This window comes from Metaclostridioides mangenotii (assembly GCF_018917235.1).
GTDB lineage: Bacteria > Bacillota > Clostridia > Peptostreptococcales > Peptostreptococcaceae > Metaclostridioides.
The window spans coordinates 288,358-381,451 of record NZ_JAHLOF010000003.1 but is presented as its reverse complement, the minus strand read 5'-3'; the positions used below and the strand labels follow the sequence as shown (position 1 = coordinate 381,451).

General features: G+C 30.9%; 91 protein-coding genes (1 of these 91 cut by a window edge). 79 read left to right on the top strand and 12 right to left on the bottom strand.

The features are described 5' to 3' along the window. The first annotated feature begins 113 nt into the window (after window positions 1–113). The 30 genes from KQI18_RS07175 to KQI18_RS07035 all read left to right on the top strand — a co-directional run bounded on the left by KQI18_RS07175 (window position 114) and on the right by KQI18_RS07035 (window position 24,432). A complete protein-coding gene (locus tag KQI18_RS07175) occupies window positions 114–974 on the top strand; it encodes a helix-turn-helix domain-containing protein (RefSeq protein ID WP_216467098.1) in 861 nt (286 codons plus the stop codon). A gap of 305 nt (window positions 975–1,279) precedes the next feature. After that, complete coding sequence (locus KQI18_RS14305) at window positions 1,280–1,408, top strand: hypothetical protein (RefSeq protein ID WP_272876213.1); 129 nt, start codon at window positions 1,280–1,282, stop codon at window positions 1,406–1,408. Beyond that, window positions 1,401–1,628, top strand: a complete 228-nt coding sequence (locus tag KQI18_RS07170; RefSeq protein WP_216467097.1) for a hypothetical protein — start codon at window positions 1,401–1,403, stop codon at window positions 1,626–1,628. Before KQI18_RS14305 ends, KQI18_RS07170 begins: the two co-directional genes overlap by 8 nt. Window position 1,629: 1 nt before the next feature. Next, window positions 1,630–1,842, top strand: a complete 213-nt coding sequence (locus tag KQI18_RS07165; RefSeq protein WP_216467096.1) for a helix-turn-helix domain-containing protein — start codon at window positions 1,630–1,632, stop codon at window positions 1,840–1,842. 7 nt (window positions 1,843–1,849) lie between these two features. Beyond that, entirely contained in the window at window positions 1,850–2,209 is a 360-nt protein-coding gene (locus tag KQI18_RS07160; RefSeq protein ID WP_216467095.1) for a RusA family crossover junction endodeoxyribonuclease, read from the top strand. Window positions 2,210–2,224: 15 nt separating this feature from the next. Continuing rightward, complete coding sequence (locus KQI18_RS07155) at window positions 2,225–2,635, top strand: hypothetical protein (RefSeq protein ID WP_216467094.1); 411 nt, start codon at window positions 2,225–2,227, stop codon at window positions 2,633–2,635. 21 nt (window positions 2,636–2,656) lie between these two features. Next, the gene (locus KQI18_RS07150; RefSeq protein ID WP_216467093.1) at window positions 2,657–3,373 is read left to right on the top strand and encodes a hypothetical protein; all 717 of its coding nucleotides are present in this window, start codon (window positions 2,657–2,659) and stop codon (window positions 3,371–3,373) included. A gap of 27 nt (window positions 3,374–3,400) precedes the next feature. Beyond that, complete coding sequence (locus KQI18_RS07145; protein WP_216467092.1) at window positions 3,401–3,910, top strand: hypothetical protein; 510 nt, start codon at window positions 3,401–3,403, stop codon at window positions 3,908–3,910. 533 nt (window positions 3,911–4,443) lie between these two features. Further along, the gene (locus KQI18_RS07140; RefSeq protein WP_216467091.1) at window positions 4,444–4,860 is read left to right on the top strand and encodes a hypothetical protein; all 417 of its coding nucleotides are present in this window, start codon (window positions 4,444–4,446) and stop codon (window positions 4,858–4,860) included. 186 nt (window positions 4,861–5,046) lie between these two features. Beyond that, window positions 5,047–5,283: a hypothetical protein gene (locus KQI18_RS07135; RefSeq protein WP_216467090.1), complete on the top strand. Its 237-nt coding sequence runs from the start codon at window positions 5,047–5,049 to the stop codon at window positions 5,281–5,283. Between the two features lie 71 nt (window positions 5,284–5,354). Further along, entirely contained in the window at window positions 5,355–5,546 is a 192-nt protein-coding gene (locus KQI18_RS07130; RefSeq protein ID WP_216467089.1) for a hypothetical protein, read from the top strand. Then, window positions 5,543–5,797 (top strand): hypothetical protein, encoded by a 255-nt coding sequence (locus KQI18_RS07125; protein WP_216467088.1) that lies wholly within the window; start codon window positions 5,543–5,545, stop codon window positions 5,795–5,797. Before KQI18_RS07130 ends, KQI18_RS07125 begins: the two co-directional genes overlap by 4 nt. 18 nt (window positions 5,798–5,815) lie before the next feature. Continuing rightward, entirely contained in the window at window positions 5,816–6,178 is a 363-nt protein-coding gene (locus tag KQI18_RS07120) for an HNH endonuclease (RefSeq protein WP_236887671.1), read from the top strand. Window positions 6,179–6,290: 112 nt separating this feature from the next. Continuing rightward, window positions 6,291–6,611 (top strand): P27 family phage terminase small subunit, encoded by a 321-nt coding sequence (locus tag KQI18_RS07115; protein ID WP_197314232.1) that lies wholly within the window; start codon window positions 6,291–6,293, stop codon window positions 6,609–6,611. After that, entirely contained in the window at window positions 6,601–8,256 is a 1,656-nt protein-coding gene (locus KQI18_RS07110) for a terminase TerL endonuclease subunit (RefSeq protein ID WP_330654373.1), read from the top strand. Before KQI18_RS07115 ends, KQI18_RS07110 begins: the two co-directional genes overlap by 11 nt. A gap of 17 nt (window positions 8,257–8,273) precedes the next feature. Further along, entirely contained in the window at window positions 8,274–9,491 is a 1,218-nt protein-coding gene (locus KQI18_RS07105; protein ID WP_216467086.1) for a phage portal protein, read from the top strand. Beyond that, window positions 9,475–10,158 (top strand): head maturation protease, ClpP-related, encoded by a 684-nt coding sequence (locus tag KQI18_RS07100; protein WP_216467085.1) that lies wholly within the window; start codon window positions 9,475–9,477, stop codon window positions 10,156–10,158. Before KQI18_RS07105 ends, KQI18_RS07100 begins: the two co-directional genes overlap by 17 nt. Next, a complete protein-coding gene (locus KQI18_RS07095) occupies window positions 10,158–11,282 on the top strand; it encodes a phage major capsid protein (RefSeq protein ID WP_216467084.1) in 1,125 nt (374 codons plus the stop codon). The genes KQI18_RS07100 and KQI18_RS07095 overlap by 1 nt, the downstream gene beginning before the upstream one ends. 263 nt (window positions 11,283–11,545) lie before the next feature. After that, entirely contained in the window at window positions 11,546–11,938 is a 393-nt protein-coding gene (locus KQI18_RS07090; RefSeq protein ID WP_216467083.1) for a hypothetical protein, read from the top strand. Beyond that, entirely contained in the window at window positions 11,931–12,281 is a 351-nt protein-coding gene (locus KQI18_RS07085) for a hypothetical protein (protein ID WP_216467082.1), read from the top strand. Before KQI18_RS07090 ends, KQI18_RS07085 begins: the two co-directional genes overlap by 8 nt. Next, complete coding sequence (locus tag KQI18_RS07080) at window positions 12,281–12,697, top strand: hypothetical protein (RefSeq protein WP_216467081.1); 417 nt, start codon at window positions 12,281–12,283, stop codon at window positions 12,695–12,697. The genes KQI18_RS07085 and KQI18_RS07080 overlap by 1 nt, the downstream gene beginning before the upstream one ends. 11 nt (window positions 12,698–12,708) lie before the next feature. Next, complete coding sequence (locus KQI18_RS07075) at window positions 12,709–13,290, top strand: hypothetical protein (protein ID WP_216467080.1); 582 nt, start codon at window positions 12,709–12,711, stop codon at window positions 13,288–13,290. Window position 13,291: 1 nt separating this feature from the next. After that, complete coding sequence (locus KQI18_RS07070; RefSeq protein WP_197314432.1) at window positions 13,292–13,699, top strand: hypothetical protein; 408 nt, start codon at window positions 13,292–13,294, stop codon at window positions 13,697–13,699. Window positions 13,700–13,902: 203 nt separating this feature from the next. Then, a complete protein-coding gene (locus KQI18_RS07065; RefSeq protein ID WP_216467079.1) occupies window positions 13,903–17,337 on the top strand; it encodes a phage tail tape measure protein in 3,435 nt (1,144 codons plus the stop codon). A 3-nt stretch (window positions 17,338–17,340) separates the two neighbouring features. Further along, window positions 17,341–18,021, top strand: a complete 681-nt coding sequence (locus tag KQI18_RS07060) for a phage tail domain-containing protein (protein WP_216467078.1) — start codon at window positions 17,341–17,343, stop codon at window positions 18,019–18,021. Continuing rightward, a complete protein-coding gene (locus KQI18_RS07055) occupies window positions 18,018–20,699 on the top strand; it encodes a phage tail spike protein (RefSeq protein WP_216467077.1) in 2,682 nt (893 codons plus the stop codon). The genes KQI18_RS07060 and KQI18_RS07055 overlap by 4 nt, the downstream gene beginning before the upstream one ends. A gap of 54 nt (window positions 20,700–20,753) precedes the next feature. Beyond that, window positions 20,754–22,463: a BppU family phage baseplate upper protein gene (locus KQI18_RS07050; protein ID WP_216467076.1), complete on the top strand. Its 1,710-nt coding sequence runs from the start codon at window positions 20,754–20,756 to the stop codon at window positions 22,461–22,463. A 586-nt stretch (window positions 22,464–23,049) separates the two neighbouring features. After that, window positions 23,050–23,283 carry a hemolysin XhlA family protein gene (locus KQI18_RS07045; protein ID WP_216467075.1) on the top strand — a complete coding sequence of 78 codons (234 nt, stop codon included), beginning with the start codon at window positions 23,050–23,052 and terminating at the stop codon, window positions 23,281–23,283. Between the two features lie 13 nt (window positions 23,284–23,296). Continuing rightward, a complete protein-coding gene (locus KQI18_RS07040; protein ID WP_216467074.1) occupies window positions 23,297–23,542 on the top strand; it encodes a phage holin family protein in 246 nt (81 codons plus the stop codon). Window positions 23,543–23,556: 14 nt separating this feature from the next. Further along, window positions 23,557–24,432, top strand: a complete 876-nt coding sequence (locus tag KQI18_RS07035) for an N-acetylmuramoyl-L-alanine amidase (RefSeq protein WP_216467073.1) — start codon at window positions 23,557–23,559, stop codon at window positions 24,430–24,432. A 1,095-nt stretch (window positions 24,433–25,527) separates the two neighbouring features. On the opposite strand, the gene KQI18_RS07030 is transcribed toward KQI18_RS07035, so the two are convergent. Both KQI18_RS07030 and KQI18_RS07025 read right to left on the bottom strand, forming a co-directional pair. Further along, complete coding sequence (locus KQI18_RS07030) at window positions 25,528–25,998, bottom strand: ferritin-like domain-containing protein (protein WP_216467072.1); 471 nt, start codon at window positions 25,996–25,998, stop codon at window positions 25,528–25,530. Between the two features lie 343 nt (window positions 25,999–26,341). Further along, window positions 26,342–26,809 (bottom strand): hypothetical protein, encoded by a 468-nt coding sequence (locus KQI18_RS07025; RefSeq protein ID WP_216467071.1) that lies wholly within the window; start codon window positions 26,807–26,809, stop codon window positions 26,342–26,344. Between the two features lie 499 nt (window positions 26,810–27,308). Between KQI18_RS07025 and KQI18_RS07020 the strand changes: the two genes are divergently transcribed. The 3 genes from KQI18_RS07020 (at window position 27,309) to KQI18_RS07010 (ending at window position 29,936) form a co-directional block, all read left to right on the top strand. Continuing rightward, window positions 27,309–28,478 carry a M20 metallopeptidase family protein gene (locus KQI18_RS07020; protein WP_216467070.1) on the top strand — a complete coding sequence of 390 codons (1,170 nt, stop codon included), beginning with the start codon at window positions 27,309–27,311 and terminating at the stop codon, window positions 28,476–28,478. Between the two features lie 721 nt (window positions 28,479–29,199). Then, window positions 29,200–29,730 (top strand): flavodoxin domain-containing protein, encoded by a 531-nt coding sequence (locus tag KQI18_RS07015; RefSeq protein WP_216467069.1) that lies wholly within the window; start codon window positions 29,200–29,202, stop codon window positions 29,728–29,730. A 41-nt stretch (window positions 29,731–29,771) separates the two neighbouring features. After that, window positions 29,772–29,936, top strand: a complete 165-nt coding sequence (locus KQI18_RS07010) for an SHOCT domain-containing protein (RefSeq protein WP_236887670.1) — start codon at window positions 29,772–29,774, stop codon at window positions 29,934–29,936. Window positions 29,937–30,442: 506 nt separating this feature from the next. Here KQI18_RS07010 and KQI18_RS07005 read toward each other — a convergent pair. Beyond that, entirely contained in the window at window positions 30,443–31,456 is a 1,014-nt protein-coding gene (locus tag KQI18_RS07005; protein WP_216467067.1) for a M50 family metallopeptidase, read from the bottom strand. Between the two features lie 1,131 nt (window positions 31,457–32,587). On the opposite strand from KQI18_RS07005, the gene KQI18_RS07000 reads away from it, so the two are divergent. Further along, a complete protein-coding gene (locus tag KQI18_RS07000) occupies window positions 32,588–33,670 on the top strand; it encodes a hypothetical protein (RefSeq protein ID WP_216467066.1) in 1,083 nt (360 codons plus the stop codon). 22 nt (window positions 33,671–33,692) lie between these two features. Then, window positions 33,693–34,400, top strand: coding sequence for a hypothetical protein (locus tag KQI18_RS06995; protein WP_216467065.1), 708 nt, complete (start codon window positions 33,693–33,695; stop codon window positions 34,398–34,400). Here the strand turns inward: KQI18_RS06995 and KQI18_RS06990 are convergent. Then, window positions 34,384–34,587, bottom strand: coding sequence for a hypothetical protein (locus KQI18_RS06990; RefSeq protein ID WP_216467064.1), 204 nt, complete (start codon window positions 34,585–34,587; stop codon window positions 34,384–34,386). The genes KQI18_RS06995 and KQI18_RS06990 overlap by 17 nt on opposite strands. A gap of 459 nt (window positions 34,588–35,046) precedes the next feature. On the opposite strand from KQI18_RS06990, the gene KQI18_RS06985 reads away from it, so the two are divergent. From KQI18_RS06985 to KQI18_RS06960, 6 genes are all read left to right on the top strand, one after another. Continuing rightward, window positions 35,047–35,889 (top strand): L,D-transpeptidase family protein, encoded by an 843-nt coding sequence (locus tag KQI18_RS06985; protein ID WP_216467063.1) that lies wholly within the window; start codon window positions 35,047–35,049, stop codon window positions 35,887–35,889. A gap of 268 nt (window positions 35,890–36,157) precedes the next feature. Then, entirely contained in the window at window positions 36,158–37,396 is a 1,239-nt protein-coding gene (locus KQI18_RS06980; RefSeq protein ID WP_216467062.1) for a DNA polymerase Y family protein, read from the top strand. A 135-nt stretch (window positions 37,397–37,531) separates the two neighbouring features. Beyond that, the gene (locus KQI18_RS06975) at window positions 37,532–39,604 is read left to right on the top strand and encodes a cell wall-binding repeat-containing protein (protein ID WP_216467061.1); all 2,073 of its coding nucleotides are present in this window, start codon (window positions 37,532–37,534) and stop codon (window positions 39,602–39,604) included. A gap of 215 nt (window positions 39,605–39,819) precedes the next feature. Then, a complete protein-coding gene (locus KQI18_RS06970; RefSeq protein WP_216467060.1) occupies window positions 39,820–40,245 on the top strand; it encodes a MarR family winged helix-turn-helix transcriptional regulator in 426 nt (141 codons plus the stop codon). A gap of 40 nt (window positions 40,246–40,285) precedes the next feature. Then, window positions 40,286–40,807: a dihydrofolate reductase family protein gene (locus KQI18_RS06965; RefSeq protein ID WP_216467059.1), complete on the top strand. Its 522-nt coding sequence runs from the start codon at window positions 40,286–40,288 to the stop codon at window positions 40,805–40,807. Window positions 40,808–41,018: 211 nt separating this feature from the next. Then, window positions 41,019–41,447 carry an N-acetyltransferase gene (locus tag KQI18_RS06960; protein WP_216467058.1) on the top strand — a complete coding sequence of 143 codons (429 nt, stop codon included), beginning with the start codon at window positions 41,019–41,021 and terminating at the stop codon, window positions 41,445–41,447. A 230-nt stretch (window positions 41,448–41,677) separates the two neighbouring features. Here KQI18_RS06960 and KQI18_RS06955 read toward each other — a convergent pair whose 3' ends face one another. Both KQI18_RS06955 and KQI18_RS06950 read right to left on the bottom strand, forming a co-directional pair. Continuing rightward, window positions 41,678–42,622 (bottom strand): DMT family transporter, encoded by a 945-nt coding sequence (locus tag KQI18_RS06955; protein WP_216467057.1) that lies wholly within the window; start codon window positions 42,620–42,622, stop codon window positions 41,678–41,680. A gap of 99 nt (window positions 42,623–42,721) precedes the next feature. Then, window positions 42,722–43,120, bottom strand: a complete 399-nt coding sequence (locus tag KQI18_RS06950; RefSeq protein WP_216467056.1) for an Rrf2 family transcriptional regulator — start codon at window positions 43,118–43,120, stop codon at window positions 42,722–42,724. 271 nt (window positions 43,121–43,391) lie between these two features. Between KQI18_RS06950 and KQI18_RS06945 the strand changes: the two genes are divergently transcribed. Next, window positions 43,392–44,288: an SDR family oxidoreductase gene (locus KQI18_RS06945; RefSeq protein ID WP_216467055.1), complete on the top strand. Its 897-nt coding sequence runs from the start codon at window positions 43,392–43,394 to the stop codon at window positions 44,286–44,288. Window positions 44,289–44,732: 444 nt separating this feature from the next. Here the strand turns inward: KQI18_RS06945 and KQI18_RS06940 are convergent, their stop codons facing one another. Beyond that, window positions 44,733–45,575 (bottom strand): isocitrate lyase/PEP mutase family protein, encoded by an 843-nt coding sequence (locus KQI18_RS06940; protein ID WP_216467054.1) that lies wholly within the window; start codon window positions 45,573–45,575, stop codon window positions 44,733–44,735. 137 nt (window positions 45,576–45,712) lie between these two features. On the opposite strand from KQI18_RS06940, the gene KQI18_RS06935 reads away from it, so the two are divergent. The 15 genes from KQI18_RS06935 (at window position 45,713) to KQI18_RS06865 (ending at window position 63,180) form a co-directional block, all read left to right on the top strand. Next, complete coding sequence (locus tag KQI18_RS06935; protein ID WP_216467053.1) at window positions 45,713–46,402, top strand: ArsR/SmtB family transcription factor; 690 nt, start codon at window positions 45,713–45,715, stop codon at window positions 46,400–46,402. Between the two features lie 162 nt (window positions 46,403–46,564). Next, complete coding sequence (locus KQI18_RS06930) at window positions 46,565–47,776, top strand: amidohydrolase (RefSeq protein ID WP_216467052.1); 1,212 nt, start codon at window positions 46,565–46,567, stop codon at window positions 47,774–47,776. Between the two features lie 284 nt (window positions 47,777–48,060). Then, window positions 48,061–49,731 carry a bile acid germinant receptor pseudoprotease CspC gene (gene cspC, locus KQI18_RS06925; protein ID WP_216467051.1) on the top strand — a complete coding sequence of 557 codons (1,671 nt, stop codon included), beginning with the start codon at window positions 48,061–48,063 and terminating at the stop codon, window positions 49,729–49,731. Window positions 49,732–49,983: 252 nt separating this feature from the next. Continuing rightward, window positions 49,984–50,550 (top strand): TetR-like C-terminal domain-containing protein, encoded by a 567-nt coding sequence (locus KQI18_RS06920; protein WP_216467050.1) that lies wholly within the window; start codon window positions 49,984–49,986, stop codon window positions 50,548–50,550. Between the two features lie 148 nt (window positions 50,551–50,698). After that, complete coding sequence (locus KQI18_RS06915) at window positions 50,699–52,468, top strand: oleate hydratase (RefSeq protein ID WP_216467049.1); 1,770 nt, start codon at window positions 50,699–50,701, stop codon at window positions 52,466–52,468. A gap of 307 nt (window positions 52,469–52,775) precedes the next feature. Then, window positions 52,776–53,627 carry a helix-turn-helix domain-containing protein gene (locus tag KQI18_RS06910; RefSeq protein WP_216467048.1) on the top strand — a complete coding sequence of 284 codons (852 nt, stop codon included), beginning with the start codon at window positions 52,776–52,778 and terminating at the stop codon, window positions 53,625–53,627. A 66-nt stretch (window positions 53,628–53,693) separates the two neighbouring features. Next, window positions 53,694–54,659: an iron-siderophore ABC transporter substrate-binding protein gene (locus KQI18_RS06905; protein WP_216467047.1), complete on the top strand. Its 966-nt coding sequence runs from the start codon at window positions 53,694–53,696 to the stop codon at window positions 54,657–54,659. A 47-nt stretch (window positions 54,660–54,706) separates the two neighbouring features. Next, a complete protein-coding gene (locus KQI18_RS06900) occupies window positions 54,707–55,753 on the top strand; it encodes a FecCD family ABC transporter permease (protein ID WP_216467046.1) in 1,047 nt (348 codons plus the stop codon). After that, window positions 55,753–56,787: an iron ABC transporter permease gene (locus KQI18_RS06895; RefSeq protein WP_330654372.1), complete on the top strand. Its 1,035-nt coding sequence runs from the start codon at window positions 55,753–55,755 to the stop codon at window positions 56,785–56,787. The genes KQI18_RS06900 and KQI18_RS06895 overlap by 1 nt, the downstream gene beginning before the upstream one ends. A gap of 2 nt (window positions 56,788–56,789) precedes the next feature. Next, window positions 56,790–57,596 carry an ABC transporter ATP-binding protein gene (locus KQI18_RS06890; RefSeq protein ID WP_330654371.1) on the top strand — a complete coding sequence of 269 codons (807 nt, stop codon included), beginning with the start codon at window positions 56,790–56,792 and terminating at the stop codon, window positions 57,594–57,596. A 26-nt stretch (window positions 57,597–57,622) separates the two neighbouring features. Beyond that, window positions 57,623–58,381, top strand: a complete 759-nt coding sequence (locus KQI18_RS06885; RefSeq protein WP_216467044.1) for an AAA family ATPase — start codon at window positions 57,623–57,625, stop codon at window positions 58,379–58,381. Continuing rightward, complete coding sequence (locus KQI18_RS06880; protein ID WP_216467043.1) at window positions 58,374–59,672, top strand: nitrogenase component 1; 1,299 nt, start codon at window positions 58,374–58,376, stop codon at window positions 59,670–59,672. Before KQI18_RS06885 ends, KQI18_RS06880 begins: the two co-directional genes overlap by 8 nt. Then, the gene (locus tag KQI18_RS06875) at window positions 59,653–60,882 is read left to right on the top strand and encodes a nitrogenase component 1 (RefSeq protein ID WP_216467042.1); all 1,230 of its coding nucleotides are present in this window, start codon (window positions 59,653–59,655) and stop codon (window positions 60,880–60,882) included. The genes KQI18_RS06880 and KQI18_RS06875 overlap by 20 nt, the downstream gene beginning before the upstream one ends. 237 nt (window positions 60,883–61,119) lie before the next feature. Further along, window positions 61,120–62,664: a WD40/YVTN/BNR-like repeat-containing protein gene (locus KQI18_RS06870; protein ID WP_216467041.1), complete on the top strand. Its 1,545-nt coding sequence runs from the start codon at window positions 61,120–61,122 to the stop codon at window positions 62,662–62,664. A gap of 168 nt (window positions 62,665–62,832) precedes the next feature. After that, a complete protein-coding gene (locus KQI18_RS06865; protein ID WP_216467040.1) occupies window positions 62,833–63,180 on the top strand; it encodes a carboxymuconolactone decarboxylase family protein in 348 nt (115 codons plus the stop codon). A gap of 141 nt (window positions 63,181–63,321) precedes the next feature. Here the strand turns inward: KQI18_RS06865 and KQI18_RS06860 are convergent, their stop codons facing one another. Genes KQI18_RS06860 through KQI18_RS06850 form a run of 3 tightly spaced genes read right to left on the bottom strand, consistent with a single transcriptional unit; the run spans window position 63,322 to window position 65,544 of the window. After that, window positions 63,322–64,059, bottom strand: coding sequence for an amino acid ABC transporter ATP-binding protein (locus KQI18_RS06860; RefSeq protein WP_216467039.1), 738 nt, complete (start codon window positions 64,057–64,059; stop codon window positions 63,322–63,324). Window positions 64,060–64,069: 10 nt separating this feature from the next. Beyond that, window positions 64,070–64,690 (bottom strand): amino acid ABC transporter permease, encoded by a 621-nt coding sequence (locus KQI18_RS06855; RefSeq protein WP_236887682.1) that lies wholly within the window; start codon window positions 64,688–64,690, stop codon window positions 64,070–64,072. A gap of 50 nt (window positions 64,691–64,740) precedes the next feature. After that, complete coding sequence (locus KQI18_RS06850) at window positions 64,741–65,544, bottom strand: transporter substrate-binding domain-containing protein (protein ID WP_216467038.1); 804 nt, start codon at window positions 65,542–65,544, stop codon at window positions 64,741–64,743. 313 nt (window positions 65,545–65,857) lie between these two features. On the opposite strand from KQI18_RS06850, the gene KQI18_RS06845 reads away from it, so the two are divergent. The 8 genes from KQI18_RS06845 (at window position 65,858) to lrgB (ending at window position 75,482) form a co-directional block, all read left to right on the top strand. Then, complete coding sequence (locus KQI18_RS06845) at window positions 65,858–66,175, top strand: hypothetical protein (protein WP_216467037.1); 318 nt, start codon at window positions 65,858–65,860, stop codon at window positions 66,173–66,175. A 138-nt stretch (window positions 66,176–66,313) separates the two neighbouring features. Then, entirely contained in the window at window positions 66,314–68,110 is a 1,797-nt protein-coding gene (ade, locus tag KQI18_RS06840; RefSeq protein ID WP_216467036.1) for an adenine deaminase, read from the top strand. A gap of 164 nt (window positions 68,111–68,274) precedes the next feature. Continuing rightward, window positions 68,275–69,087, top strand: coding sequence for an alpha/beta fold hydrolase (locus KQI18_RS06835; protein ID WP_216467035.1), 813 nt, complete (start codon window positions 68,275–68,277; stop codon window positions 69,085–69,087). Between the two features lie 258 nt (window positions 69,088–69,345). Then, window positions 69,346–71,535: a cell wall-binding repeat-containing protein gene (locus KQI18_RS06830; protein WP_216467034.1), complete on the top strand. Its 2,190-nt coding sequence runs from the start codon at window positions 69,346–69,348 to the stop codon at window positions 71,533–71,535. Window positions 71,536–71,737: 202 nt separating this feature from the next. Next, on the top strand, window positions 71,738–73,489 hold the full coding sequence (locus KQI18_RS06825; RefSeq protein WP_216467033.1) for a sensor histidine kinase: 1,752 nt from the start codon (window positions 71,738–71,740) through the stop codon (window positions 73,487–73,489). 1 nt (window position 73,490) lies between these two features. Then, a complete protein-coding gene (locus KQI18_RS06820) occupies window positions 73,491–74,231 on the top strand; it encodes a LytTR family transcriptional regulator DNA-binding domain-containing protein (protein WP_216467032.1) in 741 nt (246 codons plus the stop codon). 125 nt (window positions 74,232–74,356) lie between these two features. Next, on the top strand, window positions 74,357–74,791 hold the full coding sequence (gene lrgA, locus KQI18_RS06815; RefSeq protein WP_236887669.1) for an antiholin-like murein hydrolase modulator LrgA: 435 nt from the start codon (window positions 74,357–74,359) through the stop codon (window positions 74,789–74,791). A 1-nt stretch (window position 74,792) separates the two neighbouring features. Further along, window positions 74,793–75,482 (top strand): antiholin-like protein LrgB, encoded by a 690-nt coding sequence (lrgB, locus tag KQI18_RS06810; RefSeq protein ID WP_236887668.1) that lies wholly within the window; start codon window positions 74,793–74,795, stop codon window positions 75,480–75,482. A 127-nt stretch (window positions 75,483–75,609) separates the two neighbouring features. Here lrgB and KQI18_RS06805 read toward each other — a convergent pair whose 3' ends face one another. Continuing rightward, entirely contained in the window at window positions 75,610–76,941 is a 1,332-nt protein-coding gene (locus KQI18_RS06805; RefSeq protein WP_216467030.1) for an MATE family efflux transporter, read from the bottom strand. A gap of 361 nt (window positions 76,942–77,302) precedes the next feature. Between KQI18_RS06805 and KQI18_RS06800 the strand changes: the two genes are divergently transcribed. From KQI18_RS06800 to KQI18_RS06775, 6 genes are all read left to right on the top strand, one after another. After that, window positions 77,303–77,773, top strand: coding sequence for a MarR family winged helix-turn-helix transcriptional regulator (locus KQI18_RS06800; RefSeq protein WP_216467029.1), 471 nt, complete (start codon window positions 77,303–77,305; stop codon window positions 77,771–77,773). 24 nt (window positions 77,774–77,797) lie between these two features. Further along, window positions 77,798–79,018, top strand: coding sequence for an MFS transporter (locus KQI18_RS06795; RefSeq protein ID WP_216467028.1), 1,221 nt, complete (start codon window positions 77,798–77,800; stop codon window positions 79,016–79,018). Window positions 79,019–79,213: 195 nt separating this feature from the next. Then, entirely contained in the window at window positions 79,214–79,906 is a 693-nt protein-coding gene (locus KQI18_RS06790; protein ID WP_216467027.1) for a FadR/GntR family transcriptional regulator, read from the top strand. 24 nt (window positions 79,907–79,930) lie between these two features. Continuing rightward, window positions 79,931–81,151 carry a CynX/NimT family MFS transporter gene (locus KQI18_RS06785; protein WP_216467026.1) on the top strand — a complete coding sequence of 407 codons (1,221 nt, stop codon included), beginning with the start codon at window positions 79,931–79,933 and terminating at the stop codon, window positions 81,149–81,151. A 337-nt stretch (window positions 81,152–81,488) separates the two neighbouring features. Continuing rightward, on the top strand, window positions 81,489–82,184 hold the full coding sequence (locus KQI18_RS06780) for a metallophosphoesterase (protein ID WP_216467025.1): 696 nt from the start codon (window positions 81,489–81,491) through the stop codon (window positions 82,182–82,184). A gap of 344 nt (window positions 82,185–82,528) precedes the next feature. Continuing rightward, entirely contained in the window at window positions 82,529–83,842 is a 1,314-nt protein-coding gene (locus KQI18_RS06775) for an APC family permease (protein ID WP_216467024.1), read from the top strand. Between the two features lie 792 nt (window positions 83,843–84,634). On the opposite strand, the gene KQI18_RS06770 is transcribed toward KQI18_RS06775, so the two are convergent. Continuing rightward, window positions 84,635–85,735, bottom strand: coding sequence for an alpha-hydroxy-acid oxidizing protein (locus KQI18_RS06770; RefSeq protein ID WP_216467023.1), 1,101 nt, complete (start codon window positions 85,733–85,735; stop codon window positions 84,635–84,637). Window positions 85,736–85,945: 210 nt separating this feature from the next. Between KQI18_RS06770 and KQI18_RS06765 the strand changes: the two genes are divergently transcribed. From KQI18_RS06765 to KQI18_RS06730, 8 genes are all read left to right on the top strand, one after another. After that, window positions 85,946–86,698: an ABC transporter ATP-binding protein gene (locus KQI18_RS06765; RefSeq protein ID WP_216467022.1), complete on the top strand. Its 753-nt coding sequence runs from the start codon at window positions 85,946–85,948 to the stop codon at window positions 86,696–86,698. Continuing rightward, window positions 86,699–88,624 carry an FtsX-like permease family protein gene (locus tag KQI18_RS06760; protein ID WP_216467021.1) on the top strand — a complete coding sequence of 642 codons (1,926 nt, stop codon included), beginning with the start codon at window positions 86,699–86,701 and terminating at the stop codon, window positions 88,622–88,624. 265 nt (window positions 88,625–88,889) lie between these two features. Next, the gene (locus KQI18_RS06755; protein ID WP_216467020.1) at window positions 88,890–89,561 is read left to right on the top strand and encodes a response regulator transcription factor; all 672 of its coding nucleotides are present in this window, start codon (window positions 88,890–88,892) and stop codon (window positions 89,559–89,561) included. Further along, window positions 89,558–90,571 carry a sensor histidine kinase gene (locus tag KQI18_RS06750; protein ID WP_216467019.1) on the top strand — a complete coding sequence of 338 codons (1,014 nt, stop codon included), beginning with the start codon at window positions 89,558–89,560 and terminating at the stop codon, window positions 90,569–90,571. Before KQI18_RS06755 ends, KQI18_RS06750 begins: the two co-directional genes overlap by 4 nt. Window positions 90,572–90,802: 231 nt before the next feature. After that, a complete protein-coding gene (locus KQI18_RS06745; RefSeq protein WP_216467018.1) occupies window positions 90,803–91,252 on the top strand; it encodes a GNAT family N-acetyltransferase in 450 nt (149 codons plus the stop codon). Between the two features lie 259 nt (window positions 91,253–91,511). Continuing rightward, a complete protein-coding gene (locus KQI18_RS06740) occupies window positions 91,512–92,021 on the top strand; it encodes an HDIG domain-containing metalloprotein (protein ID WP_216467017.1) in 510 nt (169 codons plus the stop codon). A gap of 161 nt (window positions 92,022–92,182) precedes the next feature. Then, a complete protein-coding gene (locus KQI18_RS06735) occupies window positions 92,183–92,884 on the top strand; it encodes an AzlC family ABC transporter permease (protein ID WP_216467016.1) in 702 nt (233 codons plus the stop codon). Continuing rightward, on the top strand, window positions 92,874–93,094 hold the 5' portion of the coding sequence (locus KQI18_RS06730; RefSeq protein ID WP_216467015.1) for a branched-chain amino acid transporter permease. 118 nt of this gene lie beyond the right edge of the window; the window shows 221 of its 339 coding nt (coding positions 1–221); it begins with the start codon at window positions 92,874–92,876; the stop codon falls past the right edge of the window. The genes KQI18_RS06735 and KQI18_RS06730 overlap by 11 nt, the downstream gene beginning before the upstream one ends.

Here is a 93,094-nt window from a genome sequence, read left to right as displayed (position 1 = left end):
TAAGAGTGGTAAAAGAGAGCCTCATAGATGTGAGTGTTGCGATTACTGCAAAAGTACAAAGGTATTAAATAAGGTTATTAGTTTTACAGAGATATAAAAGAGGGTGATAAGCCTTGAATCTACTTAAGGACAACAGAGAAAAGAACTGGTTTATGGTTGAGAATGAGTTAATAGATAATCTAAATCTAACAATTTACGAGAAAATGGTCTACATGGTTTTAGTAAGGCATGCAAATGAAGATAGCAGTTGTTTTCCAAGTATTACAACTATAGCTAAAAAAGCAGGTTGCGGTACTACAAAAGTTAAGACGGTTATTAAAGATTTAGAAGATAAAAAATTAATAATAAAGCAAAAAAGAACTAAATCAGGAAAGAAAGAAAATGATAGTAATTTATATTTAGTCATGAGTGTAGTAGGTAGGTCGCCACACGACCTAGGTCATGACACGACTGGGGGTAGGTCGCCACACGACCAAGGGGTAGGTCGCCACGCGTCCAGTAACAATACTAATATTAACAATACTAATATAACAAGTATGTATATAGAAAATGAGGACGAGCCTGTGGATAACTCTTTAGGAGAATTTAGTAAACTCTACCAACAAAATATCGGAGTAGTAAACGGAATTACTGCACAATGGCTTATAGAACTTTCTAAGGAAATGGAATTAGATTTATTTAGAAGAGCGGTAGAAATATGTACAGAACGTGGAAAGTTAACACAAGGCTATTTAAAAGGAATTATTAAACAATGGAACGATAACAACATTACTACATATGACCAACTAAAAGCTCTAGAGTTGGAAAGAGAACAAGAGAAAATTAAATCGCAGGAAAGAAAAACAACTAGTAAAGAAACGAATTATAGATCTAAAAAGACAGGATTCCATAACTTTGAGGAATCATTCACACAATACTCTTCTGATGAACTGGACGAAATAATCAGAAAGAGCCAAAGAGAAAAGTTTAAGTAGGAGGGGGATAACCCCTCTAGAAAGGAGATTAATAACTGAAACAATTATAAATGCTAAGGATAAAGTTGAAGAAAGAGAATTCATAAAAGGGAGTAAAGTTTAAGTTAGTCATCCCACTGGTGATTTTAATGCAATAGTTGCCTTTATTTGGGGCGATTATTACTTAGTAGATATGGAAAATGGACAATATTTATCGATAGATGAAAATGAACTATACGTCGGAGGAATTGCACAAAGAACAGGTGTTATTAAAAAAGTATATAAAAAATGTGAAATAAACTTAGGAGAATAAGAAGGATATCAATATGACAGTAAAACTAGAAGATAGACAAGCCTTAATAGTTCTAGCAAGGCATTATTGGATAGATGAAGGCTATAACATTCTTGAAGCCATAATTAAGGCTGAAAGAGATTTGGAGGGTAAACATGATTAATGATATAGCAATTGTAATAATACTCGTCCTAGTGGCGATAGGGACGTTAATTTCAGTATTCTTACTTGGGCGTTGGGTAGAATATAGAAGTCATTTAGAAAGTAACAAGTTATCGGATGAAGTATATTGTAGATGCATACAGTTGAATCGTGAAAATAAGTATTTGAGAAGTAAGGTTGGTTTAAATAATTTAACTAAGAAGGATATGGGGGGTAAGTAATATGAACTATGATTTAGATTTGAAAGCATTAAAACTAGCAATGCTAAACAAAGGATATTCAATGAATAAGCTTGCTGAGAAGAGCGGTTTAGGAAAAGTCACAGTATCTAGAGTTGTTAAAAGAGGTTCTACATCAAGACAAGAAACTATCTATAAAATGGCTAAAGCACTTGAACTAAAAGCAGAGGATTTAATAATTATGGAGGAGGATTAGGGTTAATTTGAAAGTAGAGTTTACAATACCAGGAGAGTGTGTCAGCAAGGATAGACCAAGATTTCATAATGGACATGCTCGAACGACTGATAAAACTAGATATTTTGAACAATCAATCAAGTACTTGTATGGAAAGAGACACTATTTTGAGGGATTAATTAAAGTAAGCATTGATATCTACTCTAAGAAGCCTAAAAAGTCGAGTTACTTAAGACCTACAAAGAAAGATATAGACAATATGGTTAAGGCTGTATTAGATGGATTAAACGGCAAAGCATTCAAAGATGATAGATACATATGTGAGTTACATGCTAGTAAGCATTATAGCGATGAAGCAAGGGTTGAGGTTGTAATAGAAGATTTATAAATTGGAGGGAACAATATGCAGAAAATAAGAATAGACAGTTTTGCAGGCGGAGTATTAAAGGAGAAATTCGAAGAAGAATTAACAAAAGTATTAGAAAATATTGCGGATCCAAACACCAAAGAAGAAACAGTTAGAAAGATTAGTTTAGACATTAAATTTAAACCAGACAGTGACAGAGAAGTTGCACATGTAGAAATAAATTCAAAGTCAGCTCTAGCAGGCACTAAGGCAGTTGGGACTAAGATTCTTATAGGTAGAGATCTAGAGAAAAACAAAGTCTTTGCTAGTGAGTTTGGCAAGCATCAAATAAAAGGACAGATGAATATTAATGATTTTCAGAATAGTGAAAATACTGAAATAGAAATTGAAGAAGAAAAAGCTAATGATTCAAGTCAAGTCGTAGATTTTAGAACTAAATCAAATTAATTATAAATGGAGAATAAGAAAATGATAGAAAACGCATTAAGATATTTAGTTAATTTAGGAAGTGGAAGAAAAAGAGAAATAGAATTAAATGGGCTTACATACACAAATGACAATCTAAATCTAATTACAGAACCAAGGGCAAGAAGTATAGAAATTAGAACGCTTACAGGGTTAATTGATTACATAAAATCTGAGTTAGATATAAGTCGAAAACATAGTAAAAAGTTGTTAGTGCAAGTTGAAAGTCCAACAGAGGTTAAATTATATTCTGAACTAAATAATAGTAAAGATAGAGAGTGCTACATAAGTTGTTCAGCATTAGTACCAAGAATTAATTTTGATAGATTCCAAGAACTAGAACAGTTTAATATAATGCTGCAATCAAATTTTGTTATGAATGAAGATAAGAAGACTTTACTTAAAGTAACTGGAAATGTTAAAGAAGAAGTTGTTAAAAATGTTGGTGATGATGGTGTAAGCCAAAGTGTTGTAATGAAGTCTGGGGTTGCTTCTGTTACTGAAGCGATCGTTCCAAACATAGTACAATTAGCACCATATAGAACCTTTACAGAGATAGAGCAGCCAACAAGTGATTTTGTTTTTAGAATGAGAACAGGCGTAGAAGTTGCATTATATGAGGCAGATGGTGGAGCATGGAGAAATAAAGCAATGCAAGACATTAAAGCATATTTACAAAGCGAATTAGAAGGAATTGAAAATGTGCATATAATTTCTTAATTGATATTTGAAGGGGGAATTTTGGGTATGACTAAAAAAGATTTATACAAAGTAGTAGAAGCAAGATTACATAATTATAAGAACTTAGATATGGAGATAAACCGTATAAAATTAGACATAGAAAGTTACAAGGCTGAGTTTATAGGGTGCAAAGCAATAGAGTATTCGGATGATGTAATAACTCATAGCAATAGCTTTAATTCAACGACAGAAAATGAAGTTATAACAAGAGAAAAAGAATTAGACATAATGCAAAGGGATCTAAAGAAAAAGGAAATAGAGAAGTTAAGAATTAAAAATGCTCTAACATGTTTAGATAGTAGAGAAGAAGAGTTCTTTAAATTATATTTTGAAAGTAAAGATAAATATAAACACAGCATGGTAAGTATTAGCTTAGATTTATGTATGGACAGGAAGACTTGTTATTTACTTAAAGATAAAATTATTTATAAAATGATGGACATGTTATACCCAAAACTTAAGGAATTGGAATTACCATTGTTTAAAGTGGAAAATTCCACACTTTCTCCACACTAATTCCACAGTTATTCCCCAATCGTACCCCATTTTATCAAAATAAACATGAGATAATAGTATCATGGAAATATTATCCATAAAAACTAAATATTTACTGGCTAGTTTAAGTTATAGGGACTTTCTAGCCAGTAATATGAAAAGTTATAAGTAAGTATAGTAAATATAAATAAACGGCAGAGATTTTTATTCATAATTTCAATAATTTAACGTAGAGTATTAGTAGGTTAGTTTTAAAACTATCTTACTTTAACTAGAGAAAGAGAATAGAGACTATCTTAACATATCTCTAGTTAATAGGGCAGGGGTGGTGCCTTGCCCTAACATGTGAAGTGTAGTATTAATCTATGTGTAACTCATAGACTTCGCTTAACAATTATATTTTGTATTCAGCAAATGGATGCAACCCATTAGACTTATATTAATCTATAAGTCTTTTTTGTTTCTAATCAAGCTATAAATAATAAAAGATTCTACTTTTATATCTAGATTTATGGTATATTTTAGTTTGGTTACCATAAAAAGGAGGAAGGGATATGAAGAGGGTATTATTATTAACTTTACTTTGTGCTTTTACAATAGTAATTGCAGGATGTGGTTCTGATGAGCAAGATTTAGCATTAAGTAAAGAAGAGGTTAAAAAAATAGAAGATAGTTTAAATCTGTGGACAGAAGACACCGCATATGAAAATTCTAAATTTAAGATTCAAACGGATGGAAATAATTTAAAAATAGCAGTTGTGACACCAATAATGGACCTAATGACACACTATAATACAATTACAGCTGATGAAACTGTGAAAGCGATTAAGAAGTCTTTAATATTTGATGATGCATGTGATTCTATTAAAGAAGAAAATATAGTAAATTTTGATTCTATGCAAATATACATATTTAATAATGAAAAAGATTTTGATAATAACGATTGGTACACACTTAAGACTGTAAATTAATAACAATAACGAGGAATTAAGAGTGATAAATAAGGATATGAGGAAGATACCTAAGAGTCCTAAAGTAGTAAATAATTTAGAGAAAAAAGAAGGATTCCCTCAGATAAAGTAGAATTATTTCTTTTAATATATGTAAATTGATTAAATTAAATATTTCGAGTAATTTATTATTAGGAGGTGAATTATATGAGTATAGAATTTGATGTAAGTGGACTAGAGGAATTAGCTAAGCAATTAGAAAATATGGCTGATACTTGTCAAAATGATACAGAAGAATACTTATCACAATTCCATAAGGGAAAAATAGTTGAAATTAATTGCCCTGTATGTGAAAAACAAACCGAATCAGAAATAATTGATGGTGGAAAAGTAAAATGTAATAAGTGCGGCTTCAAAGGAAAGTTTATAGGTAAAATTTTATAAATAGATAAAAAAAGAACTTGGATTAAAAGTTCTTTTTTTATTTTAATACAATAAAGTAATTTGAGGTGGTGATGTGGCAAGACAAAGAAGCCCTAACAGAGATAATGCTTTTGATATATAAAAAACATAATGTAGAAATAGATTTAATTTTAATGGTTTTAACAAGATTACAAGCGTGTCAAGATAGTCCTTATAAATGCAGAGAAAACGCTATGGCTATAACTATAAGTCTTAATACAAAGGAGGCGCTAAGTATAGAATGATTAAAGCAAACCAAGTAAATATGTTTAAAGATAAGACAAGTAATGAAATAGCAGCCATTATAATACAAGGATGTTTTAAGAACTTTACTGAATATACATTTTCATATTATTACTTCTGCAATATGATAGCTGAAACAGTAACGCTATATTACAAAGGTAAGCAGTTAACTAAGCAACAAGCAGACGAAATCAATATACATATATCTAATATGATTCAAGATTTAATTATTAAGAATCATAAAGATTTCTAATGAAAGGTAGGTGATCCAATGAACTTAATGACACCTGACTTACTAATAAAAATAAATACTTACTTGGCTGAACGTAAATATTACAGACCTTATCAGTTGAAGGAATATAAGATACTTAGAGCAGCAGTACTTAGGAGAGATAACAATGAGTGTCAAGACTGTAAGAGTAAAGGTGGAGTTAGTTACTTGAAGACCAAAGAGAATGCGGATGATTTAAAAGCCAAGAGGTTAGAAGTGCATCACATAGTAGATAAGAGGGTTAGACCTGATCTATTCCTTGATTTAAATAACCTAATATGTTTATGTAATGGCTGCCACAGTATAAGACACAAAAGACTTGAGAGTAACAAAGTAAAGTTTGAGAATGAAGAGAGATGGTAAGCCCCCGGGTCAAACCAAATGAGTTTGTTTTTGGGGAACCAAGCAACGGGGAGGGGGGATTTCTAAATATGAATAAATATTTTTATCATGCGCGCGCGAGGGAGGTGAGATTATGGCTGCTAATAAGAAAAATGAGATATTAAAAACTAGAGAGAAAATAGAAAATGCATTAATAGAGCAATTAGAAATAAGGGGACAATATAAAGAGCCTTTCGCAGATTTAGTAAAAAGGTATATGAAAATGTGGGATACAACTATTGAGCTTGAAATGAATATCGAAGAATATGGGGTCATGTTCGATACTGATCGCGGTGTAAAGAAAAATGATGCAGTGAACCAATTAATGCAGATGAACAAACAAATGCTTATCTTACTAGATAAGTTAAATATAACAACGGATAAAGTCAAGGCAGATGATGGATGTGATATCTAAAGAGAAGTTATACGAAAAAATAAATTGTCCATATATCACAGATTGGTTTGATATAGTTGATTCAAAAAAGTATAAAATAAGTTATGAAATGAGGCAATTAACTAAACTTTTAAAATTAAAATTTAAAAAACAAAATATATATGTAGATATAAATAAAGTAAATGGGATTATTGAATTAATTGAAAAATATCGACCATACAAATTAACACCAGTTCAAAAATTTTTACATTCTGTACCTTACATTTATTTTGATGATGGTGGTGTTTGCTTCGATGAAATATTTATTTTATGTGGGAGAGGTTTCGGTAAAAATTCGTGGATATCTGACTTTACATTTGGGGCAACTTCAAATAAAAATGGAATTAATAATTATAATGTAGATATGGTTGCAACAAGTGAAAAACAGGCAAAAACTAGTTTTTATGACATTTATGAAACTGTAAAAGGCAATGCAAAACTTGAAAAAGCATATAGCATAACAAAAGAGCTTATTGAATTTAAGCGAACAAAATCAGAAATTGCATTTCATACATCTAATGCAAAAACTAAAGACGGTTTAAGACCTGGAGCGGTGGTATTTGATGAAATACATGCATATGAAGATTATGAAAATATAAAAGTATTTACATCTGCACTTGGAAAAATAAAAGATGCTAGAATCATTTATATAACAACTGATGGTAATGTTAGGGGATCTGTTTTAGACGATTTAAAAGAAGAAGGTAAAAGAGTATTAAATGAGTTGGATTTAGATTCAACTCTATTTCCATTTCTGGCAAAAATTAATAAATATGAAGAGTGGGAAGATGAAGAGTGCTGGATTAAAGCAAATCCAATGCTACCATATTTACCAGAACTTCAAAGGGCATACAAAAGAGATTATAAAAAAGCTTTAAAAAATCCTCAGATGAAGATGGAGTTTTTATTAAAAAGGCTAAACTGGCAGATTGAAGATATCACCACAGCCGTTGCAAATTGGGAAGAGATAAAAGCAACAAATCAAGAAATACCTGATTTTAATAGTTGTGAATGTGTGGGTGGTATAGACTATGCAAGCGTAAGGGACTTTATAGGAGTTGGGCTGTTATTTAAGAAAGACAATAAATATTACTTTAAACACCATACCTTTATAGTTGCTGAAAGTTTAAGATTAGCTGAATATAAGATTGATATAGATGTGGCCAAAGAAAAAGGATTAGTCACAATTATACCAGGAAATACAATGAAAGAAGAATATATATCAGAGTGGTTCTTAAAAGAGATACAAGAAAATAATTATAGACTTATAAATATAGGTTGTGATGATTATAGAGCTTCTCTTATAAAAAAAGATTTTGAGGAAAAAGGATTACCACTAGAAACTGTAAGAAATGGTCCTATTACACATGGAAAATTAGCACCAGTTATTGAAAAAGCATTTGCAGATCATAACATAGTATTTGGTGATGATATGATGATGAGATGGTATACAAATAACGTAAAAGTAGTTACAAATAGTAAGGGTAACAAAACCTATGAAAAAATAGAACCACAAAGACGTAAAACAGATGGGTTTATGGCGTTTGTCCATGCTATGGCTCTAAGGGAGCAAATTTCTGTAAATACATTTACATATAATAAGAAACTTAAGACTTATACTTACTAAGAAAGAAGGTGAATTAAGTGGGGTTTTTAAATAACTTATTTGGGCGCACATCTTTTCAGAGGCCTAAAATAGAAACTACTGATAAAACTCTAATTATAACCGCAGAAACATGTTATAAAGAATACGCTTTAGCAATTTGTATGAATAAGATAGCAAATGCTTTAACTCAATGTACTTTTGAAACTTACAATCAAAGAGAAAAATTAAAAGCAGATATTTGGTATACGTTTAACATCGAGCCAAATAAAAACCAAAATGCATCAGATTTTTGGAATGCAGTTGTATTTAATATGGTTACAAATCCCCAAGGTTGTTTGATAGTTCAAAACAATAATGGGGATTTTTTAGTTGCGGACAGCTACACTCTAGAAGAATTTCCAAATTCAGAAAATATTTATAGTGAAGTAACTATTGGTGATTATACCTTTACGAAAAAATTTAAAGAAAGTGAGGTATTGAGGCTTAAGTTAAATAATTCAAGTGTAAAGTATTATATCGAAGATGTTTATAATAGCTACGGAAAATTAATTACAACTTCTATTAAAAACTATAATCGGAATAATAGCAAAAAGTTATTCTTGAAAATAGGAACAACCTTTGCACAATTAAAAACCAAAGTAGATCCGGAAACTGGAGAATCAGAATATGACACAACTCTTGACGATATATTTAAAAACAGAATGAGAGGTTATTTTTCTGAAAATGATTCAGTTACACCTATTGAAGATGGACTCGAAATTGTATCAGGAGGATCTACTTCAAATAATGATACCGCTAAAAAATCTAATGGTCAGACAACTGATGATATCAGGCGTTTATTTGATGATATTTTAAATATTTGTGCTGATGCCTTTAACATACCTAGAGGATTATTAAAAGGAGATGTGGCAGACGTTGAAGCTATGACAGATAACTTTATTACATTTGGTATGAATCCTATAGCATCACTAATTGAGGATGAAATAAACCGAAAACTATACGGTAAAGACGAGATTTTAAAAGGATCAAAGATAAAAGTTAAAACTAATACAATTAAAGGTTACGATCCTCTTAAACTTGCTTCAAGTGCAGAGGCTTTATATAGAATAGGTTCAGTAAATTCAAATTGGGTTAGAGATATGTTAAGAGAAGAAGAAATAAGTGAGGATTGGGCTAATATGTACATGATAACTAAGAACTATCAAGAAATATCAAACTATTTGAAAGGTGGTGAAAGTGATGGAAATGAAAACTAAAAAAATACCGGTAAAATGCGAGATTGTTGAAACATCGGATTCGGAATTAGATTTTCTATTATATGGTCCTATTTTGAATCAAAAGAGCTATTGGTATGATGAAGATGAATATACATGCCCTCAGCAAATACAAGACCAGTTAAAACAAGCCGAGGGCAAGCAAATCAACCTACACATAAATAGTTATGGCGGAGATGCCTTTGCTGGAATAGCGATTTGCAATCAATTAAAGAATTATGAAGGTAAAGTTGTAGCATACATTGACTCAATAGCTGCGAGTGCTGCATCAATAATAGCTATGGGGGCTGATGAAATAGTTATGCCTAATAACGCTATGATGATGATACATAATGCTTGGACTTATGCTGAGGGAAATGCTAGTGAATTAAGGGCTGAAGCAGACAAACTAGAGAAAATAAATTCATCCGTTAGACAAAGTTATATGAACAAATTTATAGGAACTGAGGAAGAGTTAATTCAACTTTTAGACGATGAAAGTTATTTAACTGCTGAAGAGTGTATAACGTTAGGTTTTGCTAATAGCGTAGTTAATCAGGAACCACAACAAAAACAAGAATTAATTAAAGCAAGTATTTTAAATAAATATAAAAAGCATGAAGAACCAAAAACAAATATATTAAATAAATTTAGAAAGGATGTTAAATAATGAAAAATAAAGATTTAGAGTTAAGTGTAGAAGAGCTATTTGCTAAAGCAATAGGTGCAGAAAATGAAGAGGACTTTGTTAAATATCAGTTAGAAGCTTCAAAAATTATAGAAGCTAATATAATAGCTGAAGCTAAGAGGATAACTGATGAACAATTGAGAGATCAAAATGTACTTAATGAAAGAGGTTTAAGAGTACTAACAACTGCAGAAACTAAGTATTACAATGAAGTTTTATCAGACGGAGGATTTAAAGGCAAAGAAGAATTAATGCCGGTGACTGTAATCGATAGGATATTTAAGGATTTAGAGGCACAGCACCCACTTTTAACTAAAATACAACTGGTTAATACAACAGGTATAACAAGATGGCTTGCAAGAAAAGCAGATGCCGAGGGAGCTGTTTGGGGGAAACTAGGTAGTGAGATAACTAAGAAATTAGACAATAGCTTTGAGGTTATAGATACACAACTAAACAAATTATCGGCTTTTGTTCCACTATCTAAAGATATGTTGGCTCTTGGTCCTATTTGGTTAGATAAATTTGTAAGGGCAATATTACAAGAATCTATTGCTATTGGACTTGAAAAAGCCATTATAACTGGAACTGGTGTAGATCAACCTATTGGTATGTTAAAAGATATAACGAAATCTGTTAATCCAACGACTGGTTATCCGGATAGAACTGCTGTAGCTCTTCCTGATTTAAAACCAGCTACACTTGGTATGCTTGTCATGAAACCTTTAGTTGATGGTAAAGTAAAAACAGTTCAAAGTATAATACTAGTATGTAATCCTGGAGATTACTGGGAAAAAATATTCCCTCAAACAACTGTACAGGATCTAAACGGTAACTATGTATTTAATAAATTACCGATAGCGGCTGATATTGTACAATCTGTTTATGTACCGGAAGGTAAAATGATAGCTTGTGTACCAGAGGATTATTTTATGGGAATAGGATTTAATTCAATGATACAGTTCTCAGACGAATACCATTTCTTAGAAGATGAAAGAATTTATATTACTAAAATGACAGGACATGGAAAGCCTATTGAAGCAAAATCTTTCTTAACATTTGATATATCAAAATTAGGTGCTCCAGAGACAGGAACAGGAGAATAAAAATAAGTAGTAACCTTAAAGGAGGTTATTTTTTTATGCAAAAATTTATCAATACCCGAATTTATAATACATGTTAGAAAAAATTAAACGTAGACTCAACATAACTTGGGATTACGATAATGAGGAAATAGAAGAGATAATCGAGGAAGGTAAAGCATTTATAATTGCTAGGGTAGGGGATGTTGATTTTGATTCAAGCCCCCTGGCATCTCGATTATTAAAAGAATATTGCAGATATGCTTGGAATGGATCTGTTGCATATTTTGAACAGAATTTTAGGTCGGATATTCTTAATCTTCAAATACAAATTGCGATTCAATAAAAATAATGGTGAGGAACTAAATTCGGGATTACTATTTTATGGAACAAAAGAAACCAAAAGAGACAGTTTAGGTAAAAACCCTAAGACTAAATTTATAGTTGAAGGAAGATTAAAATTTAAGTATAAGTCGATTCGAGAGATTGACTATAATCAATATTACGGAATTGCAAATAAGCTAGATATAAAAGTAAAAGCTTACTATGTAAAAAATATTGAAGAATCCCACATAGTTAAGATGGATAAGGAATTTTTCGATATAGTTAAAATTGATTATGATAATGAACGTAAATATATGTATTTATATTTAGCAAAAAGGAGGTCATTAGATGATTAAAGACCTGGATAAATTAATAAACAACTTAAATAATATGTATCCTACTTTTGCAATGAATATAAGAAAGGACGAGGTTGAAAAGAACCCGTCCTTCTTTATTTATAATGATGATGGAGAAATAACAAAGGCTCAGACTGGCACAACCCAATACTTAACTAATTTTTATTTATCTTTTTTTACAAGAGATCAATCTACAATTAATCAAATTGAATTAATAGAAACGTGTAAAAAACATGCTTTATTCTTTGATAGAACGGAGATAGATAACGGTAAAATACAAGATTTGGACGTAGAAGCTAAAATGGTTACTTTCGTATTTCATCATATAGATAGGGTGATGTAATGGGGGCTAGGTATGATTTAAATTTCGATAACTCTAAGAAATTAGAAGAAGCATTAAAGAAAAGTGTTGTTAATTTAGAGCCTAAAATAAATGAATATCTACACATAAAAGGCAGTAAACAAGTAATGCAAGCCATAATAGGTTTTATGCCTGTATCAAATAGAAATAAAAAACATGCTAAAACCTCAAATCCTTTAAAAATACAGGCTTTAAATTTAGGTTTTGAAGTTTACGCAAAAGGCGGAGCTGCAAATAAAAGTGGTAGTTTTGGATATCTTGTGTTCCCTGACGAAGGAAGAGGAACAAGCAATTTAATAGCGCAACGATTCTTTGAAGAAGGTTTGAAATCAAAAGAAGATCTTTTATTTAAAGATATTATGAAAATTATAGAAGAACAATTAAAAATACAAATGTAGGAGGAATAAATATGAACGCAGTTAAAAGAGACGAGCAATTCTCAATATATAAAGTTACAAATGCAAATATGTTATTTGAGGGTGATTTGGCAGCTAAGAAGTTTGGAGATACTGGGGAGCTTGAAGTGGCAGCAAAAACTAAGGAGATTAATAAAATTGCTGAAGGTACAATTGTGGATACAAAAAGTAAGATAGAAGAAATGACACTTAAGTATGTAGGTCATATTACTAGAGAAATGTTAAGGGATGTATTTGGAATAAGCACAGAAGGATTAAAAGCCGGTGTATACTCTTACGGAGCAAATTCTAAAGGTAAGAAAGGTACCCTAACGTTTGACGAGTATGATTTGTGGGAAACTGATACTTTAATGATAGCTTATCCAGTTGTCACAATAGCAAGTGGACTTGAACTTAAAATAAAAAATGGAGAAGATGAAGTTGCTGAAATAGAATTAGAATTTAAGGTATTACCTGATAAACATAAAAATTATCACTATGAAGCATTTAAATCTGAATTAGATGAAACTTTAGTTAATGAATGGCACACTAAATTTGATCAAGAAAAGATAAGAGAAGCGAAAGAGGGGGAATAATATGATTAAATATATAACTTTAAATAATGGAAAAGAAGTAAAACTGGATACAAGCATTACTCTTAATGCCTTTTTAAAAGCACAAGAACAGGGGTATTTTTCAAAAAATATACTATCCGCGATGATGGGAATTGTAACTAAAAGCGGTAATCCATCAGATGCCCTTGGAGGAATAACTGATACCGATATGTTAAATGCCCCATATATGGCGTATTTAAATGCTAATCCAAATGGAATGGGCAAAGAAGAATTTGACAGTAACGTTCCAGTAGATTTAGAACTTTGTGTTGAAATAATTGGAGGAATGCTATCTGGGAATGTAAAATCTAAGCCACAACTTGCACAAAACTTCCAAAAATCAACAAAGAACACTGGTAAATCGAAAAAAAAGTACCAGAATTCGAAATAAATTGTGTCGAAGATGCTTATTCAATCTACGCTTATTTTTTTAAATTAGGCAATGATATTTGGGATATTCCAATATATAGATTAAATAGGTTAATGATAAATAAAATAGCAATAGAAGGTTGGAGAAATAGTGGAGATGATTAAAAGAAGAGATTAAAACCTCTTCTTTTTTTTATGTCAATAACCGAAAGAAGGTGAGAAATATTGGCAAATACAGAAATTAAAGTTCAATATACTTTAGTCAACAAACAGTTCAATTCTGAGATATCTAATATAAATAAAGCTATTTCAACCTTAAATAAATCATTTGCAACATCTGAAAAATTAAGCAAAGAGTATGAACTACAAGTAAAGAGCCTTGGTAACAATGCAAGCGAAGCAGATAAATTAAAAGCAAGGCAAGAGTATCTACAAAAGGCTATGGAAAATTCAGCCAAACAAGTACAGAATTTAGAGCAGCAATTAGAAACAGCTAAGTCTGAGTATGGTGAAAGCTCTGAGGAAGTAAATAAACTTGAACAAGAGTTACTAGAAGCTAGAATTGCATCGCAAGAGTTTGCAAATGAATACGCAGATGCTGGTAACAAGGTTAAGCAAGCTTCAGATAAAATGCTTAAAGCCGGTGAAGGTTTAAAAGAAACTGGTAAAAACCTTACAAAAGGTGTATCCGTACCGCTAGTTGCATTAGGCGGAGGGGCCATTAAGGCTGCAAGTGATTTCGATAGTGCTTTTACTGGTGTAAAGAAGACAGTTGATGAAGTAAAGGATGCAAATGGGAAAACAATTATCTCTTACAAGGATCTTGAAAATGGGATAAGAGATATGGCCAAGGAGATCCCGGCAAGTACAACGGAGATCTCAGCAGTAGCAGAAGCGGCAGGGCAACTTGGTATTAAGACAGAGAATGTCTTAGGATTCTCAAGGGTAATGATAGATATGGGCGAATCCACAAACCTAAGTTCCGAAGAAGCGGCAATGTCTCTAGCTAAATTAGCAGCGATCACCGACATGCCGCAAAAGAGCTTTAGTAATTTAGGATCGAGTATAGTTGCGCTCGGTAATGATTCAAAAACAACTGAAGCTGACATTGTCGCAATGTCACTTAGGCTTGCAGGTACTGGAAAACAAGCAAATATGAGTGAGGCGGACATTGTAGGGATTTCAGCTGCTATGAGTTCTCTGGGTATAAATGCTGAAGCCGGTGGCGGTAGTATGTCACGTGTTATGCAAAAAATTAACTCTGATGTTATGAGTGGCGGTGGTAATCTAGAGCAGTTTGCAAAAACGGCTGGTATGAGTTCAAGCGAATTCCAAAAAGCTTGGAAGGAAGATGCCGCAGGTGCTTTAGTGGAGTTTGTAAAAGGTTTAGGAAAAGCAAAAGATTCAGGGGAAGATGTCACGGGTGCATTAAAAGATATGGGTATTACATCAACTCAAGAGGTTGATACAATGTTAAGACTATCTGGTGCTGGTGATTTACTAAGCAAATCCTTAAAGACTTCGGCTGATGGTTGGAAGGAAAATACAGCCTTAAGTGAAGAGGCTAAAAAGAGATATGAGACATTAGAGTCACAACTTAAAATATTAAGAAATAAGTTAAAAGATATTGCTATTGATGTTGGTGGGCCCCTTATGGATGCATTTAGCAAGGCCCTTGATGCAGTGGAACCATTCTTAAAAGCAATAGCAGATTTAGCTAAAAGGTTTGCGGAAGCTAGCCCAGAGACACAGAAATTAATAATGGTTATAGGCGGTATTGTAATAGCAATTGGACCTGTACTTACTATCATAGGGAGTCTTCTTAGCGTACTTGGAACCTTAACCGGCGCTTGGGCTGTTGCCTTTAAAGGAGCATCCGCCGTCAATGGAGCTGTGCAAGGTTTAAGCAGTGTGTTTAAAGCAGTTAGTAAAATACCTGGTAGCGTTACCAAAGTCGGAACGGCTTTTACAAAATTAAAAGGTGTAGCAAGTTCAGCATGGGGAGCAATTAGTGGTATAGTTAGTTTAAAAACCATAGCTATAGTAGCAGCAATCGCAGCTGTAGTATACATAGGTTATCAGATATATAAACATTGGGATGAAATAAAAGAGTACTTCCACAAGTTATGGACAGACTTATCCAACTGGGCTTCAGAAATATGGGGTGAGATTACAGGCAACATATCTAAATCTTGGGAGGATTTGAAACAACAAGCGTCAGATATTTGGAATGGTATCATTGATGGTATAGTGGCTATATGGGAAGGCTACAGGGATATGGCTGTACAGTTTTGGACTGGTATAGGTGATGCACTTAAATCTGTTTGGGAAGGTACAAAGGAAATAGCAACTAATGCATGGACTGGTATCACTGATGGAATTAAGTCTGTAACAGAACCTGTTGGTGACTGGATGCGACAAAACTGGAATGATACTAAGGCTATTCTCGTAGAAGTTTGGGAAGGTATAAAGAGTTACGCTGAAGGAACATGGGAAAACATTAAGAATGTTATAATGGTTCCTATGTCACTATTACAATCCCTTCTTGAAGGTATATTCTTGTTGGTAAAGATGGCTTTAAACATTGCTTGGGACGCTATTGCAATGGTAGCTGAAACGGTATGGAATAAGATTAAGGACACTATCATCAAGCCAATCATGGACGCTAAAGATGCAGTAGTTAACAAGGCTAAAGAGATAGGTACTGCCTTATATGAGAAGTGGGAACAAGTTAAGCAAGTTACAGGAGAGAAATGGAATCAGGTAAAAGATGCAGTTACTCAACATATGACAAAAGCGTGGGAAGCAACATCAACAAAGGCACAAGAGATAGCATCTGTTATATCTGAGAAGTGGGGACAAGCAGTAGGATTTACAAGACAGAAGTGGCAACAGTTAAAAGATGCACTTTACGAAAAGATTAACCAAGCGAAGGAAGCAATGGCACCAGTAGTAGAAGCAATTAAAGAGAATGTATCTCAGAAATGGGAGCAGACAAAAATAATTACTTCAAATGCATGGGAAAATGTAAAGACAACAATGGTTAATAAGTTTACTCAGGCTAAGGACACAGTAACAAACTTGGCTAAGACTGTTGGTGATGCAATAGGTAGAGCATGGGAAAGTATAAAAGGAGTAACAAGCAGAGCGTGGGAAAGTGTTTCTAACTTCATGATGCGACCTATTAAAAATGCTTATGACTGGATTGTAGACAAAATGAACAAACTTAAAAACTTCTTCAGTAACCTAAAATTAAAAATACCTACTCCATCAATGCCTAAACTCCCTCACTTTAGTTTGAAGAAGTCTCAGGCTACAGTGTTTGGTCAAACTTATGAGTACCCTTCAGGATTTAATGTTAATTGGTATAAAAAAGGTGGTATATTTGGAGGTGCATCTGTAATAGGTGTAGGTGAAGCTGGAAAAGAGGCGGTACTTCCTTTAGAGGGGAGACATATGCATCCATTTGCAAAAGCCTTAGCCAGTCAGATGAACATGAGAGAACAAATGGAGTCCTACGCTAATAGTCAAAACTACGCACACATTGTAATGCATAACACTATAAAAAATGATGCTGATGGAAATAAATTCTTTGAAAAAACAGATAAGTGGCTTGGAAATAAAGGTTTTGAAATTAGTTATGGAGTAGGTAGGGGGTAGAATATGTTAAGAATAATAGTAGATGGCATATCATCATCTAAATACAGTTTATCAGTATACGAAAGGCCTAAAATCCCTACTCCTTCAATGCGAGTAGAAGAAATAGAAGTAGATGGTCGTGATGGATCTCTTACAAGGAAAAAGGGTTATTCAGATATAGAAGTAGAAGTCGAATTAAACATTATGGAAGAAATATTAAAACCACGCCTTAGACAAATAAAGGCGTGGTTACTTAATGCAAAGAATTTTAGTTTTAGTGATGATTATGGTTACTTTTATAAAGTTAAAAACGTCGAAATTGACGATATAGAAAATGAGATAGATTGTTATGGAAAATTTACAGTCAAATTTAATTGTGATCCATTCGTTTATTCTGGTAATGGGGAATTAATAAATGAACTACATTCTAACAAAATATTGAACTTAGGGACCTACGAGAGTAGACCATACTTTAAATTAACAGGAAAAGGGGATATTTATTTTACCTTAAATAATAAGAGAGTAGATATAAAGGGTGTTAGTGATTATGTGGAAATCAACTCAGAAACTTTTACTTGTACTAGAGGTAGTTTAAATATGCTAGCTCAAATGACTGGTGATTTTCCTATTTTAAATACAGGAGAAAATAATATTACATTAGGCAACTGTACACTTGAATATAAAACAAGGGAGAGATACCTATGATTAAAATATTTGATAAATTTGAGACTGAGTTTAATAGTAACGGACTACAAATATTAGATGATTCTATAATCGATCCTGAAGTTTATGAAGTAGTTAATGGAATATATTCTTTAACATTTAAGTATCCAATTTTTTATACTAAATATCTTGAAAAAGAAAATATTATAACTTCTCCAACTCCTAAAAACGGAGAGCAACCCTTTAGAATAGCAAAAGTTAATAAGGAACTCGGTTATTATAACGTCACAGCTTATCACCTATTTTATGATCTATCTGATAACTTGATTGAAGATATTTTCATTGTAGATAATGGTGGAAGAAACGCTATATATAAAATAAGCGAAGGTAGTCAATATAAACACCCATTTAAAATGTATTCTGACATAGATACAGTAAATAACTGTAGAATAGTTCGTTATAACGTAGTTCAAGCACTTTTAGACAGTTCTCAAGATAATACATTTATTTCACGTTGGGGTGGAGAGATTGAAAGAGATAACTATAATATTACAATGCATAAAAGATTAGGTACAAATAGGGGAACTCAAATAAGATATAAGAAGAATCTAATCGGTTATGAAGCTGATATTGATTATACTCAGGTAGCTACAAGAATTATGCCGAAAGGCTACGATGGTTTATTACTACCCGAGAAATATATCGACAGTGAAAATATAGATTATTACCCTCATCCAAAAATACGTATCGTTGAATATGGAGATATTAAAGCGATAAAAGAAGATGAAGAGAACCCAAGCAATGACGAAGGAGCTGTACCGTTAGAAGAGGCATACAGACTTCTAAGAGAAGCTGCTAAAAGGGAGTTCATCGAAAATAATATAGATATACCTCATGCTAATTATAAAGTTGATTTCGTTGAATTATCTAGCACAGAAGAATATAAGAATATTCAAGTTCTTGAAAAAGTATACTTAGGCGACACAGTAACAGTAATCCATGAAGAAGAAAATCTAAATATAACAGCTAGAGTAATTAGCTATAAATTTGATCCGTTGACTAAAAAATATAATGAAATCGAAATTGGAAATTATCAAAAGAGTTTCACAGATATAGTTGGTAAAATAAAGGATTTAGACAACAAAATAGATGATACTGGTAAAAGTGTATTAGACACTGCGAAAGATCATGCCACAGAGTTAATTAATACAGGTTTTGGTGGGTTCGTTAGAATACATCCTGATAGAATTCTAATTATGGACACTGAGGATGAAATGACAGCGCAGAATGTATGGCAATGGAATAAGAATGGATTAGGATTTTCTTCTACAGGTATTAATGGTCCATATGGTTTGGCCATGACCAATGACGGTAGTATAGTAGCTGATTACATAACCTCCGGTGTATTAAATGCAAATGTTATTACTGCGGGTGCATTAAAAGGTAAAAACTTTAATATAGATTTAGACAGTGGACTTATGGAGTTTGGAACTGGTTCAATTACACCTGAAACACTAACTCCAGAATTGAAGGAAGATTTAAAAGGTCAAGATGGAAAGAATGGAAAAGATGGTCAGAATGGTTTAAATGGTACAAATGCTACACTTCCACAATGGTGGCAAGACTGGAATAAGACAGCGACAACTATAAGTGGTAAATGGATTCTAACTCCTCAAATGTATGTTGGAAACTCAAGTCGTGGTGTATTCTTTGGGGATAACGTAATTAATGGTTTATCAGGACTCGTTGGTTATAATTATGGAGACGTAACTTTCCATTTAGACACAGACGGAAGTTTAATACTTGGGAACGAAGTTGGTAATCAACTCATAGTAGACACTTCTGGGAATGTTACTACACCAAAATTGAAGGCTGGGGAAATAACAACGGATATTTTATTACCTGGTACGAATAGACGTGTATTATTAGAACCTGGATATGACCCTGGGGACAATAACTGTATGAGTATAGACTCAAATAATTATGGCATAAGATTGAAATTTGATGCAGATAATTATGTATTTGTTGGGAATAGAGAAATACGTTTCTATATAAGCGGGGATTCCGAAACGGTTGTTAATGATTATGGTTTAAAAATGGATCGGTTTTATACAAGGACACTAGAGAGTAACGGTTCAGATCCAATATTAATGTACTCATCGATAGATGGAAATGGTATGAACCTTGGCCAAGCGACCTCTAAGTTTAATCAAGTATCAGCGAGGTCTGTATGGGGCGATAACGGTTCGGTTTCGGACATGAAATTTAAAGAGAATATACATTATATTAATAAACCAATAAAGGCATATAAAGCAAAATTAATGAGTATATCAAGAAGCTTTGTAGAAGAGGACATAATTCAACCTAATGAAAATAATAATATCAATTTAGGCATGACGTCAGATGATTTATACAGCTTTATTAAAAATGATTTAAAATTATGTGAATATAATTACAACGATGAATATTACGGAGAGTGTACAGATAATAATTTCAGAAATAAGTTAGGGTTCGTTGCTCAAGATATTTCTGATACGTTAGTGGGAAGTATTATAGTAGGGGAAAATGAAGGGGCTTTAGCTTACAATTTAAACAACTATACTTCAGTAATTGCAGGAGCTTTACAAGTAGAAATAACAAAGAGTGAAGAAAAAGATAAAAAAATAAAAGAATTAGAAACGAGATTAGAAAAAATAGAAAATTTATTAAATATTAAATAAAAGTGAGGTGTAACAAATCTCACTTTTATGTATTTATAGAAAGGATTTGATAATATGTTAAAAGAATTCGGAAGACACAGATATCAAATAAGAATGGGAGAAGGTTTTATACAGGACTGTTTTGCAGTGCAATATGACTCTAATAGCCGAGTTTATGAGTTTCAAATACTAGATGCTAACGGAATAATTAGAGACACTTCAGGATTAAGTTTGCAACTTGTAGTGGCCGTAGGAAGCAAAGGTGTATTTGCTGAGGGATCAGTTTTAAATGCTAAAGAGGGATTATTTGAGGTCATTCTAAACTCGGACCAATTAAGCGAATACGGAAAACACGAAGCACAAGTAAAGATATCTGATTCAACAGGAACATTACAGTCACCAATATTTAAAATCGATATAGGTAAAAGTATATTTACGGGAGCAGCAGCAGGCACAAATATTGTAATAGATTATAAGAAAATCGAAGATGCAAGAAAAGTAGTTGAGGGTTGGATAGAAAAACCTGAACAGTTTAACGGTAAAGATGGTGCAGATGGAGAAAATGGTGCAGACGGCGTAGATGGAAAAGATGGCGCAGATGGTAAAAATGGCGTAGATGGCGTAGATGGTAAAGATGGTAAGTCATTTAATATAAAAGACGTCCTTACATCAGTTGAAGAATTAGAAGAATTAAAAGGAACTGCTATGATTGGTGATAGTTACTTAATCAATGGCCATATTTATGTATTCTCAGAAAATACTAAAGACTTTAAAGATGGTGGAACTTACAAAGGTGATAAAGGCGAACAAGGCATACAAGGTAATCAAGGTCCTAAAGGTGATGTTGGATTACAAGGTATTCAAGGTGCAAAGGGTGATAAAGGCGATAAAGGCGAACAAGGTATACAAGGTGCAAAGGGTGGAATACAAGGACCAAAAGGAGACCAGGGGATTCAGGGGCCTCAGGGCGAACAGGGCTTATCGGGGAAAGATGGCGAAGGATTAGAGATAACAGATGTTTTTAATACTATAGAAGAATTGCCAAACGATTTAAATGATAATAGCATAGGTGACTGTTATATGGTAGAAAGAGATCTGTACATTTGGAAAAAAGATGGTTGGTTTAAGTATGGGGAGCTAAAAGGTGAAAAAGGTAATATAGGACCACAAGGAATACAAGGCCCAAAGGGCGATAAAGGCGATAAAGGCGAACAAGGTATACAAGGTGCAAAGGGTGAAAGAGGCGAACAAGGTATTCAAGGAATACGAGGTCCTAAAGGCGATAAAGGTGAACCAGGTACAAGTGGTAGCGTTGATGGAGAGTATATAGCGCCGAGAGAAATTGAAACCAAAAGAATTTATATACCTTCAGGCGCAGATACATTTTCTATTTTTGCTGATCCCGATTTACCTGATGGACATAGAATTAATGTATCAAAGGATGGGGAATCGCTAAGGATAGATGGATATCCAAGAACTTTAATAAAAATGGGAACAGGTAGCAATCCGATAAGCGAAATTTATTGTGCAAAGTTAATTACATCGATGTCTTATCCGCTTAAAATAATGGGTGATAAAAATTCACCTGATAGCAGTACACTTAATATAAGTGGGGACCCAGGTTCTATTAGTTTTATGCCAACAGCAAATACGAAATTTTTTATTGGTAGATCTACCGAACCTGTTCAGTCAATTATTACTAAAAGATTAGTTGTTGATGGTATTGATGTATTTAATGAGTTAAAGAATTTAAAAACAGAAATAGAAAAGTTGAAAACAAAATAAATTAAAAAATTAAGGAAATAACGAGTGAGGACTATACTAAGTAGGGTTCTTTTTTTATGTATTAAAGTAAGGATGATTAAATATATTATAACGACAATAGATATTAATTATAAATTAAAAAAGTTATTCTGTAACACTAAGAAGCATCTTTACAAATAGAGGTGTTTTTTGTATTAAATTAAAATTAATGTAAATAATATAAACAGGCTTGAGAAAATTCGCTTTAATAGTGTTTCTCTCAACATTTATAATATATTCCTAAAAGGCATCTACAATTGTAGGTGCTTTTTACATGCATAATATTGAGACGAATTTAATATATAATATTAGCGCTGAAATAGATTGGGCAAAATCTTAAGCAAAGTGCTAATGTAGGGTTTCCATACAAAACACCTTTAAACTAATTCGTTAGAGGTGTTTTTTAGTATTAAAATAAAATAGTTGAATATAATGTTTACAAGAGTAAATAAATTCACTTTAAAAGTGAATATCCTCTTTAAGTGATAGATTTAAATTCATGAAAGCACCGCTTTATGTGGTGCTTTTTTATTGTAATAATTTAAAATATATGATTGGAGATTGATATATGAATGAAGATTTAATTAAATTTCAATTAGACGACCATGAAAATCAATTAAAAGCTCACTCAGTGAAACTAGAGAAAATAGAACAACAGCAAACCAAGTTTTCAATACAGATAGAAAATTTATGTAGTGATTTAAAAGACCTAACAGGAGCCTTAAAGTGGCTCGTTGGTGTATTAATTACAACACTTATAGGATTTTTTATATACATGGTACAATCAGGATTAATTAAATAGAAGGGGTGATTTCATGGATATTATGAGTTTTATACCAGAACAATTATTAATTATTGTAGTTGTACTTAACGTATTAGGGGTAGCATGCAAAAGCTATCCTATTTTAGATAATAAATATATTCCTATTATACTTTTATTGCTAGGAATTGTTTTTAGTATTTGCTTAGTTGGACTAAATGTTACATCAATTATGCAAGGTATCTTGTGTTGGGGTGTAGCTATAGGAGTTAATCAAACGTACAAGCAGTTTAAACAGTAAGGAGGAATAAACACATGATTAAATATAATAGTCTAGCAATTCATGGAGGACATGGTTTAGATGGTAAACCTGGTTCTGGTGCAGTAGGAGTTGTTTATAATAGATCTAACACAATAATTACGAAAGAAAGTACTCAAGATAGATTAGTAGTTAAATATATAAAAGAATATGCAAAACCATATGTAAACAAAGTATATGATTGTACTATAGACAATGGGACAAGCCAAAATGATATATTAAATAAATTAGTAGCAAAGCATAACGAATTTAATGCAGATATAAATTTAAGTATACATTTTAATAGTGGTGCAAAAGATGAAAGAGGAAACGGTCGCACTACAGGCGTAGAAGTGCTTGTTTATAATCCTAATGCAAGTAATCCAGATGCAGATAGAATTTGCAAGAGCATAGAAAAATTAGGATTTAAAAATAGAGGTCTGAAAGATGGAAGCGGTAAAGCAGTTATAAGAAAAACTAAGAAGAAAATGCTACTTGTTGAATGTTGCTTCCTTGATGATCTGGACGACATAAAAATATATGATGCAGAATCTATGGCCAAAGCAATTGTTGAAGGATTATTTGATGTTAAAATAGACGAAGGTAATGCAACTCCACCAGTTCCACAGACGACATACGACAATGCAATAATATATAGTGGAGATAGAGACAAAGCAGTTGCTATTATAATGAAAGAATACCTCACTAATTCAACTATAGTAGATATAACTGATTACAAGAGTTACATGTGTAGAAATGCCTACGCTATAGGTGGTGGGGTATCTAAGGAATTAGAAAAGTTCCCAGACAATGTTACTAAGTTTATTGGTAATGACTTTAAAGAGACTTATAGAAAAGTAGTAGAGTGGTTGGAAAATAGAAAATTGATGTAGTAAATGGGGTAGCTCAATTGCTACCCTAAATAGATAAAATTAACCCACCAGCTAAGTAAATCCAATTATGGAACAATAAAGAACCAATACAACCAAGGGATAGAATTAAAGATGACCATATTAAACCGTTTGCGTTATTCAAGTTATCACACTCCTATGATATGATTCTAAAATTATTAAAATATTTTTTTTATTCAATTCTTAAATTAGTAAATAATGACTTTACTCTATTTCATTGTCTATTTTGATTTTTATATATGATTGCAATTATTATCGGGCCGCAACTGTTGAAATAAAAAGTAGAAAATTTCCCATATGTAATCTCCTTATTTATATTTTGATTCTTAGGAACTAGATTATATCATCATACCTTATTTTTAAAAAAATTTATATTTAAATAATCTATAACTTTAGAAACTGCATTATAAAACGATTTTTAATAATAAGAACATGCCACATTATATTTTAATAATATGGCATGCTACATTTCTACACATTATATATATAGGAAAGATGATTTTTAACTATGATCCCATAGTAATGGGGTTATTTATGAATCTCACAATAAATTTAAAAGGGATCCAAAACTTTAGAATCAATATATAATATGTAGTTTTATATTAATATGTGAATTATGACTTAAATATTATATAGGTGTAATAAGGAGAGCTGAGCTTGATAGCTACCCTTATTTATAATTATGGTAATCTTAGTAGTAATCATCGCATATTAAATTTATCCAAACCATACAGGCTGAACAATGGATTTTTCAATTTAAATAGTGATAAAAGAGTATTTTACTCATTCACTTAATAGTAATAATATAGCAGATTATATTCTTGTCCACTGACATATTACATGAAATCTATGTAGAAAAAGTGTTTATAATTTATGAATAATAAAAAGTCTATGCAATATATGAAAGCATAGACTTAATATTTAATTTAGAAGCAAATAATTTTAATTAGTGGTTATGTCCCACTAGTATATTATATAAAATTATTGAAATAATGTGTATGGTGATGAGTATTGCAGAAAATAGAAAATTGATGTAGATAAAGTAAAGGGTAGCTTAATTACTACTCTTTTTCTTTCTTAAATTCGATATGTTTGTATGTTTGTAAATATATAGTTATATAAATCCGCATGTCTTAATTCGTCTGTTAATATATTAAAAACTATATCTCTATAATATAGAGAAGGCAGTCCAGACATAATAAGTCTATATTTTTTAACAGCCTCTAATTCGCCCATTAGAGCATCTGTTATTCCAGCTTCAAAACTCTCTGGTGGCATAAATTCTTCATCAATTGGTGTCACTATGTTGCCAGTCAGTTGATGATACATATTTTGAAACATTTTATTATGATTGAGTTCATCATTTCTTATAGATTCTATTATAGATTTTATTTGCTTCACTTGATTTGAACTAAGGTCCTGGGCTGGAATATTATCAATTAACCATTGATAATATTGTGCATCTTTCTTTTCAGACTCTATAGAGTCACCTATCATATTTATTGAATTTTGTAATTGAATCGGATTTGGGTAAATATATTCATACATAGTAAGCCTCCTAGATGTTTTACTATAGATATATGTTCTAATTAATATTTTGTATACAAATTGATAGCACAAATGAAAATTATGCTGCGGGAATTTAAAATAGAAAAGTAGTTGAGTGGTTATGCAATGCAAACTTAAAAGAGCTTACTGACAGGCTTAAAACTACCCATTATTGCCACACTATTCCTAAGAGGTGATTATATTGATATATTCCAAGAAAAGGAATCAAACTAATCAAACCAATGTTAAGTCAGAGATACAAGTTATATTATTTATTTTATGGATAAAAAAATAAAGCCAAAGGACAGAATATCTTTTGACTTTAAATAAATAGAATATGTAACTACATTAAATTATATAAATTTGCAAATATATAATTATAAAAACTTGCATGTCGAATTTCGTCAGATATAATGGTAAAAATTAAATCTCTATATTGAAGACTAGGTATCCCAAACATAATAGTTCTATTTCTTTTAATAGACTCTAATGTTCTAAAAAGTTCATTCTCAATCTCCGTTTTAAAGTTTTTAGGTTCGGCAAATTCTTTTTCTACAACAACTACAGGATTACCAGAGAGTTGATAATATAAATTTGTAAATATATTATTATGGTTAATCCTATCTTCTTGTATTGATTGAAGGATATTCCTTATTTGACCGACCTGGTCTGGAGAAAGTTCTGTTTCCGGAATATTGTCAATTAACCATTGATAATATCTGTTAATTTTTTCTTCAGATTCCACAGAATTTCCTATTGTGTAAATTGATTTTTCTAATTGCAAAGGGTCTGGATATAAACCTTCATACATAATAAACCTCCTAATTGTTTTACTATAGATATATGCTTTAAATAATATTTGGGTACATTCATGAAAATGAAGCTTAAAAGTAACATTCATTGACCATACTAATCATAGGACGGTGATAGTATGGATATATTCGTAGGGAATGACTTTAAAGATACGTATAGAAAAGTGGTTGAGTGGTTGAAAAATAGAAAATTGATGTAGATATCAAAGGGTAGCTTAATTGCTACTCCTTATTTTATAACAATGAATCGAACCTATACACTAGAGTATTGGGGTGATAAAATAAATATATATATACAAATATAAATTAGTAAATTAAAAAAGTTACGATCCAAACTAAGATATTGATTAATTGGGAAATAATAAATTTACTCTAATTTATTGGTTATACTAGTTAACATATAAGGTATGCAACATTCAATAAATTTTACTTTATTTATTGTTGATTTGTTCTTTAAGAATATTTAAATAAAAAATTAAAATAAATGGAGGTTTAATTATGGATCCAATAAAATTAGTACAGAAAGATAAAATGGTTGAGTGGAGAAGACATATACATAGCCACCCTGAGTTATCATTTCATGAGGTTGAAACAGCAAAGTATATAAAGAGTATTTTAGAAACATATCCAAACTTAGAAATAAGTTCTTTAACAGAAACCAGTGTAATTGCAGTTTTAAAAGGTTCAAAGCCTGGTAAAACTATTGCATTTCGTGCAGATATAGATGCTCTGCCTGTTCATGAAGAAACAGATATAGATTCTCGCTCCAAAATAGAAGGTGTTATGCATGCATGTGGACATGATACACATACAGCTATGCTACTAGGTGCAGTGGATACTCTATCAAAATTACAGGATGAAATAGAGGGCCAGGTTAAGTTTATTTTCCAACCTGCAGAAGAAAAACCTCCTGGTGGTGCAAAATTTTTAGTTGAAGCTGGCGTACTGGATGACGTTGATATGATATTCGGATTACACGTAATGCCTAATATACCAGTTGGTATGATTTCTGTAAGTGAAGGTTCTATAACTGCTTCTTCTGATTCAGTAACTATAGTTGTAAAAGGAAAAGGATCACATAGCTCTTCGCCTGAATTATCTATTGATCCAATACTTATAGGTGTAGAAATAATAAATAATATAAACCATATAGTTTCTCGTAATGTAAGTCCATTCGATAATCTTGTTATCTCAGCAGGAGAATTTAATTCAGGAAAAACAGCAAATGTAATTCCTAATACTGCAAGAATTCAGCTGTCGATTAGAAGCAAAAAACCAGAAATTCGAATGTATGCAAAAAAAAGAATTGAAGAAATAGTAAATGGTGTATGTAGTATGTATAGTGCAGATTATGATTTGGATTATCTATTAGGGTATAGTTCAGTTAAAAATGACAGTGCTGCTACTGATTTTGTTTTTCGTGCAGGGGAGAGAATCGTTGGGAAAGATAATATTATTGCTATTCCAAAATCTATGAGTTCAGATGACTTTTCTGCATACACAGAAGTAAAACCGGGTTCATACTATATTTTAGGTGCGGGTACCAAGGAAGAAGGGTGTGGTTACATGATTCATAGTCCCAAATTTAAGTTTAACGAGGATGCTCTTCAAATTGGAGCAGCAATGCATGTACAAATTGTGTTAGAAGTTTTAGGTAAATATAAATAAGAACTTAGGATTATAAATAATGCTAAGAGTCAAAGGAATTCGATTTTATTCACTATAATGGTAGGTTTTAACATAGCATACTATCAAGGTGGAGGTGGTTCGACAATAATTGATTTATGTAATAGGCAAGATGATTGGTTTGAATATATTGAAGAATCTAGGTCTTTTTTGTGCTTAAAATCAGTGTTAAACAATATTTTGGATACATTTTATAGAAATGAAGCTTAAAATAACCTCTCGTTTACCATACTATCCTTAAGAGGGATAAGTATGGATATATTCGATGAAAAGGGAATTAAGCCAATGTTAATAGCAGAAATGCAAGAAGCCTTTGACTCAGAGGATTATTATATTTGAATTAAAATTAGATGGAATTAGATGTATTGCGTATTTAGATAAAGAGAGTACAGATTTAAGAAATAAAAGGGATTTTAAGCTGATACCAAGATTTCCAGAACTAGATCAATTAAAAGATTATTCTAGCTCATTTTCATTCTATAAGAAACTATATCCGTTTATTTTATCTTCTATATTCATTTTCTAAATCTCTAGTTTAATTTTTCCTTTTTTATTTGTATAAAATTAGATATGTGCTAATATAAATGTTATAAAAGAAATAATTAAAGGTATCATAGATCAAGGTGATATGCCTGAAATGTATGTGCTAAAAGATTATTATGAATATAATTTCATTGACACTAACAAATAAGGGGAGTATATAATGGAAAATATTGCAGTCGTTTATGAATCAAGATATGGAAGTACTAAAAAATATGCACAGTGGATAGCACAAGATTTAGGATGTACATTAATTGAAACAAAGGATGCTACAGTAGAAAAGTTAAAAATTTTCGATACTATAATTTATGGTGGATGGTTACATGCAGGAAATATAAAAGGATTTAAGGTAATATCAAAAGATATTGATAAATTAAAAGACAAAAATATTGTAGTATTTTCAGTAGGATGTTCAACTGGTGAAAGAGAAGAAGATATAAAAGCTATTGAGGAAATGAATTTTAAAGGTTTACAAGATATAAAACATTTCTATTTAAGAGGTGCATTCAATTATAAAAATTTAAATATGATAGACAAAGTTATGATGAATATGTTGAAAATCAAATTAAAGGGAATAAAAGAAGGAGATAGAGATGAGGATATTAAAGGGATGTTAGATGCTTATATAAATCCAATAAACTTTACCAATAAAGATAATGTAGGGTCGTTAGTATCGTACGTTAGAAATTTATAACTTCACTTCTCTATATTCAAATTTAACATATGGACTTAACATTGTCTTTAATTGGAATTTTGGGTGGTATTCTAATTATATTTTTAGGATATACAGCTAATAGAGAAGATGAAAAAGAGCTAGCACATTTAAAAGAATTATTAGACATGGGAGCCATAACAGAGGACGAATTTAACACTAAGAAAAAAGAGTTGTTAGGGATATAAAATGGCACACATAATTTAAATGTGTGCCAAATTGTGTACCAATATACAAATATACTATAAATAATAATACATTATGAAAAACTACAATTAGGTATTTAATAACCAAAAGTATTGAATATCAATAATATGATAAAACACTCTACAAAATGCTAATTAGTGTTAGGGAATTAAGTATTTACACACGCCTCATGTGGAAAGTGTTGCTAAACTTGTAAGAGTATAGCTTGGTTTAAGCTGCTAGGACTAGAGAAATTTCCAGGCAATGTGACTAAGTTTGTAGGTAATGATTTTAAAGAGACATATAGATTGGTTGTTGAGTGGTTAGAAGGTAAAAATTTGATATAGTTTATAAAAAAGGGCTAATGTTAATAGTTAGCCCTTATTTTAAATACTTATTATATTCTATCACATAATAAAAACTAAATTATTCAACTTTGTCAGTATCCTCACTATAGTTTATAGTTCCCATCATTGATTTTTTAACTATAGAACAATTAAAAGATAGATTAGAAATTGTTTGAATTAGAAATAGCATTTTCAATTAGATCAATTTGCTTATGAGCCAAATATTTTTGATAAGAATGTAAAATTGAGTTTATCTTTTCCTCGTATTTCTCTATGCACTTCTTAGATTCTTCTATGTCTTTATTTATAATTAACTCATAGGAGGATTGGGCTAAAAAGTAATTGATAATGCTCATTTTTTTACAGTACTTAATATGATCTTCCGTCCAATATTTATCAACCAAGTCATAAGCTACGTTATTTATTAAAAAATAAAAAATAATTTCATTTTTGATAATTGCCTTATAGTAGCCTGGATAATTATCAGTGTATAGTATAAGTTTCATAAATATATTTAATCCATCTTCGCTTTTACCATTTTCCATAAAAAAAGATCCTTCATTTAACTTCATGTACCCATTTATGAAATTTGACAGATCTGCGTCTTTTGATACTTTTACTATTTCATAGGGCATAATTTTAAATCCCTCATACATTTCTAATTCTTTTTCAAATTGAAACATATGATAAAAACTTTTTTTGGAATGTTTATCTTTACTTGCATATAGGATATTCATGCCATCTGTTGGTATTCCAGAACTTTGTATAGGAATCCCATTTATAAACGCAAATAAAAGGTTGTAAACAACTAGACAAAATAAAAACATATGAAATAATATAGATGGATTAGATTTTAGTATTACAGCAGCACTAATTACAGCTGTTAAGGAATTTGCAATAACCCCACCAAAGTTGTAAAATTTATAAGGCCACTTGTCATTAAATGGAGGTGGCTGCATCAAGCACTGTCCCCCTATTCCTTTTATATTTTTATATTTAAACTTTAATTGATTTTTGTATTTGTACACAGTTAACCCTAGAAATGAAAAAGAAAGAAACTTATAACCGCTGATTTTTGCTGCAATAAAGTGACCAAATTCATGAATAAAAATACTTAAAAATAAAGTAAATATCGAGATAATTGCAATTTCAATTAATGATAATAATATATCCATAGCACACACTCCAATAATAATTTTAGATTTTAGACAATAGTATACATTATATCATACAGATAGAATCATGTACCACAATAACTATTGGTTCGGTAAAAAGAGAAAGAACGTTCGGTAGTTTAAGGCAACCAGTTTTAAATAGTATTAGAGAAGAAATATTCTTCAAAATAGAAAAGAATAATTCTTCAAATTTTTTATACAATGCAATTCTTAAAATAGGTGTTATAACATGCCAATTATTATTGTTGTAATAACTTGTAGTATTGTAAGTAGATAGATATAAAATCAAAATACATTTTTCTGAAAAATTATTTCGATTTGATAATTATGATTAATTAATAATAATTACCAGTTATGCATTTTAAGTGGCCAGTTTTGTATAAAATGTTGAAATTATCTTTTAATTTTACTATTCTAATGTTGGTTGTTAATACAAATGTAACAAAGGAGGAAAGAAATATGAAACGAAAGTATTTTAAAAGAAAAGTAGCTATTTTATTAGCTGCAGCATTAGTATTATTACCTCTGAATTAATAGAAAAGGCAGTAGATGAGTTGCTTATTTTATTTAAAAAACCTTTCATGTCAAAATATGCCAATTTAGTCATATATTATAGATGAATACAAATTATATTACAATAATGTTATTGTAACACCTAATAGCAAAACATATCATACTAACAAAAATTGTTTTTCACTTAGCAGAAGCTATGACTATGAGTTAATAACTAAAGAAGAAGCTGAAGAACGAGGTATATTAAATAAGTGTAAATTATGCAAATAATTATAAATTGCAATTTTAAAACCGCCTAATGTATAATAGAGCGGTTTTATTTAATTGCAAAGAGTAGTAAATTTAGTCATTCTAACTAATCTTTCAACTACAGACTCATATTTAAAAGATAAAAGTGAAGAAGAAACAATGTCAGCTTTTAATATTTTATATTTTCTAATAATTTAATTGATAATGACAATAAATCCACTTTTGCATTTAAAATGACCAGTTATGTAGATTTCATTGCGGTGTATTTAAAATTTTGTTATATATAAAAAATATAAACAGATAATATAGTTTATTCAAAATTAAGAGGAGTGGATTAATCTTTTTAATTCATACATTAAGGGGAGTATTATGAAAAAAACTATCTATATTTTAACTTCAATTCTCATATCAATCTCATTATTAACTATTGGTTGTAAATCGTCAAAACACGCAAACTCTATAAAAGATTATAAATATGCATTTGTTCATTCTATTTGGGCTAAAAATAAATCTATAATATCATTATATGATAAAAACGGAATATTTTTATACGATAAAGAAATCCCTTATGGGGCAATTACAGGTAGTGCATTTAAAAAATATCCTGATGAAACAAATAACAAAATCTATTATGCCTCACCAGAAATTGGTACAAAAATAACAGATTATATTCCAGAAATAGATAAAAATACTCTAGATGTAAAAAAAATAAATATATTTGAAGGTTCTCCTGCTTATTTCTTTGATGTAGATAAAAATTATATATATGCTGGGATGACAAGTATTGATGATTTCGATCTATACAAAACAGATATAAAAGAGAATAAAGTTATAAAAAAAACAACACTACAAAATAAAGGCACAGCTTTTTCTATAACGACTTATAAAGATAAGCTTTATTTAATAACTACCGACCTACGTGAGCCATACTCTTCAACTTTGAATATATTAAACAGTGATAATTTAAACATTGAAAAATCATTACCAATCGGAAAAGGCGGTTCAGGTATGGTTACAGCAATTTTAAATAATGATCTTTATGTGTTGAATAGTACAGATGAAAAAGGAAATCCTTCTAACATATTAGTTAAAATAAATTTGAGAGATTACTCTGTTGAACATATAGAACTGCCTTTTGAGAACTTAGATAATATATGCGTTTATAAAAATAATTTATACATACCCGAATATAACTCAGTAGAACCGTTAGAAGGAAAATTAGCTAATAATAGAATCGTTATGTATGATACTAAAAATGGTGAATTAAAAACTATTTATTCTAAAAATGCACAGCAGTTTTCTTATATAAAAGATGATGTATATATTTCTTCTGATGGACAAAAAATGTATTTCTATAGCCTTGATAACTTTGAATTAAAAAATTCTTTCAACTTAGTACATGAAAATCCTGATATAGATTCAATGTACCCAGTAGGATTTTTTATTAAATAAATTTTAAGAAGGGGATGGTTTTATGAGCAATAAAATTAGATTTAAATTAAAAAAATATTTAGCAATAGCCTTAGTGGCAGGGATTGGATTTTCTAGTACAACAATAGGGGTATTGGCTTATGATGACCCTTATGATGTGCCAAAATTCACTCAAGAAGAGATTAATGCCGAAATGAATAAACTTAACAACATGACTCAGGATGAAATTGATGCCGAATGGGAAAAGGCTGAAGAAAAAGCAGCTCGAGATTTAAATTCAAATCAAAACTTAATGGCCGCTAAAGCAACCGGTACATATCCTAAAAGTGAAAAGGGTAAAATACTTGCAACAAAAGATAACAAAACTTCTGGATGGGCTCATGGGCATGCTGCTATAATATATTCCTCATCAAATGTGGTAGAAGCACTGCCAGGTTCTAATAAAGGTGTAGTTGTAGGCTCAAACAATTGGAATACTTCAAAAGACACTTGTTGGGCTTTAGGTATTAGAAAGACTACGAATGCAACAGATGCAAAAGCTGCTGATTGGGCTTACAATAAAAGAGGACTTCCTTATAGTCTTCTTATTGACAAATACGAAGATAAAAAATTTTATTGTTCACAATTAGTATTCAGGTCTTATCTTGCTGTAAGTAATTGGGAAGTAAGCTTAGTACCAAAAAGTAAGATAACTGTAACTCCTATGGATTTAGTTAATTCAGCTGATACATTTGTTAAATATAAAAAATAAAAAACAAAAGAGGATCTAGTAGTCTAGAATCCTCTTTTTTATTTAAATATATAACTAGTTTACGTTTAGCTTTTGCTCTTTTAGTATTGATAGTTACTCTGCATACACCAAAAGTATCAGCTATATATGAATCTGTCCTTTTTTCTATATACCACATAACTAGCATTCTTCTTTCAAAAGGACTCAATGTATCAAACACCTCACTACATGTTATACCGTTAATCCAATTAGCATCTAATAAGAAGAGTGTTACATTAAAAGCAAGAGGAACAATTAATATGAATATATTAGTCAATGGTATTGGTACAGTTGCTTCAAAAGATCATACAGTTACAGGTACATATAAAATCAAATAGAAAGAAGAGAATAAAATGATAGATATATACTTTGTCGGACAAATTATAAATACTGCACTTTTAGTTTTGATTTTTTATATAGTTTACAAAATATTAAAAAAAATATAATATAATTTATATAAAATAAACCCTAATAAAAATTAGGGTTTATTTTGCATGTTTAGATCCATTTATAAACTGTAAAAAGTATTATTTTACAACTAAATTGTATCAATGGTCATGAGTATAATAGTGCTAAATAAAGAAAAAGTCTCATAGGATATAATAAAAAGTAAATTTAGAGGTGAATTATGAAAAAATATAAAAGACAACAAGAAAATTCATATAAGTATACCTTAGCTAATACTAATCTAAGAGAAGAAAAATCTACTACTTCAAATGTAATCACTGTAATACCGGCAGGGTCTATGGTCCAAGTTATCGATGCTGAAGAAGATTGGTATGAAGTATCATATAACGGACAAAGAGGGTATGTATATAGTGACTATTTATCCACAACAAAATATACATGGACAGATGCTACTTTAAGGTCTTATCCATCTGCTGAGTCAAATCCAGTAACTATAATTCCTCCAAAATCTATGGTACAAGTGTTATCTGTAAATGGAGACTGGAGTCATGCTATGTATGACAATCAAGAAGGATATATATTTAGCTATCTACTTTCTGATGATGGAAATCCACCTGAAGAATATGATTATAAGTACTTTTACACAGATATGACAAAGTTTGTAAATGATAATCAAATTAAAAGCCCCACAACAAATTTAATTACAACTGATTTAGAAAATAAGCTTACTTATGTGTTTGAAAAAAATTTTGATGGTTCATGGAATTTACTGTATAAGTGGCTATGTACAATAGGTAAACCTAGTACACCAACTATTAAGGGCACTTTTTATGTTAGCGGTAGAAAGCCTTACTTTGGCTCTGATACTTATAGAGTAAAATATGCTACTAGAATTCGAGGTAGTTATTACTATCATTCAATTTTATTTGATCCGACAGGAACTGAAATAATTGATGATAGACTTGGGATGGCCTTGAGCCATGGATGTGTTCGATTAGCTGTAGAAAATGCTCATTGGATTTATGATAATGTATTAGATAAAACTACTATAATTATAAACTAAATTAATATATAGGCTTTGTAGATAATTGTCTAGCAAAGCCTATATTTAAGATTTTATATAATAATGCAGCCTTAGTAAAAAGAGGCAAAAACGAGGTTATTGTATTCGACAAAGAGAAATATTGAGATAAATAATGTTAGAGAGATAAGGGCGGCTTAATTGCAGCCTTTTTTATTTCCATCAATCCCCTGTAGAATATCACTATCTTAAAGCATATACTAGAACGTATATTCGGAACTTGTGTTCTATAAAAATGAGGTAGATTTACATGGAAAGAACAATATTACATTCAGATATGAACAATTTTTATGCTAGTGTGGAATGCTTGTACAATCCATCGTTACAAGATAAGCCTCTAGCAGTAGGAAGTCAAGGCGACTCACAATATGGAATTATACTTGCAAAAAACTATATAGCTAAAAAATATAAGGTATCTACAGGCGAGGCAATTTGGGAAGCTAAAAGTAAATGTCCAGGTTTAGTTGTAGTTCCTGCAAACTTTAGACAGTATATGAGATTTTCAAAGATGGCTATTGAAATTTATAAAGATTACACAGATAAGATAGAATCCTTTGGATTAGATGAATGTTGGCTTGATGTGACTCAAAGTACTAAGTTATTTGGTAATGGTGAGACAATCGCAAATGAAATAAGGGAAAGAATGAAAAAAGAGTTAGGCGTAACGGTGTCAATTGGGGTAAGTTTTAATAAAATATTTGCTAAACTTGGCAGTGATATGAAAAAACCTGATGCGACTACAGTTATTCTTAAAGATAATTTTAAAGAAAAAATATGGAACTTACCAGTTGAAGATCTATTAAATGTAGGAAGATCAACTAAAAATAAATTTACGAAATATAATATATTTAATATAGGAGACTTGGCTAAAACAGATCATAATTTCATTAAAAGAATCTTAGGAAAAAGAGGAGAGGAACTTTGGTCATTTGCCAATGGCTATGATAATTCTTCGGTTTCAAGTTTTGGATCCAGTCCACCTATGAAAAGTATCGGAAATTCAATAACAACAAAGAGGAATCTAGAGACATACGAAGACGTAAAAATAGTATTATATAAATTAGTAGAAAGTGTATCTGAGAGACTAAGAAAGCATGGTTTTGTATGCAACACCGTACAAATAACTATAAGAGATAGTTCTTTAATGTCATATGAAAGACAAGGAGCATTACTTATTCCTTGCTGTACTACAAATGAAATATTTGATAAGGCATTCCAGCTTTTCAAAGTACATCATTATCCATTTGTGCCAGTTAGAAAACTTGGTGTTCGTGCTTGTAATTTATCTAATTCTAATTATGTACAAATATCATTCGATAGATGTTTTATTGATATGCAAAGACATGAGAAAATAGATGAAACTATAGATAAGCTAAGGTTTCGATTTGGACATTATTCTGTACAGCGTGGAATCTCATTAGTTGATACTGAATTATCACATATAAATCCTAAAGACGATCATGTTATTCATCCAACTGCGTTTAGATAATCTCTATTTTGCTTTTAAATGTGAATACATGTATATTAGAGTATAAGAATCATAGTATAAATTTATGATATAAAAGATATATGTTTAAATATGTTGTATAATTTAAGCATTGAATAAAAATAAGGAGGACATTTTATGAGACATTATAAAAAATTATTATCATTATCAAAATTTACAAAGAAGTTAGTAACAATTACATTAGCATTTTCGTTAATAATTCCAATTGTGAATACAACTTTTGCATATGATAATTTAGAAATTAGAGATAAAATATCGTTAAATGAGGCTAAGAGTTCTAATTCATCATATGAGGAAAATAAAGTGTTAGAAAAAGAAAATAATACACCTGGAGAAGAAGGAATTTTATTTAAAGATGCATTTGATGATGAGAATTTTAAATCATATATAAAAATGCAAATTATACAGAATACAAATATAAATGAAGATAAATATAAAATAACATCTGAAACTTTTAAAAATGTTGACACTTTAAATTTAGACAATAAAGGTATTAAGAGCTTAAAAGGAATTGAGTATTTTGAATCATTAAGGACTTTAAACTGCTCTAAAAATACTTTGGAATCTCTGGATTTATCCAAAAATGAAAAATTATCGAATTTGGTGTGTAATGATAATAATTTGAAATCATTAGATCTATATAAAAATAACAGTTTGAATTATATCTTATGTTTTAGTAATTCTATATCTAAATTAGTACTACCAGAACAAGTTGATTTAGGTGAGTTAAATTGTTCTAATAATAATTTAAGTAAATTAGAACTTCCTAAGAATTCAAATATCGTGAAGTTGGATTGTACATACAATAATTTAACATCATTAGTATTACCAGAGTCAAACATTGAAGAATTATATTGTGGAAATAATAAATTAACTAATTTAGATGTTTCAAGAGATGTAAGTTTGAAGAAATTGTATTGTAGCTTTAATAAGTTAGATAACTTAAATTTATCAAAAAATATAAATTTATCTGAAGCAGAGTTAGGAACACAAAGTGCTGAATACAATTTAATTAGACACAATAGCCAATACTCAATTAATGTTGGTAAAAATATAGATGGAAATAATTTTAAATCAAGTGTTGAAGTTTTAAGACCTATTTATGGTCAATATACTTCAGATGGATATATCGATTTAGGTTATGTTATAATTTTTGATGATGATGATTATGCATCACATGATGCTAAATTCAACAGAATATATAAAATTAATGATAAGAGCTTTGCAATGGCTATTACAGCAAAATTAAAAAAAGCTCAAAAAGAAGAACCAGAGGAAGATATTACGAAAATTGAGTATCTTACTGGTAAAGATAGATACGATACAGCTGTCAAAATAAGTCAAAATGCTTTTACGTCAGCAAATAATATAATATTAGTAAATGACTCATCACTACCAGATGCATTATCAGTAACACCATATGCAAAAGTGAAAAATGCTCCTATATTATTAACGCAAAGCAACAAATTAAATGATCAGACAAGGAAAGAGATAGAAAGATTAAAAGCAAAAAATTTATATATAGTAGGTGGAGAAAATTCAGTAAGTAAGGATGTAAAAAATGATTTAGAGTCTAGAGGATATAGTGTTGAAAGAATATCAGGGGAAGATAGATATGCAACATCTTTAAAAGTAGCAAAAGAATTAGATAAGATATCAAACATATCGGAGATATCGGTAGTTAATGGTGAAAAGGGGTTAGCAGATGCTGTAAGTATTGGCGCTATATCGGCTCAAAATGGAATGCCCATCATCTTAACAAATCAAAATGATAATATGGTTAATATAATTGAACTCGTTAAAGATGAAAATATCAAAAAAACATATGTAGTTGGTGGAGATAGATGGTTCCCAAACGATATAGCTAATAAATTACCATCGGTCGAAAGAATATCAGGAATAGATAGAAATATGACGAATTTAAAAGTAATAAATAGATTCTATAAAGATACAACATTAAATAATCTTTATGTATCAAAAAATGGGATGGGAAATCAAGATAACCTTATTGATGCCCTTTCAGTAGGCGTAGTAGCAAGTAAAAAACAGTCACCTGTAATGTTAGTGGGTAATTCACTTAATATTAGTCAAAAACTGTTAATAAAAAATAAAAAATTTAAAGTAATCACTCAAGTAGGCGGAGAAGGAAATGAAAACGCATTTAATGAATTAAAGGAATTGTTGAAATAGGAAATAAATATTTAAAAAGAGCCGGTAGGATCCGGCTCTTTTTGAATTTCCAATAACTCCTTGTAGAATAATATACACATTAAAGCATTACTTTAATAAATATTTGCTAAATTAGGTATACATCAAGTAGTTTCATTTTTGAAACTACTTGATGTTTTCCTTTAATGGTAGTATAATAGTTTTGTATTTGAAACTATTATAGATGGAGGTATTCTGTGAGAGAAGCATTTGAGCGATTCATGCGAGCTGTGGATATGGAACAATATAATGAGATGAAAAATAGCGACTGGGGCAAAGAAACCAGTTATATCAATATTCTACATTTGTTTGTCATTGGACACAGCGAAAGAACTACGGTCAGCGAACTGGCAGATAAATTGGGACTTTCTCGTCCTGCCGTGACTCAAAAGGTGAACGAGCTGGAAGAATTAGGGCTTATAAAAAAAGTACAGTCCACACAAGATAAGAGGTTCTTTTACATCTCTTTATCCAACCGAGTAAAGCAGAGTAGCCAAAGTACAAAAACTGACTCTGTACTGGATGCGGTGGAAAAGGAGTTTTCTAAAGATAAAAAAGTTGTTTTCGCGGAAATACTAAATTTTATGGCAGCCTATGTAAATGGAGTTGAAGAATCAATTTAACTAGAAAGTACTTGATAGATTTTATAAAGGAGAAGGTGCAATGAGCGGAAAAATTATTATGAACTTAGCCATTAGCATTGACGGATATATTGCTGATGAAAACGGGGGCTTTGACTGGATTGTGGGACAAGGAGATACCGCTATTGATACAGCCGAAAGAAGTGAGTTTACAGAGTTTCTTGCGGGTATCGATATTGTTGTTATGGGCAAAAACTGCTATGAGCAGGGCTTTGCTAAAGATTACCCAACAAAGACGATCTATGTAGCTACTAGTGAAAAGAAAGAAGATGAGGGTAATATCCATTTTATCAGTGGCGATATTGTAAACAAATTTGAAAAAGAAAAAAACAGCGGTAAAAATATATTCCTGTTTGGTGGCGGCGGTCTGATAGATCACTTTGTCAAGGCCAATGCTATTGACGAATATATTGTTGGAATCATTCCAACGATACTCGGAAAAGGCCGTCCACTATTTTTAGGAAACAACCCGACAATACAGCTTCATCTTGATAAATACACCATTAGCGATGGAGTTGCTGTATTTCATTACTCAAAACGATAAAATACTAAGAAAACGATTACATCAAAAGAGATGAATTGTATTATTATTCTTTGAAAGCTGGATAATACAGTATATAAAATTGTTTGTTTTAATAAATAACACATGTTATAATTTGTATAAAAACAAGGTACAAAAAAGCAAAAAGAAAGGGTGAACTTCATGAGTGTATTAACTCCTAATTTTAACATTTAAAAAAATAAAGGAGAATGATATGATTAATAAATTTGATGCAAGTAAATTAGATGACATAATGGAAATTTGGCTTGAGACTAATATAGAAGCTCACAGGTTTACACCAAAAGAATATTGGATTGAAAATTTTGATATGGTAAAAAAAATGTTACCATATTCTGATGTTTATGTATATGAAGATGGTAATATTATTAAAGGATTTATAGGAGTTGTAGAACAAAATTATATAGCAGGGCTTTTTGTGAAAAAAGAGCATCAAAGAGAAGGGATAGGTCAGAAACTTATAGAGTACTGTAAATCTAAGTATCCATATCTTGTATTAGATGTCTTTAAAAAAAACGAAAAAGCAGTAAGATTCTACCTGAAAAATGATTTTATAGTTGTTGATGAACAAATTCATAAGGATACAAAAGAGATAGAATATACAATGTCTTTTGGTAAAAAGTAATTTAATATACAACGTAACATAAATGAAAATATAAAAATACCGTATTATTCAGAAGTGAATATACGGTATTTTTTTTGTAATTCAAGATAAGATGATAAGTCGAGAATTAAAAATTATAAAAAAACTGGTAATTTTCAAATTAAAACCACTGTTTATTGACTTTAAAAAAGAAAGAGGAACTGTATTTAAATATGTACAGTTCATCAAATAAATACAAATAATAAAAGTAGTTAAAAGAACTTTACAAACATAATTCCAATAATCGTTAATATTATAGCGGTAATTCTTTTACTGTCGATTTTTCTTTTTTGTAAATTAAACATTCCAAACTGATCGATTGTCAATGCCATAATCATTTGCCCTAATAGAAAAATCATAGTTGTCAGAACTGATCCAAGTGCAGGTAATAAGACAATGTTACCTGTTACAATGAATATACCAAATATACCACCTATATATATCCATATAGGAATACGATTTCCTTTAGTGTCGTATAGAGGAAACTCTAAGCGGCGTTGAGTAATCATTATCAAAATAAGCAAGATAATCGTGCCAACAAAAAAAGAAATAAAAGTAGCTCCTAAAAGCGAGCCTGTTGCAACTCGTAGTTTTCCATTAATAGCGGTCTGTAATGGTGGTAAAAATCCAGCCAAAATTCCTAAAATTACCCAAGTAATTCTACTATCCTTCTTCTCTACTTCCGACTCCATAGTTAAATCTATTTTCTTTTTAGGTTGCACTAATGAAATAGCCAAAATCATAATGATAGTTCCAATTGTCCTTGTAATACTAATAGGATTGGCTGGTACACCAAACCACCCAAAGTGATCAATTAGAATACCCACAATCATTTGCCCAGTTACTGTGATTATTGTTGTAACTGAAGCACCAAGTTTTGAAAAAAGAACGATATTAGCCACATTAAAGCCAACACCAGCTATTGCTCCACCGATAAAAACATACAATGGATATGAAAAATCAATTCCAACCGTGATCCCTACAGGATCTACTATTAAATTTATAATGAGTAGTATAATTGTTCCTAAAGAAAATGCGATGAATGAAGCCGTTAAAGGTGTTTTTGAATAAGAGCTCAAACGAGCACTTATAGATGCTTGAATAGGGAAAAACATTCCAATAATTACTCCTATAATTAAATAAAGTGTGATTTGCATAAATATACCTCCTTATATTAACTTTATTATTTAAATCTTTTATAAAAGATATTATAGACTCTTTATATCTACAATTATTTAAAAAATAAGAGTGGATTATTAATCCACAGATATTTTTTTTACTAAATCTACTAATTTTTGATTCTTCAAATCTTCTTCCATTTTTTCCTCTGCCGAAAGCATTATTTTTTTTATAGCACATTCCGAAGGAGAATCCAAACAGCAATCAAATAAAGATGATTTACCTTCTATAGCATGAATAATGTCCAAGAATGAAATATCTTCCCAATATTGGCTAAGAGAATAACCTCCGTTGACACCTGAAGTAGAATTAATCATCCCTTCTTTAACCAATTTAGTCAATATTTTAGACAAATATGTTGGAGAAACTTTTTGTTTTTCTGCTAACTCTTGTACACCAACAAGCTTGTTTTGTGTGTCCATTGCAAGAAATAGCATGGTGTGAAGAGCATAAATTGTAGCTTTTGAATATTTCATTTATAAATCACCTCCTTTAAAAGACTTAATGTATCTATAATAGCTTTAAATATATGCTTTGTCAAATAATTTTTAATTACTTTTATAGCTTAATGTTACTAGCTTTTTTATTATGCTTAAAATCACCTTGCATTGTCTATACTAACTGTAGGACGGAGATTTGGATGCTTCTAGTAATTTATTATGAGAACGCAGTTATCAAATAAAATGGCATTAGCAGTCAAGTAACTTAGATAAGCATCCTAAAATCAATAATTTAAGAGGTGATATTATGTATCCAATTTACGATCCTATTGGAACAAAAGAAGAATGCAAAGAGGTAAATATAGGTTTTCCTCCTCAACATCAAGAGTTACCAGGATTTGAGTATAAAATGCGCCCAAGACCGATTTCTATTAATCCGGACTACATAGGAAGTGGTAAACTCAAGGATAAGGTAGCAATAATAACTGGTGGTGATAGCGGGATAGGTAGAGCAGTAGCTTATGCATTTGTTAAAGAAGGAGCACATGTTGCCATATCTTATTTAAATGAGCATAATGATGCTAAAGAAACAATGGAATTTATAGAAAACTCTGGGGGTAAATGTATATTAATACCTGGGGACCTAAGAAATCCTTCTACATCTAAAGAAGTAGTTGAGAAGACATTAAATACCTTTGGTAAAATAGATATTCTAATAAATAACCAAGGTATGCAAGTATTTCAGAATAGTATATTAGATATAAGTATAGAACAATTGATAAAAACTTTTGAAACAAATGTATTCGGATATTTTTATTTAACTCAAGCAGCTCTACCATTTTTAAAAAAAGGATCTACAATAGTTAACACAACGTCAATCACTGGTTATGAGGGTAATGCTAATATGATAGATTATAGTGCTACAAATGGTGCTAGAACATCATTCACCAGATCTCTAGCTCTATCATTAATAGATAAAGGCATACGAGTAAATGGAGTTGCTCCTGGTCCAATTTGGACTCCTCTTCAACCTGCATCCCAACCACAAGAAGATTTAACAGTGTTTGGTTCAAAGACACCAACGGGTAGAGCCGGTCAGCCATTTGAAGTTGCTTCTTGTTATGTATTTTTAGCATCTGATGATTCTAGCTATATGACTGGTCAAGTATTTCATCCTAATGGAGGTACTATAGTAGCAGGATAAAAAATTATATAGCTAAAAATAGAGTTGTTATAATAAAATAGATTCTATTTTTAGCTCTTTTTATTTTCATAGCTAATAATTATATTCTATTGCAACAATGTATAATTATAGGATTTATTAAATACTAAAATAATTTTTATTGGATAATATCATATAAAGATATTTAATAATGATTTAACAAATATTATGTTCTCAATTTGTTATAATACATATGACAACATATAATCATAAGGCTAATGATAATATCCAATGTTGTGTATAGACTAAAACATCCGTATTTCAACGGATGTTTTATTTTTTCAAAAAATATTTTAAAAAGGATATTTAGAAAAGTTTTTAGTTATAAATGAAGTTTTTAACAATGATTTTAAAGTATGATTAAATCAAACCATCCATCTAACGGATGGTTTGATTTGATCTAGTAATAAATTATGTAATGAAGTATTATCTACGAGCAAATAGTTCATTTGCTATTTCATAAGAGAAATCGTGATCAAGTAATTTTGAAATTTTGTTATCATCCATTATCTGTTTTGTTGTTTCTATTAAGTTTGAATAAGCAGATCTAACTGGAGCAGAACCAAGACTAAATCGTCTAACACCCATTCGCTTTAAATTTTCTAAATTATTTGTTTTAGGTGTGGCGAGAATATTAATAGGTGAAGGTATATTTTCTATTAATTTTGAAAGATCACATTCTTCAAATGCGCCCGGTATAAAAATACAATCAGCTCCTGATTTATGATAAGCCTTCCCTCTTTTAATAGCAATTGATAGCCTTTCTTCCCCTTTTCCTGCTTTAATAAAGTACACACAAGTTCTGGCGTTAATAACAAAAGGAATTCCTAACTTCTCTCTAAGCGTAGATATTGCTTGTATTTTTTTTATTTGAAGATCGAGACTTTCTAAGTGAGGAGTTGGTTTAGTGTATCCATCTTCAATGTTAATTCCAACTGCACCAGCTTCAATAATCTTAGTTACATTTTCTGCTACTTCATCAATTGTGTCAGCATATCCTAATTCAATGTCTACACTCACAGGAATTGAAATTCTTTGAGTAATTTTATTTACTGTTTGAACAATATGTTTAAAATCAATTTTTTCTCCATCAGAATAACCTAAGCTATAAGCGAATCCAGCGCTTGTTGTTCCAACTGCTGGAAAATTAAGTTTTTCATAAATAACTGCACTACCAACATCCCAAGCATTAGGAAGTATAAACATCTTATCTTGGCGGTGCATCTCTTGAAATTGATTAGCTAAATATAGTTGCTTTTTATAATCCATATTTTTTATCCTTTCACTTTTTTAAATTTATAAGTTTATAGCATATAAACCTATTCCTTGTACAATTTATATACGTTATTATATACTATAGATACATCAATGTTCATCGATATATGAAATTATTAGGAGGATATAATATGGTAGGGACTCCACAAGTTTCACAATTAGCAGAAATTTTAGCAGACAAATCACGTTGTACCATCCTTATGGCTATGATGGATGGCGAGTTTCACACTGTTAATGAGTTGGCTAGAGATGCTGGAATTAAATCTCATACTGCATCTTATCATTTAGCTAAGCTTATTGAATTAGAATGGCTAGCTATGGAAAAACATGGACGATTCCATTACTACCAAATAAGAAACGAAGAGTTGGCTCAAATGCTAGAGCTTTGGCTTCAGGTTTCTCCCTTAAAACCATCAAGGTCATTAAATCAAAGTATAGAAAGTCAGAAGTTATATTTTGGCAGAACTTGCTATGATCATTTAGCTGGAAAAATAGGCGTACAGATTACTGATTGGCTGCTTGAAAAGAGTTATATTGTAAAAACAGAAACTGGTTGGGACTTAAGTATAGAAGGGGAAAATTTTTTTGAATCCAACGAAGTAAATATAGAGTTATTAAAAAAGGAAAATAGGTGTTACTGTCGAATGTGTTTAGATTGGAGTGAGAGAAAACATCATATAGCTGGTAGTATAGGAAAAGCCCTGATGAATATGTTTTTCAAGAATCAATGGATAGAACGTACAGGAGATAGCAGAGCTATTAAATTAACAGATAAAGGAAAAGAACATCTTTCTGAAAAGTGGAAAATAGATATTAGCTGATAAATATTCTAAGGACACTGAATATGTACTAATTTAGCTCATATTTTTTCTCTTTATTATAGACTATCACTATCTATTACATATACTTAGGGATAATATTTGATATTTTCATTATTGTTTTAGTACGAGATGTGTAATTTCTAAGCATGGAGGTAATAAGTAATGAGTTGGATTAAGAATGTATTATTAGAAAAAGGCAGAATGGAGATTTCTCCAAATAATATTGTTACAAAAACAAAAAAAGCTTGTCTTTTGATACAAGATGGAGTTATAAAAGAAATATCTGATGTTCTACCAGATAATGCGGAAGATGTTATAGATGCAAAAGGATATTTAGCTGTGCCATCTTTGGCAGATAATCATATTCATTTAGATAAAGGTCACTATGGTGGTGAATGGCGAGCTGTCGTTCCTATGGATAGTGTTGTAGAAAGAATAGAGGAAGAGCAAGGATTTTTACATGATTTTTTGCCTGAAACACCACAAAAGGCACAGGCTTTGATTGACTTAGTCACAAGTACTGGGGCAACTTACTTAAAGGTGCAAGTTAATGTAGACCCTGTTATTGGGCTAGGCAATTTGGATATTATTAAAAAGATTCTAGAAAAGAATAGACATAAATTAGACTATGAAATAGTAATTTTTCCACAGCATGGTACAATAGTTACGGAAGATTTAGGTTTATTAAGTAAAGCGTTAGAAGATGAATCGGTTACTGTATTAGGGGGATTAGACCCTGCTACTATTGATGGCGATATTGAGAAATCTTTAGAAGTCACTTTTAATTTAGCAACTAAATATAAAAAAGAAGTAGATATTCATTTACATGATCGAGGTAGTTTAGGCATCTTTGAAATTAATCGCATTATTGATTATACATTAGCATTCAACCTACAAGGAAAAGTTCAGATAAGTCATGCTTTCGCTTTAGCAGATGTAAGTGGTTCGGAGTTAGACAATATTGTTAAGCGATTAAAAGATGCACGTATAATTATTAATACAACAGTTCCAATCGACACAAAGGCACTATCTATTCCAGCGTTAAAAAAAGGTGGAGTAATAGTAAATGTAGTTAATGACAATATAAATGATCACTGGAGTCCTTTTGGCACAGGAGATTTAATTGAACGTGCCAGTCGAGCAGCAGAGGTATTTTCTATGACAGATGAGGTTTCATTGTCAAATACCTTAGGGCTTGTAACAAATGGTGTCACTCCTCTTGATAAAGAAGGTGAGTATGTGTGGCCAAAAGTTAGTGATAATGCAAATATTCTGTTTGTGAAGGCAGAATGTTCGGCTCACTTAATAGGTAGAGTTTGTAAAAACAGAGTTGTTCTATATAGAGGTAGGTTTGTTTCAGGTGAATTTAAGTAATTAGGTTTTGACTATTAAAGTGTGATTTAATATAAAAAAATAATAAAGTAGTGTATACTTCATAAGGACTTGCTAAAAAAGTAGGTCCTTTTTAATTTTTACAGATAGGATGAGTGTTGCAGAATTCAACCATTTTGTTTGAAAAGTAATGAATACATTTACAAAATAAATAATATATTAGAATAATTGAAATTATAATAAAATGTATTGATATAAAAATTTATAATGTCATCATTTTAAAACTAAAGGGGCTGTATTTTAAGTGTTTAGAAAGGAGGCGGGATATGGAAAAATCATATATTTTAGTGTATCAATATGACTTAGAATCAGCATTAAGGAGTAGTGGTTTAAACAATTTTATAATTTTAAATGATAGACTTGCAGTTCTATATACACCATTAGATTTTAATCCAAGTGTTTTAAATGATATATCTGAGATCTCTTGGTATAATGAATCTCGCCCGATGAGTTCTATGATTGACATTACAGAAAATGTTGGTTTTGGTAATAGTTCAAGGCAGATTTCGGATGTAAATTATTTATATAAAAATCCGTATAATGATATTACAGGGAGAGGAATATTAATAGCAATAATTGATTCAGGAGTAAGTTATTTACATCCAGATCTGGGAACGGAAGATGGATCTAGCAAGATACTAAAGCTATGGGATCAAGAAGGAACCATAAATTCTCCTCCAGAGGGATATTTGTTCGGTAGTGAATTCACAAGAGAAGAATTAAACGCCGCTATAGCTAGAGGTGATGGAAGTTTAAGCAGAGATGATGTCGGTACAGGTACTTTGGCCGCTGGAATTGTTGTAGGTGAGGGAAGAATTAACTCAAACAACAAAGGAATAACGGAGGGTTCTGATCTTGTAGTTGTTAAACTAAGATCATATCCAGGAGAATATTATGTACAAAAACAAAACTATACAATATCGGATTTTTTAGCGGCAGTTTCTTATGTGATTAATGTTGCAATAAGAGAGGAAAAGTCATTAATAATAAATTTAACGGTGGGGGCGAGATCATCGTTTGGTTTTATCACTATGCTAAATACATTTAGTGAATTGCAATATCCAGGTGTAGTAGTAGTAAGTGGAGCAGGAAATCAGAGAAATAGAGATATACATTACGCAGGTAAATTTAGGAATCAGGCAGATATAAATGATATTATTATCGAGTATGGAGATGGCCAAAATTTGGATATTTTTCTTGAGGGTGTCGATTTAGATAGAGTAAATGCAACCATAATATCACCTTCTGGGGAAGCAAGTTATACTGCTTACTATGCACCTGACTACTTTGAATACACTGGTAAATTTAATTTAGAAAATACAAATTACTTAGTTAGATACTTTTACCCATGGATATCTACAGGATCAGAGTTACTTGAAATAAATCTTAGGAATATGAAACCGGGGGCATGGACTCTTAGAGTACGACCGGATATATATGTAAATGGAGAATACCATGTTTATCTTCCAAACCAAAATCTATTAGATATACATGATGGATTTATAGATTCTAGTTCATTTTCAACACTAACTCTTTATGGACGTGGTGAAGATACTATAACTGTAGGAGCTTATGACAATAGATATAATGGATTGTGGATTGGATCATCGAAAGGGCCATCTAAAGGTGTATCATTCAAGCCTGATTTTATTGCTCCTGGTGTAAATATTATCTCAACTTATGGAGATGTAAACTATAAATTAGGTACTGGCACAGGCGTGAGTAGTTCCATTGTTTCTGGTATGCTAGCACTAATTATGGAATATATAAAAAAGCAAAGTAACGTACCAAAGTTGTTGTTAAATCCGCACTCTTTAAAAGCATATTTGAAGTCAGGTGCTATAAGAAATGAATTATATGAATATCCAAATGAATCTCAAGGTTATGGGTTAGTAGATTTTAGAAGAACTATTCAAATAATATCTGATAACTTATAAATTATTATATTATTTGAATATATCTAGATATAATTTATAAGTAAGATAATAATTAAAAAGTGTAAATCACTAAATATGGAGCGTAATTGCTCCTATATTTTTTTATAGTTGAAACAAAATGAATATGCTATACTCTAAACATAAATCTAGAATATCAATGGAATGATAAGTTAATAATATTAAAGTAAGAAGGTTTAACAACGTGTAACCGCTAATAAAAAAATACTGGACTTTCGATTGGAGGAAATTTCTTTGGCTCAAACAACTAAAAGAGCGCTTGCTGCATCTCTTAAAAAGTTACTTTCAGAAAAACCGCTCGATAAGATTACTGTTATCGATATTGTAGAGGACTGCGAAGTTAATAGACAAACTTTCTATTATCATTATAAGGATATATATGATCTTGTCGAAAGAATTTATACTAGTGAAGCATCGAAAGCACTTAATGGTAAAAAAACATATGATACATGGCAACAGGGTATTTTACAGATTTTTAATTATGTGATTGAAAACAAAGATTTTGTAAAAAATACATATCATTCTATTAGTCGAGAACACTTAGAGCGCTTCCTTTATAATGAAACTTATAATCTTTTAATCGGTGTTATTGAGGAAAAGGCGGCTGGTATGTCTGTGCGTGATGATGATAAATTCTTTATTGCAAACTTTTATAAATATGCCTTTGTTGGACTTATGTTAGAGTGGATAGGTGGAGGAATGAAGGAAGATCCATCTGCAATTATTGAGAGATTGAGTATTTTAATCCATGGAGATATAACAAAAGCACTTGAAAAATTCAGAACTGATCGTCATTATTAGACGAACAAACTTTAATGTATAAAGTTTTTACAATATGAGCCTTGTGTTGGAAGTTACGACACAAGGCTCATATTGTCTATTGTGAGACTTCTGAATAATCGATAATATATAGTATAAAATATAGTATAAAGATTAGGAGGTATTTATTATGTATTATAGCAATGGAAATTATGAGGCGTTTGCTCGCCCCGAAAAACCAGCTGATGTGGATAAAAAATCAGCGTATCTAGTTGGTTCTGGTTTGGCATCTCTAGCTGCGGCATGTTTCTTAGTCCGTGACGGCCAGATGAAGGGTGATCGTATTCACATTTTAGAAGAACTTAATATACTAGGTGGTGCCTGTGATGGTATCAATGACAGTCAAAAAGGGTTTATTATTCGTGGTGGACGTGAAATGGAAAATCATTTTGAGTGTTTGTGGGATCTATTCCGTTCAATACCTTCTCTTGAGATAGAAGACGCATCTGTTTTAGATGAATTTTACTGGCTTAATAAAAAAGATCCAAACTACTCTCTTATGAGAGCAACTATAAACAGAGGAAAAGATGCATATACTGATGGCAAATTTGGCCTTAGTGAAAAAGCGTCAATGGAAATTGTGAAATTGTTTATGACTCGTGATGAGGACTTGTACGATAAAAAAATATCTGATGTATTTACAGATGAATTTTATTCTTCTAATTTCTGGCTTTATTGGAGAACTATGTTCGCCTTCGAAGAATGGCATAGTGCCTTAGAAATGAAGAACTACATTCAAAGATTTATTCATCATATAGGAGGTTTACCTGATTTTTCTGCTTTGAAGTTTACAAAGTATAATCAGTATGAATCATTAATTCTTCCTATGGTAAAATACCTTGAATCACATGGTGTTCAGTTCCTATACGATATGAGAGTTACAAATGTTGAATTTGATATTAAAAATAATAAAAAAGTTGCCACAAAAATTGTGTGTCAACATGACGGAAAAGAAGAATGCATTGACTTGATCGAAGACGATTTAGTATTTGTTACGAATGGAAGTTGTACAGAAAATTCCACTCTAGGAGACGATAATCACGCACCAGAGTTTAATGATTCTCTAGGGGGTTGTTGGGAGCTTTGGAGAAATATAGCCAAACAAGATCCTTCTTTTGGGCGTCCAGATAAATTCTGCACCAATACGAAAGCGACAAATTGGGAATCTGCAACTATAACTACTCTTGACGATAGAATTCCACCATATATAGAGAAGATTTGTAAACGTGATCCGTTCAGTGGTAAGGTAGTTACTGGTGGTATTGTTACGGTTAAAGACTCGAAATGGCTTATGAGCTATACATTAAATCGTCAACCACATTTTAAAGAACAGCCTAGGGATCAGCTCGTTGTTTGGGTTTATGGTTTATTTACCGATGTTCCTGGTGACTACATTAAAAAACCTATGAGAGAATGTACTGGTATAGAAATTACTGAAGAATGGCTGTATCATATGGGTGTTCCTGAATCTGAAATTCACGATATGGCTACGAAATCTGCTCACTGTATACCATGTATGATGCCTTATATCACATCATTTTTTATGCCAAGAACAGCGGGTGATAGACCAAACGTTGTTCCTGATGGATGTGTCAACTTTGCATTTATTGGTCAGTTTTCTGATACAGTAAGAGACACTGTGTTTACTACGGAATATTCAGTAAGAACAGCAATGGAGGCGGTTTATACGTTACTTAATGTAGATCGTGGTGTACCTGAGGTATTTGGTTCATGTTATGATATTCGCGTACTTTTAGATTCTACTTCAAAGATGATGGATGGCAAAAAGCTTGTAGACATGAAGCTCCCATTTATGCTGAATTTGATTGAGAAAAGAACTTTGAAGAAGATATCAGGAACTGTAATTGAAGATTTGTTGAAGCGATATAATATAATCTAATTTTATTGTTTCTAATAGGAATATTAAAAAGTTAACTATATATGATTAGAAAGAACTGCCTCAAAATGAAGTTTTTTGAGGCAGTTTTTTTATGTAGAAAATAGAAAACACTTATGTGATAGATTTTTATTTATATTATATATTATTTTGCATGACTTGATAATGATAATCATTATTTATATAATGATAATAAAGGTCTAATTTCTTAGTAATTACAGATAAAAAGTATTAAGAGTGTTTATAAAAAAGAACTAATGTAAGAAAACATAAACTCTAAAAATATTTAAATAAAATAAAAGGAGATAGTATGAATATAAATATTGATGAACTAATAGAGAATTATATAAAAAATCCTATACAAGTGCAAGGTGTTTATCACCACAAAATTGAGCCGGGTAAAGTTGGCTTTCAGAGATCAGCTCCTTATCCAGGGTTCATTTTTCCACTTAGTGGGAAAGCACAATTTCATTTTAATGGTACACCTTATCTAGCTGGAGTGGGGAATATTATTCACGGAGGAGCAAATATGAATCTAGATAAGCGTGTGGTAGGAGATAGAAGATGGGAATATATTACAGTACTGTATGATATTAACTCACCAGAACAAAAGGATGTTTACTTACAAAATACTCATTTCGAGCTAAATATTGGTCAAAGTCCACGTTTGATTGAGCTTTTGTGGCGACTGTGTAAGTCTTTCAATCAGAGAAGCGCTATATCTGCATTTCAATCAGAAACATTATTTCGTTGTGCATTAGAAGAGGTTTTTGTATGTTGGTGCAATAAAGGACATAGCTCGGCTCAGGCTTTATTTGATCAGGTATCTAGCTATATTCAAAACCACTATATGGACACCTTAACTGTACGTGATTTAGCAGAGCAAAATGGTGTAAACGAAAATCGTTTATTCTATGTTTTTAATAAGTATGCGGGAATGGGTCCTGGAGACTATCTTATAGAACTTCGTATTAATCGTGCAAAGGAGTTACTTATTAATTGTAATGCTTCGGTGGGAGATGTAGCAGATAGTGTAGGGTATTCTGATGCTTTATATTTCAGTCGTATATTCAAGAGGCGAGTTGGTATTTCTCCAAGTGGTTTCAGAAAAAATTTCAGTAATAATCCATATGAGTTTCAGGATACTTGTATTCAGATATAATAAGCATTTTGCTAGAATTATCTATAAGTTAATAAAGTAACTATAAACTTATTGGAGGGATATAAGATGAAAAGATTAATGACAGTTTTTGCCTCAATTATAATTTTGGTAGGTTTATTTTCAACTGGTTGTACTGGTAAGGCAGTAGAAAATAATGAGAATAATTCAGAGAAAAATGCGGAAGAAGCTTTATGGCCTAGAACGATTACTGATGCAGCAGGAAATAAAGTGCTTTTAAAAGAACAACCTAAAAGAATAGCACTTCTTCACACTATATATTTAGAACACTTTTTAGCATTAGGAACACCGCCTATAGCATCAGCTGGTTCTTCTACAGGGAATGCAATGAAAGCTGTAAATGAGTGGGAAACACTTAAATCATATAATAAAACAGCTGATATTATAGATTTAGGTAGTTCTAGAGAGTTAAATTTAGAAGCAATTTTAGAAGCAAAGCCAGATGTTATCGTTACTTTTAAGGAGCATGGTAATTTGGATAAAATTTATGATCAACTTGTACAGATTGCTCCTGTAGTTCAAATAGACTTCGATTCCTCTTGGCAGGATCAGACATTGGCATGTGCTGAAATTGTCGGAAAAGAATCAGAGGCTAAAGAATTTATTAAAGAGACAGAATCAATAATTTCTTTATCTAAAGAAAAATTAAGTAAATACAACGACAAGACGATAGCTCTTTTCCGAACAGATGGTAAATCTTTCATTACACGTGGTGATAAAAACTATTATGAAACTTTTGGAATCACAAAACCTAAAGGCTACCCAGATAGTTTTGAAACGTTATCTTTGGAAGCTGTTGCTGAGATGAATCCAGACTATATTATTTTTCAAGATTTTACAGAAACAGCACAAACATTTGTTAAGACTCAGAAAAAATCATCTGTTTGGAATAAATTAGATGCGGTACAAAATGGCAATGTTATTTACTTAGATGATTCTTTAAACACATTTGGTCCGCTTGCCATGAGATTAACAGCTGAGAAACTTGTAAATATATATTCGGGTCAAAATTAATAAAAGTAATGTACAGGCTGTAAAATGACGAAAAGGAGACAAATAAAATGAAAGCAACAAAAGAATTAAAACAGCCTATTCTAGGTACTAAAAATAAAAATAAAACCAAATTATTTTGGATGATAATTATATTTGGATTTGTTGCATTGGCTTTACTTATGATGTATTCCATAACCAAAGGTGCAGCAAACATTTCGATCTATACAGTACGTGATGCTTTGCTTAATTTTGATAGTAATAATTCTAAACACCTAACTATAATTGATTTGCGTCTTCCTCGTGTCGTTGCTAGTGCTCTTGTGGGGTCAGCATTTGCAGTCTCTGGAGCTATTATGCAAGGTATGACTCAAAACCCTCTGTCTGAGCCTGGTATTATGGGAATAAATGCTGGGTCAGTATTTGCTATATCTATTTGCTTTGCTTTTTACCCTGGAATTGGTTATATGCAAATTATTCTTTTTTCATTTTTAGGTGCAGCTTTTGGAGCTATGCTTGTAAACGGTGTTGGATATATAAGACGTGGAGGTGTAACCCCTGCTAGATTTGTTTTGGCGGGCGTTGCTGTCAATGCACTCTTGACATCTCTAAGCCAGGGAATAGCACTTGGCTTTGGAGTAGCACAAAACATGATGTTTTGGACAGTAGGTGGGCTGGCAGGTTCTAATTGGGATCAAGTTCAAATAATATTTCCATTGATTACAGTAGCGTTGTTAGGAGCAATCTTTCTTTCTCCATATATATCGATGTTAAGTCTTGGAGAGGATGTAGCAAAAGGATTAGGATTAAATATGATAGTTACGAATACACTTTGTTCCATTATTGTGTTAATATTGGCGGGGTCTTCTGTATCTGTAGTAGGTGCAGTAGGATTTGTAGGCCTTATTGTGCCGCATATATCCCGCTTTCTTGTAGGTATTGATTATCGTAGGATAATACCTTCATCTGCAGTTTTGGGAGCAATTTTAATGGTGCTAGCGGATTTGGGTGCACGTATGATTAATCCGCCTTTTGAAACACCTATTGGAGCGCTAATTTCTCTAATTGGCGTTCCATTTTTCTTGTATCTGTCAAGTAAAAAAAGGAGTAGATGTTGATGGTTAAGCAAAAAACGAATAACGTATATGAAAAAAAACTTGCCTTGTACAATTGGACAATTGTTATTGGGCTTACTATTTTGCTTATTTTGATTGTTATCATCAGCTTAAACACAGGTTATATAAGACTTTCGCCATTAGATACTTTTAAAACTTTATTCGGTGGTGGTGGATATAAGGAAAATATTATTTTATTTAATATCAGATTGCCACGTATCGTACTTTCTATGTTAGTAGGGGTAGGGTTAGCTTTATCTGGATGCATTATACAAAATATTTCAAAAAATGCCTTGGCAGATCCAGGTTTATTAGGTATAAATGCAGGTGCTGGTATGATGGTAATTCTGTATGTACTTTTCTTTGGATCTCAGTCTTTTCTGTCGATATTCACTCTACCATTTTTAGCGCTAGTCGGTGCTAGTGTTGCAGCGATAATAATCTATTTATTAGCATTTAGGAAAAATAGAGGCTATTCATCCTTTACTCTTGTATTGACAGGAGTAGCTGTACAGGCGGGCATTTCTGCATTAACTACTGTGTTAGTAGTAAAATTAGATGAGACTCAATTTGACTTTGTAGCAACTTGGCAAGCTGGAAGTATTTGGGGAAGCAATTGGAAATTTGTTTTGGCTCTCCTACCATGGCTTTTACTGCTTGTGCCTTATGTTTTATATAAATCTAATATATTAAATTTGATGGATTTGGATGAAAATGTGAGTAAAGGACTTGGTGTTCCTATTGAAAAGGAACGCAGATGGTTGCTTGCTGCTTCAGTTGCACTGGCAGCTTCTTGTGTTTCAGTAAGTGGTAATATCAGTTTTGTAGGTCTTATAGCGCCGCACTTGGGTAGAAAACTTGTAGGTCCAAGACATAATATATTACTGCCGACTTGTGCACTTACAGGTGCTGTTTTAGTTTCCGCAGCAGATACTATTGCACGTGTGATTTTACAACCTATAGAGATTCCAACAGGTATTATGGTAGCAATTATTGGGGCACCGTATTTACTTTATCTACTGGTTAAGGGGAAATAACAATGAAAGAGATGATGAAGATGTATAGTATTGAAACAGATAATCTATCTATAGCTTACGAGGATAATACTATAGTTAAAGATTTTAACATAAAAATTCCTAAGGGAAAAATAACAATAATTATTGGACCAAATGGTTGTGGAAAATCTACTGCACTTAAAGCGATAGGTCGTATTTTGAAGCCTAAGAGTGGTATTGTACGCTTATATGGAGATAATATCGATAGCTTAACTACAAAGGAAGTTGCACGTAAGATGGCTATTTTACCACAATCACCACAAGCACCTGCTGGATTGACAGTAAAAGATTTGGTGTCCTATGGTAGGTTTCCTCACCTACAAGGTTTTGCTAAACCTAATTCAGATGATAAAAATATTATTAAATGGGCACTTAAGGTAACAAAACTTATTAATTTTGAGAATATACCAGTCGATAGTTTATCAGGAGGTCAACGTCAAAGAGTTTGGATTGCAATGGCGTTGGCTCAACAGACTGACTTAATACTACTTGATGAACCTACAACTTATCTCGATCTATCTTACCAACTTGAAGTGCTAAATCTATTACATAATTTGAATAGAAAAGAAGGATGTACAGTAGCAATGGTTTTACATGATTTAAACCTTGCATCTAGATTTGCAGATTATATGATAGCTATTCGAGATGGTGTTATTATCCATCATGGGAAACCGCAAGATGTTATGACTGCTGAAGTTTTAAAAGATACCTTTAATATTGATGCTATGATTGCAACGGATCCTCGCACAGGAAGCCCAACGTGTATTTCATATGATCTTATTAATGAATAGAAAAATGTGTGTAAGGAGATGTTAAAATGAAAAAAATAGCGATATATGGTAAAGGTGGAATTGGAAAATCAACTACCGTATCTAATGTGGCGGCTGCTTTATCTAGTATGGGATTGACTGTGATGCAAATAGGGTGTGATCCAAAGGCAGATTCTACCCGAAATTTAACTGAAGGAAAAAATATAACTACTGTACTTGATGCATTGAGAGAGAATAGTGATGCGAATTTAGATGAACTTGTGGTAAAAAGTAGCACTGGAGTATTATGTGTAGAATCTGGAGGCCCGATCCCTGGAGTTGGATGTGCAGGTAGGGGTATTATTACAGCTTTTGAAAAACTTGAGGAGTTAGAAGCTTATGATATTTACAAGCCAGATATAGTTCTGTATGACGTGTTAGGAGATGTTGTCTGTGGTGGTTTTACAATGCCTATTCGAGGTGGTTATGCAGATGAAGTATGTGTTGTGACTTCTGGTGAGATGATGTCTTTATATGCTGCGACAAATATATCCCGAGCAGTTAAGAGTTTTGGAAGTAGAGGTTACGCATCTATACGAGGTCTAATTCTAAATGCTAAGAATATTGAAGGAGAAAATAAGCTAGTAGATGATGTAGCTAAGGAAATTGATGTGCCAGTTATTTATCGTTTGCCTCGTAATCCGTATGTGCAGCAAGCAGAGGATCAAGGTAAAACTGTTGTGGAGGCATACCCTGATTCAGAAATGGCAAAACATTACATGAAGCTTGCTAAACTATTAGCAGAAGGAGGAAAATGTATTGAATGATTTTGAACATTTAAAACTACTTTCAGAAGTTAAATCTAATAAAAGTATAAAATTTCTAACGCCGGCTGTTCTTAAAGGAAATCATTGCCCAATGCGTATAGCATCGGTTATTTCAGAAGATATTGAAGGACTTTCATCCTTACTTGTAGGCATGCAGGAGTGCACTACTTATTCAAGACTTTTCAGTCCAAATCCAGAAGGTAAGAACGGTGAACTTCACTGGCTTTATGTATTGGACTCGCATGAAGTAGTATTCGGATGCCGACAAGGATTAATCGACTCCCTTATCAAGATGGATAAATCCGGTGCAAAAGCGATTTTATTAATTGTAACTTGTGTTCTCGAATTAATAGGTGAGGATATTGAGGGAATTATTTGTGAAATTCAGCCCAAATTGAATGCTAAGATCACTTGTGTAATGTTAGGTCAATTCAAAAATGTTAGCTATCCACCAGGTTCAAGGAAAACGATGGAGGCCCTTGTAACGCTGATGGATGTAAAAGAAGCTGATCCTATTCGAATTAATGTGCTGGGTCGTGCGCAAAACGAAGAAGAAATTCCTATGCCAAATATACTTCGAGAATTAACAAATCAAGGTCTTAATTTACGTTTTTTAGCACCAGGTGCTTCTCTTGAAAATTTTCAAATAGCTACAGATGCTGAGCTAAATATAGTGGTTTCACCATATATGCAGCCACTTGCAGTCAAAATGAAAAGAAATTTTGGTATACCATATATAGATTTACATAGTATGTACGATGTAAATAGTATTCATAAGGCTTACGAGGATATTGCAGATCAATTTGGCCTTAATTTACATGATATTTTTGAGGAAGAAAGACAACAAGCACTTAATTTACAAAACCAAGTAGGGGAAAGGTTTAGAGGACTTAAATTTATATTTCTGCCTAGAGTTGATATGACAATTCCTTTAGCGCACTATCTTACTAAGCTTGAAATGGAACCTCTACTTTTACATTTAGAAGAATATTATCCAGAGGACAAAACTAATGCAAAAGATATTATTTCAATGGGTTATAATCCGTTAATTTGTAGAATGGTTAATCCTGAAGCAGATTTGCCTATTTTAGAAAAGTTAGGTGCAGACTTGTATTTTGGATTTTCACCAAATATAAATAATAATATTACTTGCGTGCCAGAGTTGCTTGATTTTTATGGACAAATAGGATACAGCCGTACAGTTAGTATACTAAGGAGAATATTATCGATATTGGACGAAAAAAACGACTTAAACGATGGAGGGACTGAATATGGGATTACACAGATTTAAACCAATTCCTTCAGGAAGAATGGGCACTCTTTGGACCATAGCTTCAATTAGAGATGCAGCTCTTATTGAGTTTGGATGTATGGGTCATATGCTTTATAGCAGTGTAACACTAGAACGTACAGGTGTTTATGATGGGTGTAAACTCTACTCTACACATATAGTAGAAACTGATATAGCCTTTGGTGATACAAGTAGACTTGATAAAACTATTGAAAATATTATAGAAAAAGATTCCCCAAAAGTGATTTTTCTTTTACCGTCATCTATACCGGAGGTAATAGGAATTGACCTAAAAGCTGTATGCGAAAGTTTACAGCTAAAATATCCTGAAGTTAAACTAATACCTTTTGGATGTGGAGGATTCGATGTTAACCAGCATCGTGGTGTACAAGAGGCTCTCTTGTTATTAGTAAAAAAACTACCGGTAGATATAAAGAAAACAGATCAACCAACTTTTAATATAATAGGATCTTGCGCCGATATTTTTAGATTTCAATCTGATGCTAATGAAATAATTAGAATAATGGATGGATCTTTTGGGATTAAGCCAGTTTGTGTTTTGAGTTCAGATACATCTATTGAGGATATTGAAAACATGGGAAGTGCACATCTTAATATTGTTTTACGTCGTGAAGGAATACCAGCAGCTAAATATCTAGAAAAGCGATTTGGGATACCATATATTGTAGGAAGGCCTTATGGTATTAATGGAACTTTGAGCTGGATTGGTAAAATTGCAAATATATTTAATTTAAATTTAAATACTGGGTTTTTACAGAAAGAGAGAGAGGATGCAAGAAAACAACTTAAGCCTGTAATGCCATCTTTTTTTCATATTGCAAAGTCTCATCCAGACGAAACGGTATTGTCATTGGGGGGACATGCTGATGTAGTAAGCGGGATACTTTCTTTTGGATGTAGTGAGCTTTTGTTATCTAAAGGAACTTGCTGGTGTGATAGCCCTGATATGGGAAGTGAAGAAATCCCCTTTTTTTCAGAAGATGAGTGGATTTATGCTATTCAGTCTCATAAAAAAGGATTTCTTATGGCAAGTGGTGAAGCACTAGATTGGTCAGGGCACAATACAGATATGCAAATATCAAATCCTGATACTAAATATCGTTTACATCCATATGATCCACCGTTTGTAGGTTTCAGAGGTGCTGTTAATCTTGCAAATTTATTGATAAACGAGACTAAAGAAGATTGATGTTTAGTATGTAATAATAAATGGATAAATCCAGTGTAGCTACTATACACTGGATTATTTTATAATTTTTTTAAATTACTCTTAAATCTTCATTTGAACCATATTAAGAAATATAATAAAGACTAAATTAGCATTTTTGACAATCCATTTTATTTGAAATATAATAGAGTAACTTAACAAGACATAAAGGGTATTTCGTCAATTAATAGAAAAATATTATTAGAAAGGGAAAGTCTTATGAAAAAAAACAAGACTCAATCTGCTGGAATTATTTTCTTAAACATGTTAACTAACCCTATTTTTATCATCTTCTATTTTCTATTCTGGAGACATCTGTTTCTATTATGTGATATAGGAAACAAACATAAAAACTTACCAATTATCGTTGTAAGTTTTTTATTTTTTATTGTATGGTTTGTTAAATTTTTGAACCAAATATATAATAAAAAAGGAAATCATTTAAAAGATTTATCTGAGAACACTTCCGAAACTCAACATTTTCAAATTCTAAAAAATAGACCTCAAATTTTAGTTTGGCGCATATGTGCGATTTTTGTTTTGATTAGTATTACTGTTTTCTTTGGTACAAAGACTGTAAATACTGGAATATCATATAATGGAAAACTATCATGGTTTCTTAATGATTTAAAATATAAGAAAACTGTAACATTCAAACACAACAATGTTTATAAGGATGGGATTGATGGAATTTTAAACGATATTGATAAAAAGATTGATCTACCAGATAAATTATATGTCAAAAGCAGTTTTGACTTAAAATTTGCAGCAGACGGAACAATTACAGTCTTTGACACATATCTTTACGGTAAAAGTGATACAGGAGAAGAAAAAAATTATTTAATTTCATATAATAAAAAGAAATCAGAAAGAATAACAGTATATATACAAGACACTAATAAGTATAAATACAAAGAATCAAAGATTATTCAACCATTAGTTGAGGCAACTCGCAATATTTCTATACAAAATGTCATCCATAGTTGGAAAACTGATGGTTATGAAGAGTTTGGAATTTTATATCAAGGAATTAGAAGCTGGGGGTATAATACAGATGGTATAAAATATATCGATGCTAATGAAAATACATTGTCAGCCGAATTATCATCGATAAATGAAACAGAAATAGTTAATTATTCTGTATCCATATACCTGCCTGGAAAAGAACCTGGAGAGAATTTGGATGCTAATGGTAAAAATAACAATGTATATATTCCATTTAGATATCTAGTGGTAGATGATATAGCAAATATTTATCAGTCTAATAAAAATGCATCTGAAATTTTAAGTAGTGAATTACCAAAAGAAGATACTTCAGATATAAATAGTGGTTATAAAGAATTAAAAGACGGAACGCTAGAATATTATTTAACAAATAATATTGCATATCGTTTAGTTGTTATCGATGCTGCTTTAGGAAGTCGATTTTATGCTCTAGACAAAATAGATAACGAAAAAAATTGGGTAAGAATCAATGAGGATCCTTATGCAGGATCTGTTGGTGTAGCTTCAGGAATAAAGTTTATAAATGAAAGTCTAGGATTTATAATATTGTCTCATAGTGGAGGTAGCTATGGCGAACTTTATCGTACAGAAGATGGAGGAGAGACGTTTAAACAAGTTAATTTCCAAGATGATAAACTAGATTATCCAGATCTTCCGTATGAACAAAATGGATCTTTATATGTAAATGTAGGGCAAGGCAATGATGGAGATAAGTCTGCAATATACATTTCAAAAGATAAAGGGGCAACGTGGGAATAGTTCAGAGCAACATAAACAATAAACATATTTATTAAATATATACTGATTATAGAAAATATCTATTTAAACAGATATTAGTATTTAAAATAACATACAGAATTTTACAAAAATCGACCAATACCAATACTTTTCAATGTTATAATTAAGTAAAACAAGGGGGTCATTCATATGATAAATTACAACGAAGAATTTGAAACATTAGCAAAGAATAATGCCTTACTAGGTGAACAAAGTCCAGGTGTTATGAGAAAATTCAAAGGTATAGCTGGTGAAGTGTTAAAAGATAATAAATTAAGTTTGAAAACGAAAGAATTAGTAGCTGTAGGTATAGCAGTATCTGTTAGATGTGATGCATGTATATTATCACATGTTAAAAATGCTATAGATGCTGGAGTAACAATGGAAGAACTAGCTGAGACAGTAGAAGTGGCAATTTTAATGGGTGGTGGACCTTCTACAGCATATGGTGCGAAAGCTCTTTCAATAGCTGAACATCTTTTTAATGAGAAAAAATAATAATCTACATAAAATTTTATAATAAAATAGGTGGAGAATTAAAACTAATTTTCCACCTATTTTTATTTTAGAATTAAACCAATGTTAGTAAAGCGATAAGAGCTTTTTGGTCTTCCAATAAGAAGGATTCACATGAATTTCTTATCTTTTTTGTAATTTGTTTAAAAACTGTCTTGTTCTATCGTGTTTTGGATTATCTATAACACTTTTTGGACAACCTTGTTCAATAATTTTTCCATCCGACATAAAACAGACTTTATCAGAAATGTTTCTAGCAAAGTTTATTTCATGGGTAACGATTAGCATTGTTATTTTTTGTTTTGCTAATTGTTCAATTATTAATAATACTTCGTTTACCAATTCTGGATCTAGTGCTGACGTAGGTTCATCAAATAGGATTATCTTAGGTTCTAAAGCTAAAGCTCTTCCAATTGCAATTCTTTGCTGCTGACCACCAGATAAACTCGACGGATATTTATCTTTTTTTTCTAATAGTCCAACCTGCTCTAATATTTTTAAAGCCTTTTTTTCCGATTCTTTTTTACTGATTTTTTTAACTACATTTAAACCTATAGTTATATTTTCAAATGCAGTCTTATTATTAAATAAATGGAATCCTTGGAAAACCATGGATGTATTTCTTCTAAGCCAAAGAGTTTCTTCTTTTTTTAAACTAGCAAGATCAAGTTTTTTGTTATCTATTGTAATATTCCCGGATTCAACTTTTTCAAGACAATTAATACAACGTAATAAAGTAGATTTTCCTGTACCGGAAGGCCCAATTATAGATACAACTTCACCTTCTTCTATTTGTAAATCCACTCCTTTTAAAACCTCATTGTCACTAAATTTTTTGTAAATGCTGTTTAGTTTTAACAATTTAATTCACCTACTGACTTTCTAATCTTTCTTCTAAGTGTTTCTGGATTTTTCCCATAACCGCAGTTATTCCCCAGTATACAAACAATACGCATACATATGCTTCCAAATATCTATATCCTGAGGAGCCTTCTAATTGAGCTTGGGCCATCATTTCTTTTACTCCTATAGCAAATACTAAAGAAGTATCTTTAACTATATTTATGAAACTACTAAATAGAGTAGGTATAGCAACTTTAATTGCTTGTGGTAAAATGATATAAAACATTGATTGAATATATGTCATACCAACAGAGTTTGCTGCTTCCATTTGTCCTTTATTTATTGATAAAATCGCGGCTCTAAGTGATTCTGCCATGTATGCTGAACTAGCTAAACTTAAAATTATAAGTGCCGCTTGAAACGATTCTATTTGTATAATATTTCTAATTAATGGGATTATACCGAAATATAAACAAAATAATTGCGCCATCAAAGGTGTGCCTCTAAAGAATGATATGTAAAGCTTAAAAAAACTACTCAATATGGGTATTTTTGCAACAGTTACTAAAGCTATTATAAAAGCTAATAATAATCCAAAAAAAACTGCTAAAATTGAAAGTTTTAACGTTACCCCACTATATTTTAACATAGTGGGGATAAGTTTGATCATAAAATTGAAGTCAAATGTCACAATATCACCTATTTCTCAATTTCTGTTGTATCGATATTAAACCATTTTTCAGAAAGTTTTTTTAATGTTCCATCCTTTTTCATATCATTAAGTGTTTTACTAGTCATCTCAGAAAATTGCTGTCCATTATCATCTTTTTTAAATGGATATGCATTAGTTTCATATACCAGTTTTTCATTTAGTTGGCGTATTTTAAAATTTTCATCTTTAATAATAGTTTTTGTTTTTATTTCTCCCTGCCAAAATGCATCTATTCTATCGATAGTTAATTCTTTTTCCATTGCAACACCATCATAAGTGATAATGTCAAACCCTAGGTTATATTTATCATTAATTTCTCTTAATGTAGCCTCTCCATTTCCACCAAGCCAACATCCAACTTTTTTGCCCTTTAAATCTTCCTTGCTTTTAAAATTACTATCTTCTTTTACAAATAAATCATAGTAACTATATGCATATGGATCAGTGAAAAGATATTTTTCTTTTCTTTCATCAGTTATTGACATTTGATGAGCTACTGTATCTATTTCACCAGCGTCTAACATACCAACTAGACCACTAAATTGACCTAGTTTAAATTCTACATCAATATTGTTTCGTTTTGCTATTTCATTCCAAATATCAATTTCAAACCCTTTTATTTCATCATTTTCTTGAAATGCCCAAGGTTTATATGAAGCCGACGTCCCAATTACTATTTTTTCTTTTTTATTACTTTTTTGATCATCATTATTGCTACCTTTACTACAACCAATCATTCCAGTAATAATTATTACAACTAAACATAAAATTCCAAATTTCCTTAATTTCATACAAAATCCCTCCTTATTATGTAATATATCTTATTACATGATAAGGAGGGATTTAATATTTTACAAGGAGATTCTACCTTTATAGATAATTTGTATAAATACACATGGTCTAATAGAATTAAGAAATTATCTCCACCATATACATCATTTCCGTTATTGGTATTATTTTTATCAAAAAAAGGCTAACAATAATCAGAACAAATAAAATATCTAAATCCTTTTTCCCACTTATGTAATTTAATTGCCCAGTTATGACATTTTATATATTTATAGAGAATTATATTATAATATCTTTAATGAAGGAGGTATTAATATGTTAGGTGGAGGAACTATATCAGAGTTAAATTTTAGCATCTATTCCCTTTTGGCTTTACTAATATCGATTGTAAATATGTGTTTTTTCATTTCAAAAGATTTTAAAAAAGTCTATTATTACATAAATTCATTTATTGCAATAATTATTAGTTTGGTAAATTATTCGCAAGCAATTGTGTTTACAGATGATTTAGGTTTGGAAGGAAGTCCTGTATCAATGATAGTAATTATTATACAAGTTTTGCTAATAGTATTTGCAAGTATTTGGAATAGCAGAAAAAATAAAAAAAGGCCTAAGAAAATCTTGGGCCTATAAAATTTGACATATAAATAATACTAATATGGTTTCATTATACGAACATTTATGTAAAAACTTAATGTAATATTTTGTTTTTTATATTATAATGAAATTGGATAGTATAAATAATATTAAATAAATAAGAGGAGGAAAGTAATGTTTAATATGTTTAAAGATCAGCCTCTTTGGGAAGTATCTCAAAGCTTGTCTGCGGTTGCTATGGGCGTACAAAGCGCAGATCTTGTGATTAAAGGCGGTAAACTGATTAATGTATGTACAAAAGAAATTATAGATAATATAGATGTTGCAATTAAAAATAGTAGAATTGCGTTAGTAGGTGATGCAAGCCATTGTATAGGTGAAGATACAAAGGTAATTGAAGCAAATGGAAGATATATATCTCCAGGATTTTTAGATGGTCATATACATGTAGAGTCATCAATGATGAGTGTCAGTGAATATGCAAAAGCTGTAGTTCCACATGGTACAGTAGGTATTTACATGGATCCACATGAAATATGTAATGTTTTAGGAATTGACGGTGTGAAATACATGATAGATGATGGTAAACGCACACCTTTAAAAAATATGGTTACAATGCCTTCATGTGTTCCAGCTGTTCCTGGTTTTGAAGATACAGGAGCATTTGTTGGTCCAAAAGAAGTGGCAGAATGTATGAAATGGGACAGTATGGTTGGTCTAGGAGAAATGATGAATTTTCCTGGAATAATAAATAGTAGTGATCATGCTCATCAAATTGTAGGAGAGACACTTAAGGCCAATAAGACAGTTACTGGACATTGGTCTATACCAGATACTGGAAAGGGACTTAGTGCATATATTGCAAGTGGTGTTCGAGCATGTCATGAGTCAACTAGTAAAGAAGAAGCACTGGCTAAAATGAGACTAGGTATGTACGCACAATTTAGGGAAGGTAGCGCTTGGCATGACTTAAAAGATGTAGCACGTTCTATTACAGAAGAGAATATAGACACTCGTTTCGCTATGTTAATTTCTGATGACACACATCCTCACACATTAGTAGATGAAGGTCATCTAGACCATATAGTTAGAAGAGCAGTAGAAGAAGGCATTGATGTACTTACTGCAATACAGATGGTGTCAATAAACTGTGCTCAAGCTTTCCACATGGATCAAGATTTAGGGTCTGTAACTCCTGGGAAATGTGCTGATATAGTTATTATAGATAATCTTACAGATTTAAATATCGAAGAAGTTATAATAGATGGCAATTTAGTTGCTATAGATGGTGAGATGTGTATTGAGCTAGAGAAATATGAGTTCCCAGAAAAAGCAACTAATACGATGCATATTAAGGAGACTATAACTCAAGATTCATTTAAAATAGCAACAGATAAAAAAGATAGTGTTGAAGTCCGTGTTATAGAGATTATTCCTGAAAAGGTCGGCACTTTTGAAAGACATATAAAAGTTCCTGTTAAAGATAGCTTAATTCAAGCCGATCCAGATCAAGATGTACTAAAAGCTGTAGTATTTGAACGTCATCACAATACTGGAACAAAGGGATTTGGTTTTGTAAAAGGATTCCATATAAAAGATGGAGCTATGGCTTCGACTGTTGCTCATGATGCTCACAATCTACTAGTTGTAGGAAGTAACGATGTAGACATGGCTGTAGCTGCCAATGCACTTGTTGAGTGTGGTGGAGGAATGGCAGTAGCCCAAGGAGGTAAACTTATAGGTGTGTTACCCCTTCCTATTGCAGGACTTATGAACAACAAACCCGTTGATGAAATGGCTGAAATGGTAGCTGAAGTATCAAAATCTTGGGAGACTATAGGATGCGATATAGTTTCACCATATATGACAATGGCCTTAATTCCGCTTGCATGTTTACCGGAGTTACGTTTAACAAATAGAGGACTTGTAGATTGTACAACGTTTAGCTTTGTGTCATTAGAAGTTGAATAATTATTATAAAATATGAAATAAAAATACATAAAAGTGATAAGGAATTATAAGATACATTCCTTATCACTTTTTTTATATAAAGAATTATACAAAGAGCCCTGCACATATTTACAAACATTAGAATAACTTGTTATTGTATAAATTTTATTAATGGAGGTATTAGTGTGGGATACTATATTAAAGTACAACCTAATGTAAAAATTTATGTTGAGGATTTAAATCCTAACGGAAGAAAGACAATAGTGTTCTTACATGGATGGCCAGGTAGTCATAAACTATTTGAATATCAGTTTGATCAGTTTCCAAAAATGGGCTATAGATGTATAGGAATCGATACTAGAGGATTTGGATATTCAGATAAGCCTTATGATGGATACGATTATAATCGTTTATCAGATGATGTTAGGTGCGTTGTTGATACCTTAGGACTAAAGAACTTTATACTTGCAGGGCATTCGACTGGCGGAGCTATGGCTATAAGATATATGGGAAGACATAGGGGTCATGGGGTATCAAAGCTCGCATTATTTGCCGCGGCTGCACCTAGCCTAATAAAACGACCAAACTTCCCTTATGGAGCAAACCGTGAAGATATAATAAATATAATTAAAGGGACTTATACTGATAGACCTAAGATGCTTAGAGATTTTGGAGATATATTTTTCTTTCAACATACTACACAACCTTTTTCCGAATGGTTTTTACAACTTGGTTTGCAGGCAGCTGGATGGGCAACAGCAGATATTGCTAAAACTTGGATAGAAGAAGTTTTATTTTGTGATCTTGAAGAGATAAAGGTGCCGACTTTAATAATACATGGAGTTCACGATAAAGTTGTTCCATTTGAATTGGGAGAGATACAAAATCAGTGTATTAAAAATTCTAGACTAATTCCGTTTATTTTCAGTGGGCATGGATCATTTTATGACCAAAGAGACGATTTCAATATTGAACTTATGCGTTTTATTGAAGAATAATTTAATTTATTTTTTAACCCTTATTATTTATTTTAAATAATAAGGGTTTTTTGAATTATTTTGTAGCGATTTATTAATTGTTGATATTTTTATTGACATTATAAAGCTGTAAATATTATTACTAGAATAAAGTATCCTTTTACTACAAAAAAATACCATTTCACTACATTTTATAACTAAAATTGTTTGAATTTATGTAGTATAAAAGGATGAAATTCATGAATTGTATAAAATAATTAAATTGAAAGGAGCAATATTATGAAAAAAATTCTGTCACTTATTATAACTTTTATATTGATTGTGCCAATGTCAGTAAGTTCGTTTGCTTTAACAATCGATAAAAGTGATTCTGAAGGTAGTGAGGTTACATATCAAGTATTTTATTGGTTGCAAAATGCAGATGATGATGGGTATACATTTGCGGGTAATGTTAAGGAGAGTGGTAAAGTAGGCTATCCTGTGGTAGTCCCCGAAAGTGATCCGGTAGATGTACAATTTCCTATAGATGTAAGGAAATATGATGGATCTCTACCTAATGAGGAACAGTTTAATTATATAAGTCGTAATGTTGATAAAACAAATAGTTTAAATAATAATAAAAAAGTATCTTCAGATGGTAGCACTATAGTAAATGTCTTTTACGATAGAAATGAATATACTTTAAAATTTGAGCCATCTGATGAAAGTATACCTGAAGCTAGTAAGTTTAAGTTTAAAGATAAAAATGATGTATATAGTTCTGAAAATCCATATAAATTTACTGCTAGGTTTGAAGAAAATATAGGCGATAAATGGCCATCTAGTGATAAAGTAGATTTATTAAATGAAGATGAGAATATAATTGAAGATATCACAGTAGCTGGGTCAAAAAATTATAACAATGAACAGAATTTCTACTATAAGTATGCAGACAAACAGTATATTCTAAATAAAAAATTAGCGGACAATTGTGAGTTTAAAATTAGTAAAGCAAATAAAAATACCGATAATCAATACCAAATAAAAACTTTATTAGAAAATATAGACTTAGATAATATTTTTTATGAAGATGATCAATACTCCAATATATCGTATGAACCAACAGATAACGGTTATTTCACCCAGGTAGGGATTAAAGGATTTACTGAAAAAGTTCTAAATAGAGCAATGGTTTCTAATATGTACAATAGAAATAAAGTTCTAAATAGAGCAATGGATTATATTAATATGTATTACAATAGAAATAGATACAATATAGATTTTTATTCAGATTACGATAAACTAAACAACGAAAAAATTCAGGCTAAATTTGAAAAGAATTTAGGAGATGTTGAAAAACCTGATCATGGAACAAAAGAAGGCTATGATTTTGCAGGATGGTCAGTACCTGAAATAAAAGGTGATACAGTAAATTTTAAGTTGATTGACACAAATAAAGAAAAAATTCCTTCTCATAACTTACATTTATTTGCTAAGTGGTCTAAAAAAAGTACTGGTGGCGGAGGCGGATCAATTGTTGACCCTTTACCACCACCTCCAGTTGGTAAAACAGTTATATTAGCAAGTGGTGAAAAATATACTGATGTACTAACAGCTACAGTATTAGGAAATGAAAAAAATGCACCAATACTTTTAAGTAATAAAGATTCAGTAACATCAGAAACTTTAGAAGAGCTTAAGAGATTAAAGACTGAAGATGTGATTATATCAGGCGGAGTTGATTCTATATCAGATAAAGTAGTTGAACAGTTAAAAGATTACAATGTGACTAGAATAGCAGGACAAGATAGGTATGAGACATCAGTAAAAATAGGGGATGAAGTTAGAGCATTATCTGGTAATAATTCTGAAGCAATGTTAGTAGATGGAACTAACTTCCCTGATGTTATAACAATATCGAGTTTAGCATCTGGTAAAAGATCACCTATTCTAATAACAGAACCAAACAAACTAAATAAAACTACTCAAGAAACTTTAGAATCATGGAAAGTAGATAATATTACAATAGGTGGAAGTTATAATTCAGTTTCTAAAAATATAGAAAATAGCCTTAATGTTAGTAGTATAAAACGTCTAGGAGGAATGGATAGATACGAAACAGCTTGTATTATAGGAGATGAAATTAGAAATTTAACTGGGAGTAAGGATGATATGATACTGGTAGATGGAACTGATTTCCCTGATGGAATAACAATTAACAGCATAGCATCTAGATATAAAGCACCTATAATGCTTACAAATCCAAAAACCATTACTAAAATCACATCAGATAAAATAAAAGAATGGTCAATTAAAAATGTTTTAATAGCTGGTGGATACAATTCAGTATCAAAAGCAATTGAAGATGGACTAGGTTTACAAAATGTTGAGAGAGTAGCTGGTAAAGATAGATATGAAACAGCAGTTAAAATTGCACAAAGACTAACTGAAGCAAATAAAGCTTTAGGTGGACAAGTTACAAATAACTAAATTATTTAACAACAAATAAATTATAAATAAAAATAAACCACTTGCATCTAATATAAATGTAAGTGGTTTATTTTCTATGTACTTTAGTTTATGTACTCAAAAATTGAATATTAATGATTATGATATACTGGGTATAATATAATAATTGAATATAATTTTATAAAAAGTAATAAGATATTTAGGATAAGAAAGAGGTGATACGATGATAAATTTATTTATTCCTTTACTTGAGCGAGTTGGTCTTATTATAATTTTAGCGTATATATTATTAAATATAAATTACTTTAAAGTACTTTTAAAAAATAGAAATAAGCTTTCTACAAAAGTTAAATTCATTGTTATATTTAGTATTTTTGCTATAATTTCTAATTTTACCGGGGTAGAAGTAAATGGGAAGAGTACCTTTTTCAAAGGATTTTTATTAACTGTAGGAGAGCAATCTTCAATCGCTAACACAAGAGTACTGACGATAGGGGTTTCTGGTTTAATTGGGGGACCTTTTGTTGGATTTTTCGTAGGTGTAATTTCTGGAATAGTTCGTCTATGTCAGGGCGGAGACGCAGCTTATACGTATTTTGTTTCTTCAGTTTTGGTAGGTCTACTTTCAGGATATTTTGGAAATAAGTCACTGATTAAAAATAAATTTCCGTCAGTTAAGCAAGGTGTGTTGACAGGGATCGTTATGGAATGTATTCAAATGCTTTGTATTATTGTATTTAAAGGTAACCTTGCTGATTCTTTAGCACTTGTGAAAATAATTGCATTGCCGATGATTTTAATAAACGGAATAGGTACAGGTATATTCCTTTCAATTATTTCTTCTACCCTTAGACAGGAGGAAAGTGCATTAGCAGTACAGACACATGATGTACTAGAATTAGCAAACCATACCTTGCCGTTTTTTAGATCTGGCTTAAATGAAGAATCTTGTAAAGAAGCTTCAACTTATATACGTAAATTTCTTCGTGTTTCAGCAGTAAGTATAACGGATAATAAGCGAATACTAGCACATGTTGGGGCGGGGAGTGATCATCATATTCCTTCATATAAAATTCTAACTGATTTATCAAAGTCAGCAGTACAAACTGGAAATATTAAGATCGCTAATTCACCACATGAAATAGGATGTAATCATGAAGGATGCCCATTAAAAGCAGCTATTGTTGTTCCTCTACATTCACGTGGAGAAATTGTAGGGACATTTAAACTGTATTTTACCGATGAAACACAGTTGACGTTTGTTGAAAGACAGTTGGCAGAAGGTCTTGGTGAAATTTTCTCAACCCAAATAGAGTTTGGAGAAATTGAACTTCAAAATAAATTACAGAAAGATGCAGAGATAAAATCTTTACAAGCCCAAGTAAATCCACATTTCTTTTTTAATGCAATTAATACTATTTCCGCACTTATTCGAATTGATAGTGAGCAAGGGCGTAATTTATTGTTACAGTTAAGCAAATTCTTTAGAGCAAATTTACAGGGTGCACGAAGAAATCTAATTACATTAGAAGAGGAATTAGATCAAGTTAATGCGTACTTATCAATTGAGCAAGCTAGATTTCCAAATAAGTACAACGTTGAATTTCAAATAGAAGACTACATGAAGAATTATTTGCTTCCGCCGTTTATTATTCAAATTCTTGTTGAAAATTCATTAAAGCATGCTTTTGGATCTAGAAAAGAAGATAATAAAGTTTGGGTAGAGGTAATAGATTTGGGTAGTGATATAAGGTTAAAGGTAATAGATAATGGTTTTGGAATTGATGAAACAAAAATTGATAAATTAGGAAGTGAAGTCGTAGAATCAGAAAGTGGTACTGGTTCAGCTATTGAAAATTTAAATAATAGATTAAGGAGTCTATTTGGTGATAGCTCATTACTAAAATTTGAAACCTCATCTTCAGGAACCATAGTATCTTGTGATATACCTAAACGAGAAATAGGAGGTATTTAGATTGAAAACATTAATTATTGATGATGAAGCACTAGCTCGCAATGAACTTCGTTATTTACTAGAGCAATGTGAGGAAGTAAATGATATTTATGATGCAGAGACAATCGACGAAGCTCTTGGCAAGATGTTGAGTAACAAACCTGATTTGATATTTTTGGATATTCATTTATCGGATGAGAGTGGACTTAGTCTAGCAGAAAAATTACAGAATATAGAAGATCCGCCGATGATTGTTTTTGCAACTGCATATGATGAGCATGCTATAAGAGCATTTGAGCTCAATGCTACAGACTATATCTTAAAACCTTTTGATTTAGATCGCATAAGAAAAGCAATAAACAAAGCATATAAAAAATATGAACTAAAAAATAGCCATTCACTTGAAAGTTTAACTGATAATAGCGTAGAAAATGGGATGGCTACTTTGCCTATTCAAGTTAATGAAAGTATTTTTGTAGTAAAAATTGAGGAAATAGTAGCAGTTGCAGTTGAAGAGGGAAAAACCACAGTGCATACTATTAGGGATAGTTATCAAACAACAACAGCTTTGAGCACATATGAAAAGAAACTTCCTATGACTTTGTTTTTAAGGGTGCATAGAGCATATATAATTAATAAAAATTTTATTAAGGAAATACAACCGTGGTTTAATCATACATATCAAGTAACCATGGAAAATAAGTTAAAAGTTCCCGTTAGTAGATCTTATATAAAAGATTTTAAAAGAGAGCTCGGAATTTAGTGTTGAATTTAAGAATAATATTTGTGTATTTGGGACTGTTAAAGTCGCATTTCGCTCTGAAAACGTCCTTCTTTCTTAACTTTTTATTATAATTTAATTAATAAAAGTTAAAGGGGATGCTTCTTATGGACAATAAAAAACAAAAAGTTAAAAAAGTATATTCATATATGTATCAAGCAATAATTATTTCTATAATTATGATAATATCAAAATTAATCGAAGGTGTGCTACCATTTGTAATGCCATCTTCTGTAATCGGTTTAATGTTACTTTTTATTGCACTCTGTACAAAAGTTATAAAATTAGAGCAAGTAGAATCTGTAGGGAATTTGCTAGTTGATAATATTAGTCTTCTATTTGTTCCAGCAGGAATTTCAGTAATAAATTCTTTTAATATTTTAGCACAACATCCATTCCTTATTATTGGACTAATTATAATTTCAACATTTTTACTTCTAGCTTTTACTGGATGGATTACTCAAATGATTCTTAGGTTTAAACCAGATAGTATAAAAGTAAAGCTACCAGAAAAAGCGCCACAAAGCGAAGGGGTGAATTAGTATGAGTACAATGACTCCATTCTTCGGTATTTTAGTCACATTGATTTCATTTTCTATAGGAAAATTTTTATTTAAGAAAACAAATGGATTTTTCTTATTTGCGCCATTATTTGTAGGTATGGTGCTAGGTATTGTATTTTTAAAAACAACGGGATTTAGCTATGAGGATTATAACCAAGGTGGAAAAATGATTAGTTTCTTCCTAGATCCAGCAACAGCTTGTTTTGCTATTCCATTATATAAAAGAAGAGATGTTTTAAAAAAATACTTCGTTCAAATTATGAGTGGAATTACATTTGGGACAGTAGCTGCTGTTGTAGGCATTTATTTTGTAGCTACAACTTTTAGCCTTGGACCACAAATAATTGCATCTATGCTTCCGCAAGCAGCAACAACAGCGATTGCAATGCCAGTTTCTACTTCTATCGGTGGAGTCGCAGAAATCACATCTTTAGCATGTATATTAAATGCCGTGATTATATACGCTTTGGGCAGTAAGATGTTGAAGCTATGTAATATAACTGAACCAATAGCTAAAGGTTTGGCTTTAGGAACTAGTGGACATTCTCTTGGTGCAGCGGTTGCTAACGAGATGGGAAGTGTAGAGGCATCAATGGCAAGTATAGCATTAGTTGTTGTAGGTGTTATAGTCGTCATTGTTGTACCAATAGTAAGCACTTTTATATTATAAATTAATATAAGATTTAACTTATAAAAGAAAAAATGTGATAATACAAAAATATAACGATTAAAGTTTAGTAAATAATTATTAACTCCAGACCGTAGATTCGGCGGAGTTAATAATTATTTTTTATTATTTAAATAATATTCTTTATACCGTATTTAACCCACAATTTAACAGTTAAAAAAATAGTAAATATTTCAGCTAAGGGAACACAGATCCATAAACTATTCTTACCAAATATATTAGGTAAAATTAATAATAGAGGGACTAAAATAATAAAACAACGACTTAAAGAGATGAATATTGAAGGAATCCATCTTTCCACAGATTGTAAAGCTGAAGAAATATAAATATTTATACCAGATGCAAATAGTGCAAAAAAGTAAATATTAATTGCCCTACTTGTCATTTCTTTTAATGAAATATCATTATTTTGCGCAAAGATATTAATTGGAATCTGTTTAAATAGTACTAAGAATACAAATGTAATTAAACCTATAATAGCACAAGAAGTAGTGCCTATTTTAACTAATCTAGTTACAAGTTCAATTTTTTTAGCTCCGAAATAATAACTTATTAATGGTTGCGTTCCTTGTGACATTCCTAAAAACAGGGATAGTGCTATTAAAGATATATATCCAATTATTCCATATGTTGCAAGCCCCAGTGAGCCTAAGTGATTAGCAATTGCTATATTACAGAATAAAGTTGTCAAACCTAAAGCAAATTCCATAGCAAAAGAGGGGATACCTTTTAGAGTAATGATATTAATGTCTTTAATACGAATCTTCACTTTTTCAAAATATAAATTACCTTTTTTGCGTAAAATATGTGGAAGCATAAGAGATACTCCTACAACAGGACCCAACCCTGTTGCAATTGCAGCACCTGCAATTCCCATATTTAACGGTCCCATAAACAGCCAGTCTAGAGCAATATTTAAGACAGCTCCTATAATTTGAGTTATCATGACTAAATTTGGTCTTTGATCATTTCTAAGCCATGTACACAATCCGTAGTTCAACATAAAAAATGGTGAAAATACTATAAACCAAAGGAAATATTTTTTGATTTCTTCATGAGTATCTGGTGTTGAACCCAGTATCGAAATAATTGGGTTGTGAAATACAATCGATGATATTAATAATATCAATGAAACAACTATCAACATCCAGAAAGAAATATTAAAATATTTTCTGGCAGATATTAAATCTCCTTCTCCTTGATATTTTGAAATAATAACTCCAGCGCCAACTGAAATTAACATACTTAGAGCTATCAGGATTTCAACTACGGGTACTACAACTGTAACACTTGCAAGTGCAATTCTTCCAAGCATTTTTGATACAAAAATACCATCAACTACAATATACAATGAATTAAATAAAAGTGCACCTATTCCGGGGATTGCATACTTCCAGAATACTTTTTTTGTGCTTGATGGATTAGTCAATAATGTATTCATAAAAACCTCCTAAAAATAAAAAAAGGTAGAACCTTGATGCATTTCAAGGCCTACCACGCAATCTTTTTCCTTATACTTCACAATTCCCGGCGGAATTGTTATAAGGTGTATTTTATTTTGTACTTCATTATATTATATAAAATATAAAATATAAGTCAATAGCGTATACTGAATAAATTTATCTAATTAAAACTTTAACCCTAGATTTAAGATTGAGTACATTATCGATCTTTTATAAGCATTGCTGTTTTTATAAATTAATCCATAGAATTACCGCTTGGTTGATTACATTATATAATTTATTTATAAAATTGTTGTATTATGCAACAGTTGTATATTAATATATATAAGAGGTGATGAGATGAAAGAACAAGAAAGTAGTAGCCTTAGAGAGCTGATTAGAATACTACTAAGAAATTTAGATTTACTGGAAAAAAGCGATGCATCATGCTGTGGAATTACTACAGCTCAATGCCATGCTATAGTTGAGATTGGGAGACAGAAAAAAGTTTCATTAGTGGAACTTTCTGATATACTGCTGTTAGATAAAAGTACCATGAGTAGAACAATAAATAGGCTCGTTGAATCTAATTTAGTGAAGCGAGATTTAGATGAAGAGAATAGAAGATATGTTACAATTGAACTAACTGAACATGGAGATAAACTGTATAAAAAAATTGAAGATAGTATGGAAAACTACTACGATAGTATTTTTAATAATATCCCTAAAGAAAAAAGAGAGTGTGTACTTGATAGCCTAGATATTTTAACTAGAGCTGTGAAAAGTACAAATCTTTTAGAAATAACGGAGAAGAAGGGCTTATACTTTTAGAAAGTGAAAGGAAACAGAATTAATATGGGACAGAAAATAGAAAAATGGCAAAAAGAGTTTTTAATTCTATGGACAGGTCAAGCAGTATCAATTTTAACAAGTGCAATAATACAAATGGCAATTATTTGGTATTTAATAGATAAAACGGGGTCAGCGGCAGTTTTAACATTTGCCACTTTAATTGGATACTTACCACAAGCTATAATAGGAACTTTTGCTGGCGTCTTTATAGATAGATACAACCGAAAAAAAATTATGATTATATCTGATGCATCAATAGCATTCTTGACTTTTTTACTAGTTGTAGTTGGATCATTTGGAGATATACCGGTATGGTTTATTATGGTTATACTGTTTGGAAGATCGATTGGATCAGCTTTCCACAATCCATCGTTGCAGGCTGTTACACCAGCAATTGTTCCAAAGGATAAACTGACAAAATATGCTGGATATTCACAAGGTTTTACTTCGATGTCTTATTTAATAAGTCCGGCTATTGCTGCACTTTTATACAGCATATGGGATCTACATATTATTGTATTTTTAGATATAGTAGGAGCAGCATTTGCTATTACTATGCTGATATTTATAAAGGTTCCGGATATAAGGAAGAGTGAAGGTGAAAGTAAAGATGGATTTATAACTGAGTTTAAAGAAGGAGTAAATGTTCTTCGCCAAAGCCCAGGAATGATGACATTAGTTATTATTGGGGCTGTATATGCAATAATTTACTTCCCGATGGGTAATCTATATCCTTTAATTACAATGACTTACTTTCAAGGAGATACATTTGATTCTAGTATAGTTGAGATAGCATTTTCATTAGGCTCGTTCTTAGGATCATTTTTACTAGGTTTAATTGGTAGCAAGATTAACAAATCAAAGTCATTAGGCAGGTCAATTGCAGTATACGGTATAGGACTAATAATTATTGGGACGCTACCAGCTAGTGGATTTAAAATATTTGCAGTAATTTCTTCTATAATGGGTGCTTCAGTTCCGTTTTTTACAGGTGTTAAGACTTCAATATTTCAGATGAAATTCGAATCTGAATATTTAGGGAGAGTACTATCTCTCACATCTAGTTTGACTATGTTTGCGATGCCTATTGGACTTATGTTAGCAGGGGCTTTTGCTGAGGTAATAGGAGTTGAACGATGGTTTTTTATTTCAGGAATAGCAACTATGTTTATTGCAGTGTTTACTATGCTTGTTCCAAGTCTTAGACACTGTGCAGATGAATAATGAAGATGTTTTTAATTATATAATGGAAATAAGTTAGAAATTAATTATTATGTTAAAGACAGTGCTCTAAGTTAGAGCACTGTTTTTTATATTTGTATTAGATTTAATAATAATATTAAATTAAAATATATACAAATAAAAATTGGTATGATAATATAATAATATGATCATCCTATGTTTGAAAGGAGTAATAATATGAATATTAAAAAAGCAAGTCGTTTGACTTTAGTAGGACAAGTTACTGGTCAGATTGAATACATGATAGAGAGCGGCCAATGGAGGGTTGGAGAAAAGATTCCACCAGAGCCAGAATTAATGGTTAAATTTGATGTAAGTAGAAATACACTTAGAGAGGCAGTACAGTCTCTTGTTCACATAGGTTTACTTGAAACGAGACAAGGTATAGGAACGACTGTAAAATCAAATAGTAAGTTGGGATTAGTATTAGAAAATGAGATTCAAAAGAGTGATCTATTTGAAATTTTAGAAGTACGTTTGGGATTAGAGAGAGAAGCATCTCAACTTGCAGCTATTAAAAGGACTGATGAGGATTTAAAATACATTGAAAATTGCTTAGATGATTGCAAAATAGCTGCAGCTAGTAATGATCCTTATAAATTTACTCAAAAAGATATTATATTTCACAAGTCCATTGTCAAGGCTACACATAACAAAATGTTTATCGAACTATATGAGCATATTACAGATGGCTTACAAAAATCTATAGATGAAGTAATGCAAATGAGAAGCAAAGGGACTTTTGAAAATGAACTTCACATTGATTTATTTGATGCAATTAAAAATAGAAATCCTCAGTTAGCTCTAGACAGTGTCAATGAATATTTAAATAAATCAAAAAAGGCATTTAGTACAATGATGAATGATTAAACATGCCTTTGAAGGAGTGTTAATATGAATGAATTAAGTAATAAAACTACTAAAAATTTAGTTAACTATATAAATACAAAATCTGCTTATTTAGCATTGATTTTAGGGGTTGTACTTATTGCAGCTAATCTACGAGCACCAATAACTTCTGTTGGACCATTAGTATCATATATTAGGGATGACCTTGGAATTTCAAATACATTGGCAGGAATGATTACGACGTTACCATTATTAGCGTTTGCTTTATTTTCCCCATTTGCACCAAACTTAGCTAACAAATACGGTACGAGACTTACCATATTTTCATCTATAGTTTTTTTAACTATTGGAATAACAATACGTTCAGTTGCTGGAAGTATAGGATTATTTTTAGGGACAGCAATAATTGGTCTATCAATTTCAGTATGTAATGTACTTTTACCAAGTTTAGTTAAGTTAGATTTTCCAGAAAAAATTGGTACTATGACGGGAATCTATACAGTATCGATGAATGCGTTTGGTGCTATTGCTTCTGGTGTAAGTGTTCCTATTGCGTTAAGTTTTGGTTGGTCTGGCTCTTTGGGGATTTGGATTATACTGAGCTTTGTGGCAATGGCAATTTGGATTCCTCAATTAAAACGAAATCAAAAATCAGTAAATAATGAAGACAAGGAAAATATAAAAGTTAGTTTATGGAAATCGCCTTTAGCTTGGCAAGTAAGTATATATATGGGCCTTCAATCCTTATTGTTTTACTCAATGGTTGCTTGGCTTCCAGAAATCTTAATTGATAGAGGTATGGCTTCAAGCCAAGCTGGACTCATGCTTTCATTATTACAGATAGCATTCATTCCTGTTACTTTTATAATATCGATAATTGCGGGAAGAAGATCAAATCAGCGTTTTTTAGTTATTATCGGTACAGTTTGTGCACTTATAGGAATTTTGGGTCTACTTAGTGGAAATTTAAATTATGCCTATATTTGTGTTATTTTGTTAGGTGTAGGTGGAGGAGTTAAATTAGGACTTTCTATGATGTTTTTCAACCTTAGAACACTTAGTGTTGATGAAGCTGCAAGGCTTTCTGGAATGGCTCAATCAGTAGGATATTTACTAGCTGCTTGTGGCCCTATGTTGTTTGGATATTTACACGATATATCAAATGGGTGGACTATGCCACTTATAATGCTTCTGGCAATCTTAGCAATATGTTTTGCAGCTGGGCTTGGAGCTTCAAGGGATATATATGTTAACCAAGGTAAATAATATCGTAAAAAGTATTTTAAGATCTATTAGAATTTTTAAGTAAAAAATATAACCCATTATGGATTTGTTAGAATTCATAGTGGGTTTATTTGTGTCCTTCTTATTTAATAATTGGCAAGAATAGATTAATTGAAAAGGCAAAGGTTAAAGATGCATCTAATGTTATTAAAAAGAAGTAGAAAATTATTTAATAAAGTTTATAACAATAGATCAAAACTGGAATAATACATATAATTAACTAATAGAAGTATTATATAATGCATTAACTATAAGATTTAACATGGTAAATTATAATATTAGTTATATATACTATATTTTTATTGGGGGTATAAAAGTTATGATATATTTAATGGGTGATATTCACGGCGATTATAAAAGGTTTCAAAAGATGCTTAGGAAAATTAAATTTTCTAATGATGACAAACTATATATACTAGGAGATATTATAGATAGAGGAATTGAAAACTTAGAAATGCTTAAATTTTGTATGAATTCAAGTAATATAGCTTTAATTAAGGGTAATCATGAGTATTTTATGCAACTTTATCTAGAGGATTCAAATTTAACTACAAGCAATTGGAGTAAGTGGGGTGGGCAAAATACTATAGAAGAACTTAAAAATATATCAACAGAAGAAAAAGAGATGTTTTTAAATTACTTAAGAAGTCTACCTTACTATATCGAAATTGACGAGTTTGATATTAAGTATACTCTTACTCACACTGGATATGACGCTGATGTAGAGCCAATAATAAACGAGTATGGGAAAGTAGATATCAAACAAACAATAGAAAAATCAATAAAGTATAATGAATTTAACTATCTGATTTCTAGTGATATACACTATATTCCAGCAGGGATTAAGTTTGATAGATATCTTATAGTAGGTCACCATCCAACTATAAAGTATGGAGAGAATAAAATAATGAAAAATAAGAGATATATGAATATAGACTGTGGAAATGGCTTTAGAGAAGATGGCGGAAAATTGAGTTGTATTTGCTTGGATACTAAGCAAGAATGGTATATATAAAAATATTAAAAATTTATGGAAAATAGTATTATAGGAATGTATATTTTATATACTCCCATAATACTATTTTTTATCTATTTTCTAAATATTAGGATATTATTATAAAGTAATTTTACATAAAAACTTAACAATAATTAGTCATATTTAATATTTAATTATTATAGAAAATATACTATAATAGAATCTGTTGTGTCCTAAGGTAGAATTAAAAAATTAACTGAAGGATCAACAAGATGCAATTATATTTGTTTTATGGATTCTTCAAATATATGAAATTTTAAAAAGACACAGCGAAAATATACTAATAATAAGGGGTTAAAATTACGATTATTTGGAGGAAATGAATGGGAAAACAACTTAAGAAAACGTTAGGCCTACCGATAGCACTATCGATTGTTGTTGGTATGGTTATAGGTTCAGGTGTATTTTTTAAACCACAGGCTGTATATGAGCTAACTGGAGGAGAACCCGGGCTTGGTATTATAGCATGGGTAATAGGTGGTTTAATGACAATAACAGCAGGATTAACTGCGGCAGAGATATCAACTGCAATACCTAAGACTGGGGGTATGATGGTTTATCTCAAAGAAATTTATGGAGAAAAATTAGGTTTTTTAGCAGGATGGGCACAATCAGTACTTTATTTTCCGGGATCATCTGCAGCATTAGCAGTAGTTTTTTCTCAGCAAGTAATGGAATATATCGGAAAAGATCCTAATAATATGGTATCAACTCTTCCTATTGCAATAGGTGTTATAATATTTGTTGCAGCACTTAATAATATAGGGTCTGAATTTGGAGGAAAGATACAAACGGTTTCTACGATCTGCAAATTAGTTCCACTAATTATAATAATAATATTTGGATTTAGTAAAGGGCAGAGTACAGATGTACTTACTCCTATGGTAGGAGAAGGTAAAACTGTTACAGGTGTTCTAGGAAATGTTTTATTGGCTATTTTATTTGCTTACGATGGGTGGATAAATGTTGGTTCCATAGCAGGTGAAATGAAAAATCCAGGAAAAGATTTACCTAAGGCAATAATCGGAGGTTTATCTATAGTAATGGCTTTTTACATTATAATAAATATTGCATATCTATGGGTACTACCTGCTAGTGAACTTGCACAAGCGGTATCTCCAGGTTCGTTGGTGGCAACTAAGATATTTGGACCAATAGGTGGAAAAATAGTAAGTGTAGGTATTATGATCTCAGTATTTGGAACGTTAAATGGATTTATATTAACAGGATCTAGAGTGCCATATGTTTTGGCTTTACAAGGATTCTTACCGTTTAGTAAAAATTTATCAAAAGTTAACAAAGGTGGTTCGCCATACAATGCTACTTGGTTTATAGCTATAATTTCATGTATTTATGCTACAACGGGTCAGTTTAATTTACTAACAGATTTATCTATATTTGCAATTTGGATATTTTATATATTTACTTTTATTGGAGTGATTAAACTTAGAATAGAAAAGCCTAATATGATAAGACCTTACAAAGTTCCGTTTTATCCTATAACACCAATGTTAGCTATAGCATGTGGACTTTTTGTAATCATAAATCAATTAATTACAGCAACTGCTTTAGCAGTAGGTTGTATATTTTTAACATTACTTGGATTACCAATATTTTTGGTGATGAAAAAAATATAAATATCTGTATTTAACACTATATAAAAGTAATAATTATTATAAAATCAAAAGTTGATTTCTATCATTCATAGAAATCAACTTTTTTTGGTTTAGATTTAAATTATCCGATTTTGATACACGTTAGTTCCGAAGGTGGATAAAATATAGTAAGGATTGTAAGTTATTCTATTATAGAGATTAGTAATTATAAAATATTACTGACTCATAAATCTACAATCTACAATCTACAATTCATAAATTAATTACTCAAAAAGGATTCCACAAAGCAAACTAGAAATTTAATATATTAAGCGGGTGAATATAAAAGTATTGCTAAATTAATGATGCGGGTAAATATAGTAGCTATAAATTATTTAAATTTATGAATTCACAATTAGTTTCTTATTATGTATAATCTTCAGCGCTAGATTTCTATTAAGAGTGTCTTTAGAAATATGGAAGTATATCTTATGACTACTTTTTGTGTAGATCAATTTAGGGTGAAATGCTGCAATCAGGGGGACAGGTTTCGTTTTAAATACAAAACAAAATTATATTTTAGTACGGGCATGCAGATATTATAATTTCTGACTGCTATGAGGGAAATGTTCCACAGAACAATTGTTTTTATATAGAAGAATTGTACGACCTTGGTATATGGAAAAATTTATTTGACTTTATCCAAAAATACCTATTTTTTCGTACTTTCAGTTTATAAATTGTATACAATGTATAAATAAAAATACCTAATGATTAGTTAATTCATCAGGTATTTTTTTATTAATTCATCACATATATTAAAATCAACGTGTCTTATAAGCACCTATTTGTCACTAGCTCAGCATTTTTTATATCTTCTACAGTCTTGCAACCAGTGAGTTGCATATCAAGCCAGAGTTCATAGGTTATATGATCAAATACCTCTTGAACTCCCTGCCATCCCCCGATATTTAAACCATAGTAAACAGGTCTACAGATGCCTACTATATCTGCGCCAGATGCAATAGCTTTAAATACATGTTGTCCTCTCCTAACTCCACTGTCAAAAATAATTGGAACCCTTCCCCCTACCGCATCTGCAATAGATTTTAATACATCAAAAGAAGCAGGACCACCATCAAGTTGTCTTCCTCCATGGTTTGAAACCCATATAGCAGATACACCGTGAGATATGGCAATTAGTGCATCCTCTGGGGACTGTATTCCCTTAGCTATAACAGGTAGATTTGTATACGATGCAACTTCATTTATTATAGAAGGGGATATCTTTCTAAGAGTTTGCGAAAGAAGTTGCCCAACATTAACATTTTCTGTCTGCACAAATTCTTGTATATTTGGCATTATAATTGGGAACGTAAAGTCGTTTCTTACATCTGCCTCTCTATTTCCACCGACAGTTGCATCTAAAGTTATAACTATAGCTTTGGCTCCTGCGGCCATTGCTTTATCGAGAAGAAATTTATTGAAATCTCTATTTTGTAAGAAGTAAGCTTGAAACCATTGAGGAGCACCTCCTCCTGCCTCTGCGATCTCGTTAAAAGTTTTATTTGCAAAAGTACTAAAAGTCATAATAGTACCCGCTGCTGCAACACCACGTGCTGTACCAGCGTCACCAGTTACGTGTGCCAATCCTTGAGCAGCGCCTGGAGACATTATTATTGGTCTGCTTATTTGGGTGCCGAGAATACTAGTTGCTAAAATTGGATTTTCGACTCCAGTCATAACTCTTGGAACTATTCCTTTTTGATTAAATGAGATTGTATTTTGTCTTAATGTCCATTCAGTACCAGCTCCTCCTGTTATGTAGTCAAATGCACCTCTAGGCATTATTTTAGAGGAAATTTGTTTTAAGTCATTGATGTCTGCAAACTCAAAAGTACCTTCTAATTGGCTTGCTTGATAATTATCGGCCATATAATTACTCTCCTTTACATGATTTGTTACTATACTATGTATATGAGTAAGAAAGTTAATAAATTAATATTTAGTATATTCATAAATTAAAAGTTACGATATTGTCACATTAGATATCAAAAAGTAACCTTAATCGCAGGATTAAATAGTAAAAAAATATTAAAATATAAGTATATTAGAAATCTGTGAAAAATATATGGAGGAATATTTATGAAAGAAATACTAAGATTAAAAGATGTTTCAAAAGATTATGGTATTAAAGGTTTTAAGACTAATGTACTTAGAAATATATCTCTATCAGTTTATGAAGGAGATTTTATAGCGATAATGGGACCTTCTGGAGCTGGAAAAACTACATTATTAAATTTGATGTCAACTCTTGATAAAGCTACTTCTGGAGAGATAATACTGGATGGGATCGATATAGATAAAGTAAAAAATAAAGATCTATCTAAAATTCGAAGAGATAAGATCGGTTTTTTATTTCAAGATTATAATTTACTAGACAATATGACATTAATGAATAATATAGCACTTCCTTTAGCACTTGGAAGAAAGAGAAGTAAAGAAATAGAGGAAAGGGTAGTAGAAATTTCTAAAAAATTTGGTCTAGATAAACACTTAGACAAGTACCCTTATCAATTATCAGGTGGACAAAAACAGAGAGGGGCGGCAGCTAGATCACTGATAACAAATCCATCTGTAATATTTGCTGATGAACCTACTGGGGCACTGGATTCAAGATCTGCATATGAACTATTAGATTCGCTTGACAGAGTAAATAAAGAGAATAATGCAACAATTATAATGATCACACATGATCCTTTAACAGCTAGTTATTCAAATGAAGTATATATGATTAGTGACGGAAATATAAAATGCAAACTAAGTAAAGGCGAAAACAGAAAAGAATTTTATGGAAAAATAATGGAGATGCTTTCATCTATGGGGGGTGGGCTGTAATTGAGTGTATTTGGTATAGCATTTAATAATTTTAAGAGTAATATTAAAACATATACAGCATTCTTTATCTCTATGGTATTTTCAGTTGTCGTTCTTACCAATTTCGAGATATTAAAACACAGCGAAACAATCAAATTTTTGCAAGGTGAAAATAAAAAATTTACAGAGTCAGTATTAATTTCGGTTATTGTAATTTTAACTGTATTTTTATTCTTTTTTATTTGGTATGCAACCAATGTATTTTTTAAAAATAGAGTTAAAGAAATAGGTATACTATCTTTCATGGGGCTTGATTTATTTACTATAGGAAAATTGTATTTTGTTGAAAATATGCTTATTGGGGTAAGTGCTTTTATAACTGGTTTAGTAGTAGGTGTAGCATCATCAAGATTTTTTCAAGTAATTATAGTAAAGGTGTCAGGATTTGATATTGATGTATCAAGTAGATTTGGAATAGAAGCAATAATAACTTCAGGTTTAATATTTCTATCAATATTTTTTATAATGACTTTAAAGGGATTCATTACAATAAGTAGAAGCAGTGTTATAAATTTGATGAATATGTCCAAGAAAGAAGAGAAAATGCCAAAGATTGGATTACCTTTGTATTTTCTAGCGATAGCTTCATTAATGATAATTGGATATGGATATTATCTGTCTTTTGGCGTTAGAAGTGGAAATATTAACAGTGTAATACCAATAATAATTATTATCATTATTGCAACGTATGGGCTGTTTAAATCAGTAGTTCCAGTTATTTTTAGTATTCTAATGAAAAACAAAAAAATACTCTTTAATGGAGAAAATATAATATCTATTAGCAATTTAAACTATAGGTTAAGCAAGAACTACAAAACTTATGCTGTGATTTCAATAATAATAACGGCTACAATATCTACTTTGGGATCTGCAGTTGCAATAAAAACTATACAAGAAAATGCACAAGCGCAGCGAAGTATTTACACAGTAAGTGCAGTAACAAGTGAAAAGGAAGCATTAGATAAATATAGACTTGAAAATATAATTAAAAAAACTAATGATATTAAATACTCTATAAATCCTGAAATGACAGTTGTGAAGCAAGAAGATAATAAGTATTTGGGAGATATAGGAAATGTTTTTATGAATTATCGGGATTTTGTTCAAATACTAAAGGTAAATGGTAACGAGGAAGCAATCAAAGAACTTGGTCCTAAGCTTGTTGATGGAAAAGGTATAATTGAGTTAAAAAGTCCACAGTTGATAGGTTCATTAGCAGATAAAACTGAAACCGTGAATGTCGATGGCGATGTGTATAAAATTTCTATAGGAGAAGTGAAAACTCCAGTTTTGGGAACTGGTTTTAATCAAGAAATATATATTTTAAACAATGAAGAGTATCAGAAACTAAGAAATAAGGGAACTCAATTGTACTTTTTTGGAGCGAAGGTCGAAAATGAAAAAAGTAGCCAACTTATGTTTAATAATATAGAAAAAGATTTAAAAATAAAGAATATATTATCTTTACAAAATGGTTATAAAGCACAAAATGAAAGTCAATGGATGGTATTTGCGTATGCAGTTCTAGTATTTTTATTTATAGTTTTTATAATGGTAGCTGGAAGCATAATTTATATGAAAATATATAATGATGCTTATGATGATAAAGACAAATATGATATTTTAATTAAAATAGGAACTAACAGGGAAGAGATAAATAGAAGTATTATTAAAGAAGTTTCTTTGTTTTATGCGCTGCCAATAATAACTGCAGCTACATCAAGTTATTTTGCACTAAGATTAGCTGGAGATATTCTTATGGCACTTGATAAGATGTTTGGTATATATATTATGAGTTTAGCTGTTTGTTTTGTGATTTTCCTAATATACGGAGTTGTTTCTGTAAGTAAATTTAAACAAATTATTGGGTTGAAGCAATTTAAATAAAGAAAATACATAGGGTAATTATACTGTAAATTATTTATAAATGGTATAGTTACTCTTGTTTTTTATATATTTATGCGGATAAAAAATACTTAGGATAAGCTATTCGAAAATTTATATATAATTGTAAAAAATAATTTCAATTTACAATAATTATATTTAGTTATTTTATTATTATAGATATATAATGTAATTAAATATAAAATTCGATAGAAGTAGTAGTTTAAGTTAGATGTAGAAAAATTTTTTTAGGAGAGAGGTTATCTTGTTGAAAGAAATTTTATTAGTAGAGGATGACAATGAATTGGCGACAGAGATTGCTATAGCTTTAGAAAAATGGGGATTTAAAGTTAGTTTGATAGATAACTTTGAAATGATTTTAGAGGAATTTGTAGAGAAAAAACCTCATGTAGTTATAATGGATATTAATTTACCTTCATTTAATGGTTTTTATTGGTGTGAGAAAATCCGAAAAATCTCTAATGTACCTATAATATTTTTATCATCAAGAGATTCAGATATGGATCTGATTATGGGGATAAATAACGGAGGAGATGACTATATTACAAAGCCATTTTCGATTGATGTTTTAGTAACTAAAATTAATGGAATAATACGAAGAGCTTATGATTACAGTGAATCAAGTAACCTCATCTACTATGATGAAATGATCTTTGATGTAGAAAAAGGGACAGTGAATCACAAAGGGAACAATATAGACCTTACAAAAAATGAGATTAGAGTACTAACTTTGCTACTTAAGAATAAAAATAAGGTAGTATCGAGAGAGAGCCTTATGATGTCTCTATGGGATAGTGACGAGTTTATAACGGATAATGCTCTTACTGTAAATGTAAATAGGTTGAGAGGAAAGTTTAAAGATATAGGATTTGATGATTTTATAAAAACTAAAAAGGGCATGGGGTACATAATCGAATGAGTATAATAAAATTTATAAAGTATAGGCTAAACTATATTATTCTTATATGTATTGTGATTGCCATAATTGATATATATCTTATTTCTCTAAATTCTTTTGTTAACAAATACATTGAACTTACTTATATCAATGTATTTGTACTTGCAATTATATTTACATTTATGTGTTTAGATTATTCTAAATGGAAATCAAAGTATAAGGATATATATAGATGCATTGAGGAAGAAAAGAATATAGGGAGACATTTAATTAAAGTAAATTCTTTTGAAGAAGAAATAATGATGGGAATAATATGTAATTTAAATAAAGAAAGTGATATTGAATTAAGCAAATACAAAACTGCAGCAAAAGAACTTGATGAATACATAGCGAAATGGGTTCACGAAATTAAAATTCCACTATCAGCGTTAAATATAATTTCAGAGAGAATTGAAAATCCAGATGATAGTATAAGTATAAAAAATGAAACAGAAAAAATGAATTTTTTAGTCAATTCTATATTGTATGGGAGTAGAGGAACTAGTTTGTCAGAAGATGTTTTTATATGTAAAGTGAATCTAGAAAGTTTAGTAAAAAAAGCTATTAAAAATAGTGCTTTCTTATTAATTAAAAATAACTTAGATGTAGAATTGAAGGATCTGAATTATGACATTTATACAGATACTAAATTAATACTATATGTATTTGATCAAATAATAAATAATGCTATAAAATATTCTAAAGAAAAAGGTAAAATAAAATTTAATTCTGTAAAAGAAGAGAACTGTGTAATCTTAAGCATGAAGGATTATGGTATCGGTATATATAAAGAAGATATAGGTAGAGTGTTCTATAAAGGGTTTACTGGTTCGAATGGTAGAGAACGAATTTATAAGTCTACAGGTATGGGACTTTACTTTTCAAAAAATATACTGGATAAGTTAGGCCATAAGGTAGAAGTATATTCAGAAAGAAATGCATATACTGAGTTTAAAATATACTTTTATAATATTTCGGATTATTTTATATAAAAAGATATCACTACTAGAAGTATGAGATAAGCATAAGATCTCTTTAAATAATTAGAATAAAAAACGATATTTATTAGTTAATTAGTTGACATAATGGTATAATAATATCTATTAATAAATAGTAAGGAATTCATATAAAATAATATAAATTCCGTATTATTGTTTTACATTTTTTATAAATAATGTGATATAAAAAATAGCTCTAAACTGTTACAAAAAAGGAGAATATTAATGTTATCAATTAAAAAAGCAAAACGTGAAGACAAAAATGAAGTAATGGCTATGGTAAAAGGATTTTACCAGAGTGATGCTGTTGAGCATGAAGTATCAATGAGTATATTAGAGAGAACATTTGATGATGCTACAAGTGAAGAAGAGCCTTTAGCACATGGAGTTGTTCTTTGGGATGACAATAAAATCATAGGATATGGATATTGGTCAGAAGGTTACTCATGTGAAGCTGGTGGAAGAATGGTTATGTTAGAAGAATTATTTATCAGACCTGAGTACAGAAGTAAAGGTCTTGGAAAGCAATTCTTTGATTTAGTATTTAAATCTCACCCAAATGCTGTTCGTTTCCGTTTAGAAGTTACAAAGAGTAATAAAAGAGCAAGTGCTTTATATGAAAGATTAGGATTTGAATATCTAAATTATGATCAAATGGTATATGATAGAAAATAATATATTAAACCATTTTCAGAAATATTTATTTTAATTATTTAATATAAAATTTAATTACTTATAATGTAGATATTTAATTTTAAAAAACAATTGTACTTGCAACGAAAACTAAAAAGTAGACTAAAGCATATACTTTAGTCTACTTAATTTAACACTGTCTATTTCATATAATTCTAACTTAATTAAATATAGTATTAAAATAAAATTAATAGTTAAGAATTAAGAAACTATTAATTTATATGTCACTAGGAGAAATACAATGATAGCAAAGAGAGTAAGACAATTTTTCATAAATATATCGGATAGAATGAATAAAAATGATATAAAGTATGTAAAAGAAAAGTTAAATGACAAAGAAGAAGAGTTATTTTTTAAACTTCTAAAATCCGAACAAAAGCATAGCGTTAGAATTGCAACAGATATTGAAAATTTAATCGATAGCAAAGAAATTAGAGATGAAGAATTAGTTTCAAATAAACAAAAGCTTATAAAAGTTGCACTTTTGCATGATGTAGGTAAGGCGAGAAAAAGATTAAATGTTATCGATAAGTCTATTATAGTAATCTTAGCAAAAATAACAAATCAAAAATTAAAAAACATAGAGTTTTCAGAAAAAGTTAAGTGTTATTACTTTCATAGTGAATACAGTTATGAGCTTTTAGAAGATATTATAAAAGATAAAGAAATACTATATATAATAAAAAATCATCATAATGATATAGATGATAAACTTATTAACTTTTTTCAAGCAGTAGATGATAAGAATTAATGACAAGTTAAATATGGATCAAAATAATTGACATATATATAATTTTATCTGATTATTTAGAAAAATTTATATGCTATACAATAAATTTATTGTATGGCTTTTTTTTATATGATAACATAGATTTATTAAGCTTAAATCAATTTTAAGGGGGACAACATACATTGAAATCTTTTCGTTTTGCAGTTAAGCAAATAGTTCCATTACTTTTTTCATACTTATTTGTTGGGATAGCATTTGGAGTTTTAATTAGTGAGGCAGGTTATTCTGTTATATGGTCTTTTTTCGCAGGGATGTTTATATATGCGGGATCCATGCAGATAGTGATGATTTCTCTAATGACGTCAGGGGTATCACTGTTTATGATTGCAATTATGACTTTTTTTATAAATGCAAGACATATTTTTTACGGAATTGGGTTCGTTGAGAAATTTAAAAAAATGGGATGGAAGTATCCTTATATGGCACTGACACTTACAGATGAGACATATTCAGTAATGTGTTCTTTAAAATATCCAGACGATGTTGATGAACAAAAAGTGGATTTTTATATTGCATCTGTGTGTCATATGTTATGGATATTTAGCTGTACTATTGGAGCGTTATTTGGGAAGATGCTTCCATTTGATTTAACAGGAATTGAATTTTCTGCTACTGCACTTTTTGTTACAGTTTGTGTAAACCAATGGAGACAATTCGAATCTCATATACCTGCTATAGCTGGTTTTATAAGCGCAATTATATTTCTTTTACTATTTGGAGCAGACAACTTTATACTTCCTGCACTATCAGTTAGTTTAATTGTATTAATAATTATGAAAGAAAAAATAAACAAGAAGACTGGAGGAGTAACGAATGACATTTAACTTTATATCATCTGTTGTAACGCTTGTTATAGTAGCACTTGTCACAGCTTTAACTCGTGGGATGCCATATCTACTTTTCGGTGGTAAAAAGGAAATACCATCTACAATTAAGTATCTTGGTACAGTGTTACCTGCATCAATTATGATAATATTAGTTGTATACTGTCTTAGAAACATTGATATTACATCTTTTCCATTTGGGCTTGCGGA

Excerpts from the sequence above, each read along its gene's own strand:
- KQI18_RS07145 (WP_216467092.1), top strand. The coding sequence starts at position 3,401 with ATGACTAAAAAAGATTTATACAAAGTAGTAGAAGCAAGATTACATAAT.
- KQI18_RS06915 (WP_216467049.1), top strand. The coding sequence starts at position 50,699 with ATGTATTATAGCAATGGAAATTATGAGGCGTTTGCTCGCCCCGAAAAA.
- KQI18_RS06900 (WP_216467046.1), top strand. The coding sequence starts at position 54,707 with ATGAAAGCAACAAAAGAATTAAAACAGCCTATTCTAGGTACTAAAAAT.
- lrgA (WP_236887669.1), top strand. The coding sequence starts at position 74,357 with ATGGACAATAAAAAACAAAAAGTTAAAAAAGTATATTCATATATGTAT.
- KQI18_RS07115 (WP_197314232.1), top strand. The coding sequence starts at position 6,291 with ATGGCTGCTAATAAGAAAAATGAGATATTAAAAACTAGAGAGAAAATA.
- KQI18_RS07095 (WP_216467084.1), top strand. The coding sequence starts at position 10,158 with ATGAAAAATAAAGATTTAGAGTTAAGTGTAGAAGAGCTATTTGCTAAA.
- KQI18_RS07135 (WP_216467090.1), top strand. The coding sequence starts at position 5,047 with ATGAGTATAGAATTTGATGTAAGTGGACTAGAGGAATTAGCTAAGCAA.
- KQI18_RS06945 (WP_216467055.1), top strand. The coding sequence starts at position 43,392 with ATGTATCCAATTTACGATCCTATTGGAACAAAAGAAGAATGCAAAGAG.
- KQI18_RS06910 (WP_216467048.1), top strand. The coding sequence starts at position 52,776 with ATGAATATAAATATTGATGAACTAATAGAGAATTATATAAAAAATCCT.
- KQI18_RS06780 (WP_216467025.1), top strand. The coding sequence starts at position 81,489 with ATGATATATTTAATGGGTGATATTCACGGCGATTATAAAAGGTTTCAA.
- KQI18_RS06875 (WP_216467042.1), top strand. The coding sequence starts at position 59,653 with ATGGGATTACACAGATTTAAACCAATTCCTTCAGGAAGAATGGGCACT.
- KQI18_RS14305 (WP_272876213.1), top strand. The coding sequence starts at position 1,280 with ATGACAGTAAAACTAGAAGATAGACAAGCCTTAATAGTTCTAGCAAGG.
- KQI18_RS06830 (WP_216467034.1), top strand. The coding sequence starts at position 69,346 with ATGAAAAAAATTCTGTCACTTATTATAACTTTTATATTGATTGTGCCA.
- KQI18_RS06785 (WP_216467026.1), top strand. The coding sequence starts at position 79,931 with ATGAATGAATTAAGTAATAAAACTACTAAAAATTTAGTTAACTATATA.
- KQI18_RS07035 (WP_216467073.1), top strand. The coding sequence starts at position 23,557 with ATGATTAAATATAATAGTCTAGCAATTCATGGAGGACATGGTTTAGAT.
- KQI18_RS06750 (WP_216467019.1), top strand. The coding sequence starts at position 89,558 with ATGAGTATAATAAAATTTATAAAGTATAGGCTAAACTATATTATTCTT.
- KQI18_RS07050 (WP_216467076.1), top strand. The coding sequence starts at position 20,754 with ATGTTAAAAGAATTCGGAAGACACAGATATCAAATAAGAATGGGAGAA.
- KQI18_RS07130 (WP_216467089.1), top strand. The coding sequence starts at position 5,355 with ATGTGGCAAGACAAAGAAGCCCTAACAGAGATAATGCTTTTGATATAT.
- KQI18_RS06995 (WP_216467065.1), top strand. The coding sequence starts at position 33,693 with ATGAGCAATAAAATTAGATTTAAATTAAAAAAATATTTAGCAATAGCC.
- KQI18_RS06855 (WP_236887682.1), bottom strand. The coding sequence starts at position 64,690 with ATGTTAAAATATAGTGGGGTAACGTTAAAACTTTCAATTTTAGCAGTT.
- KQI18_RS06985 (WP_216467063.1), top strand. The coding sequence starts at position 35,047 with ATGAAAAAATATAAAAGACAACAAGAAAATTCATATAAGTATACCTTA.
- KQI18_RS07030 (WP_216467072.1), bottom strand. The coding sequence starts at position 25,998 with ATGTATGAATATATTTACCCAAATCCGATTCAATTACAAAATTCAATA.
- KQI18_RS06740 (WP_216467017.1), top strand. The coding sequence starts at position 91,512 with ATGATAGCAAAGAGAGTAAGACAATTTTTCATAAATATATCGGATAGA.
- KQI18_RS07080 (WP_216467081.1), top strand. The coding sequence starts at position 12,281 with ATGGGGGCTAGGTATGATTTAAATTTCGATAACTCTAAGAAATTAGAA.
- KQI18_RS06800 (WP_216467029.1), top strand. The coding sequence starts at position 77,303 with ATGAAAGAACAAGAAAGTAGTAGCCTTAGAGAGCTGATTAGAATACTA.
- lrgB (WP_236887668.1), top strand. The coding sequence starts at position 74,793 with ATGAGTACAATGACTCCATTCTTCGGTATTTTAGTCACATTGATTTCA.
- KQI18_RS07060 (WP_216467078.1), top strand. The coding sequence starts at position 17,341 with ATGTTAAGAATAATAGTAGATGGCATATCATCATCTAAATACAGTTTA.
- KQI18_RS06965 (WP_216467059.1), top strand. The coding sequence starts at position 40,286 with ATGAGCGGAAAAATTATTATGAACTTAGCCATTAGCATTGACGGATAT.
- KQI18_RS06770 (WP_216467023.1), bottom strand. The coding sequence starts at position 85,735 with ATGGCCGATAATTATCAAGCAAGCCAATTAGAAGGTACTTTTGAGTTT.
- KQI18_RS06865 (WP_216467040.1), top strand. The coding sequence starts at position 62,833 with ATGATAAATTACAACGAAGAATTTGAAACATTAGCAAAGAATAATGCC.
- KQI18_RS07075 (WP_216467080.1), top strand. The coding sequence starts at position 12,709 with ATGAACGCAGTTAAAAGAGACGAGCAATTCTCAATATATAAAGTTACA.
- KQI18_RS07155 (WP_216467094.1), top strand. The coding sequence starts at position 2,225 with ATGCAGAAAATAAGAATAGACAGTTTTGCAGGCGGAGTATTAAAGGAG.
- KQI18_RS07000 (WP_216467066.1), top strand. The coding sequence starts at position 32,588 with ATGAAAAAAACTATCTATATTTTAACTTCAATTCTCATATCAATCTCA.
- KQI18_RS07125 (WP_216467088.1), top strand. The coding sequence starts at position 5,543 with ATGATTAAAGCAAACCAAGTAAATATGTTTAAAGATAAGACAAGTAAT.
- KQI18_RS07070 (WP_197314432.1), top strand. The coding sequence starts at position 13,292 with ATGATTAAATATATAACTTTAAATAATGGAAAAGAAGTAAAACTGGAT.
- KQI18_RS06890 (WP_330654371.1), top strand. The coding sequence starts at position 56,790 with ATGAAAGAGATGATGAAGATGTATAGTATTGAAACAGATAATCTATCT.
- KQI18_RS06955 (WP_216467057.1), bottom strand. The coding sequence starts at position 42,622 with ATGCAAATCACACTTTATTTAATTATAGGAGTAATTATTGGAATGTTT.
- cspC (WP_216467051.1), top strand. The coding sequence starts at position 48,061 with ATGGAAAAATCATATATTTTAGTGTATCAATATGACTTAGAATCAGCA.
- KQI18_RS07020 (WP_216467070.1), top strand. The coding sequence starts at position 27,309 with ATGGATCCAATAAAATTAGTACAGAAAGATAAAATGGTTGAGTGGAGA.
- KQI18_RS06960 (WP_216467058.1), top strand. The coding sequence starts at position 41,019 with ATGATTAATAAATTTGATGCAAGTAAATTAGATGACATAATGGAAATT.
- KQI18_RS06930 (WP_216467052.1), top strand. The coding sequence starts at position 46,565 with ATGAGTTGGATTAAGAATGTATTATTAGAAAAAGGCAGAATGGAGATT.
- KQI18_RS06905 (WP_216467047.1), top strand. The coding sequence starts at position 53,694 with ATGAAAAGATTAATGACAGTTTTTGCCTCAATTATAATTTTGGTAGGT.
- KQI18_RS07045 (WP_216467075.1), top strand. The coding sequence starts at position 23,050 with ATGAATGAAGATTTAATTAAATTTCAATTAGACGACCATGAAAATCAA.
- KQI18_RS07120 (WP_236887671.1), top strand. The coding sequence starts at position 5,816 with ATGAACTTAATGACACCTGACTTACTAATAAAAATAAATACTTACTTG.
- KQI18_RS07170 (WP_216467097.1), top strand. The coding sequence starts at position 1,401 with ATGATTAATGATATAGCAATTGTAATAATACTCGTCCTAGTGGCGATA.
- KQI18_RS06790 (WP_216467027.1), top strand. The coding sequence starts at position 79,214 with ATGAATATTAAAAAAGCAAGTCGTTTGACTTTAGTAGGACAAGTTACT.
- KQI18_RS07100 (WP_216467085.1), top strand. The coding sequence starts at position 9,475 with ATGGAAATGAAAACTAAAAAAATACCGGTAAAATGCGAGATTGTTGAA.
- KQI18_RS06795 (WP_216467028.1), top strand. The coding sequence starts at position 77,798 with ATGGGACAGAAAATAGAAAAATGGCAAAAAGAGTTTTTAATTCTATGG.
- KQI18_RS06895 (WP_330654372.1), top strand. The coding sequence starts at position 55,753 with ATGGTTAAGCAAAAAACGAATAACGTATATGAAAAAAAACTTGCCTTG.
- KQI18_RS06980 (WP_216467062.1), top strand. The coding sequence starts at position 36,158 with ATGGAAAGAACAATATTACATTCAGATATGAACAATTTTTATGCTAGT.
- KQI18_RS06825 (WP_216467033.1), top strand. The coding sequence starts at position 71,738 with ATGATAAATTTATTTATTCCTTTACTTGAGCGAGTTGGTCTTATTATA.
- KQI18_RS07015 (WP_216467069.1), top strand. The coding sequence starts at position 29,200 with ATGGAAAATATTGCAGTCGTTTATGAATCAAGATATGGAAGTACTAAA.
- KQI18_RS06885 (WP_216467044.1), top strand. The coding sequence starts at position 57,623 with ATGAAAAAAATAGCGATATATGGTAAAGGTGGAATTGGAAAATCAACT.
- KQI18_RS06805 (WP_216467030.1), bottom strand. The coding sequence starts at position 76,941 with ATGAATACATTATTGACTAATCCATCAAGCACAAAAAAAGTATTCTGG.
- KQI18_RS07055 (WP_216467077.1), top strand. The coding sequence starts at position 18,018 with ATGATTAAAATATTTGATAAATTTGAGACTGAGTTTAATAGTAACGGA.
- KQI18_RS06850 (WP_216467038.1), bottom strand. The coding sequence starts at position 65,544 with ATGAAATTAAGGAAATTTGGAATTTTATGTTTAGTTGTAATAATTATT.
- KQI18_RS06870 (WP_216467041.1), top strand. The coding sequence starts at position 61,120 with ATGAAAAAAAACAAGACTCAATCTGCTGGAATTATTTTCTTAAACATG.
- KQI18_RS07140 (WP_216467091.1), top strand. The coding sequence starts at position 4,444 with ATGAAGAGGGTATTATTATTAACTTTACTTTGTGCTTTTACAATAGTA.
- KQI18_RS06845 (WP_216467037.1), top strand. The coding sequence starts at position 65,858 with ATGTTAGGTGGAGGAACTATATCAGAGTTAAATTTTAGCATCTATTCC.
- KQI18_RS07025 (WP_216467071.1), bottom strand. The coding sequence starts at position 26,809 with ATGTATGAAGGTTTATATCCAGACCCTTTGCAATTAGAAAAATCAATT.
- ade (WP_216467036.1), top strand. The coding sequence starts at position 66,314 with ATGTTTAATATGTTTAAAGATCAGCCTCTTTGGGAAGTATCTCAAAGC.
- KQI18_RS06950 (WP_216467056.1), bottom strand. The coding sequence starts at position 43,120 with ATGAAATATTCAAAAGCTACAATTTATGCTCTTCACACCATGCTATTT.
- KQI18_RS06765 (WP_216467022.1), top strand. The coding sequence starts at position 85,946 with ATGAAAGAAATACTAAGATTAAAAGATGTTTCAAAAGATTATGGTATT.
- KQI18_RS07165 (WP_216467096.1), top strand. The coding sequence starts at position 1,630 with ATGAACTATGATTTAGATTTGAAAGCATTAAAACTAGCAATGCTAAAC.
- KQI18_RS06975 (WP_216467061.1), top strand. The coding sequence starts at position 37,532 with ATGAGACATTATAAAAAATTATTATCATTATCAAAATTTACAAAGAAG.
- KQI18_RS06935 (WP_216467053.1), top strand. The coding sequence starts at position 45,713 with ATGGTAGGGACTCCACAAGTTTCACAATTAGCAGAAATTTTAGCAGAC.
- KQI18_RS07005 (WP_216467067.1), bottom strand. The coding sequence starts at position 31,456 with ATGGATATATTATTATCATTAATTGAAATTGCAATTATCTCGATATTT.
- KQI18_RS07150 (WP_216467093.1), top strand. The coding sequence starts at position 2,657 with ATGATAGAAAACGCATTAAGATATTTAGTTAATTTAGGAAGTGGAAGA.
- KQI18_RS07085 (WP_216467082.1), top strand. The coding sequence starts at position 11,931 with ATGATTAAAGACCTGGATAAATTAATAAACAACTTAAATAATATGTAT.
- KQI18_RS06940 (WP_216467054.1), bottom strand. The coding sequence starts at position 45,575 with ATGGATTATAAAAAGCAACTATATTTAGCTAATCAATTTCAAGAGATG.
- KQI18_RS07040 (WP_216467074.1), top strand. The coding sequence starts at position 23,297 with ATGGATATTATGAGTTTTATACCAGAACAATTATTAATTATTGTAGTT.
- KQI18_RS06775 (WP_216467024.1), top strand. The coding sequence starts at position 82,529 with ATGGGAAAACAACTTAAGAAAACGTTAGGCCTACCGATAGCACTATCG.
- KQI18_RS06745 (WP_216467018.1), top strand. The coding sequence starts at position 90,803 with ATGTTATCAATTAAAAAAGCAAAACGTGAAGACAAAAATGAAGTAATG.